We start from the raw sequence: 115,343 nt of genomic DNA, 5'->3' as shown, positions 1-115,343 counted from the left end.
GCCGTGGCTGGAAGGGTGATCGTGGGATTACTGTGAGTGTGCGAGTCCCAGGGGCACATGCACTCATGGGTATGCCGGAGGCAAGTCGTCAGCTCGTTCGAAGGGTGAGAACCACCGGACGGGCGGCCCGGTCCACCGGCATTCTGATAGGGCTTGGCGCATCCGGCGACAGGTGGATTCAGGGGATGGGGGCGTTCCAGTGGGCGGCAACGGCGGTGGCGGTACGAACGCTGACAAGCGCCCCAACGACCTGCTCGGCTCGTGGTTCGTGCGCAGCGGCTGGTCCAAGGGGGAGCTGGCCCGCCAGGTGAACCGCCGGGCCCGGCAGCTCGGCGCCAACCACATCTCCACCGACACCTCGCGGGTCCGCCGCTGGCTGGACGGGGAGAACCCGCGCGAACCCATCCCGCGCATCCTCTCGGAGCTGTTCTCCGAGCGGTTCGGCTGCGTCGTCTCCGTCGAGGACCTCGGCCTTCGGGTCGCCCGCCAGTCCCCCTCCGCGTCCGGCGTCGACCTGCCCTGGACCGGCCCGCAGACCGTCGCCCTGCTGAGCGAGTTCTCCCGCAGCGACCTGATGCTCGCCCGGCGCGGCTTCCTCGGCACCTCCCTCGGCCTCTCGGCGGGCCCGGCGCTCATCGAGCCCATGCAGCGCTGGCTGGTCCCCACCCCCTCCTCGCCGGCGCCGCCCGAGCCCGACCCGTTGCACGAACCCCGCAGGCCCGGCCGGCTCTCCCGCCCCGAACTGGAGCTGCTGGAGTCCACCACCAAGATGTTCCGCCAGTGGGACGCCCAGTGCGGCGGCGGCCTGCGCCGCAAGGCGGTCGTCGGACAGCTCCACGAGGTCACCGACCTCCTCCAGGAACCCCAGCCCGAGACCACCACCCGCAAACTCTTCAAGGTCGCCGCCGAACTCGCCGAACTCGCCGGCTGGATGTCGTACGACGTCGGGCTCCAGCCCACCGCGCAGAAGTACTTCGTGCTCGCCCTGCACGCGGCCAAGGAGGCCGGGGACAAGCCGCTCGGCTCCTACGTGCTCTCCAGCATGAGCCGCCAGATGATCCACCTCGGCCGCCCCGACGACGCCCTCGAACTCATCCACCTCGCCCAGTACGGCAGCCGGGACTGCGCCAGTCCGCGCACCCAGTCCATGCTGTATGCGATGGAGGCCCGCGCCTACGCGAACATGGGCCAGCCCGGCAAGTGCAAGCGCGCGGTCCGCATGGCCGAGGACACCTTCGCCGACGCCGACGACTGGGACGAGCCGGACCCCGACTGGATCCGCTTCTTCTCCGAGGCCGAACTGCACGGCGAGAACTCCCACTCCTTCCGCGACCTCGCCTATGTCGCCGGCCGCAGCCCCACCTACGCCTCGCTCGCCCAGCCGCTGATGGAGCGCGCCGTCGACCTGTTCGCCAAGGACGGTGAACACCAGCGGTCCTACGCGCTCAACCTGATCGGCATGGCCACCGTGCACCTCCTCCAGCGTGACCCCGAGCGGGGCAGCGACTACGCGTCCCAAGCCATGGAGACCGCCCGCAAGGTCCGCTCGGAGCGGGTCAACACGCGCATCCGCAAGACGGTCGGCGCGGCCGTGCGGGACTTCGGAGACCTCTCCGCCGTCGTCGACCTCACCGAACAGCTCGCCGTCGACCTCCCGGAGAGCGCCGACGCGGGCTGACCGGCCCGCACGACCCCATGCCCCGGCCGCGGCCGGTCCTCCCGAACTGCCCGACTCGGCTCCCCCATGCCAGGTCATCGAGAGGCCGGACGCGGCCGGTTCACGTATGCCCCCACCCGCCTGTCGATACGGCGGCCCCGGCGCCGGTTGCGCCACGATAACGACCGGTGTGCCCGGCAGCGGGCAGTTCATGGAGGCGTAACACGCCAGGTGCCTTCGTCACCCCCGCGAAACAGCCGGGGGCCCCGGTCGAAACCGCGCTGCGTCAGTCTCTGGCGCATAACCGGCCCACCCCTCACTTGACCGGACCGCTCAGGCACCGCCCGCACGGGGCCGTACAACCGATGAGGAGACGCCGATGGCAGCAGCCATCACGCTTGCGGCGGAGGCACCCAAACTGTCCTCCGCGAACACAGGCTTCATGCTGATCTGTTCCGCCCTGGTGCTGCTGATGACGCCGGGCTTGGCCTTCTTCTACGGAGGCATGGTCCGCGTCAAGAGCACCCTCAACATGCTGATGATGAGCTTCGTCAGCATCGGCATCGTCACCATCCTCTGGGTGCTCTACGGCTTCTCCCTGGCCTTCGGCTCGGGGTCGGCCTTCGTCGGATGGAACGCCGACTGGCTCGGACTGAGCGACATCGGGCTGACGGAACTCTGGCCGGGCTACACCATCCCGGTGTTCGTCTTCATGGTCTTCCAGATGATGTTCGCCATCATCACCCCCGCCCTGATCAGCGGAGCCCTCGCCGACCGGGTCAAGTTCTCGGCCTGGGCCCTGTTCGTCGCCCTGTGGGCCACGGTCGTCTACATCCCGGTCGCCCACTGGGTGTGGGCCTCCGACGGCTGGGCCTACAAGCTCGGCGTGATCGACTTCGCGGGCGGCACCGCCGTCCACATCAACGCCGGTGCCGCCGCCCTCGGCGTCATCCTGGTCATCGGCAAGCGCGTCGGCTTCAAGAAGGACCCGATGCGCCCGCACAGTCTGCCGCTGGTGATGCTCGGCGCCGGACTGCTGTGGTTCGGCTGGTTCGGCTTCAACGCCGGCTCCTGGCTGGGCAACGACGACGGCGTGGGCGCTCTGATGTTCGTCAACACCCAGGTCGCCACCGCCGCCGCCATGCTGGCCTGGCTCGCCTACGAGAAGATCCGCCATGGCGCCTGCACCACCCTCGGTGCCGCCTCCGGTGCCGTCGCCGGACTCGTCGCCATCACCCCGTCCGGCGGCGCCGTCTCCCCGCTCGGCGCGATCGCCGTCGGCGTCATCGCCGGAGTCGCCTGCGCCGCCGCCGTCGGCCTGAAGTTCAGGTTCGGCTACGACGACTCCCTCGACGTCGTCGGCGTCCACATGGTCGGCGGCATCGTCGGCTCCCTGCTCATCGGCTTCTTCGCCACCGGCAAGGGCCAGTCCGACGCGGCCGGCGTCTTCTACGGCGACCACTCCTTCGACCAGCTCTGGAAGCAGTGCGCCGGCGTCTTCGCCGTCCTCGCCTACTCCCTGCTGGCCTCCGCCGTCCTCGCCTTCCTCCTCGACAAGACCATCGGCATGCGGGTCCCCGAGGACGAGGAGGTCTCCGGCATCGACCAGTCCCAGCACGCCGAGACCGCGTACGACTTCAGCGGCACCGGCGGCGGAGTCGTCGGCAGCACCGCTGCCCAGGCGCTGGCCGCCACGAAGAACAAGAAGGTGGACGCATGAGGCTCATCACGGCGGTCGTCAAGCCGCACCGGCTCGACGAGATCAAGGAAGCCCTCCAGGCGTTCGGTGTCCACGGACTCACCGTCACCGAGGCCAGCGGCTACGGCCGCCAGCGCGGGCACACCGAGGTCTACCGGGGCGCCGAGTACACCGTCGACCTCGTCCCCAAGATCCGCATCGAGGTGCTGGCGGAGGACGAGGACGCCGAGCAGTTGATCGACGTCATCGTCAAGGCCGCCCGTACGGGCAAGATCGGGGACGGCAAGGTCTGGTCCCTGCCGGTAGAGACCGCCGTCCGCGTCCGCACCGGCGAGCGCGGCCCGGACGCGCTCTGACACGAGGAAAGACAGGAGTCGCTGGGTGACGCGCACGGACGACCGCAAAGAAACCGACGACACGGGACCCAGCGGCTACGCGGCGGCCCGGCTGCACCTCCTCACCGAGGGGGCGCGGTCCGGGCCGCCGCGCCGTACCGCCCTCGCCGAACTCACCGACGACTGGCTGACCGGCCTCTTCGCCGCCGCCGCCCCCGCCGCCAAGGGCGTCTCCCTGGTCGCCGTCGGTGGCTACGGCCGCGGCGAGCTCTCGCCCCGCAGCGATCTCGACCTGCTGCTCCTGCACGACGGCAGCGACCCCGCCGCCGTCGCCGCCCTCGCCGACCGGCTCTGGTACCCCGTCTGGGACCTCGGCATCAGCCTCGACCACTCCGTACGCACCCCCGCCGAGGCACGGAAGACCGCCGGCGAGGACCTCAAGGTCCAGCTCGGTCTGCTCGACGCCCGCCATCTCGCCGGCGACCTCGGCCTCACCGCCGGACTGCGCACCGCAATCCTCGCCGACTGGCGCAACCAGGCCCCCAAACGCCTCCCCGAACTCCAGGAACTCTGCGCCGAACGCGCCGAACGCCACGGCGAACTCCGCTTCCTCCTCGAACCCGACCTCAAGGAAGCCCGCGGCGGACTCCGCGACGCCACCGCCCTGCGGGCCGTCGCCGCCTCCTGGCTCGCCGACGCACCCCGTGAGGGCCTCGCCGACGCCCGCCGCCGCCTCCTCGACGCCCGCGACGCCCTCCACCTCGTCACCGGCCGCGCCACCGACCGCCTCGCCCTCCAGGAACAGGACCAGGTCGCCGCCGAACTCGGCCTCCTCGACGCCGACACCCTGCTCCGCCAGGTCTACGAAGCCGCCCGCGTCATCTCCTACGCCGGTGACGTCACCTGGCGCGAGGTCAACCGCGTCCTGCGCGCCCGCCCCGTACGCCCCCGGCTGCGCGCCATGTTGGGCGGCGGCAAGCCCGTCGCCGAACGCTCACCGCTCGCCGAAGGTGTCGTCGAGCAGGACGGCGAGGTCGTCCTCGCCCGCACCGCCCGCCCCGAACGCGACCCCGTACTGCCCCTGCGCGCCGCGGCCGCCGCCGCCCAGGCCGCCCTCCCGCTCTCCCCGCACGCCGTACGGCGCATGGCCGCCACCGCGCGCCCGCTGCCCACCCCCTGGCCCGCCGAGGCGCGCGAGCAGCTCATCACCCTGCTCGGCTCCGGACGCCCCACCGTCGACGTATGGGAAGCCCTGGAGGCCGAGGGCCTGATCAGCCGGCTGCTCCCGGACTGGGAGCGCGTCCGCTGCCGCCCCCAGCGCAATGCCGTCCACCTCTGGACCGTCGACCGGCACCTCATCGAGACCGCCGTCCGCGCCTCCGCCCTCACCCGCCGCGTCAGCCGCCCCGACCTGCTCCTCGTCGCCGCCCTGCTGCACGACATCGGCAAGGGCTGGCCCGGCGACCACTCCGTGGCCGGCGAGATCATCGCCAAGGACGTGGCCGCCCGGCTCGGTTTCGACCGCGCGGACGTCGCCGTCCTCTCCACCCTCGTCCGGCACCACCTGCTGCTCGTCGAAACCGCCACCCGCCGCGACCTCGACGACCCCGCCACCGTCCGCGCCGTCGCCGACGCCGTGGGCAGCGAGAGCACCCTGGAACTCCTGCACGCCCTCACCGAGGCCGACGCCCTCGCCACCGGCCCCGCCGCCTGGTCCACCTGGCGCGGCTCCCTCGTCACCGACCTCGTCCGCCGCGTCTGCGCCGTAATCGCCGGCGAGCACCCAGACACCGAACCCGAGCCCGCCGCACCCACCGCCGAACAGGAACGCCTCGCCATCGAGGCCCACCGCACCGGCGGACCCGTCCTCGCCCTGCGCGCCCAGTCCGAACCGGCCCCACCTGAGGACTCCCCGGAGGCGAGCGAACCGCTCGGCGTCGAACTGGTCATCGCCGTACCCGACCAGCCCGGCGTGCTGCCCGCCCTCGCCGGGGTCCTCGCCCTGCACCGGCTCACCGTCCGCACCGGGGGGCTGCGCACGCTGCGGCTGCCCGATGCCGTCGAAGCTTCCGACGACGGCACCGTCCTGCTGCTCGACTGGCGGGTCGCCGCCGAGTACGGCTCGCTCCCGCAGGCCACCCGGCTCCGCGCCGACCTCGTCCGCGCCCTCGACGGCTCCCTGGACATCAGCAGCCGCCTCGCCGAGCGCGACGCCGCCTACCCCCGCCGCCGCGGCCGCGCCGCCCCGCCCCCGCGCGTCACCGTCGCCCCCGCCGCCTCCCGCCACGCCACGGTCATCGAGGTCCGGGCCCAGGACGCACCCGGCCTCCTCTTCCGCATCGGCACGGCCCTGGAGAAGGCGGCGGTCGGGGTGCGGAGCATGCACGTCAGCACGCTGGGCGCCAACGCGGTCGACGCCTTCTACGTCACGACGGGCACGGGTGCGCCGTTGCCGGGGGAAGACGCGGCTTCGGTGGCGCGGATGCTGGAGGAGACATTGCGGGAGTGACTTTTTGAGCGTGTCCTGCGTTCACTGGAGGTGCTCCCCGCTGGCGCGGGGGTGATCCGGGTCTGCTGACAGAGGCCGACGTGGATGCGACATGGTCCCTGCCGGTGCGGGGGTTCGTCCCCGCCTGCCTGCTGTGCCTGGTAGGCGGGGACGATTTCCTTGCAAGGCCGGATACCCTGGAGGGCAGCCCAAAACGACTCCGACCCCGAGGACCGACGCCGCCGTGTTCGATACTCTCTCCGACCGTCTCAGCGCGACGTTCAAAAATCTCCGCGGCAAGGGCCGGTTGTCCGAGGAGGACGTCGACGCCACGGCCCGCGAGATCCGCATCGCCCTCCTCGAAGCGGACGTGGCTCTCCCTGTCGTCCGGTCGTTCATCAAGAACGTCAAGGAAAGGTCCCTCGGGGCCGAGGTCTCCCGGGCCCTGAACCCGGCCCAACAGGTCCTCAAGATCGTCAACGACGAGCTGGTGACGATCCTCGGCGGCGAGACCCGCCGGCTCCGTTTCGCCAAGCAGCCGCCCACCGTGATCATGCTGGCGGGTCTCCAGGGTGCCGGTAAGACCACGCTCGCGGGCAAGCTCGGCCGCTGGCTGAAGGAGCAGGGCCACTCCCCGCTGCTCGTCGCCTGCGACCTCCAGCGCCCCAACGCCGTCAACCAGCTCAGCGTCGTCGCCGAGCGCGCCGGTGTCGCGGTGTACGCCCCCGAGCCGGGCAACGGCGTCGGTGACCCGGTCAAGGTCGCCAAGGACTCCATCGAGTTCGCCAAGGCCAAGGTCCACGACATCGTGATCGTGGACACCGCCGGCCGCCTGGGCATCGACCAGGAGATGATGCAGCAGGCCGCGGACATCCGTGACGCGGTCTCCCCGGACGAGATCCTCTTCGTCGTCGACGCCATGATCGGCCAGGACGCGGTCAACACCGCCGAGGCGTTCCGCGACGGCGTCGGCTTCGACGGCGTGGTGCTCTCCAAGCTCGACGGTGACGCCCGCGGTGGTGCCGCCCTGTCGATCCGGCAGATCACCGGCAAGCCGATCATGTTCGCGTCCAACGGCGAGAAGCTGGACGAGTTCGACGCGTTCCACCCCGACCGGATGGCCTCCCGCATCCTCGACATGGGTGACCTGCTCACCCTGATCGAGCAGGCGGAGAAGACGTTCAGTCAGGAAGAGGCCGAGAAGATGGCCTCGAAGCTGGCGTCGAAGAAGGGCCAGGACTTCACCCTGGACGACTTCCTGTCCCAGATGGAGCAGGTCAGGAAGATGGGCAGCATCAGCAAGCTGCTCGGCATGCTCCCGGGCATGGGCCAGATCAAGGACCAGATCAACAACATCGACGAGCGGGACGTGGACCGCACGGCCGCGATCATCAAGTCGATGACCCCGGCCGAGCGCACCGACCCGAACATCATCAACGGCTCCCGCCGCGCCCGTATCGCCAAGGGTTCCGGTGTCGAGGTCAGCGCGGTGAAGGGCCTGGTGGAGCGGTTCTTCGAGGCGCGCAAGATGATGTCGCGCATGGCCCAGGGCGGCGGCATGCCGGGCATGCCGGGGATGCCGGGCATGGGCGGCGGCCCCGGTCGCACCAAGAAGCAGCCCAAGAAGGCCAAGGGCAAGCAGCGTTCGGGCAACCCGATGAAGCGCAAGCAGCAGGAGCTGGAGGAGGCCCAGCGCCGCGAGGCCGCCGCGCAGGGCGGCAACGCGCTCGGTCTGCCGCAGCAGGGCGGCCAGGACTTCGAACTCCCCGACGAGTTCAAGAAGTTCATGGGCTGACGCCGGTCCCACGTACGTGCCGAGGGCGCCCCTTCTTCGTGAGGGGGCGCCCTTCGCGCATCGGGGCGTGCTCCTAGGGCACGCGGGCGATCAGGTAGCGGAAGACGTTCGGCATCCAGACCGTCCCGTCCGGACGCCGGTAGGGGTGCAGGGACTCGGCCAGCTCCTTGCCGACCTGCTTGCGGTCCGTCGCCGCGACGGCCGCGTCGAACAGTCCGGTCGACACCAGCCCGCGTACCGCGCTGTCGGTGTCGGCGTATCCGAAGGGGCAGGCCACCCGGCCGGAGCCGTCGGGCCGGAGCCCCGCGCGCCGGGCGACCTCCTCCAGGTCGTCCCGGCGGGCCGGGCGCCAGGTGCGGGCGCCGCGCAGCGGTTCGGCCAGCTTGGCGGCGACCCGGAGCACGGTGGAGGTGGCGCACCGCTCGGGCGGGCCCCAGCCGGCCAGCACCACGGCGGCCCCGCGCGCGGCCTGCGGCAGCGCGGCGGCGAGGGTGTCACCGAGATCGTCGGAGTCGTCGAGGGCGCCGACCGTCTCGTAGGCGGTCACGAGGGTGTACGGGGGTGTGTCGTCGTCGGCCGCGTCCGCGGGGGAGTCCGCCTGTACGAGCCGGGCGTCCAGGGGGCCGTCCGGGTCCAGGCGTGCGCGGGCGAGGGCGAGGTGTTCGGGGCGGGAGTCGACGCCGGTGACGGCCGCGCCCTTGGCGGCCGCCAGCAGCAGGGCGAGCCCCGAGCCGCAGGAGAGGCCCAGCAGGCGGGTGCCCGGTCCCACTTCGAGGCGCTCGTGGACGGTCTCGTGGAGCGGTACGAGCATCCGCTCCTGGATCTCCGACCAGTCGCGCGCGCGTTTGCGGGGGTTCACGCGGGGTGGTGCGGAACCCGCGTGGGCCAGGTGCTCCCGCACGAGCGTAGGTGTCATAGGTAGCGCCCCAATCCGCCGGCTGTCCGTCGCTGTGCCCGGTGTGTGGCCCCCGTGTGCCGTGCGTGCGCACTTTCCACGTATGCCAGGTAACTCCCGGCTCGCCGAGTCGTCCAGTGGTCGTGGGGCCAGGCTTGCCGTCGGTTGGCGCGTGTGGCTCGAATTCACGCCCCCGCAACGCCGCCGCGCACCACCGGGTTCGGCGGCGCTCAGGGGCACCCGGTAACGTGCGGGTTCCGGCGGTGGCAGTGGCCCCGCGGACGCCGGTAGCCGTACGTCTGGCTACGCACCGGCTTGTGGTGAGCTGCGAGGCTTCTCCGTGAAACGGCGGACCCGCCCTCGTCAGGACGCATCGGCGGCAACTGACGGGTAGGTGCAAATTATTTGAGATGCCCCGGAATAGGAACACAGCGGCACCCCCGCTCGTTGTCATTACGTGAGCACGACACAGACACCACCTGTTCTCGCCGCGGAGCTGGCGCAGGCGTGGGCCGACATTCAGCGGTACCACCCCGAGCTGCCCGACCTCGCCGCACCGGAATCACTGATCGGGGAGTCGTCGTCCGCGTGCGGGCACGAGCTCTCCTTCGAGCGGCTGCTGCACGAGGCGGTGCACGGCATCGCCGCGTCCCGAGGGGTGCGCGACACCTCCCGCGCCGGCCGCTACCACAACCGCCGTTTCCTCGCCGTCGCCGAGGAGCTGGGCCTGGACCATCCCGAGGAGCCGCATCCCAGCAGCGGTTTCTCGCTGGTCACGCTCAACCCCGAGGCCAAGCGGCGTTACCGTCCGACCATCGACCGGCTGCAGCGGGCGCTGAAGGCGCACACGGTGGCCACCTCCGCCGACACCTCGCGCACCTTCCGGGGCCCGGCCGCCCGGCACGGCTCCTCCGGGGGCGGGGTCCGGGTCAAGGCGGTCTGCGACTGCGGACGCAACGTCCGTGTGGTCCCCTCGGTCCTGGCGCAGGCGCCGATCATGTGCGGCGGCTGCGGCAAACCGTTCCGTATCCCGGAGGCGGTGGCAGCGGCGAGCTGACAAGACGGCTGCTCGTGGCAGCCGTACGGATCAGCTCCCCTCCGCCCGGCGGGCGGGCACAGGCGCGGCGCCGGGCGCCTCACAGGCATGCTCGCGATCGCCGACCGTGGCCCTTGGCGCCCCGCGGGGTGTGGCACAATGTCTAGCTGTACTCGACAGTCGCACAGGACCCCTCTCTCCTCCGGCTGACGCGTCCATCGGGCACTCGGGTACCGCAACCCCACGCGGCAACTCCGCCGTGCCCAACACGTCAATTCCAGGAGAACTCACTCCCGTGGCAGTCAAGATCAAGCTGAAGCGTCTGGGCAAGATCCGTTCGCCTCACTACCGCATCGTCGTCGCCGACTCCCGTACCCGCCGTGACGGCCGGGCCATCGAGGAGATCGGCAAGTACCACCCGACCTACAACCCGTCGGTCATGGAGGTGGACGCCGATCGCGTCGCCTACTGGCTGGGTGTCGGTGCGCAGCCGACCGAGCCGGTGCTCGCCATTCTGAAGAAGACCGGCGACTGGCAGAAGTTCAAGGGCGAGCCGGCCCCCGCGCCGCTGCTCGTGGCCGCGCCGAAGGCCGAGCGTCCGTCGTTCGAGGGCCTCGGCTCCGACGACGACAACAAGGGTGAGGCCATCACCCAGAAGAAGAAGGCTGAGAAGAAGGACGAGGCGGCCGCTGAGTCCGCCGAGTCGACCGAGGCCTGAGCAGCATGCTCGAAGAGGCGCTTGAGCACCTCGTGAAGGGCATCGTCGACAACCCCGACGATGTGCAGGTCGCCTCGCGCGACCTGCGCCGCGGGCGCGTGCTGGAGGTCAGGGTGCACCCCGACGACCTCGGTAAGGTGATCGGCCGCAACGGCCGCACCGCGCGTGCTCTGCGTACCGTCGTGGGCGCCATCGGCGGCCGCGGTGTCCGTGTCGACCTCGTCGACGTGGACCACGTCCGCTGACGCTTCAATAGCAACCGGCTCGGGCCGGGGAGGGCCACTGGGCCGTCCCCGGCCCGCAGTCGTATGACAGGAGATCTGTACTCGTGCAGTTGGTAGTCGCACGGATCGGCCGTGCTCATGGCATCAAGGGTGAGGTCACCGTCGAGGTGCGTACCGACGAGCCGGAGTCGCGGCTCGCGCCGGGCGCCGTCCTGGCCACCGACCCGGCGTCCGTCGGGCCGCTCACCATCGCCACCGGCCGCGTGCACAGCGGCCGTCTCCTCCTGCGCTTCGAGGGGGTCGCCGACCGCACCGGCGCCGAGGCGCTGCGCAACACGCTGCTGATCGCCGACGTCGATCCGGAGGAGATGCCGGAGGACGAGGACGAGTACTACGACCACCAGCTCATCGACCTCGACGTGGTCACCGAGGACGGCACGGAGGTGGGCCGGATCACCGAGATCTCCCACCTGCCCTCCCAGGACCTCTTCGTCGTGGAGCGCCCGGACGGCAGCGAGGTGCTGATCCCGTTCGTGGAGGAGATCGTCAGCGAGATCGACCTGGACGGGCAGAAGGCGGTCATCACGCCGCCGCCAGGCCTGATCGACGACCGGGCCGAGATCGCGTCGGCGCGGGACGAGGCTGCGGAGGCTTCCGCGCGGGACGAGGCTTCCGCGCGGGACGAGGACGAGGGCGCATGAGGCTCGACGTCGTCACGATCTTCCCGGAGTACCTGGAACCGCTGAACGTCTCCCTCGTCGGCAAGGCCCGCGCGCGCGGCCGGCTCGACGTGAACGTCCACGACCTGCGCTCCTGGACCTACGACCGGCACAACACGGTCGACGACACCCCCTACGGCGGCGGCCCCGGCATGGTCATGAAGACCGAGCCCTGGGGCGACGCCCTGGACACCGTGCTGGCCGACGGCTACGAGTCGGGCGCGCACAGCCCCGCGCTGATCGTGCCGACCCCGAGCGGCCGCCCCTTCACCCAGGAACTCGCCGTCGAACTGTCGGCCCGCCCCTGGCTGGTCTTCACCCCGGCCCGCTACGAGGGCATCGACCGCCGGGTCATGGACGAGTACGCGACCCGGATGCCGGTCTACGAGGTGTCCATCGGGGACTACGTCCTCGCGGGCGGCGAGGCGGCCGTCCTGGTCGTCACCGAGGCCGTGGCCCGGCTGCTGCCCGGCGTGCTCGGCAACGCCGAGTCGCACCGGGACGACTCCTTCGCCCCCGGCGCGATGGCCAACCTCCTGGAGGGGCCGGTCTACACCAAGCCGCCCGAGTGGCGGGGCCATGGCATCCCGGACGTGCTGCTCAGCGGCCACCACGGCAAGATCGCGCGCTGGCGGCGGGACGAGGCGATGCGCCGCACCACCGCCAACCGGCCCGACCTGATCGAGCGCTGCGACCCCGCGACGCTCGACAAGAAGGACCGGGAGATGCTCTCCATCCTGGGCTGGTCCCCGGACCCGGAGGGCCACTCGTCCGGGCGATTTTGGCGCAGGAGCGAGGGCGTGGAAGAATAGGCCGCTGTTGTGCGTCCGTCCGGCGTGCGCCCCTGCCACAGGGGGACACGACGCCCGTTCCGACCCGCACGGCAGACCTCTTCGAACATCTAGTTCCGTTGATGACCTGTGGCATCAGCGAAGAAAGCAGACGAAATGTCTCACCTGCTCGACACCGTCGACTCCGCGTCGCTGCGCACCGACGTCCCGGCCTTCCGCCCGGGTGACACCGTCAACGTGCACGTCCGCGTCATCGAGGGCAACCGCTCGCGTGTGCAGCAGTTCAAGGGCGTCGTGATCCGCCGCCAGGGTTCGGGCGTCCGCGAGACCTTCACGGTCCGCAAGGTCTCGTTCTCCGTCGGCGTGGAGCGTACCTTCCCGGTGCACACCCCGATCGTCGAGAAGATCGAGCTCGTCACCCGCGGTGACGTGCGCCGCGCCAAGCTGTACTACCTCCGTGAGCTGCGCGGCAAGGCCGCGAAGATCAAGGAGAAGCGCGACAACTGAGCGCCTGCCCGGAGTCGTGACGGGGCCGGATAGCATCTGGCCCCGATGGACACCGAAGCACAGCCCGCCGAACGCGACCGTTTCCGCCCACCCGGTACACCGGGTCCGCGGGGCCGGTCGCGTTTCGCGTTGGCCCCGCTCGCCGAGCGGGTGCCGGGCGGCCGGTTCACCCTGGCGCTCCTCACCTGCCTCGCCTTCCTGCTGCTCCTCGGCACGTTCGTGGTCCAGCCGTTCGAGATCCCGAGCGGTTCCATGGAGCCCGGATTGAGGGTCGGGGACCGCGTACTCGTAAACAAGTTGGCGTACCGTTTCGGTGCCCGTCCGAGCCGCGGTGACGTGGTGGTGTTCGACGGGACCGGCTACTTCGGGCACGCCGACTACATCAAGCGCGTTGCAGGGGTGGGAGGCGACCATGTGGTCTGCTGCGACAGGGAGGGGAGGATCGAGGTGAACGGCCGCCCGGTCGACGAGACGGGGTTCCTCCATCCGGGGAACAGCGCGTCCGACGTGCCCTTCGACGTGGTGGTGCCCGACGGCCGCCTCTTCCTGCTCGGTGACCACCGCGCCCGCTCCAGCGACTCCCGCGACCATCTCGGCTCGCCCGGCGGCGGCATGGTCCCGGTGGAGGACGTGGTGGGCCGCGCCGACTGGATCGTCTGGCCGTACGGCCACCGGACGCGCATCGAGCGCCCCGGCGCCTACGCGCACGTACCTGCCGCGGAGGCCGCGCATGGGTAACCGGGCAAGGCCGCGCGGGGTGTCCGGCGCGGCCGCCGACAGTCCGCTGCCCACCGGCGCCCGCCGGACCTCCCGGCCGAGCGCCGGCCGTTCGCGGGCGGAGCGGCGCAAGCTCCAGCGCAAGGTGAAGCGCAAACGCAGACGTTCGGCGGTACGGGAGATCCCGCTGCTGCTCGGGGTCGCGGTGCTGATAGCGCTGGTGCTGAAGACCTTTTTGGTGCAGGCGTTCGTGATCCCGTCCGGCTCGATGGAGCAGACGATCCGGATCGGGGACCGGGTGCTGGTCGACAAGTTCACCCCGTGGTTCGGCTCCAGGCCGGCCCGCGGTGACGTGGTGGTGTTCCACGATCCGGGCGGCTGGCTGACCGGCGAGGAGACGCCGAAGAAGAACGACCCGGTCGTGGTCAAGCAGGTGAAGGAAGGACTGACCTTCATCGGCCTGCTCCCCTCCGACAACGAGAAGGACCTGATCAAGCGGGTCATCGGGGTCGGCGGCGACCATGTGAAGTGCTGCGACGCCGAGGGCCGGGTCACGGTCAACGGCGTCCCGCTCACCGAGGGCGCCTACATCTACCCCGGCAACGCCCCCTCCGCGACCTCCTTCGACATCACGGTGCCCAAGGGCCGCCTGTGGGTGATGGGCGACCACCGGGGCAACTCCGCCGACTCCCGCTATCACCAGAACCTCCCGTACGGCGGGACCGTCTCCGAGGAGTCGGTCGTCGGCCGGGCGATGTTCATCGGCTGGCCCTTCGCGCACTGGACGCGCCTGGACGAACCTAAAACCTTCGCAAGCGTCACCGACGCGGCGTCCGGGGCGAGTGCGGCCCGTGCCCCGTCGCATAGGGTTGCCCCCTACGATCCGAACGGACTGACCCAGCTCCCGACCCCTGCGGAACTCCCGCTCGTTATGGGAGTGGTGGGCCTGCACCGTGCATGGGGCAGGCGGCGGCACAGAGTAAGGAGTTGGCGTGGGGGATGTGGCGGTTGGCGCACGGTCGGGGCACGACGGCGAGGAGCACCGCGGGCACCCCGTGGGGTCCGACGCCTCGGCCCCGGACGGCGCCGTGAACTCCGGGAACGGCTTCGCGGCGGCCGGTGACGGCACCCCGCCCGGCGGGCCCCCGCGAACCGACGAAGGCGGCGGTAGCGGCGGTGGTGCCGCGCGCCGGCCGGAGAAGCAGCGCTCGTTCTGGAAGGAACTGCCGATCCTCGTCGGCATCGCGCTGGTGCTGGCCCTGCTGATCAAGACGTTCCTGGTGCAGGCGTTCTCGATCCCGTCCGACTCGATGCAGAACACCCTCCAGCAGGGTGACCGCGTCCTGGTGGACAAGCTCACCCCCTGGTTCGGCTCCGAGCCCGAGCGCGGCGAGGTCGTCGTCTTCCACGACCCCGGCCAGTGGCTGGCGGGCGAGCCGACGCCGGAGCAGAACGCGGTGCAGAAGGCGCTGAGCTGGATCGGCCTGATGCCGTCCGCCGAGGAGAAGGACCTCATCAAGCGCGTGATCGGCGTCGGCGGCGACACGGTCGAGTGCGAGGGCAGCGCCCCGCTGAAGGTCAACGGCAAGGCGCTCGACGAGCCGTACGTCTACCCCGGCAACACGCCCTGCAGCGTGGACGACCAGGGCGGCCAGTTCAAGGTCAAGGTGCCCAAGGGCTACATCTGGGTGATGGGCGACCACCGCCAGAACTCGCGGGACTCGCGGTACAACCAGACCGACGAGAACCACGGCATGGTGCCGGTCAAGGACGTCGTCGGACGCGCGATCGTGAAGGCGTGGCCCATCAACCGCTGGGGCACCCTGCCGATCCCGGACACCTTCGACCAGCCGGGCCTGGACAAGCAGAGCTCCGCCGCCGCTTCGCTGCCGTACGCGCCGGGCGCCGGTGCGGTCGCGCTCGTGGTGCCGGTGGCGGTGTGGCGTCGCCGTAAGGCCGCTCGTCCCGCTGCCGCCGAGGCCGCGCGCGAGGCGTGAGCTTGCGGGGCACCCAGATGTGACCCAGGGGCACTGCCGAGGGCGGTGTTTCCCGGAGACCCGGTGAAGAACCGGTCACCGGGGGACACCGCCCTCGCGGCTTTCCGGCCCGGTGTGCTACCAAAGGCGGATCGTGACAGGCCGGGCGACCCCGGCGGAGGGGACCGGGAGACGACATGGCAAGTGCCCAAGGCGCGGAGTCCAAGGGCGGCCTCGGCGGAAAGCTGTCGGGCGTGGCGGTGGCCGTCGGCCTGCTGCTCTTCCTGGCCGGCTTCGGCTGGGCCGCGGTGACCTACCGGCCCTACACCGTGCCGACCAGCTCGATGACCCCGACCATCGACGCCGGGGACCGGGTGCTGGCCCAGCGGGTCGACGGCGCGGACGTGCGCCGGGGTGACGTGGTGGTGTTCAGCGACAAGACCTGGGTGACCGGTGCCGACGTGGTCAAGCGGGTGGTCGCGGTCGGCGGGGACACCGTCGCCTGCTGCACCGACGGCAAGCTCAGCGTCAACGGCAAGCCGGTCGACGAGCCCTACCTGCCCAAGGGCACCCCGGCCGAGGTCAAGGGCTTTCCGACGGTGACCGTGCCCAAGGGCCGCCTCTTCCTGCTCGGCGACGAGCGCCAGGGCTCGCTGGACTCCACCGCCCACCTCACCGACGCCGCCGAGGGCACGGTGAGCCGGAGCGCGGTGGCCGCCCGCGTGGACTCCGTGGTCTGGCCGATGCGGGGCATGCTGACCCGGCCGACCGGGTTCGAGGCGCTGGGCACGCTGTCGGAGCCGGGTCCGCTGCCGCTGATCGAGGTGATGATCGTCGCCGGTGCGGTGCTGGTCCTGGGCGGCGCCGCCTACGGTCCCGTCGCGGCGCGCGTGGGCCGTTCCCGCGCCCGGAGCAGCGCGGAGCCGGTCCATGCCGGCTGAGGACACCTGTGCGGGCGGTCTGCGCAAGGTCGCCCGCGTGGTGCTGCTCGACCCCGCGGACCGCGTCCTGTTGCTGCACGGCCACGAGCCGGACGACCCGGCCGACGACTGGTGGTTCACCCCCGGCGGCGGTGTGGAGGGCGCCGAAACCCGCGAGCAGGCCGCGCTCAGGGAGCTGGTCGAGGAGACCGGTATCACCGAGGTCGAACTGGGCCCGGTGCTGTGGCGCCGTCGGTGCTCCTTCCCGTTCGCCGGGCGCCGCTGGGACCAGGACGAGTGGTACTACCTGGCCCGTACGACACAGACGGTGACGGCCGCTCTCGGGCTGACCGAGCTGGAGCGGCGCAGTGTGTCGGGAGCGCGCTGGTGGACGTGTCGGGAACTCGAGCAGGCGCATGAGACGGTGTATCCGACCAGGCTCGCCGGGCTGCTGCGCACGCTGCTCGACGAGGGTCCCCCGGCCACGCCCGTGACCCTCGACACGGAAATCGTCTGAGGGTTCGGCGGACTGGCGCACAATGGGGGGATCGCACGGCTGAAGGGGAAGCTGCCATGAGCGCCGAGGACCTCGAGAAGTACGAGACCGAGATGGAGCTGAAGCTCTACCGGGAGTACCGAGACGTCGTCGGTCTGTTCAAATACGTGATCGAGACGGAACGGCGCTTCTACCTCACCAACGACTACGAGATGCAGGTGCACTCGGTCCAGGGTGAGGTGTTCTTCGAGGTGTCGATGGCCGACGCCTGGGTGTGGGACATGTACCGCCCGGCGCGGTTCGTCAAGCAGGTCCGGGTGTTGACGTTCAAGGACGTGAACATCGAGGAGCTGAACAAGAGCGATCTGGAGTTGCCGAGCGGGTGATCTCCGCTGGTGAGCCGGGCGTAGATCACCTGTTCGGGTGGCGGGGATATCCACAACTGAGGCTCCGTCCACCATGATCCACTTCTTTCGGCGTGCCCCGTCACGGTGGGTGCCGGAGGTGGTGCCGACATGAACAAGGCACGCAGTGGACTGGGCAGGTACGGCGAGGATCTGGCCGCGCGGCGGCTGACCGAGGCCGGGATGAGCATCCTGGAGCGCAACTGGCGCTGCGGACGCTCCGGTGAGATCGACATCGTGGCGCGGGACGGCGGCACGCTGGTCGTCTGCGAGGTGAAGACCCGGCGGGGCGGGGAGTTCCAGCACCCGATGGCCGCCGTCACGCCCGAGAAGGCACGACGGCTGCTGGACCTGGCCGAACGATGGGTGCATACGCACGGCGGAGCACCGCCGGGAGGGGTCCGGGTCGATCTGGTCGGGGTGCTGTTGCCCCGGCGCGGGGCGCCCGCCGTGGAGCATGCGCGGGGGGTGGCCTGAATGGGATTCGCCCGCACCTGCTCGGTGGCCCTGGTCGGTGTCGAGGGTGTCCTCGTCGAGGTCCAGGCCGACCTCGAGCCCGGAGTGGCCGCCTTCACCCTGGTGGGGCTGCCCGACAAGAGTCTTTCGGAGAGCCGGGACCGGGTCCGGGCCGCCGTGGTCAACTCCGGCGGCGAGTGGCCGCAGAAGAAGCTCACCGTGGGACTGAGCCCCGCCTCGGTGCCCAAGGGCGGCTCGGGATTCGATCTCGCCGTGGCGAGCGCCGTACTCGGCGCGGCCGAGCGTATCGACCCCAGGGTGCTCGCCGACATCGTGATGATCGGCGAACTCGGGCTGGACGGCCGGGTCCGGCCGGTCCGGGGCATCCTGCCCGCCGTACTGGCCGCCGCCGACGCCGGGTACACCCAGGTCGTCGTCCCGGAGTGCGCCGCGGCCGAGGCCGCGCTGGTGCCCGGAGTGTCCGTGCTCGGCGTACGCAGTCTGCGCCAGCTCATCGCCGTCCTCGCCGACGAACCGGTGCCCGAGGAGGAGCCGGACGCCCCCGGTCGCCCCGATCCGCTCCTCGCCGGGCTCCGGATGCCCGGTACGGGCTCGGCCACCGGCATCCACAGCGCCGGAGCGGCCCAGCACGACCAGGGCCATGACCTGGCCGACGTGGTGGGCCAGACCTCGGCACGCACGGCGGTGGAAGTGGCCGCGGCCGGCGGTCACCACCTCTTCCTCGAAGGGCCACCGGGCGCGGGGAAGACGATGCTCGCCGAACGGCTCCCCGCCGTACTGCCCCGGCTGACCCGGCAGGACTCCCTGGAGGTCACCGCCGTGCACTCGGTGGCCGGGCTGCTGCCACCGGGCAAGCCGCTCATCGACGTGGCGCCCTACTGCGCCCCGCACCACTCGGCCACCATGCAGTCGCTGGTCGGCGGCGGCCCCGGCATCGGCCGGCCCGGCGCCGTCTCCCTGGCCCACCGGGGCGTGCTCTTCCTGGACGAGGCGCCCGAGTTCCACAGCCAGACGCTGGACGCGCTGCGACAGCCGCTGGAGTCCGGGCACGTGGTGATCGCGCGGAGTACGGGCGTGGTGCGCTTCCCGGCGCGGTTCCTGATGGTGCTCGCGGCCAACCCCTGCCCGTGCGGGCGTTTCTCGCAGCGCGACTCCCTGTGCGACTGTCCGCCCTCCGCGATCCGGCGCTACCACTCCCGTCTCTCCGGCCCGCTGCTGGACCGGGTGGACCTGCGGGTCGAGGTCGATCCGGTGACCCGCGCCCAGTTGACCGCCCCCGGTGCGCGCGGCGAGTCCACCGCGACCGTGGCCGACCGGGTGCGGGAAGCCCGGCAGCGGGCGGCGGCCCGCCTTGCCGGGACCTCGTGGGGCACCAACAGCGAGGTGCCCGGCCGGGAACTGCGCAGCCGCTTCCACGCCGTCGCGGGCGCGATGGACGAGGCCGAGCGCAATCTGGAGCGGGGCGTGCTCACCGCTCGCGGCATCGACCGGGTGCTGCGGGTCGCGTGGACCGTCGCCGACCTGGTTGGACACGACCGTCCGGACGCCGGGGACGTGGCCCTCGCCCTGCAACTGCGCACCGGCGTCCCCCGTGGCGTCCCCATGGCCATCGGGGCCCTGGCATGACGGCGGACCGTGCGGAGGAGGAGCGGACCGGGCGGGTGTTCCTCACCCGCGTGATCGAGCCCGGCGACGACGTCGGCGGACGGTGGCTGCGGCTCTTCGGGGTGCCGGAGGTGGTGCGGAGGCTGCGGGAGGGCGGTGCGCCCCTGCCGGGGGTGAGCGGCTCCCGCTGGCGCGGGCTGCTGGCGCGGGCGGAGCGCGCCGAGCCGGAGGCGGACCTGGCGGCCGCGCGGGAGGCCGGGGCGCGCTTCGTGTGTCCGGGGGACGCCGAGTGGCCCGCCCAGCTCGACGACCTGGGCGACGGGCGCCCGGTGGGCCTGTGGGTGCGCGGCCGGCCGGGGCTGCGGATGTGGGCCCTGCGGTCCGTCGCCATCGTGGGGGCCCGTGCCTGCACCGAGTACGGCGCCCATGTGGCCGCCACCCTCGCCGCCGGGCTGGCCGAACAGGGCTGGGTGGTCGTCTCCGGCGGGGCGTACGGGGTCGACGGAGCCGCGCACCGGGGCGCCCTCGCGGCCGACGGGGCCACCGTCGCCGTGCTGGCCTCGGGAGTGGACCAGGCCTATCCGCGCGGACACGCCGCACTGATCGACCGGATCGCGCAACAAGGTCTCGTCATCGGGGAGTTGCCGCCCGGTGATCATCCGACGCCCAGCCGTTTCATCGTCCGCAACCGGGTGATCGCCGCGCTCACCCGGGGCACGGTCGTCGTGGAGGCCGCCTGCCGCAGTGGTTCCCTCGCCACGGCCCGCGCCGCCCAGCGGCTCGGCAGATTCACCATGGGCGTGCCCGGGCCCGTGACCAGCGGGCGCTCCGCAGGGGTGCACGAGCTGCTGCGCGGGGAGGCGGTGCTCGTCACCGACGCGGCGGATGTCGTCGAACTCGTCGGCGGGATCGGCGAACTGGCCCCGCCCCGGCGCGGCCCGGTGCTCCCGCGCGACCTGCTCGACCCCGACGCGGCCACCGTCCTCGCCGCCCTGTCCGCCGCCCGCCCGGCCGGACCCGAGGAGATCGCCCGCGAGGCACGCACCACCCGTCAGGAGGCGGTCGCCCGGCTGTACGAGCTTCGAGCGCTTGGCTATGTCGAACGACACGACGACGGCTGGAAGTTGACACGCCAGGCGGTGCTCCCGGTCCGGAAAGACCCGCACCCGCTCTGACCGAGGGTGTTCGGCCGTCCGGGGGAATCCTCTACGCCCTTGGGATTTACCGGAGTTGACGCCCGTAACCGGTCACGCTGAGCGAACCGGGTGAAGCGGGGCAGCGGGGTCGCACAGGGGTGCGCGCACGGGTGGTGCCCCGTTGTTCGCACACCGCGACTCCTCAGTCACGCTACGCTCACGAAAGCTCGGGCACGGACGGGCCGGCCCGGCCCGCACCCACCTGCGCGGCCCGCGCCCCCGACGACCCGCGTGTCCAGCACCTACCCCGCATCCCCCACACACGGCACGGCAGTTCACGGCACTTCACGGCAGAACGGCACTAGGCGACGAATGCCCCAGCACACCTCCGGCTCCGACCGGGCGGCGGCCCCCCCAGCCGCCCGCGACGGCGGCAGCGTGCGGCCGCCCGCTCCCTCGACGCTCGACGAGCTGTGGCGGTCGTACAAGGCGACGGGGGACGAGCGCCTCCGGGAGCAGCTCATCCTGCACTACTCGCCGCTCGTGAAGTACGTGGCGGGCCGGGTGAGCGTCGGGCTGCCGCCCAACGTGGAGCAGGCCGACTTCGTCTCCTCCGGGGTGTTCGGGCTGATCGACGCGATCGAGAAGTTCGACATCGAGCGCGAGATCAAGTTCGAGACGTACGCGATCACCCGGATTCGCGGCGCCATGATCGACGAACTGCGGGCGCTGGACTGGATTCCCCGTTCGGTCCGGCAGAAGGCGCGCAACTACGAACGGGCCTACGCCACGCTGGAGGCGAAGCTGCGGCGGACCCCGAGCGAGCAGGAGGTCGCCACCGAGCTGGGCGTCGAGGTGGAGGAGCTGCACGCGGTCTTCAGCCAGTTGTCCCTGGCCAACGTGGTCGCCCTGGAGGAACTGCTGCACGTCGGCGGCGAGGGCGGCGGCCGGCTCAGCCTCATGGACACCCTGGAGGACACCGCCGCCGACAACCCCGTCGAAGTGGCCGAGGACCGGGAGCTGCGCCGCTTCCTGGCGCGGGCCATCAACACCCTGCCCGACCGCGAGAAGACCGTGGTCACGCTCTACTACTACGAGGGGCTGACCCTCGCCGAGATCGGCAACGTCCTCGGCGTCACCGAGAGCCGGGTCAGCCAGATCCACACCAAGTCGGTGCTCCAGCTCCGGGCCAAGCTGGCGAGCTTCGGACGCTGACTCCTGCCGCGTTTCGCGGCCGGTCCGTAAAGTGGGTGCGTGCCAAGGATTCGAGCGGCCTCCGTGGCCGAGCACCGGTCGATGCAGCGAGCCGCCCTGCTGGACGCGGCCCGGACCCTGCTGTCCGAGGGCGGGACGGACGCGCTGACCTTCCCCGCGCTCGCGGAGCGCACCGGACTTGCCAGGTCGTCGGTGTACGAGTACTTCCGCTCGCGCGCCGCCGTGGTCGAGGAGCTGTGCGAGGTCGACTTCCCCGTCTGGGCGGCGGAGGTCGAAACCGCGATGGCGGACGCGCCCACCGCCGAGGACAAGGTCGAGGCGTATGTGCGCCGCCAGCTCGCCCTGGTCGGGGACCGGCGGCACCGGGCCGTCGTGGCGATCTCCGCGAGCGAACTCGACTCCGGTGCGCGGGACAAGATCCGCGCCGCGCACGGCGGGCTCGTGGCGATGATCGTCGAGGCGCTGGCCGGCCTGGGCCACGAGGAACCCCGGCTCGCCGCGATGCTGCTCCAGGGCGTCGTCGACGCGGCCGTGCGCCGTATCGAACTCGGTGCGGCCGAGCACCCCGAGGTGATCACCGAGGCCGCGGTCGCCATGGCGCTGCGCGGCGTCCGGGGCTGAGCGTCCGGGGCTGAGACCGCTCAACCGGACGGCACCGGAACCCCCAGCACCGGCAGCAGCCGGGACGGACCACGGCCGAGCAGTCAAGGCGGCAGCAGGTCCAGCGGGTTCAGATAGGTCTCGCCGTCCAGCAGCCCCCAGTGCACGCACGCCTCCGGGCAGTGCGACCCGGTGCCCTCCACCGTCCCCACCACCTCCCCGGCACCCACCTCCGTACCCTCCTTGATCTCGGTGCGCACCGGCTCGTACGTCGTCCGCAGCGACGTACCCCCCAGTGCCACCGCGACCACGCCCCGGCCCGCCACCCGCCCCGCGTACGACACCCGGCCTGCCGCCACCGCCCGCACCGGGGCACCCGGCGCCGCCGCCAGGTCCACGCCCCGGTGCCCGGCGGCGTACACGGTGGCGGGTGGCTCCCAGCCCCGCAGCACCGCCGGACGCGTCCCCACCGGCCAGGTCCGGGCCAGCGCGGGCACCCGCTCACCAGGCGGTTTCTCCGGAGGCGGCGGGTCCGCCCACGCCAGGGGCGTGAGCACCGCGAAGGTCAACAGCAGTGGCGGGATCGCCCAGTTCGTCACGTATCGCACCAGTGGTCGCATGCGAGAACCCTGTCGTTCGACGGCCGATCTTGGCGGGATCTGTGGACAACCTGCCGGTTGTGGACAGCGGCGTCACCCGGTGCCCTGGCCGTCCCGTACACTTCTTCTGGCGATCCGGGTCACCGGGTCGACTTCGCACGCCCCGGTACGAAGCCCGTCACAGGGTTCGTACAAGCGCCCCTCGGTCCTTCGCGGCACGGCGCACCGCGGGCGTCAGGCGCGACCGCCGTCCGGCGGACGCGGCACAACCGAGAAACTCAAGGAGATGGCCATGGCCGTCGTCACGATGCGGGAGCTGCTGGAGAGCGGCGTCCACTTCGGTCACCAGACCCGTCGCTGGAACCCGAAGATGAAGCGCTTCATCTTCACCGAGCGCAACGGCATCTACATCATCGACCTGCTCCAGTCGCTGTCGTACATCGACCGCGCCTACGAGTTCGTCAAGGAGACCGTCGCCCACGGCGGCACGGTCATGTTCGTCGGCACGAAGAAGCAGGCGCAGGAGGCCATCGCCGAGCAGGCCACCCGCGTCGGCATGCCCTACGTCAACCAGCGCTGGCTGGGCGGCATGCTCACCAACTTCTCGACCGTCTACAAGCGTCTGCAGCGCCTCAAGGAGCTCGAGCAGATCGACTTCGAGGACGTCGCCGCCTCCGGTCTGACCAAGAAGGAGCTGCTGGTCCTCTCCCGCGAGAAGGCCAAGCTCGAGAAGACCCTCGGTGGTATCCGCGAGATGTCCAAGGTGCCCAGCGCCGTCTGGATCGTGGACACCAAGAAGGAGCACATCGCGGTCGGCGAGGCCCGGAAGCTCAACATCCCGGTCGTCGCCATCCTCGACACCAACTGCGACCCCGACGAGGTCGACTACAAGATCCCGGGCAACGACGACGCGATCCGCTCCGTCACCCTGCTCACCCGCGTGATCGCCGACGCCGTCGCCGAGGGCCTCATCTCCCGCTCGCGCGTCGCCACCGGTGACAAGGGCGAGAAGGCCGCGGCCGAGCCGCTGGCCGAGTGGGAGCGCGACCTGCTCGAGGGCGAGAAGAAGGCCGACGAGGCTGCCGAGGCCGTCGAGATCGCCGCCGAGTCGCCGGCCCCCGACGCCCCGGTCTCCGAGGCCGTCGAGGAGGCTGCCGCCGAGGTCGAGACCCCCGCGGCTGCCGCCGAGGTCGAGGCCCCCAAGGCCGAGCAGGCCTGACACCGGCGCTGACGGTGGGGGCGGCACGAACCCCGCCCCCGCCCGTCATCCGTAGCCCGACACGACGCCCGCGACCCGGCCACCGGCCGGTCGCGGGCCCGTGCGGATCTCCGATCTCCCAAGACTTCCAGAAAGACTCACAGACTCATGGCGAACTACACCGCCGCCGACGTCAAGAAGCTCCGTGAGCTCACCGGCGCCGGCATGATGGACTGCAAGAAGGCGCTGGACGAGGCCGAGGGCAACGTCGAGAAGGCCGTCGAGGCGCTGCGCATCAAGGGCCAGAAGGGCGTCGCCAAGCGTGAGGGCCGCTCCGCCGAGAACGGCGCCGTGGTCTCCATCATCGCCGACGACAACTCCGAGGGTGTCCTCGTCGAGCTGAAGTGCGAGACGGACTTCGTCGCCAAGGGTGACAAGTTCCAGGCCGTGGCCAACGCCATCGCCGAGCACGTCGCCAAGACCTCGCCGGCCGACATCGAGGCGCTCCTCGCCTCCGAGATCGAGCCCGGCAAGACCGTCCAGGCGTTCGTGGACGAGGCCAACGCCAACCTCGGCGAGAAGATCGTCCTGGACCGCTTCGCGCAGTTCACCGACGGTTACGTCACCGCGTACATGCACCGCACGATGCCCGACCTGCCCCCGCAGATCGGTGTCCTCGTCGAGCTGGACAAGCCCAACGCCGAGGTCGCCAAGGGCATCGCCCAGCACATCGCCGCGTTCGCGCCGAAGTACCTCTCCAAGGAGGACGTGCCGGCCGAGGTCGTCGAGTCCGAGCGTCGCATCGCCGAGGAGACCACCCGCGCCGAGGGCAAGCCCGAGGCCGCGATCGCCAAGATCGTCGAGGGTCGTCTCAACGGCTTCTTCAAGGACGCCACGGTGCTCGGCCAGCCGTACGCCCTGGACAACAAGAAGTCGGTCCAGAAGGTGCTGGACGAGGCCGGTGTCACCCTGAAGCGCTTCTCGCGCATCAAGGTCGGCATCTGAGTCCGTACCGCGATCGACGCGTGACCCCGATAGGGTCGACAGCAGTCGTCCGCGCAGACCGCCGTCCGCGGCTGTGCGGCGGACGGCAGCAGATCTGACGAGGAGGCCATTGCCGCGCAAGGGAGCGAGAAGCGACCCACCGGCAATGGCCTTCTTCGTATGTGCAACACGTGAAAGAGGCGGGATCTCCATGACCACCAAGGCCCAGAAGAGCGACGACGGCAAAGTGCGCGGCCGGTTTCTGCTGAAGCTGTCCGGAGAGGCCTTCTCCGGCGGTGGTGGCCTCGGCGTCGACCCGGACGTGGTGCACAAGATCGCCCGCGAGATCGCCGCCGTCGTGCGTGACGGCGCCGAGATCGCAGTCGTGATCGGCGGCGGCAACTTCTTCCGCGGCGCCGAGCTGCAGCAGCGCGGCATGGACCGGGCCCGCTCCGACTACATGGGCATGCTCGGCACCGTGATGAACTGCCTCGCCCTCCAGGACTTCCTGGAGAAGGAGGGCATCGACAGCCGCGTGCAGACCGCCATCACCATGGGCCAGGTCGCCGAGCCGTACATCCCGCTGCGCGCCATCCGGCACCTGGAGAAGGGCCGCGTGGTCATCTTCGGTGCCGGGATGGGCATGCCGTACTTCTCCACCGACACCACCGCCGCCCAGCGCGCCCTGGAGATCGACGCCGAGGCGCTGCTCATGGGCAAGAACGGTGTGGACGGGGTCTACGACGCCGACCCCAAGACCAACCCCGACGCCGTCAAGTTCGACGCGCTCGGCTACGGCGAGGTCATCACCCGCGACCTCAAGGTCGCCGACGCCACCGCCGTCACCCTGTGCCGCGACAACAGCCTGCCGATCCTCGTGTTCGAGCTGCTGGCCGAGGGCAATATCGCGCGGGCCGTCAAGGGTGAGAAGATCGGCACGCTCGTGGGTGACGAGGGCAGCCGGGACTGACCGGCGACCCCGCCCCACCGGCGCGACCCGTCCGGGGCAAGGACGGGACGCGCCCCGGCCGGGGGATGGACAATGTCCTGCCGGTCGGGAACCGTGCAGGAAGCAGACGCGACGCAGCCGGCTCGCCGCCCGATCGGGCACCGCGGCCGGGCCTTACTCAAGACACGCAGGAGCAAGTGGTGATCGAAGAGACCCTCCTCGAAGCCGAGGAGAAGATGGAGAAGGCCGTCGTGGTCGCCAAGGAGGACTTCGCCGCGATCCGCACCGGCCGTGCGCACCCCGCGATGTTCAACAAGATCGTGGCGGACTACTACGGTGCCCCGACGCCGATCAACCAGCTCGCCTCGTTCTCCGTGCCGGAGCCGCGCATGGCCGTGGTGACCCCGTTCGACAAGAGCGCGCTGCGCAACATCGAGCAGGCGATCCGTGACTCCGACCTGGGCGTCAACCCCAGCAACGACGGCAACATCATCCGTGTGGTGTTCCCCGAGCTGACCGAGGAGCGCCGCCGCGACTACATCAAGGTCGCCAAGCACAAGGCCGAGGACGCCAAGGTCTCGATCCGTTCCGTGCGCCGCAAGGCCAAGGACGCCATCGACAAGCTGATCAAGGACGGCGAGGTCGGCGAGGACGAGGGCCGCCGCGCCGAGAAGGAGCTCGACGACCTGACCGCCAAGTACGTGGCGCAGGTGGACGAGCTCCTCAAGCACAAGGAAGCGGAGCTGCTCGAAGTCTGATGAGCGACTCTTCCTGGGGGGCGCCGCCGCAGGCGGGGCAGGCCGGGTACTGGGGGCCCACCGCGGGTGGGCCTGTCCAGGGGGCTGTCACGGCGGGTCCCGCTTACGATGCGCCCGAGGCGCAGCAGACTCGCCCCATGCCCAGCGTGCCCGACGTACCCGCGTATGGCGGAGACCAGGACGACGACCCGATGCCTGACGCCCCTCAGCCGGTGCCCGTGCCGAAGAAGACCGCGGGCCGCGACCTGAGCGCGGCCATAGGCGTCGGCGTGGGGCTCGGCGTGGTGATCATCGCCTCGCTCTTCGTCGTCAAGGCCGTCTTCGTCGGTGTGGTCGCCGTCGCGGTGGTCGTCGGTCTGTGGGAGCTGACCAGCAGGCTCCAGGAGCGCAAGGGGATCAGGGCACCCCTGGTGCCGCTCGCGGTGGGCGGTGCGGCCATGGTGGTCGCCGGGTACGCGCGCGGCGCCGAGGGTGCCTGGGTCGCCATGGCGCTCACCGCGCTGGCCGTCCTGGTCTGGCGGATGACCCAGCCGCCGGAGGGCTACCTCAAGGACGTCACGGCCGGCGTCTTCGCCGCGTTCTACGTGCCGTTCCTGGCGACCTTCGTGGCGATGATGCTCACCGCCGAGGACGGGGCCTGGCGGGTGCTGACGTTCCTGGTCCTCACCGTGGTCAGCGACACCGGCGCGTACGCGGTCGGCTGGCGCTTCGGCAAGCACAAGCTCGCTCCGCGCATCAGCCCCGGCAAGACCCGCGAGGGCCTGCTGGGCGCGGTCGCCTTCGCCATGGTCGCCGGCGCGCTGTGCATGCAGTTCCTCATCGACGACGGCGCCTGGTGGCAGGGCCTGGTCCTCGGCCTCGCGGTCGCGTGCAGCGCCACGCTGGGCGACCTCGGCGAGTCCATGATCAAGCGCGACCTCGGCATCAAGGACATGGGCACCCTCCTCCCCGGCCACGGAGGAATCATGGACCGCCTGGACTCCCTGCTGCCGACGGCCCCGGTGGTGTGGCTGCTGCTGGTGGCGTTCGTGGGGTCCTGAGCACTCCGGTCTCGGATAGGCCCCGTTCTGCGATGGCAGGGCGGGGCCTATTTCCGTTGGGGGCCCTGCGGGGGCCGTGGTGGGCGGTGGCCCGGGCCACCCAAGTCGATCTGAGACACTGGTACCACCATGCCCAAGCCCGGAGAACTCACTTTCGTCGCCCCCCGCGGAGCCAAGAAGCCGCCGCGGCATCTCGCCGACCTTTCGCCCGCGGAGCGGAAGGACGCTGTCGCGGAGGCGGGGGAGAAGCCGTTTCGTGCCAAGCAGCTTTCGCAGCACTACTTCGCGCGGTACGCGCACGACCCCGAGCAGTGGACGGACATCCCGGCCGGCTCGCGGGAGAGGCTGCGGGAGGCGCTGTTCCCGGAGCTGATGTCGGTGGTCCGGCATCTGGCCACGGACCAGGGCACCACCCGTAAGACGCTGTGGCGGCTGTTCGACGGCACGCTCGTGGAGTCGGTGCTGATGCGGTACCCGGACCGGGTCACCATGTGCATCAGCAGCCAGGCCGGGTGCGGGATGAACTGCCCGTTCTGCGCGACCGGGCAGGCGGGCCTGGACCGGAACCTGTCCACCGCCGAGATCGTGCACCAGATCGTGGACGGCATGCGCGCGCTCAGGGACGGGGAAGTACCCGGCGGCCCCGCCCGGCTCTCCAACATCGTGTTCATGGGCATGGGCGAGCCGCTCGCCAACTACAAGCGAGTGGTGGGGGCCATCAGGGCGCTCACCGACCCCGCCCCCGACGGCCTCGGCCTGTCCCAGCGCGGCATCACCGTGTCGACGGTCGGCCTCGTCCCCGCCATCCACCGCTTCGCCGACGAGGGCTTCAAGTGCCGGCTGGCGATCTCCCTGCACGCCCCCGACGACGAGCTGCGCGACACCCTCGTCCCCGTGAACACGCGGTGGAAGGTGCGTGAGGTGCTGGACGCCGGGTTCGAGTACGCGGAGAAGTCGGGCCGCCGGCTGTCCATCGAGTATGCCCTGATCCGGGACATCAACGACCAGGCGTGGCGCGGTGACCGGCTCGGCCGGATGCTCAAGGGCAGGCCCGTGCACGTCAACCTGATCCCGCTCAACCCCACCCCCGGCTCCAAGTGGACCGCCTCCCGTCCCGAGGACGAGAAGGCGTTCGTGCAGGCCATCGCCGCGCACGGCGTGCCGGTGACCGTCCGGGACACCCGCGGTCAGGAGATCGACGGGGCGTGTGGCCAGCTCGCGGCCACCGAGCGGTAACCTGGGCCGGTCAGTACAACGTCATACCAGTCATACATCTGCATATTCCGACAGGGGAGCGCCACAGCGCTGAGAGTGCGGCAACCAGGCCGCAGACCCTCTGAACCTCGCCCAGGTCATTCTGGGTAGGAAGTTCGGTCATCACTCAAGCTGTTGCGCCCTGCCCGGCCTCCCACGCGGAGTCCGGGCAGGGCCGCGTCTCTTCCTGGCCCACCCAGGAGGACCACCAGTGCACACCAAGACCTTCGTGGCCGCGGCGGTCGGCCTCGGCCTGCTCACGCTCTCCGCGTGCGGGTCCACCGACACCAAGGGGAGCGCGGACACCAAGACCGTGACCCTCGTCAGCCACGACTCGTGGGCCGCGTCCAAGAGCGTGATCGCGGACTTCGAGAAGCAGTCCGGCTACAAGGTGCGCGTCCTCAAGGACGGCGACGCCGGGCAGGCCGTCAACAAGGCGGTCCTCACCAAGGACAACCCCCAGGGCGACGTCTTCTTCGGCGTCGACAACACCCTGCTCTCCCGCGCCCTCGACAACGGCCTCTTCCAGCCGTACGCCGCCAAGGGCCTCGGCCAGGTCGACCCCGCCTTCCAGCTCGACGGGGACAGGCACCGCGTCACCCCGGTCGACCACGGCGACATCTGCGTCAACTACGACAAGGCGTACTTCACCGAGCACAAGCTGAAGCCGCCGCGCACCTTCGCCGACCTCGCGGACCCGAAGTACAAGAACCTCCTGGTCACCGAGAACGCGGCCACCTCCTCGCCCGGCCTCGGCTTCCTGCTCGGCAGCGCCGCGAGTTACGGCGACAAGGGCTGGGAGGGGTACTGGAAGAAGCTGAAGGCCAACGGCGTCAAGGTTGTCGACGGCTGGGAGCAGGCGTACTACCAGGAGTTCTCCGGCTCGTCGGAGGGCAAGAAGGCGGGCGGTGACCGGCCGCTCGTCGTGTCGTACGCCTCCTCGCCGCCTGCCGAGGTGATCTATGCCAAGAAGAAGCCGTCGACCGCCCCGACCGGCGTGGCGGACGGCACCTGCTTCCGCCAGGTCGAGTTCGCCGGCCTGCTGAACCACGCCAAGAACCCCGCGGGCGGCAAGGCGTTCCTCGACTTCCTGCTGTCGAAGCAGTTCCAGCAGGACATGCCGCTGAACATGTTCGTGTACCCGGTGATCAAGGACGCGAAGGTCCCCGCCGAGTTCACGAAGTACGGTCCCGCCGTCAAGGACCCGCAGACCATGGCGCCCGAGAAGATCGCCGCCAACCGCGACCAGTGGGTCAGCTCGTGGACGTCGCTCGTACTGAAGTAGCCGAAGCGGCCGGACGGCGAAGCCGCGGGAGCGCGGCGCGGCTGGGGCTCATGGCCCTGCCCGTCGCGTTCTTCGCGCTGTTCTTCGCCTGGCCCGTCGCCGCGATCACCGCGCGCGGGCTCAAGGCCGACGGCACCTGGCACCTCGGGCGGTTCGCCGAGGTGCTGGGCCGCTCCGACATCCGGCACGTGCTGTGGTTCACCACCTGGCAGGCGCTCGCCTCCACCGCGCTCACCCTGCTGATCGCGCTGCCCGCCGCCTGGGTCTTCGCCCGGCTGGAGTTCCCCGGCAAACAGGTGCTGCGGGCCGTGGTCACCGTGCCGTTCGTGCTGCCCACGGTGGTCGTCGGCACCGCGTTCCTCGCCCTGGTCGGCCACGGCGGACTGCTGGACGAGCTCTGGGGCGTCCGCCTGGACACCACGGTGTGGGCGATCCTGCTGGCGCACGTCTTCTTCAACTACGCCGTCGTCGTCCGCACCGTCGGCGGGCTCTGGGGACAGCTCGACCCCCGGCAGGAGGAGGCCGCCCGGATGCTCGGCGCCTCCCCGCTGCGCGCCTGGCGCCAGGTGACCCTCCCCGCGCTGGCCCCCGCCGTGGCCGCCGCCGCGCTGATGGTCTTCCTGTTCACCTTCACCTCCTTCGGCGTGGTCCAGATCCTCGGCGGCCCCACCTTCTCCACCCTGGAGGTGGAGATCTACCGCCAGACCTCCGAGGTCTTCGACCTGACCACGGCCGCCGTCCTCACCCTGGTGCAGTTCGCCGCGGTCGGCGCGATCCTCGCCGTGCACGCCTGGACGGTACGGCGCCGGGAGACCGCGCTGCGCCTGGTCGACGCCTCCGTCACCGCCCGCCGTCCGCGCGGCGCCGGCCAGTGGGCGCTGCTCGGCGGGGTGCTGGCCACCGTCGCGGTGCTGCTGGTGCTGCCGCTCGGCGTGCTGGTGCGCCGCTCGCTGGACGCGCCGGGCTTCGCCTACTACCGGGCGCTGTCCGACGCCGACGGCGGTACGTTCCTGGTGGCGCCGCTGCACGCGGTGTGGACCTCGCTGGAGTACGCGGTCGCCGCCACCGGTATCGCCCTGGTGGTCGGCGCCCTGGCCGCCGCCGCGCTGGCCCGCCGGGACGCGGGCCGGCTGATGCGCGGGTTCGACGCGCTGCTGATGCTGCCGCTCGGCGTCTCCGCCGTGACGGTCGGCTTCGGCTTCCTGATCGCGCTGGACGAGCCGCCGCTGGACCTGCGCCAGTCCTGGTTCCTGGTCCCGCTCGCCCAGGCGCTGGTCGGCGCGCCTTTCGTCGTACGGACCATGCTGCCGGTGCTGCGGGCGGTGGACACCCGGCTCCGGGAGGCGGCGGCCGTGCTCGGTGCCTCGCCCTGGCGGGTGTGGCGGGAGGTCGATCTTCCGCTGGTGCGGCGGGCGTTGCTGATCGCGGCGGGGTTCGCGTTCGCGGTGTCGCTCGGTGAGTTCGGGGCGACCGTGTTCATCGCCCGGCCCGACAACCCCACGCTGCCGGTCGCGGTGGCCCGGCTGCTGAGCCGGCCGGGGGAGCTGAACTACGGCCAGGCGATGGCCCTTTCCACGATTCTCATGGTGGTCTGCGCGGCCGCGCTGCTCGTACTGGAGCGGCTGCGCACCGACCGGACGGGGGAGTTCTGATGCTGCTGAGCCTCGAGGAGGCGACCGTCCGTCTCGGCGGGCGGCCGGTGCTCGACACGGTGGACCTGGGTGTCGCCGAGCATGAGGTGGTGTGCGTGCTCGGGCCCAGCGGCAGCGGCAAGTCGACCCTGCTGCGGAGCGTGGCCGGACTCCAACCCCTGGACGGCGGACGGGTGTTGCTCGACGGCCGCGACCAGGCTGGTGTGCCCGCGCACCGGCGCGGGGTCGGCCTGATGTTCCAGGACCACCAGCTCTTCCCGCAGCGGGACGTGGGCGGCAACGTCGCCTTCGGGCTCCGTATGCACGGCATGCCGAAGAGTCAACGGGATGTTCAGGTAACGGAGTTGCTGGAGCTGGTCGGGCTGCCCGGCGCGGCCCGGCGGGCGGTGGCCGGGCTGTCGGGCGGTGAGCAGCAGCGGGTGGCCCTGGCGCGGGCGCTCGCGCCCCGGCCGAGGCTGCTGATGCTGGACGAGCCGCTCGGGCAGTTGGACCGCTCGCTGCGGGAGCGGCTGGTGGTCGAACTCCGTGAACTCTTCAGCCGGTTGGGCACCACCGTGCTCGCTGTCACCCACGACCAGGGCGAGGCGTTCGCGTTGGCCGACCGGGTGGTGGTGATGCGGGACGGGCGGATCGCGCAGTCCGGGACCCCGCTGGAGGTGTGGCGCAGGCCGGCCGACGCCTTCGTGGCCCGGTTCCTCGGCTTCGAGAACGTGGTCCCGGCGAGCGTGACCGGGACGGCCGCCGACACTCCCTGGGGCAAGCTGCCCGTGCCCGAGGGGTCACCGCAGGGCGCCGTGGAGCTGCTGGTGCGGCCCGCCGGGGTGCGGCTGGTGGCCGCCGGTGAGGGCCTGGCCTGCACGGTGACCGCCCGCACCTTCAAGGGCACCCATGTGGCGCTCCGGCTCCAGCCCCAGGACGGAGGCCCGCACCTGGAGGCGGCCTGTCCGCTGCGCGAGGCACGGGAGACCGGCGCCGAGACCGGGGTGGAGTTCGACGCGGCGGAGACCGTCGTCCTCGGCTGACGCGCGAAAAGACAGCGGCCCGCCCCCGTGCGTGACGGGGACGGGCCGGATGTCGGTACGGCGGGCGGAGCGTCAGCTACCGCTCTTCGCGCCACGGCGGCGCATGCCGAAGTACACCGCGCCACCGCCGACGACGACGAGGGCACCGGCGACACCGGCGATCAGACCGGTGTTGGAGTTCGCACCGGTCTCGGCGAGGTTGGAGTCACCGATCGCCGCGGAGGGGGCGTTGCTCGGCGCCTCGGACACCGGGGCGGCGGCGCTGCTGCTCTCGCTCGCGGACGGGGTGGCGCTGTCCTCGGCCGGCGTGGACGCGGACGGGGTCGGCGCCGGGGACTCGGAGGCGGGCGGCGTGGGGGAGGGGGACTCCTCCTTCTTGCACGCGGTCGCCGGAGCCGTCAGGTTGGGCTCGATGTTCTTGTTGTCGATGAAGCGGGGCACGTTGACGTTGATGCGGTAGACCGCACCGGGCGCCCAGTCCTCGTCGAAGACGATCGTGGCACCCTCCTTGGTGCCCGTCACGACCTGCTCGCCGATCTTCTTCTCGTCGGCGCCGTTGTTCTCCAGGAACACCGAGACGGTGGCCTTCTGGCCGGAGAAGTCGCGGTCGGTGACGGTGATCTGGCCCTTCTCACCCTTGCACGTGGCCTCGGCCTTGAACTCGCTGATGTTGCACGCGAGAGCCTGACCGGAGACACCCAGGACCAGGGCGGCCGACGCGGAGGCCAGGCCCAGGATGCGCACGGAGCGGCGCGCGTTACGGCGGGATATGGACAAGTCATGTCCTTTGCTGAGTGCAGAACTGCGGGGGGGCAGAGGGGAGTTGGAGCGGCGGACGGAGCGGAGCCCCAGCCTCCCCACAAGACACACAGGTTTATAAGCGCGCCATAAGCATGTCAATGCGTAGGCGGCCAACGGGCGTTGACTTTACCTTCTTATTGCTCGGCGAGACGTTTCAACGCGTCGGAAGCCAGCTCGATCCGGCCAACCAGGGCGATACGGGACTCCATCGGCCGTTCCCGTGCCAACGCCCGCAGCAGTGGCCAGGTGGGGAGCTTCCTGGTCCAGTGCTCCTCGTCCACCAGCACCATGGGCGTCGGATTGCCGCGCGAGCCGTAGTAGTTGGGGGTGGCGTTGTCGAAGATCTCCTGTACGGTCCCGGCCGCGCCCGGCAGGAACACCACCCCGGCGTTGGAGCGGGCCAGCAGGCCGTCCTCGCGCGTGGCGTTGGCGAAGTACTTGCCGAGGTGGGAGGCGAACGCGTTGGGCGGCTCGTGGCCGTAGAACCAGGTCGGGATGCCCACCGACTCAGCCCCGTCCGGCCAGCGTTCCCGTACCTCGAAGGCGGCCCGCGCCCAGTCCGTCACGGACGGGGTGAACGAGGGTGCCTTGGCCAGAATCCGCAGGGCCTCGGTCAGCATCCCGTCCTCGAACGGCGCCGCGTACGCACCGAGGTTGGCCGCCTCCATCGCGCCCGGACCACCCCCGGTCGCCACCGTGAAGCCCGCACGGGCCAGTTCGCGGCCGAGCCGGGCCGCACCCGCGTACTCCTCGGTGCCGCGGGCCATCGCGTGGCCGCCCATGACGCCCACCACCCGAGCGCCGGTGAGGAGTTCGTCCAGCGCGTCGGAGACGGAGTCGTCGTGGACCGCGCGCAGCATCGACGCGAGGATGTCGCCGTCGGACTTGGTCCGCTGGAACCACTCGTAGGCCAGTGCGTCCGGTGTCGCCTCGTACCCGTCCGCCAGTGACGCGAACAACTCCTCGGGGGTGTAGACGAAGCCGCGGTACGGGTCGAAGGGCAGGCCCGGCACCGGCGGGAACACCAGGGCACCACGGGCGGTGAGGTGCGCGGCCGCGCCGGTGTGCATGGGGCACCCGAGGAAGACGGCACCCTCGGTGTCCAGCCTCAGCAGGTCTTCCGTACGGCCGGTCAGGTCGACGGCCTGCACCCGGAACCGCGCTAGCGTCCCCTGCGCGGCGACGACGGCGTCGAACTCCGCCAGCGACTCGATCTCATGGTCCGGGGCGACCTCTTCGGGCCGGGCGGGTATCGGAGACATCCGCACATGCTAGTGCGGCCCCGCTTCACCCCTCGATGGAGTACCGGGCCCGAAGGCGGCTGAAGGCGGTCGGGGTCGGCCGGTGGGGGAGGAAGTCCCTGATGCGTTCGGCGCAGGCGCGCGGGGACGCGGTGCCGGTGTCGCACTCCAGGTCGTAGTCGCCGTGGGCGTGGACGAGGTCGTACTGCAGGGCGGCGAGGCCCGCCTCCCGGTCGCCGCGTGCCCGCTCGCGCCGCTCCAGCTCCGGCAGTGGGCAGTGGACGCCGACGAAGAGGACGTCCTCGGGTCGCAGCACGGTCAGGCAGTCCGTCAGCCGCCACGGCTCGCTGAGCACGTGGTCCACCACGAGGTCGTTGCCCACCGCGGCCATGGCCGCGACCGAGCGGTGGAAGCCGAGGCGGGTCCGGCGCAGCGCCGCGTCGAACTCCTCCCGCGAAAGCTCCTGTTGAGCGCGCATCGCGTTGAAGGCGTCCACCGAGAGGTGGGAGTACACGCCGTCGTCCAGGAGGCCGAGCAGCTCGCGCGCGATGCTCGACTTCCCGGAACTCGACGTGCCGTTGAGGAAGATGATCCGGCCGGGTGTCATGCGGGCATGCTCACCCCTGGACGGCGGCGGGGTCCATCCACATGACCTCCCAGGTGTGGCCGTCGAGGTCGTCGAAGGCGCGGCCGTACATGAAGCCGTGGTCCTGGGTCTCGCCGTGCGAGGTGCCGCCCGCCGCGATGGCCTTCTCCACCAGCTCGTCCACCTTCTCGCGGCTCTCCGCGCTCAGACAGAGCAGGGTCTCGCTGGAGGTGCGGGAGTCCACGATCTTCTTCTGGGTGAACTGGGCGTAGTGCGCGGGCGCCAGGAACATCGCCACGATCGTGTCGCTGATCACCACGCTGACCACTTCGTCCGTACTGAACTGCTCGTTGATGCCGTACCCCAGGTCGCTGTAGAACTTCCGGGTGGCGGGCACGTCGGCGGTGACCAGGTTCACGAAGATCATCTGCTGGTACATGGGTTCTCCCCTGCGATAAGTGCGCGAGCCGCTTTCGCCGGTATAGACGACGGGCCGCCAAAGAACTCATCGGCGGCCCGCGAACTTTCTTTCCCCGCTTGTCCCTCAGCGCGTCGGCGGCAGCGCCGACAGGTAGGCGATCAGCAGGGTGAGCGGCACGAACAGGGCGATCAGGGCGGCGGCCCGCAGCGCGGCGGAGCCCCGCAGCATCGTGGCCGGGGCGCCGAGGCGGAGCAGCGCGGCCGTGGTGCCGGCGCGGGACTGGCGGGTCTCCACGGCGGCCGTCAGCAGCGTGGCCAGCGTGCAGCCGCCGACCACCAGCGTGGCCACGGTGGACAGCGGGCCGAAGGCGGCGGCCGGCTGGTCGTACATCGCGGTCGTGGCGAGCGCGGCCGCCGTCACCGCGCAGACCACTCCGAGCGGGCGCCCGATCCGCGTGGCCTCGGACATCAGCACCCGCCCCGCCAGCAGCCGCAGCGCGCCGGGCTGCGCCGACTGGAGGACCCGCCCGCACAGGTGGGTGAGGCCCGGCGCGGCCAGGACCAGCCCGAGCGCGGTGAGCAGCCAGCCGCCCAGTACCGCCGCGCCCTCCACGGGCAGCGCCAGCACGGACGCCGGGGCGGCCCGGTTCGCGTACGCCTGCACGGCGAGGCCCGCCGCCAGCGCGGCGACACCCCACGGGAAACCCGCCGGGGCCTCGCGGGGCGGCGGCGTGACGGTCAGCACGTCCGACCAGCCCGCCTGCTCGGCGTCGGCCTCCACCGGAGCTTCCGCGGAAGCGGGAGCCTCCGCCTTGTGGAGGACGGCGTGCCAGCGGGCACCGAAGGACGCCGTGCCCTTCGCGGCGGGTCGGCGCGGGTCCCGGGGGCGCAGGCTGAGCGCCACCGCACCCGAGGCGGCGACCGGCAGCAGCGCCAGCAGTGTCAGCACGGCGGGGACCGGGAGCGGCCGGTCGGCCGCGAGGAACTGCGCGCCCTTCCCGTCGATGGGCAGCCCCGACAGGTCGCCGCGCAGATGCAGGAAGAACAGCAGGGCGACCAGCGAGCCCAGCGTGCACGCGAGCAGCGTGGTCAGCGCCGAGACCGCCATCAGCCGGCCCGGCCCGAGCCCCACCGCCGACAGCCCCGGCCGGGGCCGGGTGCCGGGGTCGGTACGGGCCACCGCCAGCGCCAGGTAGACCGTCGCGGCGAGCGGCACCACGCACCAGGCCAGGCGCAGCGCCGCCGCGCCCGGCGTCTGGGGATGGCCCAGCGCGTAGCCGAGGGAGCCGAGCAGCAGGAAGCCGGTGCCCGCCGAGGCGGCCGCCACGAGCAGACGGCGCAACTGGACGGCGGGCCGGGCCGCGCGGGTCAGACGGAGAGCGAGCACGCCGCCTGGCCTTCCGAATCCGGGGCGTCCGGCAGATGCACGGTCTTCACCCGGCGCCCGTCCAGCAGCGAGACCGAGCGGTCGGCGAGGGCCGCCGTCTCAGGGTCGTGGGTGGCGAGGACCACCGTGATGCCGTGCGAACGGGCCGCCGTGGTGAGCGTGCGCAGTACGTGCCCGCGGTCGGCGCGGTGCAGCGGCGCGGTCGGCTCGTCGGCGAACAGCACCGTCGGCCCGGGGGCGAGCGCGCGGGCGATGGCGACGCGCTGCCGCTCCGCCTGGAGCAGTTCGTGCGGGCGCTTCCTGGACTTGTCGCCCACGTCCAGCCGCTCCAGCCACTCCATCGCGGCCACCTTGGCGCGGCGGCGGCTGGTGCCGCGCAGCATCAGCGGCAGCGCCGCGTTCTCCCAGACGTTCAGCTCCGGCACGAGCGCCGGGGCCGGGTCGATCCAGCCGAACCGGTCGCGGCGCAGCTTCTCGCGGGCCATCGGGCCCAGGGTGTGCACGGGGGAGCTGTTGAACCACACCTCGCCCCCGTCCACCCGGACCTGTCCGGACAGACAGCGCAGCAGGGTCGTCTTGCCGCTGCCGCGCGGGCCGCCGACCGCGAGGATCTCGCTCTCCCGGACGCCCAGCGAGATGCCGGCGATGCCGGGGGAGCCGTCGGGATGCTTGAAGTGCAGGGAGCGTGCCCACAGCACGTCGTTGTCCGGCGGAGCCTCCATGGCGTACACCTCGGTTCTGATCCGTTTTCCCGTGTCCTTGTGCCCTGTTCGGGGGAACGAAGACCGGGCCGATCGGTCACTGGGCACGCTAGGCAGCACCGAGGGGGAGGCGGCACAGCACACGGCCCCGGGCCGTCGTTCTCACTCGAACGGGCGGCGCCGGGGCCGGGGGTGGAGGGGTCAGAGCTTGGTCCACGCCTCCGTCAGGGTCGCGCGCAGGATCTGCTCGATCTCGTCGAACGTCTCCTGGTTGGCGATCAGCGGCGGGGCCAACTGGATCACCGGGTCACCGCGGTCGTCGGCGCGGCAGTACAGGCCGTTCTCGAACAGGGCCTTGGAGAGGAAGCCGTACAGGACGCGCTCGATCTCGTCGGCGTCGAAGGACTCCTTGGTGTTCTTGTCCTTCACCAGCTCGATGCCGTAGAAGAAGCCGTTGCCGCGGACGTCGCCGACGATGGGCAGGTCGTGCAGCTTCTGGAGGGTGCGCAGGAAGGCGCCCTCGTTGTCCAGGACGTGCTGGTTCAGGCCCTCGCGCTCGAACAGGTCGAGGTTGGCGAGGCCGACCGCGGCGGAGACCGGGTGGCCGCCGAAGGTGTAGCCGTGCAGGAAGACGTTGTCGCCCTTGTAGAAGGGCTCTGCGATCCGGTCGGAGACGACGGTGGCGCCGATCGGGGAGTAGCCCGAGGTCATGCCCTTGGCGCAGGTGATGATGTCGGGGACGTAGCCGAACTTGTCGCAGGCGAACATCGTGCCGAGGCGGCCGAAGGCGCAGATGACCTCGTCCGAGACGAGCAGGACGTCGTACTGGTCACAGATCTCGCGCACCCGCTGGAAGTAGCCGGGCGGCGGCGGGAAGCAGCCGCCGGCGTTCTGCACCGGCTCCACGAAGACCGCGGCGACCGTGTCCGGGCCCTCGAAGAGGATCTGCTGCTCGATCTGGTCGGCGGCCCAGCGGCCGAACGCCTCCGGGTCGTCGCCGTGGATCGGGGCGCGGTAGATGTTGGTGTTCGTCACCTTGTGCGCGCCCGGCACCAGCGGCTCGAAGGGTGCCTTCAGCGCGGGCAGGCCGGTGATGGACAGGGCGCCCTGCGGGGTGCCGTGGTAGGCCAGCGAGCGGGATATGACCTTGTGCTTGGCGGGCTTGCCGACCAGCTTGAAGTACTGCTTGGCCAGCTTCCACGCGGTCTCCACGGCCTCGCCGCCGCCGGTGGTGAAGAAGACCTTGTTGAGGTCGCCGGGGGCGTAGCCGGCCAGCCGCTCGGCCAGCTCGATCGCCTTCGGGTGGGCGTAGGACCACACCGGGAAGAAGGCCAGCTCCTGCGCCTGCTTCAGCGCGGTCTCGGCCAGCTCCACCCGGCCGTGTCCGGCCTGGACCACGAACAGGCCCGCCAGGCCGTCGAGGTAGCGCTTGCCCTTGTCGTCGAAGACATGGGTGCCCTCGCCCCGCACGATGGTGGGGACGGGCGAGTTCTCGTACGACGACATGCGGGTGAAGTGCATCCACAGGTGGTCGTACGCGGTGCGGCTGAGGTCCTTCTGCGTCACGGTTATCGGGTTCCCCACATGTAGGTCTGCTTCTTGAGCTTGAGATAGACGAAGCTCTCGGTGGAGCGGACGCCGGGCAGGGCCCGGATACGCCGGTTGATCACGTCCAGGAGGTGGTCGTCGTCCTCGCAGACGATCTCGGCGAGGACGTCGAAGGAGCCCGCGGTCATCACCACGTACTCGACCTCCGACATGGCACTCAGCGCGTCCGCGACGCCGTCCACGTCGCCCTCGACATGGACTCCGACCATCGCCTGGCGGCGGAAGCCCACGGTGAGCGGGTCGGTGACCGCCACGATCTGCATCACGCCCTGGTCCAGCAGCTTCTGCACCCGCTGGCGCACGGCCGCTTCGGAGAGGCCGACCGCCTTGCCGATCGCGGCGTAGGGCCTGCGGCCGTCCTCCTGGAGCTGCTCGATGATGGCGAGGGAGACGGCGTCCAACTGCGGGGTGCCGCTCCTGGACTCGCGGGCGGAGTCCCTGTGTTCTGTGCTTCGACTGGCCACGCCCTCACTGTGCACGACAACTCGACAGTTTCGCAAGGCTCGATCGATGAAATTCGTTGTTTACGGGCTTGCAGTGTGCGGATTTCGCAGTACGGGTCGTGGTGGGGGTGTTGAAAACGTGGGTGTCACGACTAGGGTTGGGCTGTCTCAGCCACCGGACAGCCGTGCGGCCTTCCGGGGGCGGGGACAGCTCGAACCCTCGAACCAGATCAGGAGGCCGGCAGTGAGCACCGAGCCGCGTGGGCTGCGCAAACTCCGGAACTATGTCGCCGGTGAGTTCCGGGACGCCACCGACGGACGGACCACCGACGTGGTCAACCCCGCCACCGGTGAGGTGTACGCGACCGCGCCGCTGTCCGGGCAGGCGGACGTGGACGCCGCCATGGACGCGGCCGCCAAGGCGTTCCCGGCCTGGCGCGACACCACCCCCGCCGAGCGGCAGAAGGCCCTGCTGAAGATCGCCGACGCGTTCGAGGAGCGGGCCGAGGAACTCATCGCGGCCGAGGTGGAGAACACGGGCAAGCCCATCGGGCTCACCCGCTCCGAGGAGATCCCGCCGATGGTCGACCAGATCCGCTTCTTCGCGGGCGCGGCCCGGATGCTGGAGGGGCGCTCGGCCGGTGAGTACATGGAGGGCCTCACCTCGATCATCCGCCGCGAGCCGATCGGCGTCTGCGCGCAGGTCGCGCCGTGGAACTACCCGATGATGATGGCCGTGTGGAAGTTCGCCCCGGCGCTCGCCGCGGGCAACACGGTCGTCCTCAAGCCCTCGGACACCACCCCCGCCTCCACGGTCCTCATCGCCGAGATCATCGGTTCGGTGCTGCCCGCTGGCGTCTTCAACGTCATCTGCGGCGACCGGGACACCGGCCGCATGATGGTCGAGCACCCGACCCCGGCGATGGCCTCCATCACCGGCTCGGTGCGCGCCGGCATGTCGGTCGCCGAGTCGGCGTCCAAGGACCTCAAGCGGGTCCACCTGGAGCTGGGCGGCAAGGCGCCGGTCGTCGTCTTCGAGGACACCGACATCCCCAAGGCCGTCGAGGACATCTCGGTGGCGGGCTTCTTCAACGCCGGTCAGGACTGCACCGCCGCGACCCGGGTCCTCGTCCAGGAGTCCATCCACGACGAGTTCGTGGCCGCGCTCGCCAAGGCCGCGTCCGAGACGAAGACCGGGCAGCCGGACGACGAGGACGTGCTCTACGGCCCGCTGAACAACCCCAGCCAGCTCAAGCAGGTCGCCGGCTTCATCGAGCGGCTGCCCGCGCACGCCAAGGTCGAGTCGGGCGGCCACCAGGTCGGTGACAAGGGGTACTTCTACGCCCCCACCGTGGTCTCCGGTCTCCAGCAGGACGACGAGATCATCCAGAACGAGGTGTTCGGGCCGGTCATCACCGTCCAGTCCTTCACCGACGAGGACCAGGCCGTCGAGTGGGCCAACGGCGTCGACTACGCGCTGGCCTCCTCGGTGTGGACCAAGGACCACGGGCGTGCCATGCGCATGTCCAAGAAGCTGGACTTCGGCTGTGTGTGGATCAACACCCACATCCCGCTGGTCGCGGAGATGCCGCACGGCGGCTTCAAGAAGTCGGGCTACGGCAAGGACCTGTCGGCGTACGGGTTCGACGACTACACCCGCATCAAGCACGTCATGACGTCGCTGGACGCCTGACCAGGGCCGATTGTCCCTCCGGCGGGCGGACCGGCACACTTTCCAGGTGCTTCACACCTCTGTTCGTGGTTCCGCCCCCTCCCGCCGGTCCGTGCTGCGGGCCCTCGGGGGCACCGCCGCGCTCGGCGCGCTCGCCGGGTGCGGGGTGCCCTCGGCGTACGTCCGTCCCGGCGACCGCTCCGCCCCCGACCGGTCCGCCGCCGACCACCGGCTGACCTGGTCGAACTGGCCGCTGTACATCGACACCGATGACGACGACCCGAACAAGCGGCCCACGCTGGACGCCTTCGAGAAGCGCACCGGGATCTCCGTCGACTACGTCGAGGAGATCAACGACAACGACGAGTTCTTCGGCAAGGTCAGCCCCGCCCTGATGAACCACCGGCCCACCGGCCGGGACCTGATCGTCATCAGCGACTGGATGTGCGCGCGGTACGTCCGGCTGGGCTGGGTCCAGCGGATGGACCGGGCCGAGCAGCCCCATGTGGCGAAGTACCTGGACCCGCTGCTGCGCCGGCCCGCCTTCGACCCGGGCCGCGTGTTCACCGTCCCCTGGCAGTCCGGCATCACCGGCATCGCGTACGACCGCCGACGGCTCGGCCGCGAGATCCGGCACGTGAAGGACCTCTGGGCGAGCGATCTCAAGGGCCGGGTGACGCTGCTGTCGGGGCTCGACGAGGCGTTCGCGCTGCTGATGCAGGGCAACGGTGTCGACATCACCCGCTGGACGGCCACCGACTTCCACACCATGTGCGACGAGGTGGAACGCGAGGTCCGTCGGGGCCAGATCCGTCGTTTCACCGGCAACGACTACACCAAGGACCTGGTCAGCGGCGACGTCCTCGCCTGCCAGGCGTACTCCGGCGACGTCATCCAGCTCCAGGCCGACAACCCGCACATCCGCTTCGTCGTCCCCGAGGAGGGCGCCGAACTCTGGTCGGACTCCCTGATGATCCCCGACCGCGCCGCCCACAAGTCCAACGCCGAGCGCCTGATCGACTACTACTACACCCCCGCGGTGGCCGCCGAACTCGCCACCTGGGTCAACTACGTCTGCCCGGTCCCCGCCGCCCAGCACATCCTCGCCGACAGCCCCGACAAGGACACCGCTTCCCTGGCGACGAACCCCCTGATCTTCCCCGACGGCCCCATGCGCGAGCGCCTCGCCATAGCCCGCGACATCAACCCGACGGAACGGCCGGAGTTCGCGCGACGGTGGAACTCGATCGTGGGGTTGTAGGGGGTCGACGCCCCCTCCCGTGGCACGATTTCAGGATGACCAGCTCACCCGGTGACCCGCGCCGACTGCGGGAGCTCGTGCTGTTGCGGCGGGTGCGGGATCGGATCGATCGGGAGTACGCGCGGCCGTTGGATGTGGAGGCGCTGGCTCGGGGGGTGAACATGTCGGCGGGGCATCTCAGCCGGCAGTTCCGGGCCGCGTACGGGGAGTCGCCGTACAGCTATCTGATGACGCGGCGGATCGAGCGGGCGATGGCCTTGCTGCGGCGGGGGGATCTGAGTGTGACCGAGGTGTGCTTCGAGGTGGGGTGTTCCTCGCTGGGGACGTTCAGTACGCGGTTCAGCGAGCTGGTCGGGATGCCGCCGAGCGTGTACCGGACCGAGGCGGCGCGGGCGACGGAGGGGCTGCCGACCTGCGTGGTCAAGGTGGTGACCAGACCGGTCAGGAATCGAGAAGCGCGGGTCCCGGGCCACGGCTAGCGTGACGGCCATGGACATCACCATTCACGCCAGTTTCCTCCCCCAGGACGACCCGGAGGCGGCCCTCGCCTTCTACCGGGACACCCTCGGCTTCGAGCTGCGCAACGACGTGGGACACAACAACCTGCGCTGGCTCACCGTCGGCCCCAAGGGCCAGCCGGACACGAACATCGTGCTGAGCCCGCCCGCCATGGACCCCGGCATCACGGACGACGAGCGGCGCGTCATCGCCGAGATGATGGCCAAGGGCACCTACGCCAGCATGGTCCTCGCCACCCCCGACCTGGACGGTACCTTCGACCGGCTGGTGGCCGCCGGTGCCGACATCGTCCAGGAGCCCGCCGACCAGCCGTACGGCATCCGGGACTGCGCGGTACGGGACCCCGCGGGCAACATGCTCCGCATCCAGGAACACCGCTGAGCAGTCCAGGCGTACGACGAGGGGCCGGTACGTGAAGATGGAGACAGTATGAGCAACGGCACGGACGCGCACGCCGCCGACAGCCACGAGATGATCCGGGTCCACGGCGCGCGGGTGAACAACCTGAAGGACGTCAGCGTCGAGATCCCCAAGCGCCGGCTGACGGTGTTCACCGGCGTCTCCGGCTCCGGCAAGAGCTCACTGGTGTTCGGCACCATCGCCGCCGAGTCGCAGCGGCTGATCAACGAGACGTACAGCGCGTTCGTCCAGGGCTTCATGCCGACGCTCGCCCGCCCCGAGGTGGACGTGCTCGACGGGCTCACCACCGCGATCATCGTGGACCAGCAGCGCCTCGGCGCCGACCCCCGCTCCACCGTCGGCACCGCCACCGACGCCAACGCCATGCTGCGCATCCTGTTCAGCCGGCTGGCCGCCCCGCACATCGGCCCGCCCAGCGCGTACGCCTTCAACGTCGCGTCGGTGCAGGCCAGCGGTGCGATCAAGGTGGACAAGGGGGCGCGCAGGGCGGAGAAGGTGACGTTCAGCCGCACCGGCGGGATGTGCCCGCGCTGCGAGGGCCGGGGCGCGGTCACCGACATCGACCTCACCCAGCTCTACGACGACTCCAAGTCGCTGCGCGAGGGCGCGCTCACCATCCCCGGTTACAGCGTGGACGGCTGGTACGGCCGTATCTACACCGGTTGCGGCTTCTTCGACCCGGACAAGCCGATCGCCAAATTCACCAAGCGCGAGCTGCACGACCTGCTCCACAAGGAGCCCACCAAGATCAAGGTGGAGGGCATCAACCTCACCTACGAGGGCCTGATCCCGAAGATCCAGAAGTCGTTCCTCTCCAAGGACGTCGACTCGCTCCAGCCGCACGTCCGCGCCTTCGTGGAGCGGGCCGTCACCTTCACCGTCTGCCCCGACTGCGCGGGCACCCGGCTGAGCGAAGGCGCCCGGACTTCGACCATCGACGGGGTGAGCATCGCGGACGCCTGCGCGATGCAGATCACCGACCTCGCCGAGTGGGTACGCGGCCTCGACGACCCCTCGGTGGCCCCGCTGCTCACCGCGCTGGGCCACAGCCTCGACTCGTTCGTGGAGATCGGCCTCGGCTACCTCTCCCTGGACCGCCCCTCGGGCACGCTGTCCGGCGGCGAGGCGCAGCGGGTGAAGATGATCCGCCACCTCGGCTCCTCGCTCACCGACGTCACGTACGTCTTCGACGAGCCCACCACCGGACTGCACCCGCACGACATCCAGCGGATGAACGGCCTGCTGCTGCGCCTGCGCGACAAGGGCAACACCGTGCTCGTCGTGGAGCACAAGCCGGAGACCATCGCCATCGCCGACCACGTGGTCGACCTCGGTCCGGGCGCCGGTACGGGCGGCGGCGCCGTCTGCTTCGAGGGCACCGTCGAGGGGCTGCGGGCCTCGGACACCGTCACCGGGCGCCATCTGGACGACCGGGCCTCGCTGAAGAAGAGCGTCCGCAAGGCCACCGGTGCGCTGGAGATCCGGGGCGCCGACGCCAACAACCTGCGCGGGGTCGACGTGGACATCCCGCTCGGGGTGCTGGTCGCGGTGACCGGGGTCGCCGGGTCCGGCAAGAGTTCGCTGGTGCACGGTTCGGTGCCCGAGGGGGAGGGGGTCGTCTCCGTCGACCAGGGGGCGATCCGGGGGTCGCGGCGCAGCAACCCGGCTACGTACACAGGGCTGTTGGACCCGATCCGCAAGGCGTTCGCCAAGGCCAACGGGGTCAAGCCCGCGCTGTTCAGCGCCAACTCCGAGGGCGCTTGCCCCACTTGCAACGGAGTCGGGGTCGTCTACACCGACCTCGCCATGATGGCGGGGGTCGCCACGACCTGCGAGGAGTGCGAGGGGCGGCGCTTCCAGGCGGCGGTGCTGGAGTACCGGCTCGGGGGCCGCGACATCAGCGAGGTGCTGGCGATGCCGGTCAGCGAGGCGGAGGCGTTCTTCGCGGAGGGCGAGGCCCGTATCCCGGCCGCACACCGCATCCTGACCCGCCTCTCGGACGTGGGCCTCGGCTACCTCGCCCTCGGTCAGCCGCTGACCACCCTCTCCGGCGGCGAACGCCAACGGCTCAAGCTGGCCACGCACATGGCGGAGAAGGGTGGGGTGTATGTCCTGGACGAGCCGACCGCCGGACTCCACCTCGCCGACGTAGAGCAACTCCTCGGTCTGCTCGACCGGTTGGTGGACTCCGGGAAGTCGGTCATCGTGGTCGAGCACCACCAGGCGGTGATGGCCCACGCGGACTGGATCATCGACCTGGGGCCCGGCGCCGGTCACGACGGCGGGCAGATCGTCTTCGAGGGGACGCCGGCCGAGCTGGTGGCGGACGGGTCGACGCTGACAGGGCGGCACTTGGCGGAGTACGTGGGGGAGTGAGGCTCTGCCGACCGGGACTCCGGGCTGGACTGGTTCGGCCCGGAGCCCCGGTCAGAGCATGTCGCGCATCCGGACGATCTCGCTGGTCTGCTGGACGATCACGTCGTCGGCCATCTCCTCGATCTGGATGTTGTTGCCCTGCGCCTTCACGTCGGTGGCCATGGTGATCGCGCCCTCGTGGTGGGCGATCATCAGCTTGAGGAAGAGCTGGTCGAACGCCTTGCCCTGGGCGGCGCGCAGCTCGGTGAGCTGTGCTTCGGTCGCCATGCCGGGCATGGTGCCGTGGTCATGAGCCGTGCCGCCCTTGCCGTAGGTGGCCAACCAGCCCTTCATGGCGGCGATTTCGGGACCCTGTGCGGCGGAGATGCGTTCCGCGATGCGTTTGACCTGCGTGGACTCGGCTCTCTTGGGGGCGAGTTCGGTCATCTTCAGGGCCTGGGTGTGATGGACGATCATCATGTGGGCGTAGGAACGGTCCGCCGCGTTGGGGGAGTTGTCGTCCTCGCGCTGCTCGGCGGCGTCCTCGGCGGACATCGTGCGGTTCGCCTCGCCGGGCTTGCCGGGGGCGATGACCGAAGGGCCGTTGTGCGCGGCGGACTTGGTGCCGGAATCGCCGGAGTGCGCGGAGCCGGAGCAGCCGCCGGCCGCGAGTACGGCCGCGGCTGTCAGGAGGGCCGTGGTGAGGGAGGCGCGGCGGTGCGGCACGGGGGTCTCCTGCCTTCGTAAGGGTGCGGGTAACGACCGTCCTAGCACTCTTCCGCCCGCGAATGACCGAGAACCTTCGGACGCGACTCATTGCGCACTGTTGACCTGTCCATGACGCGGACGATACTGCGGGGGAGTGTGAGCCGCGCCCCCACGTCCGGCATCAGGGAGGAAGCAGTGACCCTGTCCCACGACCCCCGAACCCGTCGCAGACGCCTGGGAGTTGCCGCCGCCGCGGCAGGTCTCCTGGCCGCGCTGCTCACCACGGCACCGGCCTCCGCCACCCCCGACCCCGGTGACAGCCCCGCCGCCGGACAGCGCGTCTCCAAGAGCGAGGCGGCCGAGGTGCGGGGCGCGATCGCGGACGGCGAGATTCCGGGCCAGGACGAGATCGTCCACTCCGCCAACATCGAGCACCTCACCAACATCCCCAAGGACGCCCTCTCCGGCTACAACACCGACCTCGCCTTCCAGGGCGGGTACGCCTACGCCGGCAACTACGACGGCTTCCGCATCTTCGACATCAGCAATCCGAAGGCGCCGAAGACGGTCTCCCAGGTGCTGTGCCCCGGCTCGCAGAACGACGTGTCCGTCAGCGGCAACCTGCTGTTCCTCTCCACCGACTCCTCGCGCAGCGACAACTCCTGCGCGAGCACCACCCAGCCCGCGACCGAGAAGTCGTCGTGGGAGGGCATGAAGATCTTCGACATCAGCGACAAGGCGAACCCGAGGTACGTCGCCGCTGTCGAGACCGCCTGCGGCTCCCACACCCACACGCTGGTGCCCGAGCGCAAGAACGTCTACATCTACGTCTCCTCGTACTCGCCGAGCGCCACCTTCCCCGACTGCCAGCCGCCGCACGACGGCATCTCGGTCATCAAGGTGCCGCGCAAGGCGCCCGAGAAGGCGGCCGTGGTCGGGTTCCCCGTCCTCTTCCCCGGTGAGGGCCCGGACGGCGGCGGCAACCCGGGCGCGCCCACCAACCCCGGCGTCTCCAAGACCACCGGCTGCCACGACTTGACCGTCCTGCCCTCGAAGGACCTGGCGGCGGGCGCCTGCATGGGCGACGGCATCCTGTTCTCCATCAAGGACCCCGAGCACCCGAAGGTCATCGACCGGGTCCAGGACAACGTCAACTTCGCGTTCTGGCACTCCGCGACGTTCAACCAGCGCGCGGACAAGGTCGTCTTCACCGACGAGCTGGGCGGCGGTGGCGCGGCCACCTGCAACGCGGCCGTCGGCCCCAACCGCGGCGCCGACGGCATCTACGACATCACCGGCCGCGGCGACCACCGCAAACTGGTCTTCCGCAACTACTACAAGATCCCCCGCCACCAGGCCGACACCGAGAACTGCGTCGCCCACAACGGCTCCCTCATCCCCGTCAAGGGCCACGACCTCATGGTCCAGGCGTGGTACCAGGGCGGCGTCTCAGTCTGGGACTTCACCGACTCCCGCAACCCCAAGGAGATCGCCTACTTCGAGCGGGGCCCGCTGACCACGGACACCCTCCAGATCGGCGGCTCGTGGTCGGCGTACTACTACAACGGCTACATCTACTCCAACGACATCATCAAGGGCTTCGACGTCCTGAAGCTGAGTGATCGTCGGACTGATTCGGCTCGGCGGGTGCACCTGCCTGAGCTGAATGTGCAGACGCAGCCGGAGTACTTCGACTGAGCGGACACCGTCGGTACCGGTGGCTTTCCTGTGCAGGGAGCCGCCGGTCCGCACGGGGCGCTCGGGCATCCCTGCCCGCCGCGACGGACACGGCATCGTCGTGCGGATGAGCCATGTGGACACCACTGGGAACTCCTCCGGAAGCGCCTGGGTTTTCGCTCTGGAGGAGATCCCTGCCGCTGCCGCGAGCGAGGACGGCACGATGCGTCAGGCCGCTCCCGCCTTCGGTAGGACTCTGAGCAGAGCACCGGAGGGCACGCCTCAGGCTTTGCGATGACACCCGCTTTAGGAGAGCGGTACTCCTAGTCCGTCTGCTTTCGCAGAGCGGTCAGCGTGTCGATCCTGTTCGTCGTGATCGAGTCCGCGCCCAGTGCCAGCAGCTTCCGCATCGAGCGCCCCGTGTCCGGCGTCCACACCGACAAGAGGTAGCCCTCCTTGTGGACTCGGGTGGCCAGGTCCCGGTCGACCAGGGAGAAGCGGTAGTTGAGGTAGTGGGGGCGTAGGGCGGCGAGGAGGGCCGGGCGGGGGCGGGCCTTGGTGGTCCAGGAGAGGGCCAGTTCGGCTGTGGGGGCGGCTGCGCGGAGGGTCAGGAGGGACTGGGCGCCTGCGGAGTAGTAGACGCGGTCCTCCGCGCCTGACTCGCGGACCACGTCCAGGATGCGGGCCGCCGTGCGCGGGGTCACGCCGCCGCACAGGTCCGCCATGACCCGCGTGCCCTCCGTTGCCGACAGGGCTTCCGCCAAGGTCGGGATGCCGCCCGCCGTCACCTCCGTCACCTGGGCCGCCGTCAGCATCGACAGGGGGCGGTCGATTTCCCACAGGCGCTTCAGGGTGTCGTCGTGCAGCAGGACGGGGACGCCGTCGCGGGTGAGGCGTACGTCGATCTCGACCGCGTCCGCGCCCCGGTCCAGCGCGGAGCGCAGCGAGGCGAGGGTGTTCTCGCGGAAGCGGTAGGGGTCGCCCCGGTGTGCGACGGCGGTCCAGGTCTGCATGGTCGACATTCTGGCAGCCGGCGGGCGTCCGTGGACAAAGCCCCGCAGGCGAGGGCGGAGCGGTGGGGCGGCTGACCGGGCTGCCGAGGGGGCCCGTCAACAGTCCGGCCAGGGCCCCGCCGCCCCCGCCTCAGCCCGCCAGCCACGCCTCCGTGTACGCGTCGATCTCCGTCGAGATCCGCTTCTTGCCCGCCGCGTCCAGGAACGACGCCTCCACCGCGTTCTTCGCCAGGGCGGCCAGGCCGCGCTCGTCCAGGTTCAGGAGGCGGGCCGCGATGGCGTACTCCTTGTTGAGGTCCGTGCCGAACATCGGGGGGTCGTCGGAGTTGATGGTGACGAGGACGCCCGCGTCGGCGAACTGCTTCAGGGGGTGTTCGTCGAGGGTGCGGACCGCGCGGGTGGCGATGTTCGAGGTGGGGCAGACCTCCAGGGCGATGCGGTGCTCGGCCAGGTGCGCGAGCAGCTTCGGGTCCTGGGCCGAGCTGGTGCCGTGGCCGATGCGTTCCGCGCCCAGCGTGGTCAGGGCGTCCCAGACCGTCTGCGGGCCCGTCGTCTCGCCAGCGTGGGGGACCGAGTGGAGGCCGGCGGCCCGCGCGCGGTCGAAGTACGGCTTGAACTGTGGGCGGGGGACGCCGATCTCCGGGCCGCCGAGGCCGAAGGAGACCAGGCCCTCGGGTCGGACGCGGTCGTCCGTCGCCATCCGGGCCGTCTCCTCCGCCGACACCAGTCCGGCCTCGCCGGGGATGTCGAAGCACCAGCGCAGCACGGTCCCGAAGTCGGCCTCGGCGGACTTGCGGGCGTCCTCGATCGCGTCCATGAAGGCACGGTCCTCTATGCCGCGCCGCACCGACGAGAACGGGGTGACGGTCAGCTCGGCGTACCGCACCTGCTGCCGGGACATGTCACGCGCGATCTCGTACGTCAGCAGCCGGACGTCCTCCGGGGTGCGGACCAGGTCCACGACCGACAGGTAGACCTGGATGAAGTGCGCGAAGTCGGTGAAGGAGAAGTAGTCCGCCAGCGCCGCCGGGTCGGTCGGGACCTTGGAGTCGGGGTGCCGCGCGGCCAGTTCCGAGACGATGCGGGGGGAGGCGGAGCCGACGTGGTGGACGTGGAGTTCGGCCTTCGGCAGTCCGGCGATGAAGTCGTGCGGATCGCCGGCGGCGCTGCGCTCGGTCAAGGAATCCTCCCCAGGCTGATCGGATGGTGCGCAGACATCCTAGGACGGGGCGGCAGACCCTACGGTCGGTCAGGGGTTGCTCCGTACGGCCCAGGGGACGGCTCTAACATGGGCTGACAAGCTACGTGGGGGGATGAGGACGTGACGGAGCAGACGCAGCCCGACGGCGGACGAGGGACGACCGGGCAGGGGCCGGGCTCCGACCCGTGGGCACCGCCCCAGGGGCCCTCCCTCCACAAGCACCAGCAGGGCCCGCAGGACCAGACCCCGCCCTCGGTCCACGACCAGGCGACCATGGCCTCCGTGCCCGCCGTCGGCTTCGGCCCCCACGCGGGCCCCACCGTGCCCCCGCAGCAGACCGGCCCCACCGTCCCGCCCCCGCCCATCGGCCCGAACGGCCCCGGCATCCCGCCCTTCACCCCGACCGGAGCACCTCCGGCCGGCTACGGCTACCCGAGCCACCCCGGCTACCCCGGCCCCCAGGGCTATCCCCAGCCCCCGGCCTACGGCTGGCCCGGCGCCCCCATGGGCCCCGTCCCGCAGAACAACGCCGGCACCGCCGCCCTGGTGCTCGGCATCCTCTCCATCGTCCTGTTCTGCCTCTACGGAGTCGTCTCCCTCGTCCTCGGCGTCATCGCCGTGATCCTGGGCGTCCAGGGCCGCAGGCGCGCCGACCGGGGTGAGGCCACCAACCGCGGGCAGGCCCAGGCGGGCTTCGTGCTCGGCATCATCGGCATCATCGTGGGCGTGGCCATGCTGGCGCTCTTCATCGGCATCCTCGTGTTCGCCGCGCACAAGGAGGACAGCCGGCAGGACGACGACCCCTTCGGCTCCTCCTACAACTCCGCGCCGCGGATCCCCGCCTCACCCCGCCTCTGAACGCAGCCGCTCCCGAGCCTCCATCAGGGCGAAGCCCAGGAGGTTCGACCCCTTCCAGCGGGCCGGGTCCCAAGCCGCCTCGTCCTGGACGCCGAGCCCGATACCCCACACACGGTCCACCGGGCTCGCCTCCACCAGCACCCGCTCACCCGTGGCGAGCAGGAACTCCCGCAGCTCGGGGTCGGCGGCGAACTTGTGCACGCTGCCCTCCACGACGATCCGGAACCGCTCCCGGCGCCATATCTCCTCGTCGAAGCCCCGGACCAGCCGCCCCGCCTTCTTCGCCCCGGCCGGATGCCCCGCGGCCAGGACCAGCCGCTCGGCGTCCGGGTCGGCGAAGAGGCGCGCCTTGGCGGCCATCATCCAGTGCTCGGCGGTCGCGTACTCGACCCCGTCCACCGTGAACGGCGCCGGCCACCACTGGCTCAGGCACCCCGCGCCCACGCTCCCGTCCCGCTGCGGGCGGTGCCCCCAGGAGTGCAGGTACTTCACGGGCGCCCCCGCCCGGACCGCGCCGATCAGCGCTTCCACCCCGTCGATCTTCCCCATGCACGCGAGTGTGGCACCCACCACTGACAAGCCGTCCCTCCTTTTCCGCCGCCACTCGACACCTGGTCGACAGATTCCGTCGCGTAACCAAAAGGCAACAACGGAATCCCTTGTTGGAGTCACGCTCCTCTGTCAGGATCGGCACTCAAATCGAGCTGGAGCCACGCCACCCGGCCCCCGAAGGGGTGTCCGGCGGAGGAGAGCGACATGCACAAGCCGGGCACCGACACCCCGGAACGATTTCCCGCACGCGACCGCTTCGCCGAGGGCGCGCAGTTCGTCGCGGGCCGCCCCGCGCCGGGCACCTCGGGCCGTACGCACGCGGTGACCGACCCCGCGACCGGCGAGGAGGTGTACCGCTACGAACTCGCCGGGGAGAGCGACGTCGACGATGCCGTGGCCGCCGCGCGCGCCGCCTTTCCCGGCTGGGCCGCCGCCACGCCGGGCGAGCGCTCCGACGCGCTGAACCGTTTCGCCGCCGTGCTCGCGGACCGGGCCGAGGAGTTCGCCCGTGCCGAGTCGCTCCAGTGCGGCAAGCCGCTGAAGCTCACCCGCGAGTTCGACGTCCCCGGCACCGTCGACAACACGGCCTTCTTCGCGGGTGCCGCCCGGCAGCTCCAGGGGCAGTCGGCGGGGGAGTACTCCGGCGACCACACCTCGTACGTCCGGCGCGAGCCCATCGGGGTGGTCGGGTCGATCGCGCCCTGGAACTACCCGCTCCAGATGGCCGCGTGGAAGGTCCTCCCGGCCGTCGCCGCGGGCAACACCATCGTGCTCAAGCCCGCCGAGCTGACCCCGCTCACCTCCCTGCTCTTCGCGCAGGCGGCCGTCGACGCGGGCATCCCGGACGGTGTGATCAACATCGTGAGCGGGACCGGGCCGGGCGCGGGGGAGCGGCTGGTCGGGCATCCGGACGTGGCGATGACGTCGTTCACCGGGTCCACCGCCGTCGGCCGCAGGGTGGCGGAGATCGCCACGGCGACCGTCAAGCGGCTGCACCTGGAACTGGGCGGCAAGGCGCCCTTCGTGGTGTTCGACGACGCCGACCTGGAGGCCGCCGCCAACGGCGCGGTCGCGGGCGCGCTCATCAACACCGGCCAGGACTGCACGGCCGCGACCCGCGCCTATGTGCAGCGCCCGCTGTACGAGGCGTTCCTGGAGCGGACCGCCGCGCTGATGGAGACCGTGCGGCTCGGCGACCCCTTCGCGCCCGGCACCGACCTCGGCCCGCTGGTCTCGCACGCCCACCGCGACCGCGTGGCCGGCTTCGTGGACCGGGCCCGCGCCTACGCGACCGTGGTCACCGGCGGCGAGGCCCCCGGCGGCGACCTCGGGAGCGGCGCCTACTACCGGCCCACCCTCGTCACCGGCGCCGCCCAGGACAGCGAGATCGTCCAGTCGGAGATCTTCGGCCCCGTACTGGTGGTGCTCCCCTTCGACACCGACGACGAGGGCCTGCGGCTGGCCAACGACACCCCGTACGGGCTCGCCGCCTCCGCGTGGACCGGCAACGTCTACCGCGCCCAGCGGGCCACCCGCGATCTGCGGGCCGGGTGCGTGTGGATCAACGACCACATCCCGATCATCAGCGAGATGCCGCACGGCGGATACAAGGCGTCCGGCTTCGGCAAGGACATGTCGGCGTACTCCTTCGAGGAGTACACGCAGATCAAGCACGTCATGTTCGACAACACGGCGGCCGTCCGCAAGGACTGGCACCGCACGGTCTTCGGGGACCGCCACTAGGCGTCCTCCCGCTTTCCGAAAGGGCACCACGCGTATGGATCAGTACGAGCCCGACCGCCTCACCCCGCCCCAGATGGCCGCCGTGCGGCGCAGTCTGCGGAGCGGGCGGGCGGCGCTGACCCGCCGGTCGCTGCTGCGGGCGTCCGCCGGAGGCGTGCTCACGGCCGGCGGCCTGGGCGCCCTGAGCGCCTGCGGGATACCCGCGGCCGGCCGCGCGCCGGGCGGCACCTCGGCCGAGGACCGGTCGGGCCGGGAGAAGACCGTGAACTTCTCCAACTGGACCGAGTACATCGACGTGGACGACAGCGGCAAACGTCACCCCACGCTCGCCGCGTTCCAGAAGAAGACCGGGATCACGGTCCGCTACACCGAGGACATCAACGACAACAACGAGTTCTTCGGCAAGATCAAGCCGCAGCTCGCCGCGGGCCAGGAGACCGGCCGCGACCTGATCGTCCTCACCGACTGGCTGGCCGCCCGGCTGATCCGGCTCGGCTGGGTGCAGAAGCTGGACCCGGCCAACCTCCCGCACGCCTTCGCCAACCTCTCGCCCCAGTTCCGCACCCCCGACTGGGACCCCGGCCGCGCCTACTCCTACCCCTGGCAGGGCATCTCCACGGTCATCGCCTACAACAAGAAGGCGCTGGACGGCATCGAGGTGAGGTCCGTCTCCGACCTGCTCGACAACCCGAAGCTGAAGGGCCGGGTCGGCTTCCTCTCCGAGATGCGGGACAGCGTCGGGATGACCCTGCTCGACATGGGCAAGGACCCCGCCGACTTCACCGACGACGACTACGACGCGGCGATAGCCCGCCTCCAGAAGGCCGTCGACAAGGGCCAGATACGCCGTTTCACCGGCAACGACTACACCGCCGACCTCGCCAAGGGTGACTTCGCGGCCTGTGTCGCCTGGGCCGGGGACGTGGTCCAGCTCAAGGCGGACAGCCCCGATGTGGACTTCATCATTCCCGACAGCGGTTATGTCACCTCTACGGACAATATGCTGATCCCCAACAAGGCACGTCACAAGACGAACGCCGAGCGGCTGATCGACTTCTTCTACGAACCCGAGCAGGCCGCCGCGCTCGCCGCCTACATCAACTACGTCACTCCGGTCGACGACGTGAAGCCCTGGCTTGCGAAGATCGACCGGGACGCGGCGGACAATCCGCTGATCGTCCCCGACAAGGCCATGCAGGCGAAGTCCCACGCCTTCCGCTCCCTGAGCCAGAAGGAAGAGACGGCCTACGAAGAGAAGTTCGCGAAGCTCACAGGGGCGTGACGAGGATGAAGACGACGACAGACGGCAGCGGCGACGTCCGCCTCGCCGGCATCGGCAAGACGTACGGCTCCTTCACCGCCGTGCACCCGCTGGACCTCACCGTGCCCCAGGGCTCCTTCTTCGCGCTGCTCGGCGCCTCCGGCTGCGGCAAGACCACCACCCTGCGCATGATCGCCGGGCTGGAGGAGCCGACCTCCGGGACCGTGCACCTCGGCGACCTGGACGTCACCGGGCTGCCCCCGTACAAGCGGCCGGTCAACACGGTCTTCCAGTCCTACGCCCTCTTCCCGCATCTCGACATCTTCGAGAACGTCGCCTTCGGCCTGCGCCGGCGCGGCATCAAGAGCGTCAAGAAGCAGGTCGGGGAGATGCTGGAGCTGGTCCAGCTCGGGGAGCAGGCGCGCAAGAAGCCGCACCAGCTCTCCGGCGGCCAGCAGCAGCGCGTCGCGGTCGCCCGCGCCCTGATCAACCACCCCAAGGTGCTGCTGCTCGACGAGCCCCTCGGCGCCCTCGACCTCAAGCTGCGCCGCCAGATGCAACTGGAGCTCAAGCGCATCCAGACCGAGGTCGGCATCACCTTCGTCCATGTCACGCACGACCAGGAGGAGGCCATGACCATGGCCGACACGGTCGCCGTGATGAACGCGGGCCGGGTCGAGCAGCTCGGCTCGCCCACCGAGTTGTACGAGAATCCGCGCACCACCTTCGTCGCCAACTTCCTCGGCACCTCCAACCTGATCGAGGCGGAGGTCGACTCCCGGAGCGGCGGTGACATCGTGCTGCGTGCCGGGGACGGCAAGCTGCTGCTGCCCGAGGCGCGATGTTCCGCCCCGGCGCCCACCGGCGGCAAGCTGCTCGTCGGCATCCGCCCCGAGAAGATCGCGCTCACCCACGCCGACGACGCGGGCTCGGTGCCCGACGGCCGCAACCGCCTCACCGGCACCGTCGCGGACGCCAGCTTCATCGGCGTCTCCACCCAGTACGTGATCGACAGCCCCGTCGCGGGCGCGCTCGCGGTGTACGCGCAGAACGTCGAGCGGGACACCCGTCTCGTCCCCGGCGCCGAGGTCGTCCTGCACTGGAACCCGGCGCACACCTTCGCGCTCGACGCCGCCCAGGACATCGACGCCGGCACCGAGGAAGAGGCGGCCGTCTGATGTCGACGCTCGCCGAGGCGCCCCCGCCACTCGCCCCGCCGGAGTCCGCGCAGCCACCCCGCAGGCGCGGCCGGTTCACCCCGTACTGGCTGCTGCTGCCCGGCATCCTGTGGCTGATCGTGTTCTTCGCGCTGCCGATGGTCTACCAGGCGTCGACCTCGGTGCAGACCGGGTCGCTGGAGCAGGGCTACAAGGTCACCTGGCACTTCGCCACCTACTGGCACGCGCTCGCCGAGTACTGGCCGCAGTTCGTCCGCTCGGTGCTCTACGCGGCCGCCGCGACCGTGCTCTGCCTGCTGCTGGGCTATCCGCTGGCGTACCTGATCGCGTTCCGTGCCGGGCGCTGGCGGAACCTGATCATGATCCTGGTGATCGCGCCGTTCTTCACCAGCTTCCTGATCCGCACCCTCGCCTGGAAGACGATCCTCGCGGACAACGGGCCCGTGGTGCACGCGCTGAACACCCTGCACGTGCTGGACGTGACCGGCTGGCTCGGCTGGACCGCGGGCGACCGGGTGCTGGCCACCCCGCTGGCGGTGGTGTGCGGGCTGACGTACAACTTCCTGCCGTTCATGATCCTGCCGCTGTACAGCTCGCTGGAGCGGATCGACGGACGGCTGCACGAGGCGGCCGGGGACCTGTACGCCCGGCCCTGGACCACCTTCCGCAAGGTGACCTTCCCGCTGTCGATGCCCGGTGTGGTCTCCGGCACCCTGCTGACCTTCATCCCGGCGGCCGGTGACTACGTCAACGCCGAGCTGCTCGGCTCCACCGACACCCGCATGATCGGTAACGTCATCCAGACCCAGTTCCTGCGGGTGCTGGACTATCCGACGGCCGCCGCGCTCTCCTTCATCCTCATGGCCGCGATCCTGGCCATGGTCACGCTCTACATCCGCCGGGCCGGGACGGAGGACCTCGTCTGACATGGCCGTCTTCACCTGGCTCAAGCGCCGTCTCGTCGTCGTCGCGGGACTGCTGACGCTCGCCTACCTGCTGCTGCCGAACATCGTCGTGACGGTGTTCTCCTTCAACAAGCCCAAGGGTCGCTTCAACTACGAGTGGCAGCACTTCTCCACCGACGCCTGGAAGGACCCGTGCGGGGTCGCCGACATGTGCGGCTCGCTCGGGCTCAGCCTCCAGATCGCCCTGTGGGCCACCATCGGCGCCACCGCGCTCGGCACGATGATCGCCTTCGCGCTGGTCCGGTACCGGTTTCGGGCGCGTGGCGCGGTCAACTCGCTGATCTTCCTGCCGATGGCGATGCCCGAGGTCGTCATGGCCGCCTCGCTGCTCACCCTGTTCCTCAACATGGGCGCCCAGCTCGGCTTCTGGACGATCCTGATCGCCCACATCATGTTCTGCCTCAGCTTCGTCGTCACCGCGGTCAAGGCGCGCGTGATGTCGATGGACCCGCGCCTGGAGGAGGCCGCCCGCGATCTCTACGCGGGGCCGGTGCAGACCTTCTGGCGGGTCACCCTGCCCATCGCCGCACCCGGAATCGCCGCGGGCGCGCTGCTGTCCTTCGCGCTCTCCTTCGACGATTTCATCATCACCAATTTCAACGCGGGCTCGACCGTCACCTTCCCCATGTTCGTCTGGGGCTCGGCACAGCGCGGAACGCCCGTTCAGATCAATGTCATCGGGACGGCCATGTTCCTCATCGCCGTACTGTTCGTGCTGGTCTCGATGCTCGTCACCCACCGACGCGGTCAGCAGAAGGCGTAAAGCCCCGTAGGGAGTTGAAATCATGGCCCCTAGCGCCATGAGCCGTGGAAAAGACAACTGGATCGCTTCCCTCTCCGAAGCCCAGCCGGTCCCCTACTGGCTGGAGGACCCCGGCAAGCCCCACCCCGAGCCCGCCCTCACCGGCACCGACACCTGCGACCTCCTCGTGGTCGGCGGCGGCTACAGCGGACTGTGGAGCGCGCTCAACGCGAAGGAGCGCGACCCCGGCCGGGACGTGGTGCTGCTGGAAGGCCGCGAGGTGGGCTGGGCCGCCTCGGGCCGCAACGGCGGATTCTGCGCCGCCTCCCTGACCCACGGTCTCGCCAACGGTCTGGCGCGCTGGCCGGACGAGATCGGCCGGCTCCACGAACTCGGCATCCGCAACCTCGACGGGATCGAGGCCGCGCTCGCCCGGCACGGCATCGACTGCGACTTCGAGCGCACCGGCGAGATCGACGTGGCCACCGAGACCTACCAGGCGTGGGAACTGCGCGACTGGCACCGGGAACTTCAGGACAAGGGCCTCGCGGACGGCATGGAGTTCCTGGACCGCGACGCCCTGCGCGCCGAGGTCGGCTCGCCCACCTTCGAGGCCGGCCTGTGGGACCGCCGAGGCGTGGCCCTGCTGCACCCCGCCAAGCTGGCCTGGGGCCTGAAGCGGGCGTGCCTCACCCTCGGGGTCCGGGTGTACGAGCACACCCCGGCCCTGACCCTGAAGCAGTACGGCGCCGGGATGGAGGCCGGCACCCCGTACGGCACGGTCCGCGCCCGCAAGGTGGCGCTCGGCACCAACGTCTTCCCCAGCCTCCTGCGCCGGGTCCGCTCCTACACGGTGCCGGTCTACGACTACGCGCTGACGACCGAGCCGCTGAACGCCGAGCAGCTCGACTCGCTCGGCTGGAAGAACCGCCAGGGCCTCGGGGACGCGGCCAACCAGTTCCACTACTTCCGGCTGACCCCCGACAACCGGGTGCTGTGGGGCGGTTACGACGCGATCTACCCCTACGGGGGCCGGGTGCGCGCGGAGTACGACGACCGGCCGGAGACGTACGCCAAGCTGGCCGGGCACTTCTTCACCTGCTTCCCGCAGTTGGAGGGCGTCCGCTTCACCCACGCCTGGGGCGGCGCCATCGACACCTGCTCCCGCTTCTCGGCGTTCTTCGGCACCGGCCACCAGGGCCGGGTCGCCTACGCGGCGGGCTACACCGGGCTCGGCGTGGGGGCCACCCGCTTCGGTGCCGATGTGATGCTGGACCTGCTGGACGGCGCGGACACCGAGCGCACCGGGCTGGAGATGGTCCGCAAGAAGCCGCTGCCGTTCCCGCCCGAGCCGTTCGCCTGGACCGGGATCGCGCTGACCCGCTGGTCGCTGGCGCGGGCCGACGCGCAGGGTGGGCGGCGCAATCTGTGGCTGCGGGCCATGGACCGGCTGGGCCTCGGCTTCGACAGCTAGACCCCTGACCGTCTGGTGTGACTCAGGTCACTCCAAAGAGGCCGGTGAACCCGCGTAATGCGGGCGGTCCGACCTCCCTCTCATTCGCAGACGCGCGTGTCCGCGAACGAGAGGGAGGTCTTTTCATGGCAGGGGCGAAGACTGCGGTCGAGTGGCTGGCATCCGTCGCACCGGACCCGGAAGCCTGCCGGTGGGAGTGGGAGCGCAGCCCGCGGGGGGTCGCCCTGCTGCCCGCCGGGAAAGCCTGGGACGTGCTCGTCCTGCCGGGGGAGCTGGGCTATCCGACACTGGACGTGCTCACCCGCGTCCTCGATCAACCCGGCCCGGTGTTGGTCGACTTCGGGGACAACCGGGTGGGCTTCTTCGTGCCGCCCGGCACCGCCGCCCGCTGGCTGGGCACCGGCATCCGCACGGCCGGGTCCGGCACCTGGATCGTCGTGCCGTACCCCGGCCGGGCCACCCAGGGGGTGCGCTGGCTGGTGCAGCCGGACGGGTCGGGCACGCTCACCGACCCGGCGCTGCTGGAACTGGCGATGCACGAGGCGGCGGCCGCGCTGGCGAGCGAGGAGGGCGGGCGCCGCTCCTGACTTCTTGCCGAGGACTCCTTGACGGGACTCCTCGGTGGAGACTCCTTGACAACAGAATTGGTCTGGACCAAGTTGGGTGCACCCTCGACCTCCAACTCCCCCATGCCTGGAGGCATTTGTGGACCGTTCCCGACCCCTGGTCGCATTCCTCATGGTCATGGCTCTCGCCGTGCCCGGCAGTGCCGCGCTCTCGTCGGCCGCCCGTGCGGCCGACGCGGACGCCGCGCTCAACGGCGGCTTCGAATCCGGGCTCTCCCCCTGGACCTGCACCGCCGGCTCCACCGTCACCTCCCCGGTGCACGGCGGCGCCTCGGCGCTCAAAGCCACCCCGGAGGGCAGCGACAACGCCCAGTGCGCCCAGACGGTGACCGTCAGACCCAACTCCCAGTACACGCTCGCCGGTTGGGTGCGCGGCTCCTATGTCTACCTCGGCGCGAGCGGCACCGGCACCACCGACGTCTCCACCTGGACCCAGTCCGCGCCCGACTGGCAGAAGCTCGCCACCACCTTCACCACCGGCGCCAACACCACCAAGGTCACCATCTACACCCACGGCTGGTACGGCACCGGCGCCTACTACGCCGACGACGTCTCCCTCACCGGTCCCGGCGGCGGCACCACCACCCAGCCGCCCACCGTGCCGACCGGGCTGAGGACCGGCACCGTCACCGCCACCTCCGTCGCCCTGTCCTGGACCCCGGTGACCGGCGCGACCGGCTACGCGGTCTACCGGGACGGCGTCAAAGTGCAGGGCGTGAGCGGTACTTCGGCCACCGTGAGCGGCCTGAACCCCTCGACCGCGTACGCCTTCCAGGTCACCGCCACCAACGACGCGGGGGAGTCCGCCCGCTCCGCCACGGTGACCGCGACCACCCCGGCCCGCAGCGACGACGGGGGCTCCATGGAACTGCCCGCCCACGCCCTGGTCGGCTACCTCCACGCCGGCTTCGCCAACGGCTCCGGGTACACGCGGATGGCTGACGTGCCCGACAGCTGGGACGTCATCGACCTGGCCTTCGGCGAACCGACCTCGGTCACCTCCGGGGACATCCGGTTCAACCGCTGCCCGGTCTCGGAATGCCCGAACGTGGAGAGCGACGCCGACTTCAAGGCCGCCATCAAGGCCAAGCAGGCCGCCGGGAAGAAGGTGCTGATCTCCATCGGCGGCCAGAACGGCCAGGTCCAGCTCACCACCACCGCCGCCCGCGACGCCTTCGTCTCCTCGGTATCGAAGATCATCGACCAGTACGGGCTCGACGGTCTCGACATCGACTTCGAGGGTCACTCGCTCTCCCTGAACACCGGCGACACCGACTTCAGGAACCCGACCACCCCGGTGATCGTCAACCTGATCTCCGCGCTGAAGACCCTGAAGGCCAAGTACGGCAGCACATTCGTGCTCACCATGGCCCCGGAGACCTTCTTCGTGCAGAACGGCTACCAGTTCTACGGCAGCGGCAAGTGGGGCGGACAGGACCCGCGCTGCGGCGCCTACCTCCCGGTCATCCACGCCCTGCGCGACGACCTCACCCTGTTGCACGTCCAGGACTACAACTCGGGCCCGATCATGGGTCTGGACAACCAGTACCACTCCATGGGCGGCGCCGACTTCCACATCGCCATGACCGACATGCTGCTCACCGGCTTCCCGGTCGCGGGCGACGCGAACAACGTCTTCCCGCCGCTGCGCCCCGACCAGGTCGCCATCGGCATGCCCGCCTCGGTCAACGCGGGCAACGGCTACGTCGCCCCGGCCGAGGTCACCAAGACCCTGGACTGCCTGACGAAGAAGACGAACTGCGGCTCGTACCCGACCCACGGGACCTGGCCCGCGCTACGGGGTCTGATGACCTGGTCGGTGAACTGGGACCGGTTCGCGGGCTGGGAGTTCCAGCGGACCTTCGACTCCTACTTCGGCTGAGCACCAGCGCCAGGCAGGTCAGCAGCACCGCGCCCAGGCACCAGGACGCCAGCACGTCCAGCGGCCAGTGGAAGCCCCGTCGCACCAGCCCGTACGACACCGCGAGCACCAGCGCGGCCGGGACCCCGACCGCCCCGAGGCGTGCGGCGCGGGTGCGGCACCAGGGCAGGAGGAGCAGCGCCGAGGCGCCGTACGCCACGGCCGCCGTCGCGGTGTGGCCGGAGGGGAAGTAGCCGGTGGCCGGGGGCACCACGGGGGTCCCCGGCCGCGCGGTCCACAGCTTCAGCGGGACCACGATCGCCGGGAGCACCGCCATCAGCAGCGCGGCCGCGGCGGGCGGAAGCCACCAGCGGGCCACCTTGGCGGTCCGGCCCCGCCAGGTTGCGTAGCCGAGGGCGAGCACCAGCACCGGTACGGCCACCGTGCTGTTGCCGAGATCGGAGAGGAGTTCGGAGAAGCGGTCCGGGTGGACCAGGCCCCGGCTGAGCCGGGTGTCCAGCGCGAGCAGCGGCCCGTGTGCCAGGACCTGCCAGGTGAGCAGCGCGAACAGCAACGCCGGGAGGCCGGTCAGGAGGGCGGCGGCGAGGGCGAGGCGGCGGGCGGGAGGGGACACCGGGCCAGCTTCGCATGCGCGCGAGGAGGGAGAAGGAGGTCGGCCGCCCCGGAACAGGGGGGGGTGGTTCCGGGGCGGCCGACCGGACCGGGATGTCGCGCGCCCCGGGGGGTTTGGGGCGGCGACCGTCCGATCGGTGTGGAGATCCCGGAGCCCTCAGGCCCCGGTTGTGTGCGCGAGGGCACGACCAGGTCGAAGCTGGGGAGGCCCCGGCCTGAACTCGCCCGCAGTCCCCTGCGAGCGGGGTGTATCTCTCATCGGGACCGAACTTACGGCAGGCGGAGGCGGTCGGACAGACGCAATCGCGTCCTGTCATCCACCTCGCACACGTTCTTCACACGGCCTGCCGCAGTCGTCCGCCAGAGGTACGGACCACTCGCTGAACGAGCGGCTCGTTCGCTCAGATGCGCGAGAAAGCCTGCTCGATGATGTCCAGGCCCTCGTTCAGCAGGTCCTCGCCGATGACCAGCGGGGGCAGGAAGCGCAGCACGTTGCCGTAGGTGCCGCAGGTCAGGACCAGCAGGCCCTCCTGGTGGCACGCCTTGGCCAGCGCGGCGGCGGCCTCGGCGTTCGGCTCCTTGGTGTCGCGGTCCTTGACCAGCTCGATGGCGATCATCGCGCCCCGGCCCCGGATGTCACCGATGATGTCGAACTTCTCGGCCATGGTGGCGAGGCGGCCCTTCATGACCTCCTCGATGTGCTTGGCCTTGCCGTTGAGGTCCTGCTCCTTCATCGTCTCGATCGCGCCGAGCGCGGCGGCGCAGGCCACCGGGTTGCCGCCGTAGGTGCCACCGAGGCCGCCCGCGTGCGCGGCGTCCATGATCTCGGCGCGGCCCGTCACGGCGGCGAGCGGCAGACCGCCCGCGATGCCCTTGGCGGTGGTGATCAGGTCCGGGACGATGCCCTCGTCCTCGCACGCGAACCACTGGCCGGTACGGCAGAAGCCGGACTGGATCTCGTCGGCGACGAAGACGATGCCGTTGTCGTTGGCGAACTTCACGATCTCCGGCAGGAAGCCCTTGGCCGGCTCGATGAAGCCGCCCTCACCGAGCACCGGCTCGATGATGATCGCGGCCACGTTGTCCGCGCCGACCTGCTTGGTGATCTGGTCGATCGCCTGCTTGGCGGCCTCCGGACCCGCGTTCTCCGGGCCGGTGGGCCAGCGGTAGCCGTAGGCCACCGGCACCCGGTAGACCTCGGGCGCGAACGGGCCGAAGCCGTTCTTGTACGGCATGTTCTTCGCCGTCAGCGCCATCGTGAGGTTGGTGCGGCCGTGGTAGCCGTGGTCGAACACCACGACCGCCTGGCGCTTGGTGTGGGCGCGGGCGATCTTCACCGCGTTCTCGACCGCCTCGGCGCCCGAGTTGAACAGCGCCGACTTCTTCGCGTGGTCACCCGGGGTCAGCTCCGCGAGGGCCTCGGCGACCTCCACGTAGCCCTCGTACGGGGTGACCATGAAACAGGTGTGGGTGAAGTCGGCGAGCTGGGCGCTCGCGCGGCGCACCACGGCCTCGGCGGAGGCGCCCACCGAGGTCACGGCGATGCCGGAGCCGAAGTCGATCAGGCTGTTGCCGTCGACGTCCTCGATGACGCCGCCGCCCGCGCGCGTGACGAACACCGGCAGCGTGGAGCCCACGCCCTGGGCGACGACCGCGGTGCGGCGGGCCTGAAGCTCCTGCGACTTCGGGCCGGGAATGGCGGTGACGACGCGGCGCTCCTGCGGAAGTGCGGTCATGCGGGGCTCCTGGGGGTATTACGGACGCTTGCCTTGTTTTCCCGCAGGCTAAGACGGGTGCCGTGGGGTGGGCATGCTCCATGTGGGCGTTGTCGGCGCGGCCCGTTGTCCGTGGTGGACATGGCGGGCCGGGCCCTCGGCGCGGCCGGACATCGGACGTCGGCCGCGTAAACGGTGAACTCCCCTTGCGGGGGCGTTAGATTGACTCGCTGACGGTGACGGACCGGCTGGTCAGGGGGCAGGGCGATGGACAGCGAAGGTACGCGGGACACACGGGCCACCCATACCGGCCCGGTGCCGCGCCCGACGCGGCCCCCGGAAGGGTCCCCGCCGCCCATGCCCACGATGCCACCCGGAGCCCCGCCCCGCCCGGACGGCTCGGCCTTCCTCGCCTGGCTGCGCGCCGCCCGGCCCGCCGCCGCGCCCGGTGTGTGGCGGCTCGGGCACCGGCCCCGGCCGGAGACCGAGCCCGAGCTGACCCCCGCCCGGCAGTTGCTCAGCGGGGCCGTGATCGCGTTCCTGGTCGGCTGGCTGGTGTGGTCGCTGCTCTGGAACGGCTACCTCGGCGGCTGGTGGGTGCTCCCGCTGGAGCTGTTCACCCCGGACTCCTGGCGCGAGGGCAACGACCGCGTCGGCAACGCCGTCCTCTGGTACTCGTACTACACCCTCATCGCCCTCGCGATCCTCTTCGTCGTCGCCCGGATCGGGCGCTGGGGCGAGGTCTGGCGGCGCTTCGGGCCGCCCGCCTGGGTCAGGACCGCCACCCCGGCCGAACCGCCGCCGCCCGCGCCCGGCGAGGACCCCGCCGACTGGCCCGAGCTGCGCGCCCACGGCGCCCACGAGGCCGCCGAACGCCTCGCCGCCGAGGCGCGCACCGGACTCATGCGGGACGTCGACCACGCCCGGATCGGCCGCGCCTGGCAGGGCGTGCGCTCCGGCAGGAACACGCTGGCCGCGTTCACCGGGGCCGTCCTGCGCGACGGCTCCGCCGCCTGCCCGCATCCCTCCGGCGACCGCGACCTGCCCGCCCGGCAGGCCCGGCACGACCTGCTCACCGGCCAGGTCCGGCTCGGCACCGCCGCCGACGACCCGCGCAACCCCTACCAGTACCGGGGGGCGGGACTCGCCCTCGGCACCGACCTGCTCGGCACCTCCCTGGTCGCCGTCGGCCCGGCCGGCTCCGGCAAGACCGGCAGTCTCGTCAAGCCCCTCGCGGAGTCCCTGTGCCTGCACGCCCTCGCCGGCCGCGCCGCCGTGGTCAGCGTCGGCGCGGCGGGCGCCGGGATCGGCCCGGCCGAGGCGTACGACGTGGTGGTCCGCGTCGGCCACCCCGACTCCGTGTACGACCTCGACCTCTACGGCGGCACCACCGACCCCGACGAGGCGGCCGCCATACTCGCCGAGGCCCTCGTCGGCGACCTCGCCGACCCGCACCCCGGCTCCGACAGCCGCCGCTCCACCACCGTCCTCGCGCAGTTGCTCGGCCCCTTCCGCGCCGTCCACCAGCGCTTCCCCTCCGTACCCGAGCTGCGCCAGCTCCTCGACGGCGCCCCCGGCCCGATCGCCGCGCTGCGCAAGGCGCTCACCGAGACCGGGCACGCGTCGCTGCTGCGCGAACTCGACGCGCGGGAGCGGCAGCAGGCGCATCCCGGTGACGTGGCCGCCGTGCTCGCGGACCGGGTCGCGCTGCTGGACCGGCCCGCGTTCGCCGCCTTCTTCGACACCTCCGGCGCGTCGAGGCCCTTCACCCTGAAGGCCCTCGACCACCCGGTGCGCGTCCGCATCGATCTGCCCCAGCGCGGCCACGCCGACGCCTCCCGCATCCTGGCCCGGCTGGTGCTGGCCCAGTTCACGGCCGCCGTCACCGCGCGCGAGGACCGCTCCCTCTTCGCCTGCCTGCTGCTCGACGAGGCGGCCGGCGTCGTCACCCCCGAGTCCGTGCGCGGCATCCAGCGGCTGCGTTCGGCGGGCGCGGGCGTCGTCCTCACCCTGCGCACCCTGGACGACGTACCCCGCCCGCTGCGCGGCCCGCTGCTCGGCGCCACCGGGTGCCGCATGGCGTTCTCCGGCCTCACCCCCTGGGACGGCCAGGACTTCGCCGAGGTCTGGGGCAAGGAGTGGATCGAGACCCGCGACGTCACCGACCGCCAGATCATCGCGGAGACCCCCGCCGGCAAGGCCGTCCACATGCTCCGCCGCGTCATCACCGGCCAGGCCCCCACCGCCCGCGCGGTCACCGTCCGCCAGGTGGAACGCGAACGCTGGTCCGCCTCCGAACTCGCCCACGCGGTCCCCCCGGGTCACGCGGTCCTCTCCCTGACCACGGTCAGGGGCGAACACGCCCCGCCCCTGCTGGTGGACCTGCGGAGCTGAACGGAGGTCCGCCACCGTACGGTGAGGCAGAATCGGGGTGGGCCGTTCGTACGTGGCGGCCAAGAGATGACTGCTCCCGGCCGGGTGCTCCGGCCGTCCCGACCTGAAGGTCCCATGCCGCCGACGCTCGCCTCGCTCGTCCACCACTCCGCGCTGAAGCTGACGGTCCGCGCGGGGGAGGACCGGCTCGACGTGCCCGTGCGCTGGGCGCATGTCAGTGAGCTGGCCGACCCCGTGCCGTACATGGAGGGCGGGGAGCTGCTGCTGATCACCGCGCTCAAGCTGGACGCGGAGGACCCCGAGGCGATGCGGCGGTACGTGAAGCGGCTGGCCGGCGCGGGCGTCGTCGGCCTGGGCTTCGCGGTCGGCGTCAACTACGACGACATCCCCGAGGCGCTGGTCCAGGCCGCCCGGCTGGAGGGGCTGCCGCTGCTGGAGGTGCCCCGGCGCACCCCGTTCCTCGCCATCAGCAAGGCCGTCTCCGCCGCCATCGCCGCCGACCAGTACCGCGCCGTCACCGCGGGCTTCGCCGCCCAGCGCGAGCTGACCCGGCAGGCGCTCACCACCGGCCCGGAGGGCCTGCTCGCCGCGCTCGCCGCCCAGGTCGACGGCTGGGCCGCGCTCTACGACGCTTCCGGCGCCGTCGTCGCCGCCGCGCCCGAGTGGGCCGGCCGCCGGGCCGCCCGGCTCACCGCCGAGGTCGAGCGGCTGCGGGAACGACCCGCCCCCGCCTCCTCGGTGGTCGCCGCCCCCGACACCGAGGACCGCATCGAGCTGCACTCGCTGGGCACCGGCCGCCGCCCCCGCGCCGCGCTCGCCGTCGGAACCGCCGCCGCACCCGGCACCGCCGAGCGCTACGCCGTGCACTCGGCCATCGCCCTGCTCACCCTCACCACCGAGCGCTCCCGCTCCCTGCACGCCGCCGAACAGCGCGTCGGCGCCGCCGTACTGCGGATGCTGCTCGCCGGGGAGCCCGACCACGCCCGCACGGTCGCCGGTGACCTGTACGGCGGCCTGCTGGACGCGCCGTTCCGGCTGCTGGTCGCCGAGTCCGCACCGCGCCAGGGGTCGGACGGCGACCCGCTGGACGCGCTCGCGGAGGCCGCCGAGTCCGCCGCCGCCCGCTCCGGCGAGGCCGTCCTGGTCGTACCCGAGCGGGACCGGCTGGTGGTGCTGGCCACCGACGGCGGCGCGGCCGTCGCCGCCTGCACGGCGTACGCGGGCGCGCTGGAGGCGGCACGCCTCGTACCGGAGTCCAAGGGCGGCGACGACGACGCACTCGTCGTCGGCCTCTCCGCCCCGGCGGGCCCCATCGCGGCCGCCTCCGCCTACCGGCAGGCCGAGCAGGCGCTCTCGGTGGCCCGGCGGCGCGGCCGGGTCCTGGTCGAGCACGAGCACGTCGCGGCCGGCTCGGTCCTCCCGCTGCTGGCCGACGACGCGGTACGGGCCTTCGCGGACGGCCTGCTGCGGGCGCTGCGCGACCACGACGCGACCGGCCGCGGGGACCTCGTCGCCTCGCTGCGGGCGTGGCTGTCCCGGCACGGGCAGTGGGACGCGGCCGCCGCCGACCTCGGCGTGCACCGGCACACCCTGCGCTACCGGATGCGCCGGGTCGAGGAGATCCTCGGCCGCTCACTGGACGACCCGGACGTCCGGATGGAGCTGTGGCTGGCGCTGAAGGCGACCTCGGGGGAGTAGCCGACCCCGCCGAACCGGCGTATCGGCCACCCGTTTCCGTACGACTCGGACAAGCGACCGCCGAGCCCGCCCGCCCTACCGTGGATCACGCAGACCACACCCCCGACGCGGAAGGGCCGGACCCGCACATGACCTCCACCCACGCCTTCTGGCTGGCCGGCCGCCAGGCCACCGGCGAGGACAGTTTCGACGTCTCCTCCCCGTGGGACGGCCGGGTCGTCGGCCGGGCCAGCGTGCCCACCGACGCCCAGGTCGAAGAGGCCGTGGCCGCCGCGTACGCCGTCCGCGACGAGTTCGCCGCCGTCCCCGCGCACGTCCGCGCGGCCGCCCTCGACCACGTCGCCAAGCGGCTGACCGAGCGCACCGAGGAGATCGCGCAGCTCATCTCCGGCGAGAACGGCAAGCCCATCAAGTGGGCGCGCGGCGAGGTCGCCCGTGCCGTCTCCGTGTTCCGGCTCGCGGCCGAGGAGGCCCGGCGGTTCAACGGCGGCGAGGCCCAGCGGCTCGACACCGACGCGGGCGGCCAGGGCCGCATGGCGCTGATCCGCCGCTTCCCCAAGGGCGTCGTCCTCGGCATCGCGCCGTTCAACTTCCCGCTGAACCTGTGCGCGCACAAGGTCGCCCCGGCCATCGCCGCCGGTGTCCCGATCATCCTCAAGCCCGCTCCGGCCACCCCGCTGTCCGGCCTGGTCATCGGTGAGCTGCTGGCCGAGACGGACCTGCCCGCCGGTTCCTGGAGCGTCCTGCCGGTCACCAACGACAAGATGCCCGCCCTGGTCCAGGACGAGCGCCTCCCGGTGATCTCCTTCACCGGCTCCGAGCAGGTCGGCTACGCGATCATGGACTCGGTGCCGCGCAAGCACTGCACGCTGGAGCTGGGCGGCAACGGCGCGGCCGTCGTCCTCGGCGACTGGGCGAGCGACGCCGACCTGGACTGGGCCGCGAGCCGCATCGCCACCTTCTCCAACTACCAGGGCGGCCAGTCCTGCATCTCGGTGCAGCGCGTGATCGTGGACGGCGCGGTGTACGAGCGGCTACTGCCGCGCATCGTCGCCGCCGTCGAGGCCCAGGTCACCGGTGACCCGGCCGACGACAAGACCGAGGTGGGCCCGCTGGTCAGCGAGGCCGCCGCGCAGCGCGTCGAGTCCTGGGTGAACGAGGCCGTCGAGCTGGGCGCCACCCTGCTCACCGGCGGCGAGCGCGACGGTGCCACCTACGCCCCGACCGTCCTCACCGACGTCCCGGCCGGTGCCACCCTCGCCACCGAGGAGGTCTTCGGGCCGGTCCTCACCGTCACGAAGGTCGACGGCGAGGCCGAGGCGTTCGCCGCGGTCAACGACTCCAAGTACGGCCTCCAGGCAGGCGTGTTCACCCACGACCTGCAGACCGCCTTCCGCGCCCACCGCGCCCTCGAGGTCGGCGGCGTCGTCATCGGCGACGTCCCCTCCTACCGCGCGGACCAGATGCCGTACGGCGGCGCCAAGCAGTCCGGCGTCGGCCGCGAGGGCGTCCGCTCCGCGATGGACGACTACACCTACGAGCGTGTCCTGGTCCTCACGGGCCTCGCACTCTGACCTGCCACGGACAGGTCACCACCGGAACGGCCGGAGCCCGCTGTGCGGGGGCTCCGGCCGTCGGCGTTCTCCGACGGCCGACCGCATTGACGGCGGGCGGCATTCATGTCGGATTCCTGCCAGAAAGCGGTTCGCGTACGGTGCTTGACTGCGGTCATGACCCACGCGTACGCGGCCGACGCCCGCCTCTTCCGCTCCCTGCACACCCCCTCCGCCCCCCTCGCGCTCGCCAACGCCTGGGACACGGCGAGCGCCCGCGTCGTCGAGGCGGCGGGCGCCCCCGCGATCGCCACCACCAGCGCCGGTGTCTCATGGGCGCTCGGTTCGCCCGACGGCGGCTCCCTCACCCGGGAGCGGGCCCTGGAGGTGATCGCCCGGATCGCGGACGCCGTCACGGTCCCGGTCACCGCCGACATCGAGGACGGGTACGGCGAGGACGCCTCCGCCGTCGCCGAGACGGTCGCCGGGGTGATCGAGGCGGGCGCCGTCGGCGTCAACATCGAGGACGGCACCCGGACCCCGGCCGAGCTGGCCGCCCGGCTCGCCGCGGCCCGCCGGACCGCGGAGCGGGCGGGAGCGGACCTCTTCCTCAACGCCCGGATCGACACCTACCTGCTGGGCCTGGGCGCCCCGGAGACACGCCTCGAGGAAACCCTGACCCGGGCCCGGCTGTACGTCGAGGCGGGCGCCGACGGCATCTTCGTCCCCGGTGTCACCGATCCGGCCATCCTCGAGGCGCTGGCCGGGGACATCCCCGTACCGCTCAACGTCATGGCCGGCCCCGGCGCGCCGTCCGTCGCGGAGCTGGGCACGCTCGGTGTGGCCCGGGTGAGCCTCGGTCCGGGGGTGGCGCTGGCCGCGTACGCCGCCGCCCGCCGTGCCGCGCAGGAGCTGTACGAGACCGGCTCCGTCACCTCACCCACCGACGTCCTGTCCTTCGCGGAACTGGACGGACTGCTTGCCGGGCCCGGTCAGCCGTAGGTTGCCCGGCCAGTGATAGGCGCGACCTATGGCGCGATAGATTTGGCCGATTAAATCGGGATAAGCATGGCCTATCACGTCATTAATTCGACTTTTGACATTTCCTGATCGGTGCGCGCACACTGCTCCACGCAGTGAGAGTCGGACAATCCGACCATGAGTGAGCAGCACCTGAGAGGGCCGTCGTGCCGATACCACTTGAAGAAGCCCTGGACGACCAGATCGCGGCAGCGCGCGGCAAGGCGAAACTTCTCCGCTCGCCCGGCCGCTACCTGGTTCTCTCGGCGCTCGCCGGGGCCTTCATCGGCATGGGCGTCGTGCTGATGGTCATGGTGTCCGGGCCGCTCAGCCTCGCGCACTCCCCCTGGGTCAGGCTGATCCAGGGCCTGGTCTTCGGTGTCGCGCTGACGCTGGTGATCTTCGCCGGTGGCGAGCTGGCCACCAGCAACATGATGACGATGGTCCAGGGCGCGGTCCGCCGGGCCCTCTCGCCCGCTGCCGCGCTCGCGGTGATCGTCGGCTCCTTCGTCGGCAACCTCGTCGGCTCGGTCGCCCTCGCCGGGCTGGTCCACGCCGCCGGGGTGCTGGGCGTCGCGCCCGCCCCCGGAGCGCCCGCCCCCGGTCTGGCCGGCCTGACCGGCATGCTCACCGCCAAGATGGCCGAGAGCGGCGAGGCGATGTTCTTCCGCGGCGTGCTCTGCAACTTCCTGGTCTGCCTGACCGTGTGGATGGGCATGCGCACCCGCTCCGACGCCGCCAAGATCATGCTGATCTTCGCGGGCATCCTGGCCTTCGTCGCCTCCGGCTTCGAGCACGTCGTCGCCAACATGACGACCTTCTCGCTCGGCCTCTTCGAGCACGTCCCCGGCGTGACCGTGGGCGCCTTCGCCCACAACCTCCTCTTCGTCGGCCTCGGCAATCTGGTCGGCGGCGGACTGCTGGTGGGCGTGGCGTACGCCGTAGCCGGCCGGCGCAGCACCCCGGCCGCGACCGAGAACGGCCCCGCCGAGGAGCAGAAGCCCCTGGTCCCGGCCCTCGAAACGGTCTGAGCGGCCGCTGTTCCCCCGCGCGTCCGTTCACCTGAACGGACGCGCAAGGGGTGGTGGGGGGCGCCCGATTCAGGTACCAACGATCCAGTAGCAACGGGTCGGTTACCCACGGTCCGCCAACATCCCTCTTCGCGGCGAGGTGAGCCTCATGTCCGCCCCCACCACTCAACGCACCAACGTCTCCGAGCGCGAGGCCCGGCAGGTGGCGGAGGCCGCCCGGGAGCAGAACTGGCGCAAGCCCAGCTTCGCCAAGGAGCTCTTCCTCGGGCGCTTCCGGCTCGACCTCATCCACCCCCACCCGCTCCCCGACGCCGAGAGCGTCCGGCGCGGCGAGACCTTCCTCGCCGAGCTGCGCGCCTTCTGCGAGACGGAGATCGACGCGGCCCGCATCGAGCGCGAGGCCCGTATCCCGGACGAGGTCGTGGCCGGCCTGAAGCGGCTCGGCGCCCTCGGCATGAAGATCGACACCAAGTACGGCGGCCTGGGCCTCTCCCAGCTCTACTACAACAAGGCCCTCGCCCTGGTCGGCTCGGTGAGTCCCGCCGTCGGCGCGCTGCTCTCCGCCCACCAGTCGATCGGCGTCCCGCAGCCGCTGAAGATCTTCGGCACCCAGGAGCAGAAGGACGCCTTCCTGCCCCGCTGCGCCACCACCGCGATCTCAGCCTTCCTGCTCACCGAGCCGGACGTCGGCTCGGACCCCGCGCGGCTGGCCACCACGGCCGTCCCGGAGGATGGGGACCCCTCCCGCTCGAACGGAGCCGAGAGTGGGGGAGAGTACGTCCTGGACGGCGTGAAACTGTGGACCACCAACGGTGTCGTCGCCGACCTGCTGGTCGTCATGGCACGGGTGCCGAAGTCCGAGGGGCACCCCGGCGGTATCACCGCGTTCGTGGTGGAGGCCGACGCCGAGGGCATCACGGTGGAGAACCGCAACGCCTTCATGGGCCTGCGCGGCATCGAGAACGGCGTCACCCGCTTCCACCGGGTGCGGGTACCGGCCGCCAACCGGATCGGCCCCGAGGGCGCCGGTCTGAAGATCGCGCTCACCACGCTCAACACCGGCCGGCTGTCGCTGCCCGCGATGTGCGCCGGCGCCGGTAAGTGGTGCCTGAAGATCGCCCGCGAGTGGGCCGCCGAGCGCGAGCAGTGGGGCAAGCCGGTCGCGCTGCACGAGGCCGTCGGCTCCAAGATCAGCTTCATCGCGGCGACCACGTTCGCGCTGGAGGCCGTCGTCGACCTCGCCTCCCAGATGGCCGACGAGGACCGCAACGACATCCGCATCGAGGCCGCGCTCGCCAAGCTGTACGGCTCGGAGATGGCCTGGCTGATGGCCGACGAGCTGGTCCAGATCCGGGGCGGGCGGGGTTACGAGACCGCCGAGTCGCTGGGGGCGCGCGGCGAGCGGGCCGTACCGGCCGAGCAGATGCTGCGCGACCTGCGCATCAACCGCATCTTCGAGGGCTCCACCGAGATCATGCACCTGCTGATCGCGCGCGAGGCGGTCGACGCCCACCTCTCGGTCGCCGGTGACCTCATCGATCCCGACAAGTCCCTCCAGGACAAGGCGAAGGCCGGTGCGGGGGCGGGCGTCTTCTACGCCAAGTGGCTGCCGAAGCTGGTCGCGGGGCCGGGACAACTCCCGTCCTCGTACGCCGAGTTCAAGCACGGCATCGACCTGTCCGGGCATCTGAGGTTCGTCGAGCGGCACGCCCGCAAGCTGGCCCGCGCGACCTTCTACGGGATGTCCCGCTGGCAGGGCCGGATGGAGACCAAGCAGGGCTTCCTCGGCCGGATCGTGGACATCGGCGCGGAGCTGTTCGCCATGAGCGCGGCCTGCGTCCGGGCCGAGCGGCTGCGGCGGGAGGGCGAGCACGGCCGCGAGGCGTACCAGCTCGCCGACGCCTTCTGCCGCCAGGCCCGCGTCCGCGTGGACGAGCTGTTCGCCCGCCTGTGGCACAACACCGACGGCGTCGACCGCAAGGTGGTCAAGGGCGTCCTCGGCGGGGCCTACGAGTGGCTGGAGGAGGGCATCCTCGACCCCTCGGGCGACGGCGCCTGGATCGCGGACGCCACGCCGGGAGCGAGCGAGCGCGTCAACGCCCGCCGCCCCTACGGCGGTTAGCCGCTAGCAGTACTTGTCGCTGCCGTTCCGGGTCGTCCACGAGCAGGTGTCGACCTTGGAGCCGTTCGACTTGGTCAGGGTCGCCGTGTCGCTGGTGTTGTTCCAGACGTAGGCACGGCGGTCCTGGTACTTGTCCGAGGTGGTGTCCGAACCGCTGCCGGTGTGGATCTTCATGTACTTCCCGGCCCCGATCTTGACGTTCGGGAAGGAGTACTTGTGGTTCGAGGCGTCCTTCAGGATCCACCCCTTCAGCGAGACCGCCGAGCGGCTGGTGTTCTTGAGCTGCACCCACTCGCCGTTGAGGCTGGAGTTGGACCGGGTGTCCTTGCCGGGGCTGTCGAAGTAGACCCGGTGGATCTGGACGCTGCCGGCCGCCTGGGCCGGGGTGCTCAGCAGGGTGCCGGTGAGCAGGGCCGCGCCGGCGAGAGCGGGCAGGGCGGCGCGGAGGCGCACGGTACGCATGAAGAGATCCCCCCAAGGATGTCGTTCACAAAGACGCTGCGCGGGCGAGAAGTTCACCCGTTCAACTGAATTGTTATCACAGGATCTTCACCCCGGTTTCACAAAGGGGGAAACCTTTCCGCGCTATAGGGCCCGTTTCCGGCCACCCTGCCGGGGGACGCGCGGTCCGGGCGGCCGCCGGGTGCGGCCACAATGGGGGGATGACCGAAAGCCCCGCCAGCCCCGCCCCGCTCGCCGACCCGCACCTCGTGTTCGACCCCGTCGCGGGCGACGGCCCGAAGGACGTGGTGATCCTCGGCTCCACCGGGTCCATCGGCACCCAGGCCATCGACCTCGTGCTGCGCAACCCCGACCGCTTCCAGGTCACCGCCCTCTCCGCGAACGGCGGCCGGGTGGACCTCCTCGCCGAGCAGGCGCGCAGGCTCGGGGTACGCACCGTCGCGGTCGCCCGTGAGGACGCGGCACCGGCGCTGCGCGAGGCCCTGGCCGGGCAGTACGGCACCGAGCCGCTCCCGGAGATCCTGGTGGGCCCGGACGCCGCCGCCCAGGTCGCCGCCTCCGACTGCCACACCGTCCTGAACGGCATCACCGGCTCCATCGGCCTCGCGCCGACCCTCGCCGCCCTGGAGGCCGGCCGCACCCTGGCACTGGCCAACAAGGAGTCGCTGATCGTCGGCGGTCCGCTGGTCAAGGCGCTGGCCAAGCCCGGTCAGATCATCCCGGTCGACTCCGAGCACGCGGCCCTGTTCCAGGCCCTCGCCGCCGGTACCCGCGCCGATGTGCGCAAGCTGGTCGTCACCGCCTCCGGCGGCCCCTTCCGCGGCCGCACCAAGGCCCAGCTGGCGGACGTCACCGTCGCCGACGCCCTCGCGCACCCCACCTGGGCGATGGGCCCGGTGATCACGGTCAACTCCGCGACCCTGGTCAACAAGGGCCTCGAGGTCATCGAGGCCCACCTGCTCTACGACATTCCCTTCGACCGCATTGAGGTGGTCGTGCATCCCCAGTCGTATGTCCACTCGATGGTCGAGTTCACCGACGGTTCCACGATCGCCCAGGCGACGCCCCCCGACATGGGTGGGCCGATCGCCATCGGCCTGGGCTGGCCCGAGCGCGTCCCGGACGCCGCCCCGGCCTTCGACTGGAGCAAGGCGTCCACCTGGGAGTTCTTCCCTCTGGACAATGACGCCTTCCCCTCGGTGAACCTCGCCCGGCACGTGGGCCGGCTCGCGGGCACCGCCCCGGCGGTGTTCAATGCGGCCAACGAGGAGTGCGTCGAAGCCTTCCTGGGCGGCGCTCTGCCCTTCAACGGGATCATGGAGACCGTCATCCGGGTGGTCGAGGAACACGGCACCCCGGTCACGGGAACTTCGCTCACGGTGTCGGACGTCCTCGAAGCGGAGACCTGGGCCAGGGCCAGGGCCCGCGAACTGACCAACCGGACGGCTACCGCGGAGGCGCGTGCATGACGACCTTGATGTTCATCCTCGGCATAGTGGTCTTCGCGGTCGGTCTGCTGGTCTCGATCGCCTGGCACGAGCTGGGGCACCTGTCCACGGCCAAGCTCTTCGGCATCCGCGTCCCGCAGTACATGGTCGGATTCGGCCCGACCATCTGGTCACGGCACAAGGGCGAGACCGAGTACGGCATCAAGGCCGTCCCGCTCGGCGGCTACATCCGCATGATCGGCATGTTCCCGCCGGACGACGCGGGCCGCGTCTCCGCCCGCTCCACCTCCCCGTGGCGCGGCATGATCGAGGACGCCCGCTCGGCGGCGTACGAGGAGCTGCAGCCGGGCGACGAGACGCGGATGTTCTACACGCGCAAGCCGTGGAAGCGCGTCATCGTCATGTTCGCCGGGCCGTTCATGAACCTGATCCTGGCCGTCGGGCTCTTCCTCACCGTGCTGATGGGCTTCGGCGTCCAGCAGGAGACCAACACCGTCTCCTCGGTCTCCGCCTGCGTCATCGCGCAGAGCCAGAACCGTGACGACTGCAAGAAGTCCGACCCGGCCTCCCCGGCGGCCGCCGCCGGGATCAAGGCGGGCGACAAGATCGTCTCCTTCGACGGCAGGCCGACCGAGAAGTGGAACACGCTGTCGGACCTCATCCGGGACAGCGCGGGCCGCAACGTCCCGATCGTGGTCGAGCGGGACGGCAAGGAGCTGACCCTCCACGCCACCATCGCGACCAACCAGGTGGCCAAGAAGGACGCCAGCGGCACCTACGTCCAGGGCCAGTACGTCACGGCCGGCTTCCTCGGCTTCAGCCCGGCGCGCGGGGTCGTCAAGCTCGGCTTCGGTGACTCCGTGGTCTGGATGGGCGACCAGGTGGGCCACGCCGTGGAGTCCCTCGTCGACCTGCCCGGCAAGATCCCGGCCCTTTGGAACGCCGCCTTCGGCGACGGCCCGCGCGAGCCGGACTCCCCGATGGGCATCGTCGGCGCCGCCCGCGTCACCGGCGAGATCGCCACGCTGGACATCCCGGCCTCCCAGCAGGTGGCCATGGCCGTCTTCGTGGTCGCCGGGTTCAACCTCTCGCTGTTCCTCTTCAACATGCTCCCGCTGCTCCCGCTCGACGGCGGGCACATCGCGGGCGCCCTGTGGGAGTCGCTGCGGCGCCAGGTGGCCCGGGTGCTGCGCCGTCCCGACCCCGGCCCGTTCGACGTGGCGAAGCTGATGCCGGTGGCCTATGTGGTGGCCGGGATCTTCGTCTGCTTCACCGTGCTCGTGCTGATCGCGGACGTGGTCAACCCGGTCCGGATCTCCTGACCTCGTACGACCAGGAAGGCGGCCCGGAACTCCGTGTTCCGGGTCGCCGCCCATTGGGTGGGTTTGCCGGGTGGGATGTGCTGGCGCACAGCCCCGTGTCGTAATCTCAAAGTCTGGAGCCCGCGGTTCACGGGACCGGATCTTGATCCACGACTTGGGGTTGCACAGCAGATGACTGCGATTTCTCTCGGCATGCCGTCCGTACCGACCAAGATCGCCGAGCGGCGCAAGAGCCGTCAGATCCAGGTCGGCTCCGTCGCGGTCGGCGGAGACGCCCCCGTCTCGGTGCAGTCGATGACCACGACCCGTACCTCGGACATCGGGTCGACGCTGCAGCAGATCGCGGAGCTGACGGCGTCGGGTTGCCAGATCGTGCGGGTGGCGTGTCCGACGCAGGACGACGCGGACGCGCTGGCGACGATCGCGCGGAAGTCGCAGATTCCGGTGATCGCGGACATCCACTTCCAGCCGAAGTACGTGTTCGCCGCGATCGAGGCGGGCTGTGCGGCGGTGCGGGTGAACCCGGGCAACATCAAGCAGTTCGACGACAAGGTCCGTGAGATCGCCAAGGCGGCCAAGGATCACGGCACGCCGATCCGGATCGGTGTGAACGCCGGGTCGCTGGACCGTCGTCTGCTGCAGAAGTACGGCAAGGCCACCCCGGAGGCGCTGGTGGAGTCGGCGCTGTGGGAGGCGTCGCTGTTCGAGGAGCACGACTTCCGGGACATCAAGATCTCGGTGAAGCACAACGACCCGGTCGTGATGATCGAGGCGTACCGCCAGCTCGCCGCCCAGTGCGACTACCCGCTCCACCTCGGTGTGACGGAGGCGGGTCCGGCGTTCCAGGGCACGATCAAGTCGGCGGTGGCCTTCGGTGCGCTGCTTTCGGAGGGTATCGGCGACACCATCCGCGTCTCCCTGTCGGCCCCGCCGGCGGAGGAGGTCAAGGTGGGTCTGCAGATCCTGGAGTCGCTGAACCTCAAGCAGCGCGGCCTGGAGATCGTCTCCTGCCCGTCCTGTGGGCGGGCGCAGGTGGATGTCTACAAGCTGGCCGAGGAGGTCACGGCGGGGCTGACCGGCATGGAGGTCCCGCTCCGCGTCGCCGTCATGGGCTGCGTCGTGAACGGCCCCGGCGAGGCCCGCGAGGCCGACCTCGGCGTCGCCTCCGGCAACGGCAAGGGCCAGATCTTCGTCAAGGGCGAGGTCATCAAGACCGTCCCGGAGTCGAAGATCGTGGAGACCCTCATCGAGGAAGCCATGAAGCTCGCCGAACAGATGGAGGCGGACGGCATCACGTCGGGCGAACCGACGGTGGCGGTAGCAGGCTGACGGGCGTCTGGGGGGAAGTGGGGCTGAAGGCCCCCTTCCCGCAGGGGCGCGGGGAACTGCGCGACCAGCCCCGACGAACCCGCACCCGCCGACAAAGACAGCACATCCGAGCTGAAGGCGCACCCCCAAAGCAGCGCAGCTATAGTGCGGGGACCACAGCAGAACCCCCAGGGTGAGGCCCCGCACGTGTTGACCCAGACCACCTCACGGGTGCTCGGACCGAGCGACCTCGACGCAGCGCTCGCGGTCCTCGACCGCGAGCCCGTCGCCAACGCCTTCGTGTCCGCCCGCGTCCAGGTGGCCGGCCTCGACCCCTGGCGCCTCGGCGGCGAGATGTGGGGCTGGTACGAGGACGGCATGCTCACGTCCCTCTGCTACGCGGGCGCCAACCTCGTCCCGGTCTGCGCCACCCCCCGCGCCGTCCGCGCCTTCGCCGACCGCGCCCGCCGGGCCGGCCGCCGCTGCTCCTCCATCGTCGGCCCCGCCGGACCCACCTCCGAGCTGTGGCGCCTGCTGGAACCGCACTGGGGCCCCGCCCGCGAGGTCCGCGCCCGCCAGCCCCTCATGGTCACCGACCACATGCCCGACGGCATCCACCCCGACCCCTACGTCCGCCGCATCCGCAAGGACGAGATGGACACGATCATGCCCGCGTGCGTGGCCATGTTCACCGAGGAGGTCGGCGTCTCCCCGATGGCCGGCGACGGCGGACTGCTCTACCAGGCCCGCGTCGCCGAACTCGTCGGCTCCGGCCGCTCCTTCGCCCGCCTCGACGGCCGCGGCAACGTGGTCTTCAAGGCCGAGATCGGCGCCGCCACCGCCCAGGCGTGCCAGATCCAGGGTGTCTGGGTCGCCCCCGAGTACCGCGGCAAGGGCCTCGCGGCCCCCGGCATGGCCGCCGTGCTGCGCTACGCCCTCACCGACATCGCGCCGATCGCCAGCCTCTACGTCAACGACTTCAACACCGCCGCCCGCGCCACCTACCGCAGGGTGGGGTTCCAGGAGGTCGGCGAGTTCATGAGCATTCTCTTCTGACGGGCACACCGGGCCACCCCTGTACGCTCCCCGCATGGACCTCGTGATCGGCACCCTGGACCTCACAGCCCACGTCGACGAGGCCCTCGCCGTGCAGGCCCTCGCCTTCGGCCTCGGCCCCGACGAGATCGCCGTACGCCGTCAGATCGTCCAGCGCCACATGCGCATGCCCGGCGCCCGCGCCCTCGGCGCCACCAGCCGGGGCGCGCTGATCGGCTTCGTGTACGGGATGCCCAACTCCCGGGCCCACTGGTGGTCCACCATCGTGGAGCCCTACCTGCGCGCCGAGGGCAACGACGGCTGGCTCGACGACTCCTTCGTCATCACCGAGCTGCACGTCCACCCCGGCCATCAGAACCGGGGCGTCGGCCGCCGCCTGATCACCCGCATCACCGACAGCGCCGCCGAACCCCGCTCGATCCTCTCCGCCATCGACACCGACAGCCCCGCCCGCGGCCTCTACCACTCGCTCGGCTACACCGACCTCGCCCGCCAGGTCCACTTCCCGAGCGCCCCCAAGCCGTACGCCGTGATGGGCGCCCCCCTCCCGCTGCGCCGCCGTTAACCGATTTCCACCCGTGCGGGCGGCCCGGCTAACCTCCTAGCCATCACCTACATTTCCGGCAGGAGTACGAGAACAATGGCGAACGTACCGGTCCAGCGCATGTCCAAGTTGTTGGCGAAGACGCTGCGCGACGACCCGGCGGACGCCGAGGTCCTCAGCCACAAGCTCCTCGTCCGCGCCGGTTACGTCCGCCGCACCGCCGCCGGCATCTGGTCCTGGCTGCCGCTGGGCACCAAGGTCCTCGCCAACGTCGAGCGGATCGTGCGCGAGGAGATGGACGCCATCGGCGCCCAGGAGGTCGTCCTCCCCGTCCTGCTGCCCCGCGAGCCCTACGAGGCCACCGGCCGCTGGGACGAGTACGGCGCCGAGCTGTTCCGCCTCCAGGACCGCAAGGGTGGCGACTACCTCCTCGGCCCCACCCACGAGGAGATCTTCACCCTGCTGGTGAAGGACCAGGCGTCCTCCTACAAGGACCTGCCGGTGATCCTGTACCAGATCCAGTCCAAGTTCCGGGACGAGGCTCGCCCCCGCGCGGGCATCCTGCGCGGCCGTGAGTTCCTGATGAAGGACTCGTACTCCTTCGACACCGAGGACGAGGGTCTGGCCTCCTCCTACGCCCTGCACCGCGCCGCCTACCAGCGGATCTACGAGCGCCTCGGCCTCGACTACCGCATCTGCGCGGCCACCGCGGGCGCCATGGGCGGCTCCCGGTCCGAGGAGTTCCTCGCTCCCGCCGAGGCCGGCGAGGACACCTTCGCCGACTGCCCCAACTGCGACTTCGCCGCCAACACCGAGGCCGTGTACTACGAGACGGCCCCCGTCGACGGCTCGGCCGTGCCCGCGCTGGAGGAGATCCCCACCCCGGACACCCCGACCATCGAGACCCTCGCCGCCTCCCTCGGCGTCCCGGCCTCCGCCACCCTGAAGAACCTGCTGGTCAAGGTCGACGGCGAGATCGTCGCCGTGGGCGTGCCCGGTGACCGCGAGGTCGACATGGACAAGGTCGAGGCGCACTTCGCCCCGGCCGCAGTCGAGCTGGTCACCGCCGAGGACTTCGTCGGCCGCCCCGACCTGGTGCGCGGCTACGTCGGCCCGCAGGGCCTGGGCGAGAAGGTCAAGTACATCGCCGACCCCCGCGTGGCCCCCGGCACCGACTGGATCACCGGCGCCAACAAGGAGCACACGCACGCCAAGAACGTCGTCGCGGGCCGTGACTTCGAGGTCGACGAGTACGTGGACGTCGTCGTGGTCCAGGAGGGCGACCCCTGCCCCAAGTGCGGCGCCGGGCTGAAGCTGGACCGGGCCATCGAGATCGGCCACATCTTCCAGCTCGGCCGCAAGTACGCCGACGCCCTCAAGCTCGACGTGCTCGGCCAGAACGGCAAGCCCGTCCGCGTCACCATGGGCTCCTACGGCATCGGCGTCTCCCGCGCCGTCGCCGCCCTGGCCGAGCAGACCGCCGACGAGCACGGCCTGTGCTGGCCCAAGGAGGTCGCCCCGGCCGACGTCCACGTGGTCGCCGCGGGCAAGGCGCTCCAGACCGAGCTGGCGCTCGACGTCGCCGAGAAGCTGTCCGCCGCGGGCGTCCGCGTCCTGGTCGACGACCGGGCCGGGGTGTCGCCGGGCGTGAAGTTCACCGACGCCGAGCTGATCGGCGTCCCGCAGATCCTGGTCGCCGGGCGGCGCTCCGCCGACGGTGTGCTGGAGCTGAAGGACCGCAAGACCGGTGAGCGCGAGGAGCTGACGGTCGAGGAGGCCATCGCCCGCCTCACCGCCTGAGCAGGCACAGCAGAGGCCCGGCCGCACCGCGCGGCCGGGCCTCTCTCGTGCTCACAGCCAGGTGGCGAACTCCAGCAGCAGGTCCGCGTCCTGTTCCCGGCCCACCCGGCGGGCCCGCACCCCGGACTCCACGGCCCGGAACAGCGTCCAACCGCGCAGCCGCTCCTGGTCCACCTCCAGCGACTCCGCGAGCCGCTTGATCCGGCGCCGGGTCACCGCCGCGCCCGACGGCACCGCGATCAGGTCCTCCACCCGGTCCCGGACCAGCCGCGCCAGGTCGAAGGCGGACTCGCCGACCACCGGGTCCGGGCCCACCGCCAGCCACGGCAGCCGCTCCCCGCCGAGCACCTTGCTCTGCCGGAACGTGCCGTGCAGCAACCGGTGGTCCGGCGCCTCGGTCAGCAGTTCCTCGCGCACGGCCAGCGCCGCGTCCACCAGGGGCGCCGACTCGGGGTCCTTCAGGGCGCTCGCGGCCATCGCCTCGGCCTGCCGTCCGGTACGTTCGGCCACCGTCTCGAACCGGTGCGCGCCCTCGCCGGCCGGCGGGTCCACCCACAGGCGGCGCAGCGTCCCGGCCGCCTCCAGCAGTGCCTTGGCCTCCGGTAGCGAGCGCACCGACACGTCCGGGTGCAGCCGCTCCAACAGCAGCGCACCCTCCGCCACGTCCTCGGGCCCGCCGTCCAGGAGCTGTACGGCACCCAGGCCGCCCCAGTGCGCCAGCGCGGCCCGCTCGCTCTCCGGCCGGGCCCGCGCGGGCGCCAGCTTCAGCACGGCGGGGCTGCCGTCCGCGCGCCGCACCAGCAGCACCAGGCTGCTGCGGCCGCCCGGCACCTGCACCCGGTCCACGGTCAACTCGCGTCCGGTGACGGCCCGTTCGGCCGCCTCGGGCAGTCCCGCCAGCCAGTCGTCACCGGGCGGCGCGGTCTCCCGGCTCGCCCGGACCAGTCGCCGGGGCGGTTCCAAAGCCATGCGCGAGTCGTTCCCCTTCTCCTGCGTCCGCCTGCTGTTCCTTACGCACCCCCACAACCGAAGGCCCAGGGAAGGCTACGCCTTCCACGTACCCGGTTCAGGCCGTCGGGGACGCCGAAGGCGTGGAGTCGGTCGCGCCCGCCCGGCCCGTCGTGTCGTCGGTGCGTTCCGCCAGACCGGGGAAGGCGGGAGTGTGGCCGGACCAGCGGGCCGCGCGTACCGCCGACTCGCGCAGGGACGCGGTGGCCGTGGTGCGGCGGGGGCCGGTGGTGGCGCGGACGAGGTCGGCGTAGACCCCGGCGAGACGTTCCTCCAGCTCCGCGGCGAGGCGCAGCGCGGCTGAGGAGTCCGCCACCGAGAAGGGCAGCGCGTACGCGGGGCTCGCCGCCACCGGCTCACCGCCCAGGTCGCGGACCGAGCGGGCCAGGGTGTCGCGGGCCGCGCGGTGGGCGTCGTACGCGGAGCGGGCCTCGCCCTGCCGGGGCGCACCGATCCGGCCGCCGACGACCCCGTAGCCGTACACCGCCGCGTGCTCCGCCGCCAACGCGGCCTGGAGGGCGGTCAGTTCGGCCTTCTTCGTCTTCTCGCCGTCGCTCACTTCGCCGCCTCCGTCAGCAGATAGGCGTGCGCGGACCCGGCCGCCGACACCGATGCCATCAGCCGGGCCAGTTCGCCCGGCACCTCCAGCAGCGCCGCCGCGCGCCGGTCCGCCACGGTCCGCTCGGCGGACGCCAGCGAGGTCAGCGCCTCCTTCCGGTCGGCGGACGCGGTGGGCACCGGCGAGGGCGACTTCTGCGCCTTGCCGCTCTGCTCCGCCTTGTCGTCGGCAGTGCCGCCGAAGGCGTCCCGGTGGGCGGCCACCGCGGCCCGCAGCGGGGACAGCCGGTCGGCGAGCGCCGGGTGCGCGTCGAGCACCGCGTCGTAGCGCGCCAGCAGATCGGCGCTGTCCCGCGCCGCACGCGCGCGTGCGCGGGTGGCCGCCGAGACCGCGCGCTCGGCGGGGCTCGAACCTGCCGAGCAGCCCGTCAGCAGGACGGTGGCACCGGGCAGGGAGGCGAGCAGGGTTCTTCTGCGCGGCCCCGAGCGGGCGCGCGGCGGTGGGGAGTACGGCACGGCAGACGTCCTCGGGGAACTCGTACGGGGAGCGACGGGGGAGACACGGGGAGGGGCGGGGGAAGGCACCGGAGAGCGGGGCCCGTCGAACAGGCCGCCCGCCCGTGATCACCGTACCCGCGCCCTGTCCCCGTACCACTCACCGGCACCGTTCCTCACCCCCGACCGCCCACCGGACGGACGCGCGGGAGGTGCGGGGACGCCGAGGGTGGACGGCAACACCCATCGCGACCGGATACCCTTTGACCAGACACGCGACCATCCCACAACAGCACACGCGGCCGAGGAGTCACCCGGATGAGCACCACCCAGAGCGAGAGGCTGCGAGAGCTGCTCGAACCGCTCGTCACCTCCCAGGGGCTGGATCTCGAGGAGATCGCCGTCGACTCCGTCGGACGCAAGCGTGTGCTGCGCGTGGTCGTCGACTCCGACACCGGAGCGGACCTGGACCGGATCGCCGATGTGAGCCGCGCGCTCTCGGCGAAGCTCGACGAGACCGACGCGATGGGCGACCAGGCGTACGACCTGGAGGTCGGCACCCCGGGCGCCGAGCGCCTCCTCACCGAACCCCGCCACTACCGGCGCGCCGTGGACCGGCTGGTCAAGTTCCAGCTCGCCGACGGCGAAGAGCTCGTCGCGCGCATTCTCGGCGTGGACGACGAGGGTCTGGACCTGGAGGTCCCCGGTGTGAAGGGCCGCAAGGCCAAGGAGCGCAGGCTCGCCTTCCCGGAGATCGCCAAGGCGCGGGTGCAGGTCGAGTTCAACCGCAAGGACAAGACGGACATGAAGGAAGAGGAGGAGGCGTAGCCGTGGACATCGACATGAGCGCCCTGCGGGGCTTGGTCAGGGAGAAGGAGATCTCCTTCGACCTGCTGGTCGAGGCGATCGAGTCGGCCCTCCTCATCGCGTACCACCGCACCGAGGGAAGCCGCCGCCACGCACGCGTGGAGCTGAACCGCCAGAGCGGTCACGTGACCGTGTGGGCGAAGGAGGACCCCGAGGACGTCGAGGAGGGGCAGGAGCGCCGCGAGTTCGACGACACCCCCTCCGGGTTCGGCCGGATCGCCGCCACCACCGCCAAGCAGGTCATCCTCCAGCGGCTGCGCGACGCGGAGGACGACGCCACGCTCGGCGAGTACGCCGGCCGTGAGGGCGACATCGTCACCGGCGTGGTCCAGCAGGGCCGCGACCCGAAGAACGTGCTGGTGGACATCGGCAAGCTGGAGGCCATCCTCCCGGTGCAGGAGCAGGTCCCCGGCGAGACCTACCAGCACGGCATGCGGCTGCGGTCCTACGTGGTCCGCGTCGCCAAGGGTGTGCGTGGCCCGTCGGTCACCCTCTCGCGCACCCACCCCAACCTGGTGAAGAAACTCTTCTCCCTGGAGGTGCCGGAGATCGCGGACGGTTCGGTGGAGATCGCCGCCATCGCCCGCGAGGCCGGCCACCGCACCAAGATCGCCGTGCGGTCCACCCGTTCGGGCCTGAACGCCAAGGGCGCCTGCATCGGCCCGATGGGCGGCCGGGTGCGCAACGTGATGGGCGAGCTGAACGGCGAGAAGATCGACATCGTCGACTGGTCGGACGACCCGGCCGAGATGGTGGCGAACGCCCTGTCACCCGCCCGGGTGAGCAAGGTCGAGGTCGTGGACCTCGCCGCCCGCTCCGCGCGGGTCACCGTGCCGGACTACCAGCTCTCGCTGGCGATCGGCAAGGAGGGCCAGAACGCCCGGCTCGCCGCCCGCCTCACCGGCTGGCGCATCGACATCCGGCCGGACACCGAGCAGGTCACCGACTAGATCACCCTCACGATCCGGTCCCGATCACGACAGATCCGGACCGGATCGTGGCCGTTCACCACACTGCAACTGTTCGATCTCTGCCCCAAAGGAATGAGGTCGGTACGGGGAGGTAGACTTAACCGTGTCTGGCCGGACGCACACCCGAGCATGCCCTGAACGCACCTGTGTGGGGTGCCGGAAGCGGGCGGCCAAGAACGATCTACTGCGGATCGTGATGATCGAGGACGCCTGCGTCCCCGATCCTCGCGGTACGCTGCCCGGCCGGGGTGCTTATGTACACCCGGCACCGGTCTGTCTGGACCAGGCGGTTCGCCGCCGAGCGTTCACGCGGGCACTGCGCGCCCCGCGAGCGCTCGACACAAACGCGTTGCGCCGATACGTCGAGCAGACAACAGTTGCCGAGCAGGCAACGCCGTAAGAAGTGCCGCCACGGAACACCGCGGCGGCCTGGTACCTCGCGAGTCGAAAGCAGGTCGAGATTGCGATGAGCACTCGATGAGTACGCGATGAGTACGCCCATGAACTAGCGACGGTCCGGCTTCACCCGGACCTCAAAGGAGCGAAGTGGCTAAGGTCCGGGTATACGAACTCGCCAAGGAGTTCGGTGTCGAGAGCAAGGTCGTCATGGCCAAGCTCCAGGAACTCGGTGAATTCGTCCGTTCGGCGTCTTCGACGATCGAAGCGCCTGTCGTACGCAAGCTGACCGACGCCTTCCAGGGCGGTGGCAACGGCAAGTCCGCCGGCAAGCCCGCCCCGCGCAAGGCAACCCCCAAGCCCGGCGCGCCCTCCCCGGCGCAGTCGGCACGTCCGGCCGCCCCGAAGCCGGGCGCCCCCAAGCCCGCCGCGCAGCAGCCCGCTGCCCCGGCGGCTCCCTCGGCTCCCGCGCCGGCCGCTTCCGGCCCGCGTCCGGTGCCGGGTCCCAAGCCCGCGCCGCGCCCGGCCCCGGCCGCCCCGGAGTTCACCGCTCCGCCGGCCGCTCAGGCCCCGCAGGCGCCGCAGGCCCCGCAGGCTCCCGCCGCGCAGGGTCCGCGTCCCGGCGGCGCCCGTCCCGGCGCCCCCAAGCCCGGTGGCGCCCGTCCGGCCGCTCCCGGCCAGGGCGGTCAGGGTCAGGGTCAGTCGGGCCGTCCCGGCCAGGGCGCCGCGCGCCCCGGTGGCCAGGGCCAGCGTCCCGGCGCCCGTCCGGCCGGTCCCCGTCCGGGCAACAACCCCTTCACCTCCGGTGGCTCCACCGGCATGGCGCGCCCGCAGGCGCCCCGTCCGCAGGGCGGTCCCCGTCCCGCCGGCGGTCCCGGTGCCCCCGGCGCCGGTCCCCGTCCGCAGGGTCCGGGCGCTCAGGGCGGCGGTCCGCGTCCGCAGGGTCCGGGCGGTCCCCGTCCGTCGCCCGCCGGCATGCCCCGCCCGCAGGGTGGCCCGCGTCCCGGTCCGGCCGGTCCGCGTCCGAACCCCGGCATGATGCCGCAGCGTCCCGCTGCGGGCCCGCGTCCCGGCGGCGGTGGCCCCGGTGGCCGCGGTCCCGGTGCCGGCGGTCGTCCCGGTGGCGGCGGCGGTCGTCCGGGTGGCGGCGGCTTCGCCGGCCGTCCGGGTGGCGGCGGTGGCGGCGGCTTCGCCGGCCGTCCCGGTGGTCCCGGTGGCGGTGGCGGCGGCTTCGCCGGCCGTCCCGGTGGTGGCGGCGGTGGCCGTCCCGGCTTCGGCGGTCGTCCCGGTGGTCCGGGTGGCCGTGGTGGCACGCAGGGCGCCTTCGGCCGTCCCGGCGGTCCCGCGCGTCGCGGTCGCAAGTCGAAGCGTCAGAGGCGCCAGGAGTACGAGGCCATGCAGGCCCCGTCGGTCGGCGGCGTGATGCTGCCTCGCGGCAACGGACAGTCCGTCCGCCTGTCGCGCGGTGCCTCCCTCACCGACTTCGCGGAGAAGATCGGCGCCAACCCGGCGTCGCTCGTCGGCGTGATGATGAACCTCGGCGAGATGGTCACTGCCACGCAGTCCGTCTCCGACGAGACGCTGAAGCTCCTCGCGGACGAGATGAACTTCGTCCTCGAGATCGTCAGCCCCGAGGAGGAGGACCGCGAGCTGCTCGAGTCCTTCGACATCGAGTTCGGTGAGGACGAGGGTGGCGAGGAGTTCCTCGTCGCGCGTCCGCCGGTCGTGACCGTCATGGGTCACGTCGACCACGGTAAGACCCGACTGCTGGACACCATCCGCAAGACGAACGTCGTCGCGGGCGAGGCCGGCGGTATCACGCAGCACATCGGTGCGTACCAGGTCACGACCGAGGTCAACGACGAAGAGCGCAAGATCACCTTCATCGACACCCCGGGTCACGAGGCGTTCACCGCCATGCGTGCCCGTGGTGCGAAGTCGACCGACATCGCGATCCTCGTCGTCGCGGCCAACGACGGTGTCATGCCGCAGACGGTCGAGGCGCTGAACCACGCCAAGGCGGCCGACGTGCCGATCGTGGTCGCGGTCAACAAGATCGACGTCGAGGGTGCCGACCCGACCAAGGTGCGCGGTCAGCTCACCGAGTACGGTCTGGTGGCCGAGGAGTACGGCGGCGACACCATGTTCGTCGACATCTCCGCCAAGCAGGGTCTGAACATCGACTCCCTGCTGGAGGCCGTGGTCCTCACCGCGGACGCCTCGCTCGACCTGCGGGCCAACCCGGAGCAGGACGCGCAGGGCATCGCGATCGAGTCGCACCTCGACCGCGGCCGCGGCGCCGTCGCGACCGTCCTGGTCCAGCGAGGCACCCTGCGGGTCGGCGACACCATGGTGGTCGGCGACGCCTACGGCCGTGTCCGCGCGATGCTCGACGACAAGGGCGAGAACGTGGAAGAGGCGGGTCCCTCGACCCCGGTCCTCGTCCTCGGTCTCACCAACGTCCCGGGCGCCGGCGACAACTTCCTGGTCGTCGACGAGGACCGTACGGCCCGTCAGATCGCGGAGAAGCGGGCGGCGCGCGAGCGCAACGCCAACTTCGCCCGGCGCGGTGTCCGGTTCTCCCTGGAGAACCTGGACGAGGCCCTCAAGGCCGGTCTGGTGCAGGAACTCAACCTCATCATCAAGGGCGACGCGTCCGGTTCGGTGGAGGCTCTCGAGTCCTCGCTGCTCCAGCTCGACGTCGGCGAAGAGGTCGACATCCGCATCCTGCACCGCGGTGTGGGTGCGGTCACCGAGTCCGACATCAACCTGGCGACCGGCTCCGACGCCATCGTCATCGGCTTCAACGTCCGCGCTGCGGGCCGCGCGGCGCAGATGGCGGAGCGCGAGGGTGTCGACGTCCGGTACTACTCGGTGATCTACCAGGCCATCGAGGAGATCGAGGCGGCCCTCAAGGGCATGCTCAAGCCGGAGTACGAGGAGGTCGAGCTCGGCACGGCGGAGATCCGCGAGGTCTTCAAGTCGTCCAAGCTGGGCAACATCGCCGGTGTCCTGGTCCGGTCGGGCGAGGTCAAGCGCAACACCAAGGCGCGCCTCCTCCGCGACGGCAAGGTCATCGCGGAGAACCTCAACATCTCCGGTCTGCGTCGCTTCAAGGACGACGTCACCGAGATCCGCGAAGGCTTCGAGGGTGGTATCAACCTCGGAAACTTCAACGACATCAAGGTCGACGACGTCATCGCGACGTACGAGATGCGCGAGAAGCCGCGAGCGTAACGCCGCGCTGTGCGTCGGCCGACGGGGCCTCCGGGTTCCGTCGGCCGACGCGCCGTCCCTGGGGGCTCCGCCCCAGACCCCCGTTCATAGGCCGGGGGTCTGGGGCGGAGCCCCCAGGTGGCACGGAAACCCTGTCGAGCACACCGCTCGTAAGCGGTACCGTGCTTAGAGCCCCGTACATACGTCACGCGGGCCACCGATCCCGTACCGGCGGGTTAACCGGCTGCACATGTACGTGGGGACTCTGTCCTTCGACCTCCTCCTCGGCGACGTCCACTCGCTGAAGGAGAAGCGCTCCGTCGTCCGCCCGATCGTCGCCGAACTCCAGCGGAAGTACTCCGTGAGCGCGGCCGAGGTGGACCACATGGACCTGCACCGGCGAGCGCTCATCGGCCTCGCCACGGTGTCCGGTGACGCGGCGCACCTCACCGACGTACTGGACCAGTGCGAACGGCTGGTCGCCGCCCGCCCGGAAGTGGAGCTGCTGTCCGTGCGACGGCGCTTCCACGGCGACGACGACTGACCGAAGAAACGCGAAGAAGAAGAAAGAACGGGAGACGGACCAGTGGCCGACAACGCTCGGGCGAAAAGGCTGGCGGACCTCATCCGGGAGGTGGTGGCCCAGAAGCTGCAGCGTGGGATCAAGGACCCGCGGCTCGGCTCGCACGTCACCATCACGGACACGCGGGTCACGGGTGACCTGCGGGAGGCGACCGTCTTCTACACGGTCTACGGCGACGACGAGGAGCGGCAGGCCGTCGCCGCGGGCCTGGAGAGCGCCAAGGGCATCCTGCGCTCCGAGGTCGGCCGCGCGGCCGGGGTGAAGTTCACGCCGACGCTGACCTTCGTCGCGGACGCCCTGCCGGACACGGCCCGCAACATCGAGGACCTCCTCGACCGGGCCCGGCAGTCCGACGCCCAGGTGCGCGAGGCGTCCGCGGGCGCCCCGTACGCCGGTGGCGCGGACCCGTACCGCAAGCCGGAGTCCGACGACGAGACGGACGACGCCGCAGAATGACAGCCAAGCCCACCCCGCCCGACGGCCTTGTCATCGTGGACAAGCCGTCGGGCTTCACCTCGCACGACGTGGTCGCCAAGATGCGCGGGATCGCCCGGACCCGCCGCGTCGGCCACGCCGGCACCCTCGACCCCATGGCCACCGGTGTCCTCGTCCTCGGTCTGGAGCGCGCCACCAAGCTCCTCGGGCACCTCGCCCTGACCGAGAAGGAGTACCTGGGCACCGTCCGGCTAGGCCAGAACACCCTCACGGATGACGCCGAGGGGGAGATCTCCTCCTCCACGGACGCCTCCAAGGTGACCCGGGAGGCGATCGACGCCGGGATCGCCAAGCTCAGCGGCGACATCATGCAGGTGCCGTCCAAGGTGAGCGCCATCAAGATCGACGGCGTGCGCTCCTACAAACGGGCCCGTGAGGGCGAGGACTTCGAGATCCCGGCCCGCCCGGTGACCGTCTCCTCCTTCACGGTGTACGACGTCCGGGACGCCGTCGCCGAGGACGGCACCCCCGTGCTCGACCTGGTCGTCTCCGTGGTCTGCTCCTCCGGCACCTACATCCGCGCCCTCGCCCGCGACCTGGGCGCCGACCTGGGCGTCGGCGGCCACCTCACGGCGCTGCGCCGGACGCGGGTCGGCCCGTACAAGCTGGACTCCGCGCGGACCCTGGACCAGCTCCAGGCGGAGCTGACCGTGATGCCGGTCGCGGAGGCCGCCTCCGCCGCGTTCCCGCGCTGGGACGTGGACGCCAAGCGGGGCAGGCTGCTGCTCAACGGCGTCCGGCTGGAAATGCCCGACGTGTACGCGGGCGCCGGTCCCATCGCGGTGTTCGACCCCGAGGGCCGCTTCCTCGCGCTCGTCGAGGAGCAGAAGGGCAAGGCCAAGAGCCTCGCCGTCTTCGGCTGAGCCGGCCTTTCCCAGAACGCCACGGGTGTGCCCGTGGAGCGGCGGTCACGGGGTACGTGCCACATCCGCCGCTCCACGGTCCCCCCTCGGTTCCCCCACCCCTGACGTCTATCCATTCCGCACCGCGTATTCACCCGTCCGGCCGGGCGCTCGGAGTGAACCGGGGGAGCGGAAGGGGGCGCTTTCTCCCCGTGCCCTGTTCCGGTGATCATCGCGCGCCTACCGTCGAGTTGAGACGAGGGTGCACGGCTGGGGAGGCAGGACCATGGCGGGAGAGGGGCCGCGAACGGGGAGCGGTGACGGGACGGTGCCCGGCGGCTTGGGCGACTGCGCGGACGCCCTGGTGCAGATCCGCGACCTCTCCGGGCGCCTGCGCGGCGTCGGCTTCCTCGCCGACCACCACGGCACCCTGCTCACCAGCCACGAGGCCGTCGAGGGCCTGGACCGGCTCGTGCTGCGCGCGGCCGACGACCGCACGCGCGTGGCCGACGCCGAGGCCGTGGTCCCGCTGCCGCGCCACGGGCTCGCGCTCGTCCGTACCGAGAGCCTGGGCGTGGCCCCGCTGCCGCTGACCGTGCGCGACCGGATCGAGGCGGGCACCTACGTACGGATCGCCGCGGGCGGCTGGCGCGAGGCACGGGTGCTCACCGCCGCCCCCGCCGCCTACCCCGTCGGAGGCCGTAGCCAGGTCCTCGACGACGCGCTGGAACTCGCGCTCGGCACCGCCGCCCGCGACGCACTCCGCCCCGGCGGGGGCACGACCGGCGGGCCCGTGCTCGACGCCCGTACCGGCGCGGTCCTCGGCGTCCTCGGCGCCTCCCTGCGCTCCGCCGGCCGGGACTCCGGTTTCGCCGCCCCCGTACGCCCCGCCGAAGGGGCGGACCCCGCGCTCACCGCGCTGCTCGCCCGCAACGAGACCACCGTCCCGGCCTACGGCGCCGACCTCAACCTCGCCGGGGTCCTCCAGCTCTGCGCCGCCTCCGTCAGCTTGGACGGGCCGCCCGGCACTCTCACCGGGCTGGCCAGGCTCGTCGAACGCCCCTTGGTGGAGCGGGAGTTGGCCGAGTTCATGGCGGGGCCGCACGCCGTGCTCGCGCTCACCGGCGACCCCGGCAGCGGCCGTACGACCGAGCTGGCGGCGCTCGCCGCACGGCGTCGGCGGGGCGACGCCCCGGCTCCCACGCTGTGGCTGCGCGGGGCCGACCTGCGCGACACCGACGACTCCGTGGCCGACGCCGTCCGCCGCGCGCTGGAGCGGGCCGCGCCCGTCGCCGCCGCCTCCGGACCGGCCCGCCCCGCCGACCTCGGCGCCTTCGACCCCGAACCGCTGGCCACGCTCGCCGCCCGCGAGGGGCGCCCGCTGCTGCTCTGTCTCGACGCCCCCGAGGAGATGCCGCCCGCCCTGCTGCCCGAGTGGGCCAAGGGGACCGTCGAGTGGCTGCGCGCCACCGGGGCCCGGCTGGTGCTGGCCTGCGGGGAGGAGTTCTGGGAGAGCGCCGCCGAGGAGTTCCCCGCGCGCCTGCGCCTGACCGGCCTCACCCGTCAGGAGGCCCGTACCGCCCGCTCCCGGTACGGCGTCCCCGACGACGCCCTCGCCGACACCGACGCCCGGCATCCGCTCGCCCTTCGCCTGCTGTCCGAGGTGCGGGCCGCGCTCCCCGCCGACGCGCCCGTGCGCCCGGTGGACCGGCACGACGTCTTCGCCGCCCACCTCGACCTGACGTGTCTCCGCGTCGCCGAGCGCATCGCCGCCGCCAACGGGCTCGGCGACACCGCCGTACGACGCCTCGCCACCAGGGTCGCCGGGCAGGTGCACGAGGCCGCCCGGCGTGCCCTCGGGCACGGGCAGGGCGTGCTGGACCGGGAGACCTTCGCGGCCGTCTTCCCGCACGGGCGCGCCCCGGCCCGGCTCGGCGGGGGCACCGGGTGGGCGTCGGCCGTCCTGGACGAGGGGCTGCTGGTCCGCTCCGGGGGCGGATACCGGTTCGCGCACGAGGAGTTCGCCGACTGGGTGCAGGGCACGCATCTCGACCTGGACGACGCGCTGCACGTCCTGGTCCACCGCCCGCGCGCGGAGCGGCCGGCCGGGGTGATGCCGGTGCCGCACCACCGGATCGGGCCCGTCGTCCAGGCCCTGCTGCTCCTCGGCCGCCGTCGCGGACCCCGGCAACTCGCCTTCCGGCTGCGGGAACTGGCCGACGCCCTCGATCTCGACCCCGGGTCCTGGTGGGCCGCCCGGCTGCTCTCCCGGACCCTGCTGCGCACCCCGGACGCGCTGCCCTATCGGGAGGAGCTGCGCTTCCTGGCCGACCGGATCGTGGCCTGGCGGCGCGCGGGGCAGGCGGTCCCCGAGGAGTTCGGGCCCGCCTTCTGGACCACGCTCGCGCTGCCCGACGCCGAGCGGTTCGCCCTGCTGCGGCGGCTGGTGCTGGCCGACCCGGCGGTGCCCGAGGGGGCGGGGGAGCGGTACCTGGACGCGGCGGCCCGGCTGCTCGCCGCCGACCCGGCCGCCGGGCAGCCGCACCTCACCCGCTGGTTCGAGGACGAGCGTCCGCTGCCCGCCACCCCGCACGCCACCGTGGCCACCGCCGCCCAGGCCCTCCTGCACACCCATCGCTACGGCGCGCTCGACCACCTCACCGAGGCCCTGATCGACAGCGGCCACCGCAGAGCCGTCGAACTCCTCGGCGTCCTCGCCGAGGACGAACCCTCCGCCGCCTGCCGCGCCGTCGACCGCTGGGCGAGGGACGAGGACCCCGACCGCCGGGCCACCGCCCTGGTCCTCGCCCGCCGCACCGCACCCCACACCGGCACGCCCGCCGACCACACCCTGCTGCGCCGCGCCGCCCACGCCCTGCTGGCCCGCCCTGCCGACCGCGCCCTGCACGGCGGCGCGCTCGCCCTGCTGACCGTCGACCCGGTCAGCCGCGACCAGCACCTCCCACGGGCGCTGCGCCACTTCAGGGCCGGCGACCGCGGCCTGCCGCCCAGCGCGCTCCTCCCCGCCCTGGCCACCCACCCCGACACCGTGCTCGACGCCTTCCGCGCCCGGCTGCGCGGCGGCCCCGACCCCGCCGTCACCCTGCGCGCGCTCGCCGACATCACCGACCCGGCGCTCGCCCGCCGTACCGCCGCCCTGGTCCGGGAGACGGTCGCGCCCCGCGCGGAGGCCGCTCCCTGTGTCGCGGAGTACGTCGACCGCCGCCTCGGCCACGGCCCCACCGCCCGCACCGAGCTGCTGCCGCTGCTCACCGGGCTGCTCGGCAAGGGCTTCGAACCGGCGCGCGCCGCCCTGGCCGCCGTCCTCGTCGCCCCCGGCACCCCGGCCACCACCCCGCTGCGCCGCGAACTCCTGGACCTGCTGCTCGCCCACGAACGGGACCCGGACGTCCTGGTCGCGGTCCTGCGCGCGGCCGACACCCTGCTGGACGGCGACGGCACGGGCCCGGTAGCGGAGGAGGCCCGAGGGCTCGTCCACCGCACCGCCCGGCTCCTCGGCCGTATCCCCGAGGGCGGCGACCACCGTCTGACCGGCCTCGTCCGTGAACTGCCCGGCTTCGGCGCCCGGCTCGCCCGCTGGCTGACGGAGGCGCCGGACGACTGGGCCGCCGTCGTCGGCCCCGGGGTCCGGCGTGCGATCGAAGAGTGCGCCGGGACACCCGTACCCGCGTGAGCAGGGGTTTTCGGCGTGCGCCCGGTCACAGGGGGTGTACCGATGCGGAGCCCGGTGACCCGGCATGGCACTCTTGGACCTGCACAAGAGTCAGACACGGACACGGGTTCGAGGAGCGGTCACAGTGCAGCGCTGGCGTGGCTTGGAGGACATCCCTCAGGACTGGGGGCGCAGCGTCGTCACCATCGGGTCCTACGACGGTGTCCACCGCGGCCACCAGTTGATCATCGAGCACGCCGTCGACCGCGCCCGCAAGCTGGGCGTCCCGGCCGTCGTGGTCACCTTCGACCCGCACCCCAGCGAGGTCGTACGGCCCGGCAGCCACCCCCCGCTGCTCGCCCCGCACCCGCGCCGGTGCGAACTGATGGCGGACCTCGGTGTCGACGCGGTGCTCGTGCTGCCCTTCACCACCGAGTTCTCGCAGCTCTCCCCGGCCGACTTCGTCGTCAAGGTGCTGGTCGACAAGCTGCACGCCAAGGCGGTCGTGGAGGGCCCGAACTTCCGCTTCGGGCACCGCGCGGCCGGCACCGTGGACTTCCTCGCCGAGCAGGGCCGGGTCTACGACTTCGAGGTGGAGATCGTCGACCTGTACGTCACCGGTGCGGCGGGCGGCGGCAAGCCGTTCTCGTCCACCCTGACCCGCAACCTGATCGCCGAGGGCGATGTCGCCGGGGCCCGCGAGATCCTGGGCCGCCCGCACCGGGTGGAGGGCGTGGTCGTCCGGGGCGCCCAGCGCGGCCGCGAACTCGGCTTCCCCACCGCCAACGTGGAGACCCTGCCGCACACCGCCATCCCCGCCGACGGCGTCTACGCCGGGTATCTGCACGCCCAGGGCGAGACGATGCCCGCCGCGATCTCGGTGGGCACCAACCCGCAGTTCGACGGCACCGAGCGCACGGTGGAGGCGTACGCGATCGACCGCGTCGGCCTCGACCTGTACGGGCTGCACGTCGCCGTCGAGTTCCTCGCGTATGTGCGCGGCCAGGCGAGGTTCGACTCGCTGGAGGACCTGATGGTCCAGATGGGCGCGGATGTGGAGCGGTGCCGGGAGATCGTCGCCGCGGACGCCTAGAGCTTCGGCATGTGAAAGGGCGGCCGGTGCACTGAGCACCGGCCGCCCCTCGCCGTCTCCGGCTACTGCTGTGGCGGCGCCTGGGGCGGAGGCGCCTGCGGGGGCTGGGCCTGGGGCGGGCCGGGGTACGGGTACTGCTGCGGGCCGGGCTGCGGGGGGTACGGCTGACCCGGCTGGGGCTGCTGCTGCGGCGGGTACGGGTGGCCCGGCTGCGGCGGGTACTGCTGCTGGCCCGGCACGAACGGCTGAGGGTGCTGCGGCGGGTAGGGCTGGCCGGGAGCAGGCTGCCCCGGCATCGGCGGCGCGGCGACCGGCGGCGGGTTGCCGTCCCTGGTCCACAGGCCGTGCGCCTGCTGATGCCGTACGAAGTCCTCGGCGACCATCGCCGCGAGCGTGAAGTACGCCTCGCGCACCTTCGGCCGCATCATGTCGAGGTTCACCTCGGCACCGGCCGACAGATGCTCGTCGAACGGCACCACGACCACACCCCGGCAGCGCTGCTCGAAGTGCGACACTATGTCGTCGACCTTGATCATCTTGCCGGTCTCGCGGACCCCGGAGATGACGGTGATCGAGCGGGAGACCAGGTCGGCGTAGCCGTGCGCGGACAGCCAGTCCAGCGTGGTGCTGGCGCTGCTCGCGCCGTCCACCGAGGGCGTGGAGATGATGATGAGCTGGTCGGCGAGGTCCAGCACCCCGCGCATCGCGCTGTAGAGCAGACCGGTGCCGGAGTCGGTCAGGATGACCGGGTACTGCCGGCCGAGCACGTCGATCGCGCGCCGGTAGTCCTCGTCGTTGAACGTGGTCGAGACGGCCGGGTCCACGTCGTTGGCGATGATCTCCAGACCGGAGGGCGCCTGCGAGGTGAACCGGCGGATGTCCATGTACGAGTGCAGATGCGGGATCGCCTGCACGAGGTCACGGATGGTCGCGCCGGTCTCCCTGCGCACCCGGCGGCCGAGCGTACCCGCGTCCGGGTTGGCGTCGATGGCGAGGATCTTGTCCTGCCGCTCCGAGGCCAGGGTGGAACCCAGCGCGGTGGTCGTGGTCGTCTTGCCGACACCGCCCTTGAGACTGATCACCGCTATCCGGTAGCAGGACAGCACCGGAGTGCGGATCAGCTCCAGCTTGCGCTGCCGCTCCGCCTCCTCCTTCTTGCCGCCCAGCTTGAACCGGGACGCGGCCGCCGCGGGGCGCCCGCTGCGCGTCTTCTGCCGCTTGTTGTTCAGCAGACGGTCGGAGGACAGCTCCACGGCCGCGGTGTAACCCAGCGGCGCGGCACCCGGATGCGTGGGCTGCCGCTGGTCGTGCTGCACGGGCTGCGGCCACGCGGCACCGGCCCGGGGGTCGACGGGCGGCTGCCCCTCGGGACCCTGCGGGAAGCCGTAACCGGGCTGCGGTGCGGCGGGGTTGGGCGGCTGGGGGGAGTCGGTCTGCTGCTGGGGGAAGCCGTAGCCGGGGGGCGGGGTGGGGCCGGCCGGGGGCTGCGGGAAGCCGTAACCGGCGGGTGGGGCAGGGGGGTTGGGCGGCTGGGGGGAGTCGGTCTGCTGGCGGGGGAAGGCGTGGCCAGGGGGCGGAGTGGGTGCCGGCTGCTGCTGGGGGGCGCCCTGCTGCTGAGGGAAGCCGTAACCGGGCTGCTGGGCGGGGGGATTGGGCTGCGCGGGGAAGCCGTAGCCCGGCGCCGGGGGTGGCTGCGGGGCGTTCTGCTGGGGCGGGAAGCCGTAACCGGGGGCAGGGGTCGGCTGGTTGGGCGCGGGCGCGCCGGACTGGTCCCAGGCCGCCGGGGCGGGCCGCGGCGGGGCGGGCGGCTGCTGCGGGGGCACCGGTGCGTGCGGCGGCTGGCCCGGCATGGGGCCGGCCTGCGCGGGCCACTGTGCCGCCGGGGCCGGGGCGGCGGGCTGGTACGACGGGGGGAGCGGGGGAACGCCCTGCTGCGGGGCGGGCGGGGGAGTCCAGGCGGGGGCTTCGGCAGCGGGGGCTTCGGCAGCGGTGGGCTCGGCAGCCGGGGCTTCCGGGGCGTCCTCGTGCTCGGCGTCCGCCTCCGGGGCTTCGGCCTCCTGCTCCGGGGAGGTTGCGGGGGCGTCCTGCTCGGCGGCGTCCTCGGCGGGCTCGTCCTGGGCGGACGCCGCCTCGGCCGCGCTGTCCTCGTCCTCGGTCTCGGCGGCGGCGCTCGGCTCGTCGTCGCTGTCCTCGGCAGAGGCAGCGTCCGCGTCCGCGCTGGGCACACCCTCGGCGTCCTCGTCGCCGGTGTCCGCCGTCCCGTCCTCGGCCGCCTCGCGCTCCGCGATCTCCCGCTTCAGCGCGGCGGCGGAGAAGCGCATGGTCGCGCCGGACTCCAGGTCCCCGTTCTCCGGCTCGGGTTCCGGCGCGGGCGCCGAGGCGTCCTCGGCCCGCTGCGCCTCGAACCCCGTCGGAAGCTGCGGCACCGGCACCGGGCTGCCGACCGGCGGCGCGGGCGGCGCCGAGGGCGCGGGCGGGGCCGAGGGCGCGGGCGGGGCGTACGGCGCAGCGGGACCGTCCGCCGGAGGAGGCGGGGTGAAGGGCACACCGGGCGCGGGCGGCGTCGCCGGGAACGGCGGCACCGGAGCAGGCTCACCGGAAGCGTTCGTACCGTCACCGGCCGAACCGCCGGAGGCACCCGCGGCGGACGACGACGCGTTCTGCGTGTACCAGGCGGGCGGCGCGTAGTCGATGGTGAACTCGCCCGTGTTCTCGACGGCCGACTCCGCGTCGGGCTGGTCGTCGTCGGGTGTGGCCCAGCCCCCGCGCATACCGTCCCGATCGCTGCTCACAGTTCCTCCTGGTGTGGTCGAGCACTTTCATCGCGTGCCGGGGCGACCGGGTCGTGTGACAGCCCGGTCCACCGGTGCTCCCCCCAGGGACGGCGCCCGTCCACAGGTTTCGGCATCGCGCCCGCTCCCAGCCTAATCACCACGAGCCCCGCCTCGGCAGGCCCGGTTCACACCCGGAACGCTCACAACACGAACAAAGCGGGCGGGAAAGGTCTGTTCAGTCCATCCGGCGCGGGTTGCCCAGCAGTCCGACCTCGGCGTCCGTGGGTTGCGTCAGCACGTACTGCCGGTCCCGGTCGGTGCACCACAGGGTGACCCCGTCGGGCAGTCCAGGCAGCGACTCGACCTCGGCCCGAGACAGCCCCATCGTGCGCCCCAGCTCGGCCGCCTCGTCCGGCGAGACCCGCTGGATGCCGGTGAGCCGTGCCTGGCGCAGCAACCGGGGCGCGACCGGGCTGAGATACGGCAGCAGCGTCACCACCGACTGCCAGGGCCCCGCCGCCACCCGTCCGCGCGGCGGCCGCATCCCGCAGTCCCGCACCACCAGCACCGGGGTGCCCGCGGAGGCGCCCTGCGGAGGCACCCGGCCGACCTCGTACACCGAGAGCCCGTTCTGCCCGCCGCCCATGGCATGCACCATCTGCATCCACGCCTGCGGCCGGCCGGTCTCCACCGCGACCCGCGCGCCCGTGGCCGCCGTGCGCAGCGCCAGCACCTGCGCCGTCCACAGGCCGCCGATCAGCACCACGTCGTACGGAGTGGGCCGGTTGACGCCCAATACGGCCGGGCGCCCCTCGGTGTCCACGCCGGCCACCACTCCGTCGTCCCCGATGGGCAGCGCGAGCGCGTCCAGTTCGGCGGCGGGCAGGAGGTGCCGGCCATGCCGGGGGCCGAGCAGCCCGAACCCCTGCCGCAGCCGCTCCCCGGCCCGGCGCAGCCCCGACCCGGCGCGCGTGGGCGCCTCCGGGGCGGTGGTCGCCTGTGTGCTCGTCATCGCGCGCCTCCCAGCGGCAACGTGGCCAGCATGCCCGGTAGTTGTTCACGGTCCAGCCGGGCGAGCCCCGCCCCGGCGTGCCGGGCAGCGCCCTCCAACGAGCGGCGCGCGGCCACGAGTTCGTCGTCACTGCGCCCCGTCACCCGCAGATGACCGGTCAGCGCGACCTCCTGCCGCTCCGCCCGCGCGAGCGTGAGGCTGAACGTGGTGGCCAGGGCCGGGGTCGCCGTGACCAGAGCGACGAACTGCGGGAGTGTCTCGCCGCGTTCGCCACCCAGCCGGGGCCAGCGCCGTATCCAGTACGTGGTGTGCCGGCGGTTGTCGCAGCGCCAGCCTCGCCCGGACTCCTCGGTGCGCCGCTCGCGCCGCTCACCGCGCCCGGCCTCGGCCGTGACCAGCGGGTTGGCGCAGGCGGAGGTGGCGAGGGCACCGATCAGCTCCTCCTCGTCGAGGATGGTCGCCCGCATGCCCGCGCCCGTCAGCCGGCTCGCCAGATGGTCCGCCACCCGCGCCACGCACTTCTGCGCCCCCGCGAGCCCGCCCCCGCGCGCGGCCACGGCCTCCGCGCACAGCTCGGGGTCGAGCTTCAGCGCGATCCAGGTGATGCGGACCGCCGGAGCGCCCGTCTGCTCCTGCAGCGGAAGGTAGTTGGCGACGGCCACCGACTGCTGGGGGAGGTGCAGGGCGGGCGCGGGCTGGGTGTGCAGCACGACCTGGGCGGACTCCAGCCGGATGCCGTCGACCTCCAGGGCGTCCCGCACCAGGGCGAGGGGGAGGGGCTGGCGGTTGCGGTCCGCGCGCAGTGCCGTCGCGTCGGCCTCCACCTGGAGCACGGCGGTGAGGAACGTGCCGTCACCCACCATGCCGACCGGACGCCGGTCGCGTCCCCCGTACGAGTAGGTCCGCAGCGCGGGCTCGCACTCGAGCGCGGGCACCAGCGCGGGCTCCGTGCCCGGCGGTACGGGTGTGTTCCGGGCACGCTGTTGACGCGCCCTCAACGCCCGTGCGGTGACCAGCCATTCGGGCAGCGTGCGCCCCCGGCGGCGCACCACGGCCAGCAGCACCAGCGCCACCGCGACCAGCCCCGCGGGCATCAGCGCGAACGGCGAGATCACCCAGCCGACGACCAGGACGGCGACGGCCAGCTCCAGCAGCACGAGCCGTTGCAGGCGAAACGATCCGACCTGCCCACCCGTCGTACGGAAGTGGGTTCCGCCAGGGGTGGGCGGAGTCCCCGACTCCGCCGGAGGGCCGCCCGGCTCCGGCTCGGGCGCGCGAGGGTCCTCGGCCCGCGCCCGGCCCCGCAAGCGCGACCGCGTAACGGAAGCCATCACCGAATCCCCCCGTATCACTCACAACTCACAGGTCCCGGCATCCCATTCGGGCCCGTCGAAGGCCCCGGTACCCTACCCGCTCCACCAGCACCGGCGGCCACCATGCATAGTAGAGGGCCGGTCTGACATCGCGGCGCGGGACCGGTGCCCGCCACTGCGACAACGGGGAGAAGCAGGCACTTATGGCATCACGGCGGGATGAACTCAACGCCTACACGTTTGCGAAGAGGCGCACCCTCGCGGCCTTCCTCCAGCCGTCGCCGTCCGGGACCGAGGAAGGCGCCCCCAAGCCGCTGCGTGCCGTCGTACCGACCCTGGTCGCGGGCGCGTTGACGCTGGCGGTGTTCGGCGCGTGGGGCATGTTCCAGCCCACGGCCCCCTCCGGCTGGGACGAGCCCGGCACCCGGGTCATCGTCGGCAAGCAGTCCACCACCCGGTACGTGGTGCTCAAGACGGGGAAGACCACGCGCCTGCACCCGGTGCTCAACCTCGCCTCCGCCCGCCTGCTGATGAACGACGCCGGCTACCAGGTCATCCAGGTCAGCGACAAGATCCTCGACTCCGGCAAGCTGTCGCGCGGCCCCATCCTCGGCATCCCCTACGCCCCCGACCGGCTCCCCGCCGCCGACGACGCGGGCACCGCCAAGCGCTGGGCCGTGTGCCAACAGCCGGGCGGCAAGGGCGAGACCGTCCAGCAGGCCACCTTCGTCCTCGCCGCGCGGGACGCCCCCAAGACGGACGGCGCGGGCCGCCTCACCGGCGGTGACGTGCTCTACGTCAAGACCCGCACCGGCGCCCGCTACCTCGTCGACGCCCACGGCACCGCCTACGCCCTCACCGGCACCGAGAACGACCCGCTGACCAACGCCCTCGTCGGCACCCGGCAGCCCCAGACGGTCACCAAGGAATGGCTCGCCACCCTCCACCGGGGCGCCCCCATCCGCTTCCCGCGGCTCCCCGCGAGCGTCGGCGCCCCCGCCGACGTGCCCGGCCAGCTCGCCCCCGAGGAGAACAAGGTCGGCATGGTCCTGCGGACCGAGACCGGGGAGGGCACCAAGTACTACGTCGTGCTGCCCGGCAAGGTGCAGCCCGTCAGCGACTTCACCGCCTGGCTGCTCATCACCTCGCCCCAGACCGGCAAGCTCAACATGAACGGCCAGGCCCGCACCGTCGGCCTCCAGGACTTCACCGCCGACCCCACCCCCTTCGCCGGACAGCCCGCCGACTGGCCCCAGCACCGCGCGAACCAGGTCAACGCCGCCGACTCCACCTCCGGCCGCGACACCGTGTGCAGCGTGCTCCGCGAGGTCTCCGGCGACAACACCACCACCCTGAGCACCTGGGCCGGCAAGGACTACCCGGCCGAGATCACCGCCGACGGCACCAGCACCTACGTCACCCCCGGCACCGGCCTGCTCTACACCCAGAGCCAGGGCACCGCGACCACCGCGGGCGGCCTCTTCCTGGTCACCGACACCGGCCTGCGCTACGCCGTCCAGAACAACGGCGACAGCGACAGCCGCACCTCCGACATCGGAGCCCAGGCCAAGAAGTCCTCCGACGGCACCCCAGAGCCCAGCGAGGCCCAGGTCAAGCTCGGCTACGAGAACGTCCGGCCCGCCAAGGTGCCCGCCGACTGGTCCGAACTGCTCGCCAAGGGACCCCGCCTCGACACCAACGGCGCCCGCCAGCCGCAGGGTTCGTGAGCGCGCACCTCCCACGCGACGACAACACGATGAGGAGCGCCGTAGGAGTGCTGCCCGCGAAGGCAACCCTGCTGACCGCCGCCGTACTGCTGACCACCCTCGGCACCGCCCCGCCCGCTCCCGCCCTCCACCTGGACGGCAGCGGCGAGTGCACCTTCCCCGCCAAGACCGTCAAGGGCACGCCCTGGTCCCTCCAGCGCGTGCTGCTGGACGAGCTGTGGCGCGGCACCGACAAGGGCAAGGGCGTCCGGGTGGCCGTCATCGACACCGGCGTCGACACCAAGAACCCCCAGCTCGCCCCGGCCGTCGACAAGGCGCTCGGCCGCGACTTCCTGACCAAGGGCAAGGGCGCCGACCCCACCGACGACCAGGTCGGCCACGGCACCAAGGTCGCGGGCATCATCGCGGCCCGCCCCCGCGCGGGCACCGGGTTCGTCGGGCTCGCCCCCAACGCCACCATCATCCCGATCCGGCAGAACGACGCGCAGAACAGCGGCGACTCCGACTCGATGGCCAAGGCGATCGACCACGCGGTGGCCAAGGGCGCCGGTGTCATCAACATCTCCCAGGACACCACCAAGCCGCTCTCCGGCACCTCCGCCCTGGCCGAGGCCGTACGCCGGGCCATCGCGCACGGGGTCGTGGTGGTCGCCTCCGCGGGCAACGACGGCTTGGACGGCAAGGTCAAGAACACCTACCCGGCCGCCTTCCCCGGCGTCCTCGCCGTCGCCTCCTCGGACCGCAACAACGAACGCGCCCCCTTCTCCCAGGCGGGTTCCTTCGTCGGCGTCGCCGCGCCCGGCGTGGACATCCTGTCCACCGTCCCCGGCGGCGGCCAGTGCACCGACAACGGCACCAGCTTCTCGGCGCCCTTCGTCGCCGGGGTCGCCGCGCTCCTCAAGGAGAAGCACCGCGACTGGAGCCCGGCCCAGATCGTCACCCGCATCGAGCAGACCGCCGAACGCTCGGTCAACGGCCACGACAACTTCGTGGGCTGGGGCGTCGTCGACCCCGTACGCGCCGTCCAGGACTCCGACCTCGCCGCCGCACCGGCCAGCCCGACACCCGACCCGGGCCTGTCCAAGGCCCCCGTGCCCGACGTGGCGCCCTTCTCGCTGGCCGAGTCCCCCGAGGAACGCGACCGGCGCTACGCGACCTACGCGCTCGGCATCGCCGTCGTCCTCGTCGCCGTCATCGCGGGCACCGCCATCGTCACCCGCGACCTGCGCCGCCGCCGAAAGGACCCCGCAGCGTGAGCTTCGGCCCGCCCCCGTCCGTCTACACCGAGTCCGCCCAGTCCGCGGACAGGACACGGGCCAGACGCCGCAGACGCCTGCTGGCCGGAGCGGCCGCGCTCCTGGTGGCCGCCGCCCTCGTCGCCGGGTCGGTCGCCCTGTGGCCGTCCTCCGGGGACGACGCGAAGAACGCGGCGGCGGCCGTGCGGCAGGCGCCGGACGAGGTCCGGGAGACGCACGAGACGGCCCCTGCTTCCCCCGAGGGTGAGCCGGCCGTCCAGCACAACGAGGACAAGCTCACCGCCGACACCCGCTACGGCCCGGGCCTCTGGGCCACCGACAAGCTCGCGGTACGCGGCGTGGCCACACGCCTGGAGGGCTACCGGATCGCGCCCGGCCAGGACGGCACCGCCTGGTCGCTGAAGCTCGAGGGCCACCTCTGCGCCGTCAGCCGGGACATGACGGCGGACCACCGCACCGCCGTCGTCATCCAGCCGCCCCACCCCGGCGCCTCGGCCGGCAAGGGCATCTGCGACCAGGTCGTGTTCGTCGACCTCGACACCGGCAAGAAGCTGTGGCAGCGGAAGATGCCCGGCGCCGACTTCGCCTACGTCACCAACACCGACCTCGCGCTCACCAAAGGCGTCGTCGCGATCGCGTGGGGCCACGGTTCGGTCGCGTACGACATGGCGAGCGGCACGAAGCTGTGGAACACCTCCACCGGCGCCTGCCAGGACCAGGGGTACGCGGGCGGCCGCGCGCTGCTCGCCCTGGTCAAGTGCGGCCAGTCGGGCGACGAGAGCTACCGGGTGCAGAAGCTGGACGCCCGCACCGGCAAGCCCCGCTGGACCTACCAGGTCTCCAAGGGCGTCCAGGGCGTCTACCTGCCCTCAGCCGACCCGCCCGTACTGGCCGTGGAGGCCGGGGACATCGACGTCACGGACCTGATCACCCTGGACGGCACCAACGGCCACCAGCGGGCGACCATCTCGATGAGCGGCTACGAGCCCCTGTGCGGCAGCACCGGCTTCTCCGGCCCGTTCTTCGGCGTGCTCGACAAGTGCCCCGGCCTGGTCGTCGGCCGGGACCGGCTGTACGTCATGTCCAAGGAGAGCGACGAGATCGACGAGCCCGCGAACCGTGTCGTCGCCTTCGACCTACAAAAAGGCACCATGGCGGGCAAGTTCGAGGGACGGCCCTTCCAGAACGTGGTCCCGCTGCGCGCCGACGGCGACGACCTGATCCTCTACCGCCGCAGCATCGACGAGGTCCAGCCCGCCTCGGTGGTCGCGTGGAACTCCCGTATGGACAAGGAGACTCCGTACCTCTTCTTCCATCTCCCGGAGGACGACGAGGGCGCGCTCAGCGACCCGGAACAGGCCCTGATCGTGTACGAGCACGGGCATGTCTTCTTCGCCGCCCGCGAGATGGAACGTGACGGCGAGCGGCCGAAGGACCCGGTGCTGTCGGTACTGGGCGTGGGTTCGGCGGGGCTGAAGCACTGAGGTGGCGCGAGAAGCCGCGAGGACCCGCTGGGGCGCTCCGGCCTTCTCGCTCGTGCCCTTACTCGGAAGCGGCCTTCCGCTCCCTCTCGGTCTCCTCGACGGCGATGAGGCCGCCGTTGCGCTCCGTGGGGGTCAGGTCGAACTCCCCGTCACGGGCGCCGAGTACGAAGGCGTGCCACTCGGCCGCGGTGTAGCGCAGCACGGTCTCGGGGTCGAGCGAGGACCGCATGGCCACGGCACCGTCGGGGAGGTGGGCGATCTCCACCCGCTCCTCGTGCTCCTCGGCGCCGGGCGCGCAGTGCCAGGCGACGCCGGAGATGTCGAGGGCGTACAGCTCGTCGCGCTCACGATCCTTGCGCGCCTTCATCTCCTCAGCCGTCTCCGTCATGACGCGGCGACCCCTTTCCGACGTTTCAACGCTGTGTGCCGACAGTAGCCGTCACGGTACCGGTAGCCGGAACTCCCGTATGTTGACTTTGCAGTTGGAAGGGCCAGTCGGAATGACTAGAGTGGCTCCGGGTGCCACGACTGTGGTACCGCACGGGGGCGGTGCGACGCTGCGGCCACGCGGCGCGTGAACACGCAGCAGGTCTTGCCCGCCAGGAGGGCCGGGACGTTCGGTTCCGGCGGACCCGTCGCGGTGGTGAAGGTCACCGTCGCAGCAAGAGGAGGGCAAGAAGGTATGGCTTCGGGCGTTGACCTCAGCGCACACGCGCTCACCGGACTCGCGAACGACATCAGGGACTTCCACCACACGGTGAGCGAGCGCGTGACGTCCCTCAACCGGGTCGTCGACATGATCCAGGCCGGCTGGAAGGGCGCGGCGGGCAAGGAGTTCGACACCGTCCAGCAGGGCGTGAACAAGAACCTCAAGAAGCTCCAGGACGACCTCGTCGACCTGGAGGAGGCGATGCGGGCGAGCGTCGGCGGTTTCACCGACCAGGAGCAGGAGCGGATCTCCGACATCCGCAAGGTCGACAACTCCTACGAGGTCACCAGCCGCATCACGGACCTCGCCTGATTTCCCGGTCGCATCCACGAGGGAGAAACGCATCATGAGCTACTCAGCAGACCGCACCGCAGTCAATTACGACACCGTCACCCAGGCCGCCAGCGACGTCCGCAACACGGCCAAGAACCTGTCCGAACAGCTCGAGACCCTCATGCGCCGCGTGAAGGCCGTCGCCGAGACCTGGGAGGGCGAGGCGAAGACCGCCTACTCCGAGATCCAGCGCGACAGCAGCGAGCAGATGGACCAGATGACCCACAAGCTCGCCCGCATCGCCAAGCTCCTCGACGACTCGGTCGTCGGCTACCAGGACACGGACCAGGGGAACGCGGCTCGGTTCCGGATGCTGATGGGCTGAGTCGGGCCTGAGTCTTTGAAGGGGCGCCACGCATGTGCGTGGCGCCCCTTCGCGGTTTCACCCGAAAGAGGCAGGCTCAGTGTGGACCGTAGAGCCCTGAGACCGCTCGTGGCGGGCTCTGCGAGAGGTTGGTTCCTTGGCAACCGAGCTGCCGGGCCATCTTCAGCGCGGCAGTGTTCGCCACCAGCATCTGAGCGTCGACTTCGCTCTTGCCCGACAGCTTGACCTTGCTCTCCCGTTCCAGACGCGCATTGACGATGAGGCTCTTCTTGGGCTTCGTCATCCGGCACCGGAAATAGATGGAGACGACCCGGTGCAAGGACGCCGCCGAGGCTCCGGTCCGGTAATACGTGTAATCCTTGAAGTACTCGGGCTGCGGCTTCAGCACGACCAGGGCCTCCCTGAAGTACAGAGTGACGAGCGGATCACCACCCTCGGGTGCCCTCAGAAGACATTCGGGTACGTCCATCAAGTCGTCGTGGCCGCTGAACTTGCCGTCGGCGGCGCGAAGTGTCGCGACCGCTTCCTTCGGTTCGGACAAGTCTTCGTTGAAGCGCTCGGTGCCGGCCAGCTTCGCCAGCGCCGATGCCACGGCAGGCGTGCGGGCGAACCGTCCACACACCTCGCCGGCCCGAACTCCCGCGTCTTCGTCACCGACGCCACATGCCGAAACCGTCACAGCCAGAGCGGCACTCAGCGCTGCGGAGCGGAAAATACGCGGCAGCACGAAGGATGCCTTGAGCCCTACGTCCACTTGACGGGCCCCAAGCGCTCCGCGTCCTCGCAATGGGCTCCCGACTGCGCGTGGGCGGCGAGTGCGCGGGCCACCTGGGCGGCATCGGACCGGTTGGTGTCCGCGTCGCCTCCTCGGTCGAGCTTCGTGACTTCGACACTGAGGTTGGGCTTCATAGCCAGCTTGGACCCGATGGGCTTGCACGGCAGGTAGACGGCGGCGGAGAAGGGCGACGCCACGCCCGATACGGACTTGCCGAGCGTGAACGACTTGTAGTCCTTCTTGCTTCCGTTGTCGCCGTTCTTCTCCAGACTGGTCCGCCAGTCACTGACGGAACCACTCTGCGTCAACTCCACACCCAGCAGAATCCTGCCGCTCCCATTGACCTGCACGGAGCACGAGTAGCGGTAGGAGTTGGTGATCGCCCCCTTTTCGGTCACGGTCGAGCGCACATTTTCGCCGGACCCAACAAGGCGGCTGAAAGCCTCCGACGCGCTGTCGCTCGTACCGACCTCCGGGCAAGTGCCGTCCGCCGAGATCCTCTGCTCGGTTCCATCAGGAGCCAGAAAGTAGCCGACGGTGCCACCGACCACCAGAGCCAGTGCCGCTGTGGCGGCGAGATGTGTTGCTGTGAATTTCCTGGGCATGAAAATGGTCCTGCCTTTAGATGGTGCTACTGGCCACTGCTCTGCACTTCGCCCTTGAGGTACTTCTGTACGTTGCTCTGTCCCGCGCGGAAACCATCGTCGACCGCGGAGTCGGAGATCTCCTTGTACAGTCGGAAACTGGGGTCGTGCCGCAGAGTGGTGGCAGCGAGGGAATCCCTCGTGGTCTGGGCGGTGTCTTCTTTCAGCACTTCCCAGTGCTGACCATCCCGGTAGATCTGGCCGTCCAGCCTGTCCCGGTTGGCGCCCTGCACAATGCCGTTGATGATCTCGCCGCTGGCGGTGCCCGCGAGACCACTCGCGACGGCTCCTCCTGGTCCGCTGAAGGCGGACGTGCCCAGGCCGATGCCAATGCCGGCCAGACTTCCTGCCCAGGTTCCCGCTTTGCCGAGAGCGGTGTTGTAGGCGCCGTCGCCCTCGACCAGCTTGTGCTCGAGGGCGTAATCGCGGCCGGAGCCGATGACGCCCTCGATCTCTCCGGCATCCGTGCTGATCGACGTGATGGTCTGGGTGAGCGCCTCGTGGCGGTCCGGCGAGAGCGTATTGACGTAAGCATCCGGATGCTTCATGTGGTACTCGAGAATGCTCGCCGTGTACTGGTGCTGTCCGAGGTTCACGGCCGCGTATCCATCAGGGTCCTGACCGATGGTGTGCAGGAACCGTGTCACATCGTGCTCTTGGAGATCGGCGTCCGACCCCTTGTGCGGGAACAACGCATCGATGTTGCCCTTGTGCGGGTCGATCGCCCGGTGGATGTCAGGCATGTACTCGGCGGAGATCTGCCCGAGACTCTCCGCCATGCCGTCACGCACCAGGTCCGGATGCTTGGACATGCTGGTGACCAGACGGTTCATGACGTCGGCCTGCTCAGCGGAGTGAACAGAAGTCGCGGCGGACGGGCCGGCCTCGTAACTGTGGCCGGTCGTGGCGGCTTCCAAGGCGTGCCCCAGGGAGACGAAACCCGGCAACTGCTGCTTCTGGTCAGGACTTGGGACGAAGCTCGCGCTGTCCTGGGGCCAGATCCTGGGTTCGGGCCCCTTCTTGGTCTCCACGCCGGTCAGGTAGTTGAAGTGTTCCTTGTCGTGGAAGAACTCCGTGGAGGCGTGTGGGTTGTGGCCCAGGGCCTCGAGGAACCCCGTCATGGGGTCCTTGCCGTCGTCGTTCTTCGCCGCTCCGAAGTTGAGGGCGTCGTAATACTGTCCGCCGTGCGACCACAGCTGCGGCGCGTCGGTGTTCTTCTCGTAGTCGATCAACTTGTCGCCGTAGTCGTTCAGGAACTTCTGGTCGAACTCCCCATGGCGCATGAGGCTGCTCGTGATCTGGAAGCCGAACGGTCCGGTGGTGTCCTTCGTCCGATCAGTGATGAACTGCTGATCGCCGAGCGCGATCACGTCCTTCTTCCACTTCTGCATCTCCGCACTCTTGGAGTGCGTGGCCTCGGCGAGAGTGAGGCCGAGGTTCTTCTGGAGGTCCTTGAGCGTCGCCAGTTCCGTCTTGGGCATGTTGCCCTGGTGGGAGTCGACGATCGCGGACCAATAGGTCATGGTGCCCTTGCCACCCATGCCGGTCGCCACCTTCTCGGCGAAGAGCTTGTCGCCGGTGTGCTCCTTGAGCAGGTGGTTGGCGTGGGCGAGTTCACTGGGTGAGGCGTGGGCGCCCTTCCTGGAGAGGGCGACGAACTCCTGGGCGTCCTGGATCGCCTTCGCGTCCTTGAGGGAGTGGTAGTCGGTGCCGGAGAAGTTGTGCTCATCCTTGCCTACCAGCGTGACCAGCGCCCGGGAGGCGACGTCGTCCGCCTCGGTGGCCTTGTCGAGTGCGGCCTTGATGTCGGCTCGAACCTGGTCGAAATCCGCCTGCTTCGGTTCGGGCCCCTCGTAGTTCTTCCCCCGTCGGTCGGGGTGCACCAGGTAGCTCACCGATCCGTCGGTGCCGATTCGGATTCCCTTGGCGGGGGCGGCATCGACGATGTCTCCGAGCTTCTTCTTGGACGTCCTGAAGTCCGCCAGGGCGTCCCGGAGGATGTTCCGGATGCTTTCGGCTTCTTTGGCCGCGTCGCCGAATTCCTTGGCGGTGTTCTTGATGAAGGGGCGGGTGACGCCGGCGTTCTGGCCCTTCCAGTCCGCCTTCTCCGCCTTGCGCTGCATGCCGTTCTCGGCCTTCTCCTGCAGCGTCTTCAGTTTCTTGACGGTCTCCGTCCAGTCGTTCACGGCGTCCTGCAAGCCGCCCAGGCGGGCATGGAGGAGATCGTCGAACGCGACCATGCTCAGGTCCTTACTTGAAGTGCTTGTCGAGTTTCTCGACGGAAAGGTTGGTCACGAGGGTTTCTTCGTGGTTCTTGTGCGTCCACACCGTGTCCTCAAGGTGGTTGTGGATATGCGCACAGGCACTGAGCAGCGCCTCCGCCTGGGAACACCACGTGAACCACGCCGAGGACAGCGCGAGGCCGGTCTTGAAGCCGTCGTCGGTCAGTTGGTCCGAGGCGGTGCCAGTCGTCGCGCCGGCGTGGAACGCGTCTGTATCGAGGTGGTGGAACAACTCCTGCGCGTCGTTCCCGACGGCCTTCAACTCCGGGGAGGTGACGGTGTAGTCGGAGGCCCCACCGGTAGTGATGCCGGGGTCCGCGTGATTGAGCTGCATACTGCTCTGCTGCCGGGCGGCGGCGGTACTCCGTGCCTGACCCCACATCGCGTCGAATGACATGGCTGGCTTTCTAGTTCTTCTTGAGCGGCAGATACTTCATCTTTGCGGGATCCGGGAACTTGATCTCGTTCTCGCACTTTAGAATTTTCGCTACCTTGAGCGAGGAGCGAAACAGAGGACGGAAGCGCGCTTCGAAGCTTATGTAGAAGTCACTATATATAGTTCCAGTGACAGAAAGCGGGCGCATCCGGTCCTTTGATTCACACTGAAAGTAAACGCTGGCGCTGTCGGATTCGATTGTGGCCTGCATGCCGTTACCCAGCTTGTATGCCTTGTATCCGCTGTAGCTTTGTGTCTCGTCCAGCGAAAACAACGGCCCCAATCCCGGGATGAACTTGATGGAGAGGGCCCCGGAATCGGTTTTAGAGGAATCCTTGTCATCGATGAGGCAGGCGTAAGCCGCATGATCCTCGTCCAGCATGATTTTTACGGCAGAAGCGCTTGATCTCGACCCGTCCGCAACATGAAGATCGTCGAAAGTGTCACTTTTGCGGGATTCGGCGATCATTTTGGTATCGAACACCCCTTCGCACGCACCTTTCAGTGCCGCCTCACCGTGAGGTTTTGCGTCTCCACCGCAACCAGCGCACGCCAATACGCTCAACGCTGCACCGAGCGTGAGTAGAATGCGCCGAATCACTGGCTACCTCCGTGCGTGCGCTTCTGGACGTTCGCCCCGCGGTCGTATGCGTTAAGCACATCTTCCGTCATATCTTTTCCGCCGTGCTCTCGCATGTAGAGCAACGCGGGTTGTGTCGCCCGGAACGTGCCAAGTTCACTGAATCGCTGGGCCGTCATCCTATTCTTGTCGGACAGGTCTGCTTCTTGTTCCTTTACTTCTCTGCCGATCTCGATTCCCCACTGGGTCTGTGCGGCGCCGGTTGCTCCTTGTACCAGTGTGGGCACTACGAATGCCGCGGCTGCTGACACGGCCGGCCCTCCCACTGGTAGTAGAACAAGGCCAGTAGCGACGCCTACGCCCTGACTGATGCCGAACTTCTTCCACTCGGCTGATTCGGCGAGCTTGTCGTTGATCTTTTCGGTGGCGTCCTTGTATTCCTTGTCGACAGCCGCGATGCGGCCTTCATCCAGGATGCCGTGGACGTAACCGCTGTTCATGACGATCTTTTGGACATCTTCCGGTGCGTCCCGGTACGCCTCCAAACCACTCATTGTGAAAGCCTGTTGAGCGGACGAAAGAATCTTGTAGCCGTCTTCGTCTTGCGCGACGTTGTACAAGAAGTTGCTCGCAGTCAGGCTGCGGAGACCGAGATGCCCGGTGCCGTCATGGTGGTACAGGTGATCGCGACCGAGGGCTGACCCGCGTCCGCCTTCGTCGATGGCGGACCAATTGAGGTCGTCCATATAGCCTGCCCCCATTCGGGCCAAGCTGTCGCTGAGTCCAGGCTTGTTTTCGAGCAGGTCGCTCTTCTCGCCAACCGCGTGCGCGACCTGTTCCATGATGTTCGCCGCTCTGTCGTTCCGGTGCAGACTGCCATCCGGTGCGTCGTAGGGCGTTCCTAGAGTCGCAGCTTCCAAGGCGTGGCCGAGCTCGTCGTATCCGTATCCAGCCTGATCCTTGGCGAAAGGGTTTCCGTTGACCCATTCGCGCTTTTCGAGCAAGTATTGCAGGTCAGGGTCGACCTTCGTCTTGGCGTCCCAATCCTTCGAGTAGAACAGATCCCTCGCCGCATCCGGGTTATGCCCCAGTGCCTCCATATACCCGGCCATCGGATCGACGCCCTGGTCGTTCTTCGAGTCGAAGTTCAGGTAAGGAGAAGGATCCCCCTCGGCTCGCCAGAGCTCGTTCGGCTTGTCGTCCTTGTGGGACTTCTCGAAGCCGATGAGCTTCTGGCCGTAGTCGTTGAGGAACTCGCGGTCGTAGTTGCCGTACCGCATCAGGCTGCTCATGACCTGGAACCCGAAGGGGCCCTTCTGGGTCGTGCCGCGGGCCATGTCGAGGTAGTCGATCTGGTTGGCGCCCTGGGCGAGGACGTCACGCTTCCAGTGGTCCATGGCGGGGCTGTCGACGTGGGAGGCGGTGGCGAGGGTGAAGCTCAGGGACTTCTGGATGTCGGCGGAAGCCTTGGTCTGGGCGTCGCCCGTCTGGACCCGGTCGGCGATCCGCGTCCAGAGTTCGAGCGTGCCCTTGCCACCGAGGTGGGTGGCGAACTTCTCCGCGAAGTACGGGTCGCCCTCGTGCTGACTGAGCAGGCTGTTGATCCGGCGCAGCTCGGCCGGGTCGAGGGAGTCCAGCGCGGACGCCATCCCCAGCTTGCTCCGCTTGCCGGTCAGCTTCTCCAGTTCCTTCAGGTCCCGGTCCGCCTGCTCGCGCCCCTTCTTTGCCGCGGCGATGCTGTCGTAGGTGTTCGGGTTGAAGCCCTTGCCACGGCCGTTGTGGTCCTGGGTGAGCGCCCAGTGCAACGCCTCGTCGGCCTCCGTGGCGGTGTCGAGCGCCGAGCGGATACCGCTGCGGTACGCCTGGAGCGACTCCTGGTAGCCCTTGTTCAGCGCGGCCAGGTTCTCGGTCGGAGTGTCGGCCGGCGGATCGAAGTACACCTCGCCGGACGGCTTGATCGAGAGGTACTTGTCGCTCTCGATGTCATGCGTGAGGTTCTTCAGCTTCTTCTGCGCGCCGGTGAGAACCTCGTGGGCGTCGTCCAGCAGCTTGTAGACGTCCTGCGCCTCGTCCGCCGCGGCGGTGATCTGCTTGCCGACGTGCCGCACCTTGCCGAGTGCCGCGGTGGCGCCCGCGCCCTTCCAGTCCGAGCCCTCCAGGTCCTTCTCCACCGTGTTGGAGTACTGCGTGTGGACCTTCTTGAAACCCTCGGGCAGCTTGCGCCACTTGTTCACCGCCTCGGACAGCTCGGTGAAGTCGGCATGGAGCAGCGTGTGATAGTCCAGCATGTCGTCCCCGTTCGGTCCCGCTACTTGAGTCGTTCGCTGCTGTGGCGGGCCTTTTCCTGCTGCTCGCGGGCCGCGTACTCGTTGGCGCTGGTACGCAGGGCACCGACGATGTCGTTCTTGAGCAGGTTCTCCACGTAGTCGACCTGGCCGCGCCACCTCGTCATGAACGTGGTGAACGCCGGGCCGGACTTGAAGCCCTTCAGGCTGCCGGCCACCTGACCGGTCTCCTTGGTCGCCGCGTCGTCCGTCTTCACGAAGTCGGTACGGGCCGTGTCGGCGCTCTTCGCCCGGTGGCGGAGGAAGCCGGCGTCCGTGACGAGCTTCTTGCCGTCGGCGGCCTCGCCCGGGTCTGCGGGGATGTGGTTCAGCTGCATGCTGCTGTGTTGTCTGGCGGCCGCCGTGGTCCGCGCCTGGCCCCACATCTCATCGAACGACATGTACGTCTTCTCTCTCCGCTGACGAGACGAACGAGCAAGCCGTCGGGACTCGATCGCTCCTCACGGGTTCTGCTCCGTGTGCTGATGCGCGTCCGCCGGGGGGTGGTACGGGCCCTGGGCGGGGGCGTACGGGGGGTAGGCGGGAGGGGGCGGTGTCACGGCCGTGCGGCGACGCGAACGGAGTACGCCGAGGGTGACCACCGCGCCGATCAGCAGAGCGGCCGCTATGCCTACGCCGGTC

The 115,343-nt window shown here is 71.1% G+C and carries 103 protein-coding genes, 1 pseudogene and 1 riboswitch (1 of these 105 running past the window's edge); of the genes and pseudogenes, 72 read left to right on the top strand and 32 right to left on the bottom strand.

The features are described from left to right. The first annotated feature begins 199 nt into the window (after nt 1–199). The 5 genes from OG448_RS08540 to ffh all read left to right on the top strand — a co-directional run bounded on the left by OG448_RS08540 (nt 200) and on the right by ffh (nt 7,974). Nucleotides 200–1,678: a hypothetical protein gene (locus OG448_RS08540; protein ID WP_405552498.1), complete on the top strand. Its 1,479-nt coding sequence runs from the start codon at nt 200–202 to the stop codon at nt 1,676–1,678. Between the two features lie 358 nt (nt 1,679–2,036). Beyond that, a complete protein-coding gene (locus OG448_RS08535; protein ID WP_405552497.1) occupies nt 2,037–3,377 on the top strand; it encodes an ammonium transporter in 1,341 nt (446 codons plus the stop codon). Next, nucleotides 3,374–3,712: a P-II family nitrogen regulator gene (locus tag OG448_RS08530; protein WP_031181810.1), complete on the top strand. Its 339-nt coding sequence runs from the start codon at nt 3,374–3,376 to the stop codon at nt 3,710–3,712. The genes OG448_RS08535 and OG448_RS08530 overlap by 4 nt, the downstream gene beginning before the upstream one ends. A gap of 25 nt (nt 3,713–3,737) precedes the next feature. Beyond that, entirely contained in the window at nt 3,738–6,200 is a 2,463-nt protein-coding gene (locus tag OG448_RS08525; protein WP_405552495.1) for a [protein-PII] uridylyltransferase, read from the top strand. 223 nt (nt 6,201–6,423) lie between these two features. Next, nucleotides 6,424–7,974 carry a signal recognition particle protein gene (gene ffh / locus OG448_RS08520; protein WP_405552493.1) on the top strand — a complete coding sequence of 517 codons (1,551 nt, stop codon included), beginning with the start codon at nt 6,424–6,426 and terminating at the stop codon, nt 7,972–7,974. A 73-nt stretch (nt 7,975–8,047) separates the two neighbouring features. Here the strand turns inward: ffh and OG448_RS08515 are convergent, their stop codons facing one another. After that, nucleotides 8,048–8,890 carry a methyltransferase domain-containing protein gene (locus OG448_RS08515; protein WP_405552491.1) on the bottom strand — a complete coding sequence of 281 codons (843 nt, stop codon included), beginning with the start codon at nt 8,888–8,890 and terminating at the stop codon, nt 8,048–8,050. A 436-nt stretch (nt 8,891–9,326) separates the two neighbouring features. Here OG448_RS08515 and OG448_RS08510 point away from each other — a divergent pair, with 436 nt between their 5' ends. From OG448_RS08510 to OG448_RS08430, 17 genes are all read left to right on the top strand, one after another. Next, the gene (locus OG448_RS08510; protein ID WP_030808564.1) at nt 9,327–9,926 is read left to right on the top strand and encodes a hypothetical protein; all 600 of its coding nucleotides are present in this window, start codon (nt 9,327–9,329) and stop codon (nt 9,924–9,926) included. Nucleotides 9,927–10,200: 274 nt separating this feature from the next. Continuing rightward, a complete protein-coding gene (gene rpsP, locus OG448_RS08505) occupies nt 10,201–10,623 on the top strand; it encodes a 30S ribosomal protein S16 (RefSeq protein WP_031183689.1) in 423 nt (140 codons plus the stop codon). Nucleotides 10,624–10,628: 5 nt separating this feature from the next. Next, entirely contained in the window at nt 10,629–10,868 is a 240-nt protein-coding gene (locus tag OG448_RS08500) for an RNA-binding protein (RefSeq protein ID WP_005479813.1), read from the top strand. Between the two features lie 83 nt (nt 10,869–10,951). Then, nucleotides 10,952–11,548, top strand: coding sequence for a ribosome maturation factor RimM (gene rimM / locus OG448_RS08495; protein ID WP_405552489.1), 597 nt, complete (start codon nt 10,952–10,954; stop codon nt 11,546–11,548). Then, the gene (gene trmD / locus OG448_RS08490) at nt 11,545–12,378 is read left to right on the top strand and encodes a tRNA (guanosine(37)-N1)-methyltransferase TrmD (RefSeq protein WP_405552487.1); all 834 of its coding nucleotides are present in this window, start codon (nt 11,545–11,547) and stop codon (nt 12,376–12,378) included. Before rimM ends, trmD begins: the two co-directional genes overlap by 4 nt. Before the next feature lie 135 nt (nt 12,379–12,513). Further along, nucleotides 12,514–12,864, top strand: a complete 351-nt coding sequence (gene rplS, locus OG448_RS08485) for a 50S ribosomal protein L19 (RefSeq protein WP_030808575.1) — start codon at nt 12,514–12,516, stop codon at nt 12,862–12,864. A 45-nt stretch (nt 12,865–12,909) separates the two neighbouring features. Beyond that, nucleotides 12,910–13,602 carry a signal peptidase I gene (gene lepB / locus OG448_RS08480; protein ID WP_405552485.1) on the top strand — a complete coding sequence of 231 codons (693 nt, stop codon included), beginning with the start codon at nt 12,910–12,912 and terminating at the stop codon, nt 13,600–13,602. Beyond that, nucleotides 13,595–14,704: a signal peptidase I gene (lepB, locus tag OG448_RS08475; RefSeq protein ID WP_405552484.1), complete on the top strand. Its 1,110-nt coding sequence runs from the start codon at nt 13,595–13,597 to the stop codon at nt 14,702–14,704. Before lepB (OG448_RS08480) ends, lepB (OG448_RS08475) begins: the two co-directional genes overlap by 8 nt. Then, nucleotides 14,670–15,578 (top strand): signal peptidase I, encoded by a 909-nt coding sequence (lepB, locus tag OG448_RS08470; protein ID WP_405552482.1) that lies wholly within the window; start codon nt 14,670–14,672, stop codon nt 15,576–15,578. Before lepB (OG448_RS08475) ends, lepB (OG448_RS08470) begins: the two co-directional genes overlap by 35 nt. Before the next feature lie 176 nt (nt 15,579–15,754). Beyond that, nucleotides 15,755–16,498: a signal peptidase I gene (gene lepB / locus OG448_RS08465; RefSeq protein WP_405552480.1), complete on the top strand. Its 744-nt coding sequence runs from the start codon at nt 15,755–15,757 to the stop codon at nt 16,496–16,498. Next, on the top strand, nt 16,488–16,994 hold the full coding sequence (locus OG448_RS08460) for an NUDIX hydrolase (protein ID WP_405552478.1): 507 nt from the start codon (nt 16,488–16,490) through the stop codon (nt 16,992–16,994). The genes lepB (OG448_RS08465) and OG448_RS08460 overlap by 11 nt, the downstream gene beginning before the upstream one ends. A gap of 56 nt (nt 16,995–17,050) precedes the next feature. After that, nucleotides 17,051–17,359, top strand: coding sequence for a DUF2469 domain-containing protein (locus tag OG448_RS08455; protein ID WP_003993268.1), 309 nt, complete (start codon nt 17,051–17,053; stop codon nt 17,357–17,359). A 129-nt stretch (nt 17,360–17,488) separates the two neighbouring features. Next, the gene (locus tag OG448_RS08450) at nt 17,489–17,854 is read left to right on the top strand and encodes a YraN family protein (protein ID WP_135784310.1); all 366 of its coding nucleotides are present in this window, start codon (nt 17,489–17,491) and stop codon (nt 17,852–17,854) included. Beyond that, the gene (locus OG448_RS08445; protein WP_405552475.1) at nt 17,855–19,480 is read left to right on the top strand and encodes a YifB family Mg chelatase-like AAA ATPase; all 1,626 of its coding nucleotides are present in this window, start codon (nt 17,855–17,857) and stop codon (nt 19,478–19,480) included. It begins immediately after the preceding gene. Then, nucleotides 19,477–20,634, top strand: a complete 1,158-nt coding sequence (gene dprA, locus OG448_RS08440) for a DNA-processing protein DprA (protein WP_405552471.1) — start codon at nt 19,477–19,479, stop codon at nt 20,632–20,634. The genes OG448_RS08445 and dprA overlap by 4 nt, the downstream gene beginning before the upstream one ends. Before the next feature lie 333 nt (nt 20,635–20,967). Next, nucleotides 20,968–21,810 (top strand): RNA polymerase sigma factor WhiG, encoded by an 843-nt coding sequence (gene whiG, locus OG448_RS08435; protein ID WP_405552469.1) that lies wholly within the window; start codon nt 20,968–20,970, stop codon nt 21,808–21,810. A 63-nt stretch (nt 21,811–21,873) separates the two neighbouring features. Further along, nucleotides 21,874–22,431: a TetR/AcrR family transcriptional regulator gene (locus OG448_RS08430; protein WP_405558721.1), complete on the top strand. Its 558-nt coding sequence runs from the start codon at nt 21,874–21,876 to the stop codon at nt 22,429–22,431. 83 nt (nt 22,432–22,514) lie between these two features. On the opposite strand, the gene OG448_RS08425 is transcribed toward OG448_RS08430, so the two are convergent. Next, a complete protein-coding gene (locus OG448_RS08425; protein ID WP_405552467.1) occupies nt 22,515–23,030 on the bottom strand; it encodes a M23 family metallopeptidase in 516 nt (171 codons plus the stop codon). Between the two features lie 271 nt (nt 23,031–23,301). Between OG448_RS08425 and rpsB the strand changes: the two genes are divergently transcribed. The 9 genes from rpsB (at nt 23,302) to OG448_RS08380 (ending at nt 33,151) form a co-directional block, all read left to right on the top strand. Next, on the top strand, nt 23,302–24,228 hold the full coding sequence (rpsB, locus tag OG448_RS08420; RefSeq protein WP_405552466.1) for a 30S ribosomal protein S2: 927 nt from the start codon (nt 23,302–23,304) through the stop codon (nt 24,226–24,228). Nucleotides 24,229–24,375: 147 nt separating this feature from the next. Continuing rightward, entirely contained in the window at nt 24,376–25,212 is an 837-nt protein-coding gene (tsf, locus tag OG448_RS08415; RefSeq protein WP_030808611.1) for a translation elongation factor Ts, read from the top strand. Nucleotides 25,213–25,402: 190 nt separating this feature from the next. Continuing rightward, complete coding sequence (gene pyrH / locus OG448_RS08410; protein ID WP_086694692.1) at nt 25,403–26,161, top strand: UMP kinase; 759 nt, start codon at nt 25,403–25,405, stop codon at nt 26,159–26,161. Between the two features lie 179 nt (nt 26,162–26,340). Further along, nucleotides 26,341–26,898, top strand: coding sequence for a ribosome recycling factor (frr, locus tag OG448_RS08405; RefSeq protein WP_026248385.1), 558 nt, complete (start codon nt 26,341–26,343; stop codon nt 26,896–26,898). Beyond that, on the top strand, nt 26,898–27,938 hold the full coding sequence (locus tag OG448_RS08400; RefSeq protein WP_405552463.1) for a phosphatidate cytidylyltransferase: 1,041 nt from the start codon (nt 26,898–26,900) through the stop codon (nt 27,936–27,938). The genes frr and OG448_RS08400 overlap by 1 nt, the downstream gene beginning before the upstream one ends. A gap of 129 nt (nt 27,939–28,067) precedes the next feature. Then, nucleotides 28,068–29,174, top strand: a complete 1,107-nt coding sequence (gene rlmN / locus OG448_RS08395) for a 23S rRNA (adenine(2503)-C(2))-methyltransferase RlmN (protein WP_405552461.1) — start codon at nt 28,068–28,070, stop codon at nt 29,172–29,174. 42 nt (nt 29,175–29,216) lie between these two features. After that, nucleotides 29,217–29,324: riboswitch (TPP riboswitch) on the top strand. Nucleotides 29,325–29,403: 79 nt separating this feature from the next. Continuing rightward, the gene (locus OG448_RS08390; protein WP_405552459.1) at nt 29,404–30,477 is read left to right on the top strand and encodes a thiamine ABC transporter substrate binding subunit; all 1,074 of its coding nucleotides are present in this window, start codon (nt 29,404–29,406) and stop codon (nt 30,475–30,477) included. A 50-nt stretch (nt 30,478–30,527) separates the two neighbouring features. After that, nucleotides 30,528–32,129 carry an ABC transporter permease gene (locus OG448_RS08385; protein ID WP_405552458.1) on the top strand — a complete coding sequence of 534 codons (1,602 nt, stop codon included), beginning with the start codon at nt 30,528–30,530 and terminating at the stop codon, nt 32,127–32,129. Further along, nucleotides 32,129–33,151: an ABC transporter ATP-binding protein gene (locus OG448_RS08380; RefSeq protein WP_405552456.1), complete on the top strand. Its 1,023-nt coding sequence runs from the start codon at nt 32,129–32,131 to the stop codon at nt 33,149–33,151. The genes OG448_RS08385 and OG448_RS08380 overlap by 1 nt, the downstream gene beginning before the upstream one ends. Nucleotides 33,152–33,223: 72 nt before the next feature. Here OG448_RS08380 and OG448_RS08375 read toward each other — a convergent pair whose 3' ends face one another. The 8 genes from OG448_RS08375 to OG448_RS08340 all read right to left on the bottom strand — a co-directional run bounded on the left by OG448_RS08375 (nt 33,224) and on the right by OG448_RS08340 (nt 40,374). Beyond that, entirely contained in the window at nt 33,224–33,928 is a 705-nt protein-coding gene (locus tag OG448_RS08375; protein ID WP_405552454.1) for an LAETG motif-containing sortase-dependent surface protein, read from the bottom strand. 158 nt (nt 33,929–34,086) lie between these two features. After that, nucleotides 34,087–35,214, bottom strand: a complete 1,128-nt coding sequence (locus OG448_RS08370; protein ID WP_405552452.1) for an LOG family protein — start codon at nt 35,212–35,214, stop codon at nt 34,087–34,089. A gap of 25 nt (nt 35,215–35,239) precedes the next feature. Beyond that, nucleotides 35,240–35,800, bottom strand: a complete 561-nt coding sequence (locus tag OG448_RS08365; RefSeq protein WP_405552450.1) for a chloramphenicol phosphotransferase CPT family protein — start codon at nt 35,798–35,800, stop codon at nt 35,240–35,242. A gap of 10 nt (nt 35,801–35,810) precedes the next feature. Then, nucleotides 35,811–36,218, bottom strand: a complete 408-nt coding sequence (locus OG448_RS08360; RefSeq protein ID WP_405552448.1) for a VOC family protein — start codon at nt 36,216–36,218, stop codon at nt 35,811–35,813. A 105-nt stretch (nt 36,219–36,323) separates the two neighbouring features. Then, nucleotides 36,324–37,586, bottom strand: a complete 1,263-nt coding sequence (locus OG448_RS08355; protein ID WP_405552447.1) for a hypothetical protein — start codon at nt 37,584–37,586, stop codon at nt 36,324–36,326. Further along, nucleotides 37,568–38,308 carry an ABC transporter ATP-binding protein gene (locus tag OG448_RS08350; RefSeq protein WP_405552445.1) on the bottom strand — a complete coding sequence of 247 codons (741 nt, stop codon included), beginning with the start codon at nt 38,306–38,308 and terminating at the stop codon, nt 37,568–37,570. Before OG448_RS08350 ends, OG448_RS08355 begins: the two co-directional genes overlap by 19 nt. Nucleotides 38,309–38,488: 180 nt before the next feature. After that, the gene (locus tag OG448_RS08345; protein ID WP_405552443.1) at nt 38,489–39,853 is read right to left on the bottom strand and encodes an aspartate aminotransferase family protein; all 1,365 of its coding nucleotides are present in this window, start codon (nt 39,851–39,853) and stop codon (nt 38,489–38,491) included. A gap of 2 nt (nt 39,854–39,855) precedes the next feature. Further along, entirely contained in the window at nt 39,856–40,374 is a 519-nt protein-coding gene (locus OG448_RS08340) for an Lrp/AsnC family transcriptional regulator (RefSeq protein ID WP_161203079.1), read from the bottom strand. A 208-nt stretch (nt 40,375–40,582) separates the two neighbouring features. Here OG448_RS08340 and OG448_RS08335 point away from each other — a divergent pair, with 208 nt between their 5' ends. From OG448_RS08335 to OG448_RS08315, 5 genes are read left to right on the top strand one after another with little or no spacing between them, the layout of a single operon-like run. Next, on the top strand, nt 40,583–42,031 hold the full coding sequence (locus OG448_RS08335) for a gamma-aminobutyraldehyde dehydrogenase (RefSeq protein WP_405552441.1): 1,449 nt from the start codon (nt 40,583–40,585) through the stop codon (nt 42,029–42,031). Between the two features lie 46 nt (nt 42,032–42,077). Further along, a complete protein-coding gene (locus OG448_RS08330) occupies nt 42,078–43,271 on the top strand; it encodes an extracellular solute-binding protein (RefSeq protein ID WP_405552439.1) in 1,194 nt (397 codons plus the stop codon). 35 nt (nt 43,272–43,306) lie between these two features. Further along, a complete protein-coding gene (locus OG448_RS08325) occupies nt 43,307–43,750 on the top strand; it encodes a helix-turn-helix transcriptional regulator (RefSeq protein WP_405552437.1) in 444 nt (147 codons plus the stop codon). 10 nt (nt 43,751–43,760) lie between these two features. Next, the gene (locus OG448_RS08320; protein ID WP_030808673.1) at nt 43,761–44,171 is read left to right on the top strand and encodes a VOC family protein; all 411 of its coding nucleotides are present in this window, start codon (nt 43,761–43,763) and stop codon (nt 44,169–44,171) included. 48 nt (nt 44,172–44,219) lie between these two features. Further along, the gene (locus OG448_RS08315) at nt 44,220–46,586 is read left to right on the top strand and encodes an ATP-binding cassette domain-containing protein (protein WP_405552435.1); all 2,367 of its coding nucleotides are present in this window, start codon (nt 44,220–44,222) and stop codon (nt 46,584–46,586) included. A gap of 51 nt (nt 46,587–46,637) precedes the next feature. On the opposite strand, the gene OG448_RS08310 is transcribed toward OG448_RS08315, so the two are convergent. Next, complete coding sequence (locus tag OG448_RS08310; protein WP_405552433.1) at nt 46,638–47,291, bottom strand: DUF305 domain-containing protein; 654 nt, start codon at nt 47,289–47,291, stop codon at nt 46,638–46,640. A gap of 177 nt (nt 47,292–47,468) precedes the next feature. Here OG448_RS08310 and OG448_RS08305 point away from each other — a divergent pair, with 177 nt between their 5' ends. After that, a complete protein-coding gene (locus OG448_RS08305) occupies nt 47,469–48,971 on the top strand; it encodes an LVIVD repeat-containing protein (protein ID WP_405552432.1) in 1,503 nt (500 codons plus the stop codon). Between the two features lie 302 nt (nt 48,972–49,273). Here OG448_RS08305 and OG448_RS08300 read toward each other — a convergent pair whose 3' ends face one another. Together OG448_RS08300 and OG448_RS08295 are read right to left on the bottom strand one after the other, a co-directional pair. Then, a complete protein-coding gene (locus OG448_RS08300; RefSeq protein ID WP_405552431.1) occupies nt 49,274–49,963 on the bottom strand; it encodes a glycerophosphodiester phosphodiesterase in 690 nt (229 codons plus the stop codon). A 130-nt stretch (nt 49,964–50,093) separates the two neighbouring features. Further along, complete coding sequence (locus tag OG448_RS08295; RefSeq protein WP_405552429.1) at nt 50,094–51,143, bottom strand: adenosine deaminase; 1,050 nt, start codon at nt 51,141–51,143, stop codon at nt 50,094–50,096. A gap of 141 nt (nt 51,144–51,284) precedes the next feature. Here OG448_RS08295 and OG448_RS08290 point away from each other — a divergent pair, with 141 nt between their 5' ends. Beyond that, nucleotides 51,285–52,022 (top strand): DUF4190 domain-containing protein, encoded by a 738-nt coding sequence (locus OG448_RS08290; protein ID WP_405552427.1) that lies wholly within the window; start codon nt 51,285–51,287, stop codon nt 52,020–52,022. On the opposite strand, the gene OG448_RS08285 is transcribed toward OG448_RS08290, so the two are convergent. Further along, nucleotides 52,008–52,571, bottom strand: a complete 564-nt coding sequence (locus tag OG448_RS08285; RefSeq protein ID WP_405552425.1) for an NADAR family protein — start codon at nt 52,569–52,571, stop codon at nt 52,008–52,010. The two genes, OG448_RS08290 and OG448_RS08285, sit on opposite strands and share 15 nt — an antisense overlap. 207 nt (nt 52,572–52,778) lie before the next feature. Between OG448_RS08285 and OG448_RS08280 the strand changes: the two genes are divergently transcribed. The 8 genes from OG448_RS08280 to OG448_RS08245 all read left to right on the top strand — a co-directional run bounded on the left by OG448_RS08280 (nt 52,779) and on the right by OG448_RS08245 (nt 62,445). After that, nucleotides 52,779–54,317, top strand: a complete 1,539-nt coding sequence (locus tag OG448_RS08280; protein ID WP_405552423.1) for a gamma-aminobutyraldehyde dehydrogenase — start codon at nt 52,779–52,781, stop codon at nt 54,315–54,317. A 34-nt stretch (nt 54,318–54,351) separates the two neighbouring features. Beyond that, on the top strand, nt 54,352–55,599 hold the full coding sequence (locus tag OG448_RS08275) for a spermidine/putrescine ABC transporter substrate-binding protein (RefSeq protein WP_405552421.1): 1,248 nt from the start codon (nt 54,352–54,354) through the stop codon (nt 55,597–55,599). 5 nt (nt 55,600–55,604) lie between these two features. Further along, a complete protein-coding gene (locus OG448_RS08270) occupies nt 55,605–56,756 on the top strand; it encodes an ABC transporter ATP-binding protein (protein ID WP_405552419.1) in 1,152 nt (383 codons plus the stop codon). Beyond that, entirely contained in the window at nt 56,756–57,682 is a 927-nt protein-coding gene (locus tag OG448_RS08265; protein WP_405552417.1) for an ABC transporter permease, read from the top strand. Before OG448_RS08270 ends, OG448_RS08265 begins: the two co-directional genes overlap by 1 nt. 1 nt (nt 57,683) lies before the next feature. After that, nucleotides 57,684–58,484: an ABC transporter permease gene (locus OG448_RS08260; protein ID WP_405552415.1), complete on the top strand. Its 801-nt coding sequence runs from the start codon at nt 57,684–57,686 to the stop codon at nt 58,482–58,484. 22 nt (nt 58,485–58,506) lie between these two features. Next, complete coding sequence (locus OG448_RS08255; RefSeq protein WP_405552413.1) at nt 58,507–59,937, top strand: NAD(P)/FAD-dependent oxidoreductase; 1,431 nt, start codon at nt 58,507–58,509, stop codon at nt 59,935–59,937. Between the two features lie 125 nt (nt 59,938–60,062). Next, nucleotides 60,063–60,524 carry a hypothetical protein gene (locus tag OG448_RS08250; protein ID WP_405552411.1) on the top strand — a complete coding sequence of 154 codons (462 nt, stop codon included), beginning with the start codon at nt 60,063–60,065 and terminating at the stop codon, nt 60,522–60,524. 157 nt (nt 60,525–60,681) lie between these two features. Next, nucleotides 60,682–62,445, top strand: a complete 1,764-nt coding sequence (locus OG448_RS08245) for a chitinase (protein WP_405552409.1) — start codon at nt 60,682–60,684, stop codon at nt 62,443–62,445. Nucleotides 62,446–62,506: 61 nt separating this feature from the next. Here OG448_RS08245 and OG448_RS08240 read toward each other — a convergent pair. Then, nucleotides 62,507–62,761: pseudogene (locus OG448_RS08240) on the bottom strand (phosphatase PAP2 family protein); the annotation flags it as partial. A 697-nt stretch (nt 62,762–63,458) separates the two neighbouring features. Further along, nucleotides 63,459–64,793 (bottom strand): 4-aminobutyrate--2-oxoglutarate transaminase, encoded by a 1,335-nt coding sequence (gabT, locus tag OG448_RS08235; protein WP_393599437.1) that lies wholly within the window; start codon nt 64,791–64,793, stop codon nt 63,459–63,461. A gap of 246 nt (nt 64,794–65,039) precedes the next feature. Here gabT and OG448_RS08230 point away from each other — a divergent pair, with 246 nt between their 5' ends. The 6 genes from OG448_RS08230 to OG448_RS08205 all read left to right on the top strand — a co-directional run bounded on the left by OG448_RS08230 (nt 65,040) and on the right by OG448_RS08205 (nt 74,590). Then, nucleotides 65,040–67,166, top strand: coding sequence for an ATP-binding protein (locus tag OG448_RS08230; RefSeq protein WP_405552406.1), 2,127 nt, complete (start codon nt 65,040–65,042; stop codon nt 67,164–67,166). Nucleotides 67,167–67,280: 114 nt separating this feature from the next. Further along, on the top strand, nt 67,281–68,864 hold the full coding sequence (locus OG448_RS08225; protein ID WP_405552405.1) for a PucR family transcriptional regulator: 1,584 nt from the start codon (nt 67,281–67,283) through the stop codon (nt 68,862–68,864). Nucleotides 68,865–68,992: 128 nt separating this feature from the next. Next, nucleotides 68,993–70,438, top strand: a complete 1,446-nt coding sequence (locus OG448_RS08220) for an aldehyde dehydrogenase family protein (RefSeq protein ID WP_405552403.1) — start codon at nt 68,993–68,995, stop codon at nt 70,436–70,438. A gap of 156 nt (nt 70,439–70,594) precedes the next feature. Further along, the gene (locus OG448_RS08215) at nt 70,595–71,419 is read left to right on the top strand and encodes an isocitrate lyase/phosphoenolpyruvate mutase family protein (RefSeq protein ID WP_405552402.1); all 825 of its coding nucleotides are present in this window, start codon (nt 70,595–70,597) and stop codon (nt 71,417–71,419) included. 185 nt (nt 71,420–71,604) lie between these two features. Further along, nucleotides 71,605–72,468 (top strand): formate/nitrite transporter family protein, encoded by an 864-nt coding sequence (locus OG448_RS08210; RefSeq protein ID WP_405552400.1) that lies wholly within the window; start codon nt 71,605–71,607, stop codon nt 72,466–72,468. Between the two features lie 148 nt (nt 72,469–72,616). Then, a complete protein-coding gene (locus OG448_RS08205; RefSeq protein ID WP_405552398.1) occupies nt 72,617–74,590 on the top strand; it encodes an acyl-CoA dehydrogenase family protein in 1,974 nt (657 codons plus the stop codon). A 3-nt stretch (nt 74,591–74,593) separates the two neighbouring features. Here the strand turns inward: OG448_RS08205 and OG448_RS08200 are convergent, their stop codons facing one another. Then, complete coding sequence (locus OG448_RS08200; protein ID WP_405552396.1) at nt 74,594–75,052, bottom strand: lamin tail domain-containing protein; 459 nt, start codon at nt 75,050–75,052, stop codon at nt 74,594–74,596. Nucleotides 75,053–75,252: 200 nt separating this feature from the next. Here OG448_RS08200 and dxr point away from each other — a divergent pair, with 200 nt between their 5' ends. From dxr to OG448_RS08170, 6 genes are all read left to right on the top strand, one after another. Continuing rightward, nucleotides 75,253–76,521, top strand: coding sequence for a 1-deoxy-D-xylulose-5-phosphate reductoisomerase (gene dxr, locus OG448_RS08195; RefSeq protein WP_405552394.1), 1,269 nt, complete (start codon nt 75,253–75,255; stop codon nt 76,519–76,521). Beyond that, a complete protein-coding gene (locus OG448_RS08190; protein ID WP_405552392.1) occupies nt 76,518–77,822 on the top strand; it encodes a M50 family metallopeptidase in 1,305 nt (434 codons plus the stop codon). Before dxr ends, OG448_RS08190 begins: the two co-directional genes overlap by 4 nt. A 171-nt stretch (nt 77,823–77,993) precedes the next feature. Next, nucleotides 77,994–79,151: a flavodoxin-dependent (E)-4-hydroxy-3-methylbut-2-enyl-diphosphate synthase gene (ispG, locus tag OG448_RS08185; protein ID WP_405552390.1), complete on the top strand. Its 1,158-nt coding sequence runs from the start codon at nt 77,994–77,996 to the stop codon at nt 79,149–79,151. 186 nt (nt 79,152–79,337) lie between these two features. Then, nucleotides 79,338–80,186, top strand: a complete 849-nt coding sequence (locus OG448_RS08180; RefSeq protein ID WP_405552388.1) for a GNAT family N-acetyltransferase — start codon at nt 79,338–79,340, stop codon at nt 80,184–80,186. A gap of 34 nt (nt 80,187–80,220) precedes the next feature. Beyond that, a complete protein-coding gene (locus OG448_RS08175) occupies nt 80,221–80,751 on the top strand; it encodes a GNAT family N-acetyltransferase (protein ID WP_405552386.1) in 531 nt (176 codons plus the stop codon). 75 nt (nt 80,752–80,826) lie between these two features. Further along, complete coding sequence (locus tag OG448_RS08170; protein ID WP_405552385.1) at nt 80,827–82,530, top strand: proline--tRNA ligase; 1,704 nt, start codon at nt 80,827–80,829, stop codon at nt 82,528–82,530. 51 nt (nt 82,531–82,581) lie between these two features. On the opposite strand, the gene OG448_RS08165 is transcribed toward OG448_RS08170, so the two are convergent. From OG448_RS08165 to OG448_RS08155, 3 genes are all read right to left on the bottom strand, one after another. Then, nucleotides 82,582–83,499 carry an aminoglycoside phosphotransferase family protein gene (locus OG448_RS08165; RefSeq protein ID WP_405552383.1) on the bottom strand — a complete coding sequence of 306 codons (918 nt, stop codon included), beginning with the start codon at nt 83,497–83,499 and terminating at the stop codon, nt 82,582–82,584. 97 nt (nt 83,500–83,596) lie between these two features. After that, nucleotides 83,597–84,097 (bottom strand): ferritin-like domain-containing protein, encoded by a 501-nt coding sequence (locus OG448_RS08160; RefSeq protein ID WP_405552381.1) that lies wholly within the window; start codon nt 84,095–84,097, stop codon nt 83,597–83,599. Next, nucleotides 84,094–84,612: a hypothetical protein gene (locus OG448_RS08155; RefSeq protein ID WP_405552380.1), complete on the bottom strand. Its 519-nt coding sequence runs from the start codon at nt 84,610–84,612 to the stop codon at nt 84,094–84,096. Before OG448_RS08155 ends, OG448_RS08160 begins: the two co-directional genes overlap by 4 nt. A 297-nt stretch (nt 84,613–84,909) precedes the next feature. Here OG448_RS08155 and rimP point away from each other — a divergent pair, with 297 nt between their 5' ends. From rimP to OG448_RS08110, 9 genes are all read left to right on the top strand, one after another. Continuing rightward, entirely contained in the window at nt 84,910–85,419 is a 510-nt protein-coding gene (gene rimP / locus OG448_RS08150) for a ribosome maturation factor RimP (protein WP_030817212.1), read from the top strand. A gap of 2 nt (nt 85,420–85,421) precedes the next feature. Then, nucleotides 85,422–86,408, top strand: a complete 987-nt coding sequence (nusA, locus tag OG448_RS08145; RefSeq protein WP_086694547.1) for a transcription termination factor NusA — start codon at nt 85,422–85,424, stop codon at nt 86,406–86,408. Nucleotides 86,409–86,532: 124 nt separating this feature from the next. After that, on the top strand, nt 86,533–86,829 hold the full coding sequence (locus tag OG448_RS08140) for a YlxR family protein (RefSeq protein WP_078858668.1): 297 nt from the start codon (nt 86,533–86,535) through the stop codon (nt 86,827–86,829). A 146-nt stretch (nt 86,830–86,975) separates the two neighbouring features. After that, nucleotides 86,976–90,062 carry a translation initiation factor IF-2 gene (gene infB, locus OG448_RS08135; RefSeq protein WP_405552377.1) on the top strand — a complete coding sequence of 1,029 codons (3,087 nt, stop codon included), beginning with the start codon at nt 86,976–86,978 and terminating at the stop codon, nt 90,060–90,062. Between the two features lie 229 nt (nt 90,063–90,291). After that, a complete protein-coding gene (locus tag OG448_RS08130) occupies nt 90,292–90,585 on the top strand; it encodes a DUF503 domain-containing protein (RefSeq protein WP_030817206.1) in 294 nt (97 codons plus the stop codon). 42 nt (nt 90,586–90,627) lie between these two features. Further along, entirely contained in the window at nt 90,628–91,080 is a 453-nt protein-coding gene (rbfA, locus tag OG448_RS08125; RefSeq protein ID WP_391300628.1) for a 30S ribosome-binding factor RbfA, read from the top strand. Then, on the top strand, nt 91,077–91,982 hold the full coding sequence (gene truB, locus OG448_RS08120; protein WP_030817202.1) for a tRNA pseudouridine(55) synthase TruB: 906 nt from the start codon (nt 91,077–91,079) through the stop codon (nt 91,980–91,982). Before rbfA ends, truB begins: the two co-directional genes overlap by 4 nt. A gap of 265 nt (nt 91,983–92,247) precedes the next feature. Further along, on the top strand, nt 92,248–95,655 hold the full coding sequence (locus OG448_RS08115) for a trypsin-like peptidase domain-containing protein (RefSeq protein ID WP_405552374.1): 3,408 nt from the start codon (nt 92,248–92,250) through the stop codon (nt 95,653–95,655). A gap of 124 nt (nt 95,656–95,779) precedes the next feature. Further along, entirely contained in the window at nt 95,780–96,727 is a 948-nt protein-coding gene (locus OG448_RS08110) for a bifunctional riboflavin kinase/FAD synthetase (RefSeq protein ID WP_405552372.1), read from the top strand. 62 nt (nt 96,728–96,789) lie between these two features. Here OG448_RS08110 and OG448_RS08105 read toward each other — a convergent pair whose 3' ends face one another. From OG448_RS08105 to eccE, 3 genes are all read right to left on the bottom strand, one after another. Beyond that, nucleotides 96,790–99,519, bottom strand: coding sequence for an SCO5717 family growth-regulating ATPase (locus tag OG448_RS08105; RefSeq protein WP_405552370.1), 2,730 nt, complete (start codon nt 99,517–99,519; stop codon nt 96,790–96,792). 217 nt (nt 99,520–99,736) lie between these two features. After that, nucleotides 99,737–100,513: a hypothetical protein gene (locus tag OG448_RS08100; RefSeq protein WP_405552368.1), complete on the bottom strand. Its 777-nt coding sequence runs from the start codon at nt 100,511–100,513 to the stop codon at nt 99,737–99,739. Beyond that, entirely contained in the window at nt 100,510–101,844 is a 1,335-nt protein-coding gene (eccE, locus tag OG448_RS08095; protein ID WP_405552366.1) for a type VII secretion protein EccE, read from the bottom strand. The genes OG448_RS08100 and eccE overlap by 4 nt, the downstream gene beginning before the upstream one ends. 185 nt (nt 101,845–102,029) lie before the next feature. Here eccE and eccB point away from each other — a divergent pair, with 185 nt between their 5' ends. The 3 genes from eccB to OG448_RS08080 are packed head-to-tail and all read left to right on the top strand — an operon-like array spanning nt 102,030 to nt 106,293. Next, on the top strand, nt 102,030–103,553 hold the full coding sequence (gene eccB / locus OG448_RS08090) for a type VII secretion protein EccB (RefSeq protein ID WP_405552365.1): 1,524 nt from the start codon (nt 102,030–102,032) through the stop codon (nt 103,551–103,553). Nucleotides 103,554–103,582: 29 nt separating this feature from the next. After that, nucleotides 103,583–104,809 (top strand): type VII secretion-associated serine protease mycosin, encoded by a 1,227-nt coding sequence (mycP, locus tag OG448_RS08085; RefSeq protein WP_405552363.1) that lies wholly within the window; start codon nt 103,583–103,585, stop codon nt 104,807–104,809. Further along, nucleotides 104,806–106,293 carry a PQQ-binding-like beta-propeller repeat protein gene (locus OG448_RS08080; RefSeq protein WP_405552361.1) on the top strand — a complete coding sequence of 496 codons (1,488 nt, stop codon included), beginning with the start codon at nt 104,806–104,808 and terminating at the stop codon, nt 106,291–106,293. The genes mycP (OG448_RS08085) and OG448_RS08080 overlap by 4 nt, the downstream gene beginning before the upstream one ends. A gap of 58 nt (nt 106,294–106,351) precedes the next feature. On the opposite strand, the gene OG448_RS08075 is transcribed toward OG448_RS08080, so the two are convergent. Continuing rightward, nucleotides 106,352–106,681, bottom strand: coding sequence for a DUF397 domain-containing protein (locus tag OG448_RS08075; protein ID WP_405552359.1), 330 nt, complete (start codon nt 106,679–106,681; stop codon nt 106,352–106,354). Nucleotides 106,682–106,975: 294 nt separating this feature from the next. On the opposite strand from OG448_RS08075, the gene OG448_RS08070 reads away from it, so the two are divergent. Then, nucleotides 106,976–107,314 carry a WXG100 family type VII secretion target gene (locus OG448_RS08070; protein ID WP_391300649.1) on the top strand — a complete coding sequence of 113 codons (339 nt, stop codon included), beginning with the start codon at nt 106,976–106,978 and terminating at the stop codon, nt 107,312–107,314. Between the two features lie 34 nt (nt 107,315–107,348). Further along, nucleotides 107,349–107,660 (top strand): WXG100 family type VII secretion target, encoded by a 312-nt coding sequence (locus tag OG448_RS08065; protein WP_391300651.1) that lies wholly within the window; start codon nt 107,349–107,351, stop codon nt 107,658–107,660. Between the two features lie 76 nt (nt 107,661–107,736). Here the strand turns inward: OG448_RS08065 and OG448_RS08060 are convergent, their stop codons facing one another. The 8 genes in view from OG448_RS08060 to mycP (OG448_RS08025) are tightly spaced (at most 60 nt apart) and all read right to left on the bottom strand, a layout consistent with a single transcriptional unit that may run on beyond the window. Next, a complete protein-coding gene (locus OG448_RS08060; RefSeq protein ID WP_405552357.1) occupies nt 107,737–108,414 on the bottom strand; it encodes a hypothetical protein in 678 nt (225 codons plus the stop codon). After that, nucleotides 108,405–109,040, bottom strand: a complete 636-nt coding sequence (locus OG448_RS08055; RefSeq protein WP_405552355.1) for a hypothetical protein — start codon at nt 109,038–109,040, stop codon at nt 108,405–108,407. Before OG448_RS08055 ends, OG448_RS08060 begins: the two co-directional genes overlap by 10 nt. A 26-nt stretch (nt 109,041–109,066) precedes the next feature. Then, nucleotides 109,067–111,319, bottom strand: coding sequence for a hypothetical protein (locus tag OG448_RS08050; RefSeq protein ID WP_405552353.1), 2,253 nt, complete (start codon nt 111,317–111,319; stop codon nt 109,067–109,069). A 10-nt stretch (nt 111,320–111,329) separates the two neighbouring features. Next, entirely contained in the window at nt 111,330–111,758 is a 429-nt protein-coding gene (locus OG448_RS08045) for a hypothetical protein (RefSeq protein WP_405552351.1), read from the bottom strand. Between the two features lie 10 nt (nt 111,759–111,768). Continuing rightward, entirely contained in the window at nt 111,769–112,398 is a 630-nt protein-coding gene (locus OG448_RS08040; protein ID WP_405552349.1) for a hypothetical protein, read from the bottom strand. Further along, nucleotides 112,395–114,665, bottom strand: a complete 2,271-nt coding sequence (locus OG448_RS08035) for a DUF6571 family protein (protein WP_405552347.1) — start codon at nt 114,663–114,665, stop codon at nt 112,395–112,397. Before OG448_RS08035 ends, OG448_RS08040 begins: the two co-directional genes overlap by 4 nt. A 20-nt stretch (nt 114,666–114,685) precedes the next feature. Beyond that, complete coding sequence (locus OG448_RS08030; RefSeq protein WP_405552345.1) at nt 114,686–115,102, bottom strand: hypothetical protein; 417 nt, start codon at nt 115,100–115,102, stop codon at nt 114,686–114,688. 60 nt (nt 115,103–115,162) lie between these two features. After that, a protein-coding gene (mycP, locus tag OG448_RS08025; RefSeq protein WP_405552343.1) for a type VII secretion-associated serine protease mycosin crosses the window boundary here: on the bottom strand, nt 115,163–115,343 show its end. 1,019 nt of this gene lie beyond the right edge of the window; 181 of the gene's 1,200 nt are visible here — the last part of the coding sequence; the start codon falls outside the window, past its right edge; it ends in the stop codon at nt 115,163–115,165.

Source organism: Streptomyces sp. NBC_01171 (genome assembly GCF_045039805.1).
GTDB lineage: Bacteria > Actinomycetota > Actinomycetes > Streptomycetales > Streptomycetaceae > Streptomyces.
Note: the sequence above shows the minus strand (reverse complement) of the source record. Positions and strands in the feature narration are given on the sequence as shown.

Excerpts from the sequence above, each read along its gene's own strand:
- OG448_RS08535 (WP_405552497.1), top strand. The coding sequence starts at position 2,037 with ATGGCAGCAGCCATCACGCTTGCGGCGGAGGCACCCAAACTGTCCTCC.
- OG448_RS08530 (WP_031181810.1), top strand. The coding sequence starts at position 3,374 with ATGAGGCTCATCACGGCGGTCGTCAAGCCGCACCGGCTCGACGAGATC.
- OG448_RS08515 (WP_405552491.1), bottom strand. The coding sequence starts at position 8,890 with ATGACACCTACGCTCGTGCGGGAGCACCTGGCCCACGCGGGTTCCGCA.
- OG448_RS08500 (WP_005479813.1), top strand. The coding sequence starts at position 10,629 with ATGCTCGAAGAGGCGCTTGAGCACCTCGTGAAGGGCATCGTCGACAAC.
- trmD (WP_405552487.1), top strand. The coding sequence starts at position 11,545 with ATGAGGCTCGACGTCGTCACGATCTTCCCGGAGTACCTGGAACCGCTG.
- rplS (WP_030808575.1), top strand. The coding sequence starts at position 12,514 with ATGTCTCACCTGCTCGACACCGTCGACTCCGCGTCGCTGCGCACCGAC.
- lepB (WP_405552485.1), top strand. The coding sequence starts at position 12,910 with ATGGACACCGAAGCACAGCCCGCCGAACGCGACCGTTTCCGCCCACCC.
- lepB (WP_405552484.1), top strand. The coding sequence starts at position 13,595 with ATGGGTAACCGGGCAAGGCCGCGCGGGGTGTCCGGCGCGGCCGCCGAC.
- lepB (WP_405552480.1), top strand. The coding sequence starts at position 15,755 with ATGGCAAGTGCCCAAGGCGCGGAGTCCAAGGGCGGCCTCGGCGGAAAG.
- OG448_RS08460 (WP_405552478.1), top strand. The coding sequence starts at position 16,488 with ATGCCGGCTGAGGACACCTGTGCGGGCGGTCTGCGCAAGGTCGCCCGC.
- OG448_RS08455 (WP_003993268.1), top strand. The coding sequence starts at position 17,051 with ATGAGCGCCGAGGACCTCGAGAAGTACGAGACCGAGATGGAGCTGAAG.
- OG448_RS08450 (WP_135784310.1), top strand. The coding sequence starts at position 17,489 with ATGAACAAGGCACGCAGTGGACTGGGCAGGTACGGCGAGGATCTGGCC.
- OG448_RS08445 (WP_405552475.1), top strand. The coding sequence starts at position 17,855 with ATGGGATTCGCCCGCACCTGCTCGGTGGCCCTGGTCGGTGTCGAGGGT.
- dprA (WP_405552471.1), top strand. The coding sequence starts at position 19,477 with ATGACGGCGGACCGTGCGGAGGAGGAGCGGACCGGGCGGGTGTTCCTC.
- whiG (WP_405552469.1), top strand. The coding sequence starts at position 20,968 with ATGCCCCAGCACACCTCCGGCTCCGACCGGGCGGCGGCCCCCCCAGCC.
- OG448_RS08425 (WP_405552467.1), bottom strand. The coding sequence starts at position 23,030 with ATGCGACCACTGGTGCGATACGTGACGAACTGGGCGATCCCGCCACTG.
- rpsB (WP_405552466.1), top strand. The coding sequence starts at position 23,302 with ATGGCCGTCGTCACGATGCGGGAGCTGCTGGAGAGCGGCGTCCACTTC.
- tsf (WP_030808611.1), top strand. The coding sequence starts at position 24,376 with ATGGCGAACTACACCGCCGCCGACGTCAAGAAGCTCCGTGAGCTCACC.
- pyrH (WP_086694692.1), top strand. The coding sequence starts at position 25,403 with ATGACCACCAAGGCCCAGAAGAGCGACGACGGCAAAGTGCGCGGCCGG.
- OG448_RS08400 (WP_405552463.1), top strand. The coding sequence starts at position 26,898 with ATGAGCGACTCTTCCTGGGGGGCGCCGCCGCAGGCGGGGCAGGCCGGG.
- rlmN (WP_405552461.1), top strand. The coding sequence starts at position 28,068 with ATGCCCAAGCCCGGAGAACTCACTTTCGTCGCCCCCCGCGGAGCCAAG.
- OG448_RS08385 (WP_405552458.1), top strand. The coding sequence starts at position 30,528 with ATGGCCCTGCCCGTCGCGTTCTTCGCGCTGTTCTTCGCCTGGCCCGTC.
- OG448_RS08380 (WP_405552456.1), top strand. The coding sequence starts at position 32,129 with ATGCTGCTGAGCCTCGAGGAGGCGACCGTCCGTCTCGGCGGGCGGCCG.
- OG448_RS08370 (WP_405552452.1), bottom strand. The coding sequence starts at position 35,214 with ATGTCTCCGATACCCGCCCGGCCCGAAGAGGTCGCCCCGGACCATGAG.
- OG448_RS08365 (WP_405552450.1), bottom strand. The coding sequence starts at position 35,800 with ATGACACCCGGCCGGATCATCTTCCTCAACGGCACGTCGAGTTCCGGG.
- OG448_RS08360 (WP_405552448.1), bottom strand. The coding sequence starts at position 36,218 with ATGTACCAGCAGATGATCTTCGTGAACCTGGTCACCGCCGACGTGCCC.
- OG448_RS08350 (WP_405552445.1), bottom strand. The coding sequence starts at position 38,308 with ATGGAGGCTCCGCCGGACAACGACGTGCTGTGGGCACGCTCCCTGCAC.
- OG448_RS08325 (WP_405552437.1), top strand. The coding sequence starts at position 43,307 with ATGACCAGCTCACCCGGTGACCCGCGCCGACTGCGGGAGCTCGTGCTG.
- OG448_RS08320 (WP_030808673.1), top strand. The coding sequence starts at position 43,761 with ATGGACATCACCATTCACGCCAGTTTCCTCCCCCAGGACGACCCGGAG.
- OG448_RS08315 (WP_405552435.1), top strand. The coding sequence starts at position 44,220 with ATGAGCAACGGCACGGACGCGCACGCCGCCGACAGCCACGAGATGATC.
- OG448_RS08300 (WP_405552431.1), bottom strand. The coding sequence starts at position 49,963 with ATGCAGACCTGGACCGCCGTCGCACACCGGGGCGACCCCTACCGCTTC.
- OG448_RS08285 (WP_405552425.1), bottom strand. The coding sequence starts at position 52,571 with ATGGGGAAGATCGACGGGGTGGAAGCGCTGATCGGCGCGGTCCGGGCG.
- OG448_RS08280 (WP_405552423.1), top strand. The coding sequence starts at position 52,779 with ATGCACAAGCCGGGCACCGACACCCCGGAACGATTTCCCGCACGCGAC.
- OG448_RS08275 (WP_405552421.1), top strand. The coding sequence starts at position 54,352 with ATGGATCAGTACGAGCCCGACCGCCTCACCCCGCCCCAGATGGCCGCC.
- OG448_RS08270 (WP_405552419.1), top strand. The coding sequence starts at position 55,605 with ATGAAGACGACGACAGACGGCAGCGGCGACGTCCGCCTCGCCGGCATC.
- OG448_RS08265 (WP_405552417.1), top strand. The coding sequence starts at position 56,756 with ATGTCGACGCTCGCCGAGGCGCCCCCGCCACTCGCCCCGCCGGAGTCC.
- OG448_RS08260 (WP_405552415.1), top strand. The coding sequence starts at position 57,684 with ATGGCCGTCTTCACCTGGCTCAAGCGCCGTCTCGTCGTCGTCGCGGGA.
- OG448_RS08255 (WP_405552413.1), top strand. The coding sequence starts at position 58,507 with ATGGCCCCTAGCGCCATGAGCCGTGGAAAAGACAACTGGATCGCTTCC.
- OG448_RS08250 (WP_405552411.1), top strand. The coding sequence starts at position 60,063 with ATGGCAGGGGCGAAGACTGCGGTCGAGTGGCTGGCATCCGTCGCACCG.
- OG448_RS08245 (WP_405552409.1), top strand. The coding sequence starts at position 60,682 with ATGGCTCTCGCCGTGCCCGGCAGTGCCGCGCTCTCGTCGGCCGCCCGT.
- gabT (WP_393599437.1), bottom strand. The coding sequence starts at position 64,793 with ATGACCGCACTTCCGCAGGAGCGCCGCGTCGTCACCGCCATTCCCGGC.
- OG448_RS08230 (WP_405552406.1), top strand. The coding sequence starts at position 65,040 with ATGGACAGCGAAGGTACGCGGGACACACGGGCCACCCATACCGGCCCG.
- OG448_RS08225 (WP_405552405.1), top strand. The coding sequence starts at position 67,281 with ATGCCGCCGACGCTCGCCTCGCTCGTCCACCACTCCGCGCTGAAGCTG.
- OG448_RS08220 (WP_405552403.1), top strand. The coding sequence starts at position 68,993 with ATGACCTCCACCCACGCCTTCTGGCTGGCCGGCCGCCAGGCCACCGGC.
- OG448_RS08215 (WP_405552402.1), top strand. The coding sequence starts at position 70,595 with ATGACCCACGCGTACGCGGCCGACGCCCGCCTCTTCCGCTCCCTGCAC.
- OG448_RS08205 (WP_405552398.1), top strand. The coding sequence starts at position 72,617 with ATGTCCGCCCCCACCACTCAACGCACCAACGTCTCCGAGCGCGAGGCC.
- OG448_RS08200 (WP_405552396.1), bottom strand. The coding sequence starts at position 75,052 with ATGCGTACCGTGCGCCTCCGCGCCGCCCTGCCCGCTCTCGCCGGCGCG.
- dxr (WP_405552394.1), top strand. The coding sequence starts at position 75,253 with ATGACCGAAAGCCCCGCCAGCCCCGCCCCGCTCGCCGACCCGCACCTC.
- OG448_RS08190 (WP_405552392.1), top strand. The coding sequence starts at position 76,518 with ATGACGACCTTGATGTTCATCCTCGGCATAGTGGTCTTCGCGGTCGGT.
- ispG (WP_405552390.1), top strand. The coding sequence starts at position 77,994 with ATGACTGCGATTTCTCTCGGCATGCCGTCCGTACCGACCAAGATCGCC.
- OG448_RS08175 (WP_405552386.1), top strand. The coding sequence starts at position 80,221 with ATGGACCTCGTGATCGGCACCCTGGACCTCACAGCCCACGTCGACGAG.
- OG448_RS08170 (WP_405552385.1), top strand. The coding sequence starts at position 80,827 with ATGGCGAACGTACCGGTCCAGCGCATGTCCAAGTTGTTGGCGAAGACG.
- OG448_RS08165 (WP_405552383.1), bottom strand. The coding sequence starts at position 83,499 with ATGGCTTTGGAACCGCCCCGGCGACTGGTCCGGGCGAGCCGGGAGACC.
- rimP (WP_030817212.1), top strand. The coding sequence starts at position 84,910 with ATGAGCACCACCCAGAGCGAGAGGCTGCGAGAGCTGCTCGAACCGCTC.
- OG448_RS08130 (WP_030817206.1), top strand. The coding sequence starts at position 90,292 with ATGTACGTGGGGACTCTGTCCTTCGACCTCCTCCTCGGCGACGTCCAC.
- truB (WP_030817202.1), top strand. The coding sequence starts at position 91,077 with ATGACAGCCAAGCCCACCCCGCCCGACGGCCTTGTCATCGTGGACAAG.
- OG448_RS08115 (WP_405552374.1), top strand. The coding sequence starts at position 92,248 with ATGGCGGGAGAGGGGCCGCGAACGGGGAGCGGTGACGGGACGGTGCCC.
- OG448_RS08100 (WP_405552368.1), bottom strand. The coding sequence starts at position 100,513 with ATGACGAGCACACAGGCGACCACCGCCCCGGAGGCGCCCACGCGCGCC.
- eccE (WP_405552366.1), bottom strand. The coding sequence starts at position 101,844 with ATGGCTTCCGTTACGCGGTCGCGCTTGCGGGGCCGGGCGCGGGCCGAG.
- eccB (WP_405552365.1), top strand. The coding sequence starts at position 102,030 with ATGGCATCACGGCGGGATGAACTCAACGCCTACACGTTTGCGAAGAGG.
- mycP (WP_405552363.1), top strand. The coding sequence starts at position 103,583 with ATGAGGAGCGCCGTAGGAGTGCTGCCCGCGAAGGCAACCCTGCTGACC.
- OG448_RS08075 (WP_405552359.1), bottom strand. The coding sequence starts at position 106,681 with ATGACGGAGACGGCTGAGGAGATGAAGGCGCGCAAGGATCGTGAGCGC.
- OG448_RS08070 (WP_391300649.1), top strand. The coding sequence starts at position 106,976 with ATGGCTTCGGGCGTTGACCTCAGCGCACACGCGCTCACCGGACTCGCG.
- OG448_RS08065 (WP_391300651.1), top strand. The coding sequence starts at position 107,349 with ATGAGCTACTCAGCAGACCGCACCGCAGTCAATTACGACACCGTCACC.
- OG448_RS08055 (WP_405552355.1), bottom strand. The coding sequence starts at position 109,040 with ATGCCCAGGAAATTCACAGCAACACATCTCGCCGCCACAGCGGCACTG.
- OG448_RS08050 (WP_405552353.1), bottom strand. The coding sequence starts at position 111,319 with ATGGTCGCGTTCGACGATCTCCTCCATGCCCGCCTGGGCGGCTTGCAG.
- OG448_RS08045 (WP_405552351.1), bottom strand. The coding sequence starts at position 111,758 with ATGTCATTCGACGCGATGTGGGGTCAGGCACGGAGTACCGCCGCCGCC.
- OG448_RS08035 (WP_405552347.1), bottom strand. The coding sequence starts at position 114,665 with ATGCTGGACTATCACACGCTGCTCCATGCCGACTTCACCGAGCTGTCC.
- OG448_RS08030 (WP_405552345.1), bottom strand. The coding sequence starts at position 115,102 with ATGTCGTTCGATGAGATGTGGGGCCAGGCGCGGACCACGGCGGCCGCC.